Here is a 115,343-nt window from a genome sequence, read left to right as displayed (position 1 = left end):
GTATGTCCCTCCTTATGATTCTCGTGTTCAGGCCATTTCCGGCGCGGCGGCAACCGCAACGGTGACAGTGGCCGTGTCGGCAACGGGCGCCACGGTGGGAACCCACAGGCCCATGGCCAGCACGAAGGCGGCAAGGGCGGCGAAGCTTTGCGTGGTATAGCGCGTCATTTCATGTTCTCCGATATGTTCAATATCGAAAATCAATAAGCCCGGCGTCGTTTATCGTCAATCGATAAATATCGAAAAACGATAATACCCTGATTGTTTTACGGAAAATTCCGGCGTGTCGCCCCTTGGCATGGCTGACCTGACGGCTGGATGGGCGAATCAATCGCATCCGCGCCCTTTGACAGTGCGGGGGTGCGACCCTATATGCAGCGCCGTCCGACAGCTTCGAGCAAGGCGGCCTTTGCGCGTAAGGTCACCACGGAATGGAAGCGGGGCATCAGCGAACGACGCGACGGCTGCAGGCCACGACTCACCGGATACAGGTGCTTTCGTGCTGTCTTGCGGCCTTTTGTCGTTTCTGGACCACCCCCTCGTGCACCAGATTTGCGGGCAGCCGTGCCCTTTCGAATCGCGATGGCGAATCGGAACAGGCGGCCACCCGACCGAGACGAACACCAAGGCGAAAGAGGCTCCCTTTCTATGGCGACCCAGCTCGACGATAACGCTATCCGCCAGGGCGGCAGCAAGAAGAAGCGCATCCGCAAGATCTTCGGCGACATTCACGAAGTCGTGCAGATGCCGAACCTGATCGAGGTTCAGCGCGAAAGCTATGAGCAGTTCCTGCGCTCCGATCCGGCCACCGGCTATGTCTCGGGCCTTGAAAAGACGCTGCGTTCGGTGTTCCCGATCCGTGATTTCGCCGGCACGTCCGAGCTGGACTTCGTTCATTACGAGCTGGAAGAGCCCAAGTACGACACGACCGAATGCCGCCAGCGCGGCATCACCTATGCAGCCCCGATGAAGGTGACGCTGCGCCTGATCGTGTTCGAAATCGACCCCGATACCGAAGCGCGCAGCGTTCTCGATATCAAGGAGCAGGACGTGTACATGGGCGACATGCCGCTCATGACCTCGAACGGCACCTTCATCGTCAACGGCACCGAGCGCGTGATCGTGTCGCAGATGCACCGTTCGCCGGGTGTGCTGTTCGACCACGACCGCGGCAAGACGCATTCCTCGGGCAAGTATCTCTTCGCTGCGCGCGTGATCCCCTATCGCGGTTCGTGGCTGGATTTCGAATTCGACGCCAAGGACATCGTCAACGTGCGTATCGACCGCAAGCGCAAGCTGCCGGTCACCGCGCTGCTGTACGCGCTGGGCCTCGATAGCGAGGAAATCCTCGAGCATTTCTATAACACTGTCGTGTGGCAGCGTGGTGAGGGCGGCTGGAAGATTCCGTTCACGCCCGAGGCATGGCGCGGCCAGAAGCCCGCGTTCGACATCGTCGATGCATTGTCGGGCGAAGTCGTGTTCCCCGCCGGCACCAAGATCAGCCCCCGCGCCGCGAACAAGGCGCAAAAGGACGGTCTGACCGACCTGCTGATCCCGACCGAGGAAATCTTCGGCCGCTATGCCGCCAAGGACATGATCGACGAGTCCACCGGCCGCATCTGGATCGAGGCGGGCGACGAAGTTTCGCCCGAAAACCTTGAAGCGCTGGACAATGCCGGCGTGGACCAGCTCGAACTGCTGGACATCGACCACGTCAATACCGGCCCGTGGATCCGCAACACCATGCAGGCCGACAAGGCCGAGAACCGCGACATGGGTCTGGAAGCCATCTACAAGGTGATGCGTCCGGGCGAGCCGCCGACGAAGGAAACCGCCGAAGCCCTGTTCGAAGGCCTGTTCTTCGACGGCGAACGCTATGACCTCTCGGCCGTGGGCCGCGTGAAGCTGAACATGCGCCTTGGCCTCGACGCCGAGGATACGATCACCACCCTGCGCCGCGAAGACATCCTTGCGGTCGTCAAGGAACTGGTCGATCTGAAGGACGGCAAGGGCGATGTCGACGACATCGACAACCTTGCCAACCGCCGCGTGCGTTCGGTGGGCGAGCTGCTGGAAAACCAGTACCGCGTCGGCCTGCTGCGCATGGAACGTGCGGTGAAGGAGCGCATGTCGAGCGTCGACGTATCGACCGTGATGCCGAACGACCTCATCAACGCGAAGCCTGCCGTGGCCGCGGTGCGTGAATTCTTTGGCTCCTCGCAGCTCTCGCAGTTCATGGACCAGACCAACCCGCTGTCGGAAGTCACCCACAAGCGCCGCGTTTCGGCGCTTGGCCCGGGCGGTCTGACCCGTGAGCGTGCAGGCTTTGAAGTCCGCGACGTGCACCCGACGCACTATGGCCGCATCTGCCCGATCGAAACGCCCGAAGGCCCGAACATTGGTCTGATCAACTCGCTGTCGACCTTTGCGCGCGTCAACAAGTACGGCTTCATCGAAACGCCTTATCGCAAGGTCATTGAAGGCAAGGTCACCGGCGACGTCCAGTACCTGTCGGCGATGGAAGAGCAGAAGAACACCGTCGCGCAGGCATCGGCCGAAACCGACGCCGACGGCATGTTCGTCGAAGATCTCGTCTCGGCCCGCCAGAACGGCGAATTCGTGATGAGCCCGTCGGATCAGGTCACGCTGATGGACGTGTCGCCCAAGCAGCTCGTCTCGGTCGCGGCATCGCTGATTCCGTTCCTGGAAAACGATGACGCCAACCGCGCACTGATGGGATCGAACATGCAGCGTCAGGCCGTGCCGCTGGTCAAGGCCGAAGCGCCTTGGGTCGGCACCGGCATGGAAGAGACCGTGGCCCGCGATTCGGGCGCGGCGATCGCTGCCAAGCGTGGCGGTATCGTCGATCAGGTCGACGCGACCCGTATCGTGATCCGCGCGCAGGGCGACGTCGAGGCCGGCCAGTCGGGCGTCGACATCTATCGCCTGCAGAAGTTCGAGCGTTCGAACCAGAGCACCTGCATCAACCAGCGCCCGCTGGTGAAGGTGGGTGAGGTTATCGAGACCGGCGATATCATCGCCGACGGTCCTTCGACCGATCTGGGTGAGCTGGCGCTGGGCCGTAACAGCCTCGTCGCGTTCATGCCGTGGAACGGTTACAACTACGAAGACTCGATCCTGATCAGCGAGCGCATCGTGAAGGACGACGTGTTCACCTCGATCCACATCGACGAATTCGAAGTGATGGCCCGCGACACCAAGCTTGGGCCCGAGGACATCACGCGCGACATCCCGAATGTCGGCGAGGAAGCGCTGCGCAACCTCGACGAGGCGGGCATCGTCTATATCGGCGCCGAAGTGCATCCGGGCGACATTCTGGTGGGCAAGATCACGCCCAAGGGCGAAAGCCCGATGACGCCGGAAGAAAAGCTGCTGCGCGCCATCTTTGGCGAAAAGGCCAGCGACGTGCGCGACACATCGCTCCGCCTGCCGCCGGGCGTGTCGGGCACCATCGTCGACGTGCGCGTCTTCAACCGCCACGGTATCGAAGTGGACGACCGTACCCGCGCCATCCAGAACGAGGAGATCGAACGCCTCGCCAAGGACCGCGAGGACGAGCGCGCCATTCTGAACCGCGCGACCTATAACCGCCTGCGCGACATGCTGGTGGGCCAGACCGCTTCGGCAGCGCCCAAGGGCGTGAAGAAGGGCGGCGAGATCACCGAGGAACTGCTGGACGAAGTCGAGCGCCACGAGTGGTTCAAATTCGCGGTGGCCGACGACAACCGCCAGCAGCAGCTGGAAGCGGTGAAGAGCCAGTACGACGAGAGCGTGAAGGCCATCAACGCCAAGTTCGAGGACCGCAAGGAAAAGCTGGAGCGTGGCGACGAGCTGGCTCCGGGCGTGCTGAAGATGGTCAAGGTCTTCGTCGCGGTGAAGCGCAAGCTGCAGCCGGGCGACAAGATGGCGGGCCGTCACGGTAACAAGGGTGTGATTTCGCGCATTCTTCCGGCCGAGGACATGCCCTTCCTTGAAGACGGCACACCCGTCGACCTCGTGCTGAACCCGCTGGGCGTGCCGTCGCGCATGAACGTCGGTCAGATCTTCGAAACGCATCTGGGCTTCGCGGCACGCGGGCTTGGCATGCAGATCGCGGAACAGCTCGACGAATGGCGTGCGAACAATCCCGACGCGATGGCCGGCCCGCCGCCCGCTGCGCTGATGGACAAGCTGAACGACGTCTATGGCGAGAATTACGCCGACGACATCAACAGCCGCACCACCGAGGAAGTCGTCGAACTGGCGAACAACCTGCGCCGCGGCGTTCCGATGGGCACGCCGGTGTTCGACGGTGCGCGCGAAAGCGACGTGACCGACATGCTGCTGAAGGCAGGCTACGATTCGTCGGGCCAGTCGACGCTGTATGACGGCCGTACCGGCGAGGCGTTCGACCGCAAGGTGACCGTGGGCATCATCTACATGCTGAAGCTGCACCACCTTGTCGACGACAAGATCCACGCCCGTTCGATCGGCCCCTACTCGCTTGTCACCCAGCAGCCGCTGGGCGGTAAGGCGCAGTTCGGCGGCCAGCGCTTCGGCGAAATGGAGGTCTGGGCGCTGCAGGCATACGGCGCTGCGTACACCTTGCAGGAAATGCTGACGGTGAAGTCCGACGACGTTGTCGGCCGCACCAAGGTCTATGAAGCGATCGTCAAGGGCGACGACACCTTCGAGGCCGGCATTCCCGAGAGCTTCAACGTTCTCGTCAAGGAAATGCGCTCGCTGGGTCTCAACGTCGAACTCTCCTCGCTTGTCGACGAGAGCGATGACGAAGACGGTCCGGCCCTGCCCGAGGCGGCGGAGTAAGGGGAGCGGGCCGTCCGAAACGGCGGCCCTCCCATCCGTCACCCAAGGTTTTCCCCTGATAGGGATTTGAGAAATGAACGAACTGACGAAATTCGCTAATCCGGCCGCAAAGCCCGAGACCTTCGACCAGATCCAGATCGGTCTGGCGTCGCCCGAGCGTATCCGCAGCTGGTCTTTCGGCGAGATCAAGAAGCCCGAGACCATCAACTACCGCACGTTCAAGCCCGAGCGTGACGGGTTGTTCTGCGCGCGCATCTTCGGTCCGGTGAAGGACTATGAGTGCCTGTGCGGCAAGTACAAGCGCATGAAGTACAAGGGCGTCGTCTGTGAGAAGTGCGGCGTTGAGGTCACCGTGACCAAGGTCCGCCGCGAGCGTATGGGCCACATCGAACTGGCTGCGCCCGTCGCGCATATCTGGTTCCTGAAGTCGCTGCCCTCGCGCATCGGCCTGCTGCTCGACATGCAGCTCAAGCAGCTTGAGCGCGTGCTGTATTTCGAAAGCTATATCGTGACCGAGCCGGGCCTGACCCCGCTCGAGAAGTTCCAGCTTCTGACCGAGGACGAGCTGCTCGACGCGCAGGACGAATATGGCGAAGACGCGTTCAGCGCCGCCATCGGCGCCGAAGCGGTCAAGACCATGCTCATGGACCTCGACCTCGAACAGGAACGCGAAGATCTGATGGAAGAGCTGGCGACGACCAAGTCGGCGCTGAAGCCCAAGAAGATCATCAAGCGTCTGAAGGTCGTCGAAAGCTTCATCGATTCGGGCAACCGTCCCGAATGGATGATCCTTGAAGTCGTGCCGGTCATCCCGCCCGAACTGCGCCCGCTGGTGCCGCTGGACGGCGGTCGTTTCGCGACCTCGGATCTGAACGACCTCTATCGCCGCGTGATCAACCGTAACAACCGTTTGAAGCGGCTGATGGAACTGCGCGCGCCGGACATCATCGTCCGCAACGAAAAGCGCATGCTTCAGGAAGCCGTCGACGCGCTGTTCGACAATGGCCGCCGCGGCCGCGTGATCACCGGCGCCAACAAGCGCCCGCTGAAGTCGCTGTCCGACATGCTCAAGGGCAAGCAGGGCCGCTTCCGTCAGAACCTGCTCGGCAAGCGCGTCGACTATTCGGGCCGTTCGGTCATCGTGACCGGCCCCGAACTCAAGCTGCACCAGTGCGGCCTGCCCAAGAAGATGGCGCTCGAACTGTTCAAGCCGTTCATCTACGCACGCCTTGACGCCAAGGGTCTGTCGATGACCCTGAAGCAGGCCAAGAAGTGGGTGGAAAAGGAACGCAAGGAAGTCTGGGACATCCTTGACGAGGTGATCCGCGAGCACCCGGTTCTGCTGAACCGCGCGCCGACGCTGCACCGTCTGGGCATTCAGGCGTTCGAACCCGTGCTGATCGAAGGCAAGGCGATCCAGCTGCACCCGCTCGTCTGCTCGGCCTTCAACGCCGACTTCGACGGTGACCAGATGGCCGTCCACGTGCCGCTTTCGCTGGAAGCCCAGCTGGAAGCCCGCGTGCTGATGATGTCGACCAACAACATCCTGTCGCCCGCCAACGGCAAGCCGATCATCGTGCCTTCGCAGGACATGGTGCTGGGTCTCTATTACCTCTCGATGGATCTTGAGGGCGAGCCCGGCGAAGGCAGCATGCTGACCGACATGGCCGAGGTGCATCAGGCTCTCGAAGTGGGCGCGGTGACGCTCCACTCCAAGATCCACACCCGCGTTCCGCAGGTGGACGAGGACGGCAAGACCTATCTGAAGCGCGTGGAGACCACTCCGGGCCGCATGCTGATCGGCGAATGCCTGCCCAAGAGCCACACCGTCCCGTTCGAGGTCGTCAACCGCCTTCTTACCAAGAAGGACATCGGCGACGTGATCGACCAGGTCTATCGTCACACCGGCCAGAAGGACACGGTGCTGTTCGCCGACGCCATCATGGTGCTGGGCTTCCGCCACGCATGCCGTGCGGGCATTTCGTTCGGCAAGGACGACATGATCATTCCGGACGCCAAGGTGCCGCTGGTCGAAGAGACCAAGGCGCAGGTTGCCGAGTATGAGCAGCAGTATCAGGACGGCCTGATCACCTGGCAGGAAAAGTACAACAAGGCGATCGACGCGTGGAGCCGTTGCGGCGACCAGGTCGCGGCCGCCATGATGGACGAGATCAAGGCCCAGCCCAAGGACGAGGAGACCGGCCGGATGAAGCCGATCAACTCGATCTATATGATGTCGCACTCCGGTGCGCGTGGCTCTCCGGCGCAGATGAAGCAGCTGGCGGGTATGCGCGGCCTGATGGCCAAGCCTTCGGGCGAGATCATCGAAACGCCGATCATCTCGAACTTCAAGGAAGGCCTGACCGTTCTTGAATACTTCAACTCGACCCACGGTGCCCGTAAGGGTCTGGCCGATACCGCGCTCAAGACCGCGAACTCGGGTTACCTGACCCGCCGTCTGGTCGACGTGTCGCAGGACTGCGTCATCGTCGAGGAAGATTGCGGCACCGATCGCATGCTGGAAATGCGCGCGATCATTCAGGGCGGTTCGACCATCGCATCGCTGGGCGAACGTATTCTGGGCCGCACGCTGGCCGAGGATATCGTCCACGCCAAGACCGGCGAAGTGCTGGCCACCAAGGGCCAGCTGCTGGACGAGGCGGCGATCAAGGTGATCGAGGACGCGGAAACGCAGGTTGCCAAGATCCGCTCGCCGCTGGTCTGCGAAGCGCAGCAGGGTGTGTGCGGCAAGTGCTATGGCCGCGACCTCGCTCGCGGTACGCCGGTGAACATCGGTGAGGCTGTCGGCGTGATTGCCGCGCAGTCGATCGGTGAGCCGGGCACGCAGCTGACCATGCGTACGTTCCACATCGGTGGTGCGGCGCAGCTCAACGAGACCTCGCACCTCGAAGCGGTGTCGGACGGTAAGCTTGTCTATCGCGACATGCCGACCATCACCGACAAGCGCGGCCGCCGCCTTTCGATGGCCCGCAGCGGTGAAATCCTCGTGATCGACGCCGAAGGGCGCGAGCGCGAAATGCACCGCGTCCCCTATGGTACCGTCATCCTGTTCGACGACGGCGCCGAGGTGAAGCAGGGCGATCGCATGGCAGAGTGGGATCCGTTCACCCTGCCGATCATCACCGAGCAGTCGGGTGTCGTGAAATATCAGGATATCCTCGACGGCAAGACCATGACCGAGCAGGTCGACGAAGCGACGGGCATCGCCCAGCGCGTCATCACCGAATATCGCGCCGCGGGCCGTTCCAAGAAGGAAGACCTGCGTCCGCGTATGACCCTGCTGGGCCAGGCCGGCGACGAGACCGAGGCGGCACGTTACATGCTGGCCCCCGGCACGACGCTCTCGGTCGAGGACGGTGCGGAAGTGCAGGCCGGTGACATTCTGGCCCGTGCGTCGCGTGAAGCCGCCAAGACCCGCGACATCACCGGCGGTCTGCCGCGCGTTGCCGAACTGTTCGAGGCGCGCAAGCCCAAGGACAATGCGGTTATCGCCAAGGTGTCGGGCCGTGTCGAATTCGTCCGCGACTATAAGGCGAAGCGCAAGATCGCGATCATTCCGGAAGAGGGTGATCCGGTCGAGTATCTGATCCCGAAGTCGAAGGTGATCGACGTTCAGGAAGGCGACTTCGTCAAGAAGGGCGACAACCTGATCTCCGGCTCGCCCGATCCGCACGACATTCTGGAAGTTCTGGGGATCGAGGCCTTGGCCGAATATCTCGTGAACGAGATCCAGGAAGTCTATCGCTTGCAGGGCGTGAAGATCAACGACAAGCACATCGAGACGATCGTTCGTCAGATGCTGCAAAAGGTCGAGATCACCAACGGTGGCGACACCACGCTGCTGCCGGGCGAACAGGTCGATCTGGAAGAAATGCTCGAAACCAACGCCAAGCTGGCGAAGGGCAAGGAACCGGCCGAAGGCAAGCCGATCCTGCTGGGCATCACCAAGGCGTCGCTGCAGACCCGCAGCTTCATCTCGGCCGCTTCGTTCCAGGAAACCACCCGCGTGCTGACGCAGGCGGCGGTCGAAGGAAAGAAGGACTCGCTGATCGGTCTGAAGGAAAACGTGATCGTGGGCCGCCTCATCCCCGCCGGTACCGGCGCGGGCATGAACCGCGTCCGCGTCGCCGCCTCCAGCCGCGATGCGGCGCTGCGGGCCCAGTATCGCAAGATGCAGGAAGCGCTGATCGCCGCCGATTCGGCAGAGGAAGAGCATGCAGCCGAACTGCTGCGCGATCCGGCCGATGATCTGGGCGACGATCCGCTGGCAGCGGTCGAGGGTGAAACCCACGGCACCGATGCGGATGCAGGCGATTACCTGAACCCCGAAGCGGCGGATGGTGACGGCGACAACGAAGCCTGATCGCTGACCGGCTGACGGGGTAAACTGCTCCGTCGATATGATTGAAAACGCCCCGTCGAGGTTCGTCCCCGGCGGGGCTTTTTCATAAGCGGCGCTTGCCCGCGGCAAGTGTTTTACATGGATTTTAACTTCTTGCCGTTAGTCCCCGGCCATCGCAACGCGCGTTGAAGGTAAGGGGGCAATGGGGGCAAGGCAGGAAGCGGTGCTGAACCGCGACGAATTGCTGCTTGCCCGCAGGCTGGGCGATTATGCCGCGCATGCGCCGGTCGCCGCGATGTTGAGCGGCCTTTCCGCCATGATCGCCTGTGCCATCGCCCCGCGCGAATTAATGGCCATCTGGCACGCGCTGTGCGGCATCTGGCTGCTTGCCATCGGGGCGGTCAGCACCTTGCGCGTGTGGCATGCCGGCAGGATAGAGCCGGACACGATCGATTTCGGCTATATACGGCGGCAGGCCCGCAAGGCCGAGGTGCTCGCCTATGCCGATGCGGCGTTATGGGCACTGGGCCTGTCTTTCATCGCCTCGATGCTCGACCCGTCGACCCGCGTGACGGTCAACATACTGATCACCGGCATGCTGGCGACGGCGGCAATCCGCTTGCGGTCCATGCCGCGTATCGGCATCGCGCTGACCGTGGCCTTTGTCGCGGGCGGGGTCGGGTCCACCCTGTTGCGCGGCGATCCGGTCGATTTCGTCAATGTGCCGGTCATGCTCTTTTATGCGACGGTCGTGCTCTATTGCTTCCGCGCCGATGCGGCGGCCTATGAAGCGCGCTTCAATGCCGAATTCGCCGTGTCGGAAAGCGCCGAGACGATCCGCTTGCTGCTCCACGATTACGAAGCGCAGAGCGCGGACTGGCTGTGGCGTGTCGATCATTCGGGCTGCCTCGTCGGCGTGTGCGACCGCTTTGGCGAGGCGGCCTCGATGCCGCGGCCCGAACTGGAAGGGAAGGAACTGGTCAGCCTGTTCCGCCACGGCCCCGCGCGCGAGCATTTGTCGCACCGGCTGCTGCGGCGCGAACCGTTCCGCGATCTGACGCTGGAACTGGTCACCCGCGACGACGATCCGCTGGGCGGGCGCTGGTGGATGCTGTCTGCCTCTCCGCGCGAGGATGGCACGATCCGCGGTGTCGCCCGCGATGTCACCGCCACGCGCCGCACCGAACAGCGCGTCGCATATATGGCGCATCACGACGGCCTGACCGGCCTTGCCAACCGCTTTCTGTTTGGCGAGACGCTGGCCGGACAGCTGGCCCGCCAGCGCAAGGGCGACAGCTGCGCGCTGCTTTACCTCGACCTCGACCATTTCAAGACGATCAACGACACGCTTGGCCACAGCTGCGGCGATTTGCTGCTGACCGAAGCGGCGCGGCGCATTACCAGCAAGGTCAAGGGGCACGATCTGGTCGCGCGGCTTGGCGGCGACGAATTCGCCGTCTTGCTGACCCGTTTCCGCGATGCGGAAGAAGCGCTGGCCGTGGCCGACCGCATCGTCGCGGCCATCACCGAACCCTTCCGGATCGAGGGGCAAAAGCTGCATATCTCGACCAGCGTGGGGGTTGCGTTCCATAAGGGGCAGGGCGGTAATTCCGACGATCTGCTGCGGCAGGCCGATCTGGCGCTCTATGCCGCCAAGGCGCGCGGACGCGCCTGTTTCGCGCAGTTCGAGCCGTGGATGGAAGACCGCGAGCGGGAGCGGGCCGCGCTGGAAGCCGATTTGCGCGATGCGATCAAGCAGGGCCAGTTCGCGCTGCATTTCCAGCCGCTCGTCAATATCGATACGGGCGAGGTGGCCGGGTTCGAGGCGCTGGTCCGGTGGGAGCATCCCACCATGGGCGTCGTCATGCCGGGCGAATTCATCCCGATTGCCGAGGATACCGGCCTGATCGTGCCGCTGGGCGAATGGATCATGCGCAATGCCATCGCACAGGCGGCCCGCTGGGCCGGCGGGCAGCGCGTGGCGATCAACCTGTCCCCCATCCAGATGCGCAGCCCGCGCCTGATGTCGCAACTGGTGACCGCGATCGCCCATACCGGCATCGATCCCGCGCGGATCGAGCTGGAGATTACGGAAAACGTGCTGATGCAGGAGTCCGAGGCGAATGTCGCCTTGCTGCACAAATTGCGCGAACTGGGCGTGCGCATCTCGCTCGACGATTTCGGGACGGGCTATTCGTCGCTCAACTATCTACGCAGCTTTCCGTTCGACAAGATCAAGATCGACAAATGCTTCGTCGCCGATCTGGAAAAGCGCGAGGATTGTCAGGCGATCATCCGCGCGGTTACCTCGCTGGCGGGCACTTTGGGCATGGACACGGTGGCCGAAGGCGTGGAGCGCGAGGAACAGCTGGAATGGCTGCGCGCGGCAGGCTGCACCGAGGTGCAGGGCTATTACATATCCTATCCGTTCAATGTCGAGGAACTGAGCGACGGCCGCCCGTTCGACAGCGAATGCGAACGCTGGCGCGCCTCGATCCGCCGCCTTCCCAGCGCCGCCTGATCGTAAGGCCCGGCATAGGGTAAGGGCTTCGTGCGGCCCGTAAAATCCAAGTTCGGGGAAATCGCCCGATTTTGCAGTTGTCGGTTTCGCGCCCGCTTCCTAGAAGATGCATATGGCCGATACGCTTACCATCACTTTCGCCCAACATAACCAGCGTGTCGGCGATATCGCCGGCAATGCCAAAGCCATGCTGGCCGCGCGTGAACGCGCCAAGGCGGCGGGCGCAGACCTGATCGTGTTCCCCGAAATGCACCTCATCGGCTATCCGCCAGAGGATCTGGTGCTGAAACCGGCATTGATAGAGCGTGCGGCGGCGGAACTGGACCGGCTTGCCAAGGCAACGGACGAGGACGGGCCCGGCATGCTGGTCGGCAGCGTGTTCGTGCGCGACGGGGCGCTGCATAACGGGGTGGCGCTGCTGGATGGCGGGCGCATCACGGCGACGCGTTTCAAACACGAACTTCCCAATTACGGCACGTTCGACGAACAGCGCCTGTTCACCCCCGGCGATCTGCCCGATCCGGTGCTGTTCCGCGGCGCGATGCTGGGCCTGCCCATCTGCGAGGATATCTGGCACCCCGATGTGTGCCGCCATCTGGCCGATATGGGCGCGCAGATCCTGATCTGCATCAACGGCAGCCCCTATGAAATCGACAAGGACGTGCTGCGCATCGACGGCGTGGCCAAGCGGCGCGCGATCGATACGGGCCTGCCACTGGCCTATCTGAACCGCGTGGGCGGACAGGACGAGCTGGCGTTCGACGGGGCGAGTTTCGTCATCAACGCCGATGGCACGCTGGCCGCGCAAATGCCCGATTGGGAAGAGGTCGAGATTTCGACCCGCTGGGTAAAGGGGCGCGATGGCTGGTCCTGCGTGCCGGGCGCGTTGCATAGGCTAGCCGACCATCCCGAAGATATTTACTGCGCCATGGTTACGGCATTACGCGATTATGTCGATGACAACGGCTTTCCCGGCGTGCTGCTGGGCCTGTCGGGCGGGATCGACAGCGCGCTATGCGCCGCCGTCGCGGTCGATGCGCTGGGTGCTGACCGCGTATGGAACGTGATGCTGCCCAGCCGCTTTACCAGTCAGGAAAGCCTGGACGACGCCGAAGCCTGCGCCAGGGCGCTGGGCTGCCGCCTGTCGACCATACCCATCCAGCCCGCGGTGGCCGGGTTCGACGCCATGCTGGAGGATGATTTCGCCGACACACAGGTCGACATCACCGAAGAGAATATCCAGTCGCGCATTCGCGGCGTGACATTGATGGCCCTGTCGAACAAGTTCGGCCACATGCTGGTGACGACCGGCAACAAGAGCGAGATGAGCGTCGGCTATGCCACGATCTATGGCGATATGGCGGGCGGCTATAACCCGCTGAAGGACGCCTATAAGACGACCGTGTTCGAACTGGCGAAATGGCGCAACCGCGCCAAGCCCAAGATCGGCAAGGGTCCGTTGGGCGAGGTGATCCCCCAGAACATCATCGACAAGCCGCCTAGCGCCGAGTTGCGCCCCGACCAGAAGGACAGCGATTCGCTGCCGCCCTATGACGTGCTGGACGGGATTCTCCACGGTCTGGTCGAACATGAAAAGAGCGTGGACCAGCTGGTCGCAGAGGGTTTCGAGCGCGAGACCGTGCGCCGGATCGAACGCCTGTTGCATCTGGCCGAATACAAGCGGCGGCAGGCGCCCCCCGGCGTGAAACTGGGCGCGCGCAATTTCGGGCGCGACCGGCGCTATCCCATCACGCACAGCTTCCGTTCGGGCTGAATGGCGCTATAGGGCTGGGCATGATCGTTACCCGCTTCGCTCCTTCGCCCACCGGCCATCTCCACGTCGGCAATATCCGCACGGCGCTGCATAATTTCCTGCTGGCCCACAAGGCCAGGGGGCAGGCAGGCGGGCGGTTCATGCTGCGTATCGACGATACCGATGCCGAACGCAGCCGCGAGGATTACGTCGACGCGATCCGCGCCGATCTGGCGTGGCTGGGCCTGAACCCCGATGGCGAGGAGAGGCAGTCGGCGCGGCTGGCGATCTATGACGCTGCCTTTGAACGGCTGAAATCGGCGGGGCGGGTCTATCGCTGTTATGAAACGGCGCAGGAACTGGATCTGAAGCGCAAGATCCTGCTGGGGCGCAAGTTGCCGCCGATATATGACCGCGCGGCACTGGCACTGACCGATGACGATCACGCGCGTTTCGCCGCCGATGGCGTGGCTCCGCACTGGCGGTTCAGGCTGGACCATGACGAGCCGATCGCATGGGATGACGGCGTGCGCGAAGCGCAGCATTTCGATGCGGCATCGATGTCCGATCCGGTCGTGCGCCGGGCCGACGGTTCGTGGCTTTATATGCTGCCCAGCTGTGTCGACGATATCGACATGGGCATCACCGATGTGCTGCGCGGAGAGGACCATGTCTCCAACACAGCCGTGCAAATCCAGATGTTTACCGCACTGAGCGCCACCCCGCCGCGCTTCGCGCACGAGGCTTTGCTGGTCGGTGCCGAGGGTAAGCTGTCCAAGCGGCTGGGATCGACGGGCGTGGCCGATTTCCGCGAACAGGGGCTGGAGCCGATGGCAGTGAATTCGCTGCTGGCGCGGATCGGCACGTCGCAACCGGTCGAAGCGCAGCATGACATGGCGGCGCTGGCGCAGGGGTTCGATCTGGCGACATTCGGCCGCGCCCCCGCCCGTTTCGACGATGCGGAATTGCTGCGCATCAATGCGCAGCTGGTGCATGCGATGGACTACGCCGATGTCGCAGGCCTGTTGCCAGAGGGGATGGACGAAGCAGCGTGGCTGACGATCCGGCCGAATCTGGAAAAAGTGACCGAAGCGCATGAATGGTGGACGGTCGTGACCGGCCCCGTCGCCGCGCCCGAATTATCGGCAGAGGATGCCGCATTCGCGCAGGCCGCTGCCGATGCGGCGCAGGCGCTGGACTGGAACGATGAAGCCGGCGCGTGGAAGGCGCTGACCAATGCGTTGAAACAGGCGACGGGCCGCAAGGGCAAGGCGCTGTTCCTGCCGCTGCGACTGGCGCTGACGGGCATGGACCACGGCCCCGACATGAACGCCCTGCTGCCCCTGATCGGTCAGGCCCGCACGGTGGAGAGATTGCGGGCGGCGGCATAGCGCCTGCCCGCCGGTCTTACTCGCCGGTGGGAAGCGGTTGCACCACGGGGCGCGATTCCAGCACGGGTTCGGCAGGTTCCGGTGCTTCTGGCGGAGCAGGCTGTTCGACCGATACGGCATCGGGGGTTTCGGTCTCGGCTTCGGGTTCGGCCTCGAACAGGCCTTCCGCCGCGGCTTCGGAACCGGCAGACCCGTCGATCAGCGTCGTGCTCTGCCGCACGAAATCGGTCTGTTCGGTGACGCCTGTGGGCGTGTCGCTGATCTCGATATCGCAGTTGAATTCAAGCCGCTCGCCAATCTCGCCCAGATCGGGGTTGTGATTGCCCTTCAGCGCCTCGATCTCTGCCGCGCGCTGCACCAGATACAGGTCGCGCTCCGCCGCATAGGGGTCGCCGCATTTGTCGCGTACCGATGCGATCTGCGCATCCTTGTCCACGCGGTCGTTTAGCGAATTGAGCGTGCCTGCGGGGATCACGTAATAGGGGCTGTTGAACGGCTTGCCGACAACGGTGGGCAGAAATGCCAGATCGACCGTCCGCCCGATCAGGTCGCGCACGGTGGTCGATCCGATCAGCGGCAGATAGAGATAGGGGCCGGGGCCGACGCCGTAATAGCCCAGCGTATTGGCAAGGCCATTGGGTTCGTATTCCATGCCGAACGGCTCTTTCGCGGCAACATCGAAAACCCCGCCAATCCCCAGCGTGGTGTTGATCGCGAACCGCCCCAGCGTTTTCAGCGCCTTGCCCGGTTTCAGCTGCAACAGATAATGCAGCGCGCTGACCGGTTCGCCCAGGTTCGACAGGAAATTATCCACCCCGTCGCGGACCGGTTCGGGGATACCGCTGCTATAGGCATCGGCGATCGGTTCGACGACGGCCATATCAACCTTGTCGACCACTTCGTAGCTGAGGGCATTGATCCGTTCGGCAGGGTCGCCCTTGGGCGCGCCGACTTCGCCCGAGACGATGATTTCGCCCCCGTCGGCCACATCGCCGCCGTCAGAAGGCGGGGTTTCGGGTTCGGTGGCGGCGGGCTGTCCGGCCGATGCCGCTTCTTCGGGAGAGGGGAGGGGCTGTTCGGCGTCCTGCCTAAAGGCAAAGCTCTTGCGTTCCAGCACGCGCAGCACATCGGACGGCAGCGGCGTCGCCACGGCCATCGCGGCGGGCGATCCGCCGTTCAGATTTTGGGCGAAACCCGCCTTGCCCGATACCGGCGCATTATCAGCAACACCGGCGCCGCCCATGACAAGCGCCGCCGCCAGACCCGAAATTACCATTCCACCTCACCTGATCCGGCCCGTACGGGGCCGCCCGTCTGTCGCAATTGCCCGATGTGTTCGGGGTAATCCCTCGCGGTAGCAGGATCGTATAAACCGCGAATGAACTCATGCGGTAATGCATAATTGACTGCTTTGTGCCCATGTCGCACGTAAGCATTTGTATTGAATAGTATTTATGTCACGCGGCGGCTTCCTCGGTCGCTTGCACCGCTTCCAGCAATTTCGCCTCGATCTCTTTCATCCGGCTTTTCGAATGGATCTTGTCGCCCAGAAGATCGGTGACATAGAACGTGTCGGCGGCCCGTTCGCCGTAATTGGTGACATGGGCCGACTGGATCATCAGCCGTTCTTCGAACAGGGCGCGGGCCAGACGGTTCAACAGGGCGGGGCGGTCGCGCGCGCTGACTTCTATCACCGTAAAGCGGTTCGATGCGTCATTGTCGAATTCGATGCGCGGGCGCACGATGAACGCATGGGCGCGCGGGCGCGGCATGGGGCGGGCGGCCAGTTCGGGCACCAGCTCGTTCCGGTGGGCCAGCGAATCCTCGATCGCCTGTTTCAGCCGGTTGATCTGGTGCTGTTCGTGAAACGGGCGGCCCAACGGGTCCTGAACCAGCAGATTATCGACCGCGACGCCATTGCGGCTGGTGTGGAAACGCGCGTCGATGATGTTTCCGCCCGCAAGGTGAATACCGCCCGCGATGCGGCTGAACAGGCCGGGGTGGTCGCCCACGATCACGGTGACCAGCGTCGCGCCGCGGTTTTCCGAATAGTGGCATTCGATCGACAGGCCGCGCTGCCCGTGCATCGCATCCATCTGGCGCAGATTGGGCACGATCACCTCGGGCGCCTCGGCAATCCAGTAACTGGACAGCATGGCGGCGCCCGCGCTGTCGACCAGACCGGCATCGTCGCCCAGCAGCTCCGCGACCTGCGCCTTTTTCGCTTCCACGCCTTTTTCGCGGCCCACGCTCTTGTGGCCAAGGCGGATGCGTTCTTCCGCCGCGAAGTAAAGGTCGGTCAAAAGCTGGCTTTTCCAGCTGTTCCACACCCCCGGCCCGACCGCGCCGATATCCACCACGGTCAGCACCAAAAGCAGGCGCAACCGTTCGAGCGATTGTACCTCTGCCACGAAATCGGCGATGGTCTTGGGATCGGCCAGATCGCGCTTGAACGCGGTCGCGCTCATCAACAGATGCTGGCGCACCAGCCATGAGACGAGCTCGGTCTCCTCGTCCTCCAGCCCCAGACGCGGGCCGACTTTCAGCGCATCCTCGGCCCCCAGCACCGAATGGTCGCCGCCGCGTCCCTTGGCGATATCGTGCATCAGCACCGCGACATAGAGCGCGCGGCGATGCTTGATCTTGCCGATAATCTCGGTCGCGGTGGGGCGGCTTTCGGCGCTTTCGCCCGATTCGATGCGGGCCAGCGCGCCGATGGCGCGGATCGTGTGTTCGTCCACCGTGTAGTGGTGATACATGTCGAACTGCATCTGCGCGACCACGCGGCCGAATTCGGGCATGATGCGGCCGAACACGCTGGCCTCGTTCATCCAGCGCAGGGCCAGCTCGGGATTGTCGCGGCTGGTGAGCAGGTCGAGGAACAGGGCATTGGCGCGCTTGTCGCGGCGGATCTTGTTGTCGATCAGCCCCGAATCGCGGTCGGCCAGCCGCATGGCATTGGGATGGACCTCGACCCCTTCGGCATTGGCGAGGGTGAATATCTCGACCAGCCGGACAGGGTCCTGCTGAAAGAAATCGTCGGTTGGCACATTGATGCGGCCGCCCGCTATCTCGAACCCGTGCACATGGCGCGTGCGTTCGCGCAGCCGTGTCATCAGGCTGGGGCGTTTCGATTTGGCGAATTGCTCGTCCAGCTGGGCAAGGAACACGCCGGTCAGGCTGCCCACGCGCTTCACCTGCAGGAAATAGAACCGCATGAACCGCTCGACCGCGCTCTTGCCGGGGCGGTCGACGAAATTCATCCGGGCAGACACTTCGCGCTGCAGGTCGAAGGTCAGCCGGTCTTCCTCGCGCCCCGTGATCGTGTGCAAATGGCAGCGCACCGCCCAGAAGAAATTCTCGGCACGGCGGAACGCGCGATATTCGGCGCGGGTCAGCAATCCGGCATCGACCAGTTCGGATGCGGTGCGCACCTTATGGATATATTTGCCGATCCAGTACAGCGTGTGCAGGTCGCGCAGGCCGCCCTTGCCCTCTTTCACATTGGGTTCGACGACATAGCGCGAATCGCCCATGCGCTTGTGGCGCTCTTCGCGCTCCAGCAGCTTTTCGGCGACGAACTGCTTTTCCGATCCCGCGACGACTTCGCTCCAGAACCGTTCGCTCGCCCGTTCGTAGAGCGCCTGATCGCCCCACAGGAACCGCCCTTCCAGCAGGGCGGTGCGGATGGTCAAATCCTGCTTCGCCATCTTGACCATATCGTCGAGGCTGCGGCTGGAGTGGCCGACTTTCAGGCCCAGATCCCACAGGAAATAGAGGATCGCCTCGATCACCTGTTCGCACCATGGCGTGTTCTTGATCGGCGTGATGAAGGCGATGTCGACATCGGATTGCGGCGCCATCTCGCCCCGTCCGTACCCGCCGACGGCCAGCAATGTCAGATGCTCGCCCGCGCTGCGGTTGGCGGCGGGATAGACATGGGTGATGACATGATCGTGGATCACGCGGATCAGCTGGTCGACCAGGAACGACTGCGCCGCCGCCATCTTGTGCCCTGCCGACGGCTCGGCCTCCAGCCGCGCGGCGATCTCCTTGCGGCCGCCCGCCAATGCGTCCTTTAACAATGCGACGATCTTGGGCCGCTTTACCTTGCCGCCCGCATCCTCGATCGCGGCATCCACGGCGGCGGACAGTTTCCTCCGGTCGATGATGGCGCGCTGGTTGGGAATGCGGGGCTGGCTCATGCAAATCCGTCGATTGGGGGCGGGCCGTGCGGCCCATTGCCTGACATATTGGCCGCACTAGCGCGTTTTCCAAGCCGGGGCCAATCTGCAGATGCCCGTCTGCACAGGCAAGCGCGGCAGCGCACTCTTTCATAGGGCTGCGCCATGTGCCAAAGAGCGCGCGCCGCGGGACACCAGCATCGCCCGTGCGCCAAATGGAGAAATGCGAGTGTCGCTCGAACTGGCCGCCGCGGCGGCGAATGCGCCGATTTACTGGGAAAACCTGGGTCTGCGCCCGGGAATCGACCTCGGCTTCTTTACGCTGCGCTGGTATTCGCTGGCCTATCTGGCGGGCATTGCGCTGGGCTATTTCCATCTGACGCGCATGATCAAATCCCCCGGCGCGCCGCTGGCGCAGCGCCATGCCGAGGATCTGTTCTTCTGGTGTACGCTGGGCATCATTTTTGGCGGGCGGCTGGGCTATGCCACATTTTACGAACCGTCGCTGTGGGGCGATCCGATGGCTTTACTGTCCGTCTGGAACGGGGGGATGAGCTTTCATGGCGGGCTGATCGGCACGGTGCTGGCGATCGTGTGGGTATCGTATCGCGGCAAACTCAACTTTATGCGCGTGGCCGATTATATCGCGGTGAACGTGCCCTTCGGCCTGCTGTTCGGACGACTGGCGAATTTCGTGAACGGTGAATTATGGGGCCGCGCCGCGGGGCCGGACGTGCCGTGGGCCATGGTGTTCCCGCATGGCGGTCCGGTCGCGCGCCATCCCAGCCAGCTTTACGAGGCGCTGCTGGAAGGCCTGGTACTGGGCGTGGTGCTGCTGTGCCTGTTCTGGCTGACGAGGGCGCGCTGGCGCACCGGCCTTTTGGTGGGTGTTTTCACGCTGGGATACGGGCTGTCGCGCTTTACGGTCGAATTTTTCCGAGAGCCTGACCAGCAACTGGCCGAATTCGCGGTGCGCACCGGATTTTCGATGGGCCAGTGGCTGACCATGCCGATGATCCTGATCGGGCTGGCCCTGATCGTCACCGCGCTGATCCGCCCCCCGCAGGGAGCGTCCGCCCGCGTCGCATCGGCGTGACGGCGGACGGCGTGGACAGGCCCGACGCAAGCCTGACCGACCGGTTCGCGCGGACCATCGCCCATCTTGGGCCGATTCCGCTGGCGCAATATATGTCCGAGGCGAATGCGCATTATTACGCGCACCGCGATCCGCTGGGCGTGGCGGGCGATTTCATCACCGCGCCCGAAATCAGCCAGATGTTCGGCGAGATGCTGGGCGGCTGGCTGGCCGATATCGCGTTGCGGGCGGGCGCGGCAAATGGCTGTTATGTCGAACTGGGGCCGGGGCGGGGCACTCTGGCCCGCGATGCGCTGCGCGTGATGAAGGGCGCGGGCCTGACGCCGCCCGTGCATCTGGTCGAAGGGTCGCCTGTTCTGCGCAAGGCGCAGGGCGAGCTGCTGGCCGGATATTCCCCCGCATTCCACGACAGCGTGGACAGCCTGCCCGAAGACCGGCCGCTGCTGATTCTCGCCAATGAATTTTTCGATGCGCTGCCGGTGCGCCAGCTGATCCGGACGGGCGAAGGCTGGCGCGAAATGGTGGTGGGGATGGCAGGCGAACGGTTCGTGCCCGTACCCGGCGACCGCCCGATGGATGCGGCGGTGCCCGATGCCCGCCGCGATGCGCCCGAACACACGATCATAGAGGTATGCCCCGCCGCCAGTGCCATCATGCGCGAACTGGCGGGCCGGATCGCGAAGCAGGGGGGCGCGATGCTGGCGGTGGATTACGGGCATTTGCAATCCTTCACCGGCTCCAGCCTGCAGGCCGTGCGTGCGCACCGCAAGACCGACCCGTTTACCGATCCGGGCGAGGCGGATCTGACGGCGCATGTCGATTTCGCGGCCTTGGCGCAGGCGGCGCAAATGGCCGGATGCCGGATCGACGGCATGGGAACGCAGGGCGAATTCCTGCTGGCGCTGGGCATTGCGCATCGCGCGGCGGCGCTGGCGCGGGCCAATGCGAATGCCGCGAAACCGGTGGGCGAGGCGCTGGACCGGCTGGTCTCACCCCAGCGGATGGGGACGCTTTTCAAGGTTCTGGCGCTGGCCGCACACGACTGGCCGCAAGGGGCCGGCTTCGCGCCTGCGGTACAATAGCGCAAAATCGCTGTTGGAAAATGACGACATCGTGTCTATGGGGTGCGCGGACCGAGGTTTGCCGCGGCCCTGCTTTTCGTGGATTCTTCGCGAAACGGGACGCGGTCGGACGGGACATTCGTAGCGAAGCGGCGGGGCGCATCCTGTGTTCCGCGCAGTCAGTTCAGGGATTTGGCATGGCAGACGCGACCATCGACACCACAGGGACCGTCGAGGGTACCAGCGAAGGCGAGACCACAGTTCGCCGCCGCGACTTTATCGAGATTGCGGCCGTCAGCGCTGCGGGCGTGGGCGGTCTTGCGGTGCTGTATCCGCTGATCAGCCAGATGGCCCCGTCCAAGGACGTGCTGGCCGAATCCACGACCGAGATCGATCTTTCCGCGATCGAGCGCGGGCAGGCGATCAAGGCCGTGTTCCGCAAGCAGCCGGTGTTCGTGCGCAACCTGACCGACAAGGAAATCGCCGAGGCCGACGCCGTGCCGGTTTCGTCGCTGCGCGATCCGCAAACGCTGGAAGAGCGGACCAAGGAAGGCAAGACCAACTGGCTGATCACCATGGGCGTTTGCACCCATCTGGGCTGCGTGCCGCTGGGCGCTGCCGAAGGTGAGAATCGCGGCGAGTTCGGCGGCTATTTCTGCCCCTGCCACGGTTCGCACTACGACACCGCCGCGCGCATCCGCAAAGGGCCTGCGCCGCTCAATCTGGAAGTGCCGGAATATGAATTCACTTCCGACACCACCGTGGTTCTGGGCTGAGGATAGAGTACGATGAGCTTCCCCTGGGCAAAGCATTACGAGCCGAAGAACCCCGTGATGAAGTGGGTCGACGAGCGCATGCCGCTCCCCCGCCTCGTCTATAACGCGATCGGCGCGGGCTATCCGGTGCCGCGCAACCTCAACTATTTCTGGAACTTCGGCGTTCTGGCCGGTTTCTGCCTGATGCTGCAGATCGTGACCGGCGTGATCCTGGCCATGCATTACGCGCCCAACGCGCTGGTGGCCTTCGATTCGACCGAACACATCATGCGCGACGTCAACTGGGGCTGGATGCTGCGCTATGCGCACGCCAACGGCGCCAGCTTCTTCTTCGTCGTGGTCTATATCCACATCTTCCGCGGCTTCTTCTTCAGCAGCTACAAGGCTCCTCGCGAGATGATCTGGCTGCTGGGCGTGGTCATTTTCCTGCTGATGATGGCGACTGCCTTCATGGGCTATGTGCTTCCCTGGGGGCAGATGAGCTTTTGGGGCGCCAAGGTGATTACCGGCCTGTTCGGCGCGATCCCCGTGGTGGGCGAGCCGCTGCAGATCTGGCTGCTGGGCGGTTTCGCGCCCGACAATGCCGCGCTGAACCGCTTCTTCTCGCTGCACTTCCTGCTGCCCTTCGTGATCGCGGGTGTCGTCATCCTGCATATCTGGGCGCTGCATATCCCGGGTTCGTCGAACCCCACCGGCGTCGAGGTGAAGCAGGAATCGGACACGGTTCCGTTCCACCCGTATTACACGGCGAAGGACGGTTTCGGGCTGGGCGTGTTTCTGGTGCTCTACACGTTGTTCGTGTTCTTCATGCCGAACTCGCTGGGCCATCCGGATAACTATATTCCGGCCAACCCGCTTTCGACGCCCGCGCATATCGTTCCCGAATGGTATTTCTGGCCGTTCTACGCGATCCTGCGCGCCTTTACCCAGGACTTCCTGTTCATTCCGGCCAAGCTGATGGGCGTGATCGCGATGTTCGCCGCCATCCTCGTCTGGTTCTTCCTGCCGTGGCTGGACCGTTCGCCGGTGCGTTCGGGCCTGTATCGCCCGCTGTTCAAGAAGTTCTTCTGGTTCGGCCTGATCCCCGCAATGCTGGTGCTCTTCTATTGCGGCGGTGCGCCGGCGGAAGAACCCTATGTCATGATGAGCCAGATCGCGGCGCTGTATTATTTCGCCCACTTCCTCATCATCCTGCCGCTGGTCTCCTCGTTCGAGACGCCCAAGCCGCTGCCCGGTTCGATTACCGAAGCAGTTCTGGGCAAAGACCAGACCGCGGCTTCGGCCTGAGACTGACGAGACAAGAGAAAGACGCGTAAAGATGGCACGCCTTATTTCAATTTTCGTCGGCCTCGGCTTTGTCGTGGTGCTGGTTTATACCTTCCTCGTGGGGGCCTATACCTGGGCGACCGATGACACGCCGCCGACGGCAGAGCACGAGTTCCACCTGCACACTCGCGATGCGCATCTGCAAAGCGCGGGCTGGACCGGCACGTTCGACGTGCAACAGGTGCAGCGCGGCTATCAGGTGTACAAGGAAGTGTGCTCGGCCTGTCACTCGCTGCGCCACGTTGCCTTCCGCAATCTGGCAGAGCTGGGCTATTCCGAAGCCGAGGTGAAGGCCGAAGCCGCCGCATGGCAGGTTCCGGGCATCGATCCCAACACGGGTGAGGCAAACATGCGTCCGGCGCTGCCGACCGATGCATTCCCCTCGCCCTATCCGAACGCGGTTGCGGCTGCTGCTGCCAACAACAACGCGATCCCGCCTGATCTTTCGCTGATCACCAAGGCGCGTCACGATGGCGGCAATTATGTTTACTCGCTGCTGACCGGCTATGCCGATGCGGACAGCTATGAACATGACGGCAAGGTTCTGAAGGAGGAATTCCCCGACTTCTCGACCCCGACCGGGCTGCATTTCAACCCCTATTTCCCCAACCTCAACCTCGCCATGGCGCCGCCGCTGACCACCGATGGTCAGGTGACCTATGCCGACGGGACCGAGGCGAGTGTCGACCAGATGGCGAAGGACGTTGCCGCGTTCCTGGTCTGGACGGCGGAACCCACGCTGCAAAAACGCCACCAGACGGGCTTCCCCGTGGTGCTGTTCCTGATCTTCGCCACCGTGCTGGGCTTCCTTGCCTATCGCAATGTGTGGCGGAACGTGAAGCACTAAGGCGTCACGCAAGGGCACATGAAAAGGGCCGCCGGTTCATCCCGTGCGGCCCGTTTTCCATTCGTACGAATTTCGTCTTAAACGCCGATTTTGCTGCGATCTGCGATTGACGAAGACCCCTGCAAAATGGCAAGCACCGCGGCGCCGATGAGGCATCGAGCGGGCGGGTATAGCATAGTGGTAATGCTCTAGCCTTCCAAGCTAGCTAGAGGGGTTCGATTCCCCTTACCCGCTCCAGCTCTGCCGAGACTCTTCAAGCCCATATTTTCAGAGCGACAATCCCAACCGATAGGTTTGGTTAGCATTTTGGGCGAACAGGGCGTGTCGTTCTGTTTGGGAGAATTGCCGGGTGATGGTGTCGTAGGCATTGAAGTGTGCCTGGAAGCTGTCGAAGAGCTTGTCGGTGGGGAAGTTGCTGGCGAACATGGCGCGGTTTGTGCCGAATATTTCGATGGTTTCCAGCACATAGGGGCGGACGAGATCGGTGGTCCAGGGGCGATAGGTAAAGCCCATGCCCGAGATTTTGACCGCGACATTGGGAAGAGCGGCAAGGGCCTGCATGCCCTTGCGCCAGATATCCCATCCCTCGGGATCGGAGGGGATTGCCATGCCGGTATGGTTGACGATCACCTGCACGTCGGGATGGCGCGCGATCAGCGCGGCCATATGCGCCATTTGCCCGGGATAGAGCTGCAGGTCGAAGCTGAGCCCATGGCGGGCCAGCAGCGCAAAGCCGCGTTCCCATGCGGGCAGCAGGGTCAGATCCTCTCCGCCATAGCTGCGCGCGGGATCGGGGTGCCAGTTGATGATGTGGCGGATGCCGCGGACATTGGGGTGGGCGGCGTGCCGTTCCAGCAGGCCTTCCACCCCGTCCTCGTGCAATGCGGCAAAGGCGACGATGCCGCTGGGCAGGCCGCGCGCGTCGGCCATGGCCTGCAGCCATTGCGTTTCCTTCAGCGCATCGTCCGCATGCGCGCCGGCATCGATATGCACGATGCCCCGCACGTCCCAGCCCTGCCCGTCATCCTGCCCCCCATTCTGGCCGTCGTCCTGGCCACTCGCATCCGCCAGATAGGCATCGAGCGGATAATCGACAGCGATCGGTTCGACGCTGCCATTGGGATTATCCGTATCGAAGGGCGGCGTCAGCCACGGATAGCGGATATGCGACAGGTCCCACAGATGGACATGCGGATCGACCAGAACGGGCCGGGATGCGGGGCGTTGGGACATGCGTTACGGGCTCCGGGTCAGAAGGTGGTGCGCCCGCCCGATGTGTCGAAGGTCGACGCGGTGGTAAAGCTGCACTCCTCGCTGGCCATGAAGCAGACCATGGCGGCGCTTTCGGCAACCTCGCCCAGACGGCCCATCGGGATCTTGGAACGCATGTAATCGACCTGGCTTTGCGGCAGCTGCGCCAGGATCGGGCTTTCGAAGGTGGCAGGGGTCAGCGCATTGGCGATCACGCCCTGTCCGGCCAGTTCCTTGCCCAGCGACTTGGTCAGGCCGATCACCGCCGCCTTCGACGCGGAATAGGCGCTGGCGTTGGGATTGCCTTCCTTGCCCGCGACCGATGCCACATTGACGATCCGGCCATAGCCGTTCGCCAGCATCATCGGCACCAGCGCGCGGTTGCAATAGAACAGCCCGTTCACATTGATGTCGAACACGCGCAGCCAGCTGTCGACCGGATATTCATGCACCGGCGCGGTCGCGCCCGTGATGCCCGCCGAACAGACCAGAATATCGACCCGCCCCAGCGCCGCATGGCTGGCCGCGGCGGCCGCGGCCACCTGAGCGGCGTCCGACACGTCAAGCGTTTGCGTATCGTGCGCGCCGGTCTCGGCCTTTGCGGCGGCCAGCGCATCCGCGCCGATGTCCCACAGCGCCACGCGGCCGCCTTCGGCCACGATGCGCTGCGCGACGGCCTTGCCAAGGCCCGAGGCGCCGCCGGTTACGACGGCGCAGCGCCCTTCGAAGCGTCCTGCAAAACCGCTCATGCCTGATGCGCCACAAAATCCTGGCGCTGGCGGCCCAGCTTTTCGATGCCCAGTTCGACGACGTCGCCCGCCTTCAGATACCAGGGCTCGGGCTGCTGGCCCATGCCTACGCCCGGGGGCGTGCCGGTGGTGATGATGTCGCCGGGCAGCAGCACCATGAACTGCGAGAGATAGGACACGATATGCGCCACGGTGAAGATCATGGTCGAGGTCGACCCGTCCTGCACGCGCTTGCCGTTGACTTCCAGCCACATCGACAGCTGCTGCGGATCGCCCACCTCGTCGGCGGTTACCATCCACGGGCCGACGGGGCCGAACGTGGGAAAGCCCTTGCCCTTGTCCCAGGTCGCGCCGCGCTCGGTCTGCCAGTGGCGTTCGGACACGTCGTTGATCACGCAATAGCCCGCCACGTAATCCAGCGCATCCGCCTCGGACACATAGGACGCCTCGGTCCCGATCACGATGCCCAGCTCGACTTCCCAGTCGGTCTTCTTCGAATCCTTCGGGATCGTCACCGGATCGTTCGGACCCTGGATGCAGCTGACCCATTTCTGGAACACCACCGGCTCTTCGGGGATCGGCAGGTTCGATTCGGCGGCATGGTCGGCATAGTTGAGGCCGATCGCCACGAACTGGCGCGTACCGGCGACGCAGGGGCCATAGCGCACATCGCCTTCGACCAGCGGCAGCGAGGCCGGATCGATCGCGGCCAGCTTTGCCAGCGCACCGGCGCCCAGCGCGTCGGGGCCGATATCGGCCACATGGGCCGACAGGTCGCGGATCTTGCCGTCCGCGTCGATCACGCCGGGCTTTTCGGCGCCGGGATTGCCGTATCTGCACAGTTTCATGGGAATGGGTCCTCGTTCAAATATCAGTCGTTCGGCCGGTCAGTCGTTGGGCCGGTCAGTCGTTGGGAAACGGCCGGTGCAGCGCGATCTCGGGGTTGAGCGTCACGCCAAAGCCCGGCTGGTCAAGCTCGCTGGCGCGGATGCGCCCGTTCACCGGCACCGGCTCGCCCAGCAATTGCGGCGCGAACATCGGCACCACCTCGCTTGGCCCGGGATGCATCATCAGGAACTCGGCAAAGGGCGAGTTGTGGCGCGTGATGACGAAGTGATAGCTGTAAACGCTCGACCCGTGCGGCACCATCATCACGCCGCGGCTGTCGGCATAGTTCGCGATCTTGATCAGCTCGGTCACGCCGCCGCACCAGCCCACATCGGGCTGGATGATGTCGCAGCAGTCCATGTCCATCAGCATGCGGAAGCCCCAGCGCGTCGCCTCGTGCTCGCCCGTGGTCACCAGCAGTCCCTTGGGCGCGTTCTTCTTCAGCGCGGCATAGCCCCAGTAATCGTCGGGGCTCAGTGCCTCCTCGATCCACTTCAGCCCGCATTCGTCCCACGCCCGGTGCGCCAGACGCGTCGCGTAATCGATGTCGAGCGACATCCAGCAATCGTACATCAGCCAGAAATCGTCGCCGCACTTGCTGCGCATGTCGGCCAGAAGGGCGATGTTCTTCTCCATCCCCTCCAGCCCTTCGGCAGGGCCGTGGTGCAGCGGCAGCTTGCCGCCGATAAAGCCCATGTCCTTGGCCAGATCGGGCCGCGCGCCGGTGGCATAGAACTGCAATTCGTCGCGCACCGCGCCGCCCAGCATGTGATACACCGGCTCGCCGCGCAGCTTGCCCAGCAAATCCCAGATCGCAAGGTCCACGCCCGAGATGGCGTTCACCACCAGCCCCTTGCGCCCGTAATACTGGCTCGAGAAATACATCTGGTCCCAGATCTTCTCGTATTCCGCAGGGCTGCGGCCGATCAGGAAACGCGACAGATGCTTCTCGACGATAAAACACGCAGGCTCGCCGCCCGTCGTCACCGCAAAACCGATCGTCCCGTCCTCGGCCTCAAGCTCCACCACCAACGTGCCCAGCACATTGATCCCGAAACTCTGCCGCGACTGCCGATATTCCGGATAACGCGACATCGGCGTCGCAATATGATCGTCGATCCAGTGACCAGCACCCTGGTCATGATAATCCGCACCAGCACCGCGCGCCACATACGCGCGAACGTGTTTGATCTTCGGTAGCATCAGGCCTCCTCTTTGCCGGCAGCTATGATCGCAATAGTTCCACTTTGCAAGATACCCTTCCATATAATGGGATTTATTGCTAGCGGTCCGGCGGTGCGAAACGCTGCCCGAAAAGGCTGGGTGGTGCGTTGAACGCAAGGATAAATGTCGCCGCCTGATGCGGTGCCCATAGGAAGGATGAGCGATGCTGCTTGAAGGAAAGAAGGTTCTGGTCACCGGCGCGTCGACAGGCATCGGCCGCGCGGTCGCCATCGGTTGCGCGCAGCATGGCGCGGATGTCGCGATCAATTATCGTTCGGACGACGAAGGCGCACAGGCCGCGCTGGCTGGCATCGAGGCCGCGGGCCGCAAGGGTATCGCGATCAAGGGCGATGTGGCCGATCCGGCAGCGGCAGGCGAATTTGTCGCCAAGTCGGTCGAGGCGTTGGGCGCGGTTGACGTATTCGTGAATAATGCGGGCATCTGCCCGTTCCATGCCTTCCTCGACATGCCGGTCGAAACGCTGGAGCGGACGATGAAAGTGAACCTGCACGGCGCCTATTTCATGGTGCAGGCTGCGGCCAATCAGATGGTAAGGCAGGGCAGGGGCGGTTCGATCATCGCCATGTCGTCGATCTCTGCATTGGTGGGCGGCGAATTCCAGACCCATTATACCCCGACCAAGGCGGGCGTGCTGTCACTGATGCAATCCACCGCGATTGCACTGGGCAAGCACAGGATCCGTTGCAACGCCCTGTTGCCCGGCACCATCCTGACCGAGATCAACAAGGACGATCTGGCCGATACGGAAAAGCGCGAATATATGGAATCGCGGGTGCCGCTGGGCCGGCTTGGCCAGCCCGAGGACATGGTCGGGCCAACGGTGTTCCTTGCATCCGGTCTGGCCGACTACGTCACCGGCGCGGCGCTGCTGGTGGACGGCGGCGCATTCGTGAACCTGCAATGACACGGCGCATCCGGCGGGCGGCGAGCGCACTCGACTATCGAGAACTGGCGCGGCGCAAGCTGCCGCCGTTCCTGTTCGAATATATCGACGGCGGCAGCTATGCCGAAGCGACGCTGCGCCGCAATGTCGACGATCTGGAACGGATCGCGCTGCGACAACGCGTGCTGAACGATGTGTCGTCGACCGATCTGTCGACCGCGATCTTCGGGCAGGATTACCGCCTGCCGGTCGGGCTGGCACCGGTCGGGCTGGCAGGCATGAATGCGCGGCGCGGCGAGGTTCAGGCCGCCCGCGCGGCCGAAGCGGCGGGCATACCCTTTTGCCTGTCGACCGTGTCCGCCTGCCCGCTGGACGAAGTGGCCGCAGCCGTGACCGGGCCGTTCTGGTTCCAGCTCTATATGATCCGCGACCGCGAATTCATGCGCGAACTGCTGCACAAGGCCAAGACGCTGGGTTGTTCGGCGCTGGTCTTTACCGTCGATATGCCGGTGCCCGGTTCGCGCTATCGCGATTACCATTCGGGTCTTGCCGGTGCACCGGGGATCATGGGCGCGATGCGCCGCGTGTGGCAGGGGGCAACCCATCCGTCATGGGCATGGGACGTCGGCATCCACGGCCGTCCGCACCAGCTGGGCAATGTCGCGCCAGTGCTGGGCAAGAACACGGGGCTGGAGGATTTCTTTGCGTGGATGCGCAATAATTTCGATCCCACCGTTTCGTGGAAGGATCTGGAATTCATCCGTGAAATCTGGGACGGGCCGGTGATCATCAAGGGCATTCTGGACAAGCAGGATGCGCTGGCCGCGGCGGGAATCGGTGCCGACGGGATCGTGGTGTCGAACCATGGCGGGCGGCAACTGGATGGCGTGCCTTCCACCGCGCATGCCTTGCCGCCTATTGCCGAGGCCGTGGGCGACCGGATGAAAGTGCTGGTCGATGGCGGGGTGCGGTCTGGCCTTGATGTCGTGCGCATGATGGCGCTGGGCGCGGATTTCGTATTGCTGGGCCGGATGTGGGTCTATGCGCTGTCGGCTGCGGGCGAAAAAGGCGTGGCCCATGTGCTGCAACTGATCGAGGCGGAGATGCGCGTCGCCATGGCGCTGACGGGCGTGACCCGCGTGGCGGATTTCAGCGGGGACATGCTGGTCCGCCCCTAGGACGCTGAGCGTTGGGCATACGAAAAGGCGAAAAGGCCAAAAGGCGAAAAGGCCGGCTCCCGCGCATGCAGGGGCCGGCCTTTTTCACGGCTAGCGACGATGTCAGACGATATTATTCCTGCCCCACAGCTGGTCATAGCGCCAGCCGGTCAGATCCTCGACCAGAACCTTGGTCTCCGCGTCGATCGGCGCGGCATCGGGGTCCTGTTTGAACCGGTCGATCTGCGCCATCAGCTGGTCATGCGTCTGCGAATTCAGCTTGAAACGGGTAGAGACGAATACGCCGAAAATCAGCATGCCCACCGTGCCGATGCCCAGCACCAGCGCCAGCGTGTTGATCGCCTGCTCGCTCTGCACCTTGGCGGCGGATTCGAAACCGCCCCAGCTCATGATCGCGGTCACGGCGGCGACGGCGGCCGACTGGGTCAGCTTGCGCACAAAGGTCATCACGCCCGCAAAGGCCCCCTCGCGGCGGCGGCCCGTCACGGCTTCGTCCACATCGGCCATATAGTTATAGGTGGCCCAGGGGATATAGTTGAGCGCGCCGCGGCCAAGGCCCGCGAACACGATCGGCACCCACAGCAGCAGATTGCCCGAACGCACGCCCGCCGACCACATCACCAGCAGCACGATCACGCCGATCGCAAAGCTGAGCGCCGCCAGCTGATAGGCGCGCGAGGGGGAGGAGCGCAGCGCCATATTGATCGCTATCATCACCGCCACGAACTGGACGATATACATGAAGCCCAGCAGCGAAGACGCGATCGAGATCGATCCGGCCAGCGCGAAGACCACGAAAAAGGTGAAGGCCGCGTTGAACACGTCCTGGCTGATATAGCCGCCCAGATACATGCCGAGATGCAGGCGGAACGCGCGGATCCGCAGGGTCGAGAACAGATTGCGGTACAGCGCCTTGAACGAAGCGGCGATGCTGGGCTTTTCTTCGGTCCCGCGCACCTGCATCACCTCTTCGGGCGGGCGTTCCCAGCTGCACAGATAGAGGAAAGCCGCCGTCACCATGAACAGGGCAGAGAACAGGATGCCCATGTAGAGGAACGTATCCGCGCTATCCTCTCCCAATGCCTCGATCAGCATGGCGGGAAGGAAACCGGCCAGAATCGCGCTGGCCTGCGCGAACAGGATGCGGATGCCGGCGAATTTCGCCTTGGACTTGTAATCCTTGGCCATTTCGGCGGCCAGCGTCTCGTAAGGAATGATTTCGAGCGCATAGACCAGCTCGAACAGCACATAGGTGACGAGGTAGTACCAGAAGCTCTGCCCCGAAACCCACATGATGGCAAAGCTGGGCAGCAAGGGAATCGCCGCCAGCAGGAACACGCGCCGCCTGCCGATCAGCCGGCCGATCTTCGTGCCCGCCAGCCCGTCGGAGAAATGGCCGATCAGCGGAGAGGCGATCGCGTCCAGCACGCGCGCCACGGTAAAGATCAGGCCCGCTTCCCACGCTTCCAGCCCGCAGAATGTGGTATAGAAGATCAGCACCCAGCCGCTGATCACCGCCATCGAGCCTGCGCCCAGAATGTCGTTCGACCCGTATGCCGCGTAATTATACCAGCGGATCGGGCGGGTGCCGGTGGGCGCGAAGCTGCCTAGCAGGGCCATGGGGGCGTATCCTCTCATCACCGGCCGGATGAGGGAATCCGGCCGGTGTTATGTTTGACTTAGATATAGCTGCGCAGGAACTCCGCGAGTGCGAGGACCGCGAGGCTCTGGCCATAGGGCATTGAGGTCAGGGCGATGTCCTTGTAGAACTGCAGATCGTCGCCCATCGCCGTGCCGAAGGACACTTGCTGCAGCTCGCCGTCGGCGTCGATATTGGCCAGCACGCCTTCGACGGCTTTCAGGCCGACCGCCTTGTATTCGGCAGGCAGATAGCCCTTACGCACCGACTTCAGAATGCCATAGGCGAAACCAGCGGTGGCCGATGCTTCCAGATAGCTCGACGGATCGGTGATCAGCGTGTGCCACAGCCCGCTTTCGTCCTGCGTTTCGGCCAGCGTCTTGACCTGCGCTGCCAGCGTGTCGATCAGGAATGTGCGAAAGGCCTCGCCTTCGGGCAGGTTCAGGATTTCAATGATCTCGGGGATCGCGATCGTTACCCAGCAATTGCCGCGCGCCCACAGCGCTTCGGCGAAATTGTGGCGACCGTTGAAGTTCCAGCCGTGGAACCACAGGCCGGTTTTCTTGTCGAACAGATATTTGATGTGGACGAGGAACTGGCGCTTGGCTTCCTCGATATAATGGGGGCGGTCCAGCAGCAGGCCGATCTTGGCCAGCGGCAGCACGCTCATCATCAGCGTGTCGTCCCACATCTCGCCCGGATTCTCGTCATTATAGACGATGTGCTGGAATCCGCCTTCCTCGACCTTGGGCAGGCCGTCGGGCGCCATCAGCCATTCGGCCCATGTGTCGAGATAGGGGATATAGCGCGGATCGGGCTCAAGCTCGTAAAGATAGGCCAGCGTGATGAACGGGGCCATCGTGTTGATGTTCTTGGTCGGCGTGCCCTCGGCAAACCGGTCCTCGAACCATTGCTTGATGATCGACAGGGCGGTTTCGTCGCCCGTCTGTTCGAAATAGCGCCACATGCCGAACAGGCCGACGCCGTGGGTCCATTCCCAGCCGGCCCAGCCCTTGGTGTCGATGATGCGTCCGTCTTCCAGATGCAGCAGGAATTCGCCCGTCTCGTCCTTGATATTGACGAGATTGTGCATCAGGCGCTTGATCGCATCGACAGTTTGGTCGCGCGGAATATTATGGTCAAGGGCGGCCAAGATCAGCTCCTCAGGGAAGTGTGAACATATGCGCGAGCGGCCACTCGCAAGGTTTGTTGTCAGGCTCGACGTCCATGATGTCGGCCATGTGGTCCCACCACCGGCGCATGACCGGATGGGCGGGGAGGGATTCGCGGGTATTGTCCGCCGTCAGCTTCAGCGTGGCGAACAATGCATTCGTCTGCGGGTCGAGGAAGATGTGATAGTCGCGGATGCCCGCGTCGTGCAGCAGCGCGGCCAGTTCGGGCCACAGATCGTCGTGGCGACGACGATATTCGTCGGCCATGCCCGGCTTTAGCTGCATCCTGAAGGCGTGCGTTTCCACCCTTCCATCTCCCGTCATTCATTATCCGTGACCCGTCTATGGACGAGTGTGTCCGGTTTGAAAAGCCATAATGTGGAACAGCGTTTCCTTATATAGAACAAAATTCATGATCCGGTGCAGGCTGCGTCCCAGTTTGCGCGCTCCTGCATCGCGGTTCCGCCCGCAGGCAGGGTGCGAAAGGCAAAGCTGGTGCTGCTGGTGAACACGTCCCCCGGCCGCAGCACGGTGGACGGAAAACCGGGGTGATGCGGGCTGTCGGGGAAATGCTGCGTTTCCACCGCGAAACCGTCGCCCTGTCGCAGCGTGAACCGGCTGCCGTCGCGCCGCAGTGCGGCACGTGTGCCATCGAACCCGTTGGCGGTGTAAAGCTGAAGCCCCGGCTGATCGCTGTGCACCACCATCATTCGCCCGCTGTCCGGGTCATAGGCGCAAAGGGCGGGGCCGCCATCGCTGTCCAGAACGAAATTATGGTCGAACCCGCGCGCGGCTGCGACAGGGGCATCGGTGGAACGCATGCGCGCGCCCAGCATGACCCATTGGCGCAGGTCCATCGGCGTGCCCGCCACCGGAGCCAGCGTGCCGTCGGGCAGGTTCCGTGCGTCCTGCGCGGTATAGCTGCGGGCGGCCAGACGCAGCCAGTGCCGGTCGATCGTCCCGCTGCCCGCGCCCGCCAGATTGAAGAACGCATGATGCGTCAGGTTGATCACCGTCGGCGCCGAACTGGTGGCGCGATAGTCGAGGCGCAGATCATTGTCCGGCCCCAGCGAGAAAACGACCTGCACCTCTACGCGGCCCGGAAAGCCGTTATCGCCGTCGGGGCTGTCAAGCGTTAGCCTTACGGCGCTGCGATCCGCCATGGGCACCGCCTCGGCATGCCACAGGCGCGAACCGAAGCCGTTCGCGCCGCCGGGACCGCCATGGGTGGTAACCCCCGCCGCATTGGCATCGAGCGGGTGGAACACGCCGTCGATCGTTACCCCGCCGCCGGATATCCGTCCGGCATAGCGCCCGATGATCGCCCCGAAATTGGGCCGGTCCAGCTGCGCGTCGAGATCGGGCAGCGCCAGCACGACATTATCGGTTTCGCCATTGCGGTCCGGCACCAGAACGCGGGTCACGATCCCGCCGAAATCGAGCAGGCTGACCTGCATGCCCTGCCCGTTGTCGAGCGTAAATTCATGCACTTCGCGCCCGTCGGGCAAGGTGCCATATTCGCGCTGCGTCACGCCTTGCGCCTGCGCCGATGGTGTCAGCGCGGTCACGAGAAGGAGCACGGCAAGCGCCTTCACGGCGTGTCTCCTTCACGGGTGAATTCGAACACCATCGTGCGGTGCGGGGGAAAGGCCAGTTCGACGCCCTTGCCGCGTGAAAGCGGGACCATGGCGGCCTGTTCCGCCCGGTCGGCGCGATTGTCGCCGTCGCCATCCTCGCCCGATGTCATGCGCCATTCGCCCGCATGCAGCATCGCGCCCAGCATGTCGGCGCGGATCGGCGCATCGGACAGATTATGCGCGATCACGCGGAAATGATCGGGATCGCCGCGCGGGATCATGATGCCGACCCACTCTGCCGCATGCGGGTCGCCAAACCGCCATTCGACCAGATGGCCGGGGAAATAGGCATTGCGCAGCAAGGCGACCCCGCCCAGCCGCGCGCGTTGCAGGAACTCGGCGGGCACGGCAACGCGGTCGGTCCATGGCTCGGCTTCGGTCAGCACATACCATCTTGCGCGGGTACGCGCATTGTCCTCTGCATAGAGCGCCGCCAGCGCGTCATTGTCGCCGGTCATCTGCCAGCCGATGAACCGCGCGCGGGCGGCATCGCTGGACGTGCCGAGATTGGGGTCGAAGCGGGAGCTCGCCCCGACCAGCGCGCCATCCGCGATCCGTCTGGCCAGAACGTCGCCACCGGGCAGCCAGGCCAGCGCATCGGCATTGATCGACAGAAGACTGGACGCCGAAGCCAGCGTCAGGCCCGCGGGCGCGATGGCGCGCAGATATTTCGCGTCCCCCGTCCACAGCCATGCCGCCCAGAAATCGTGGATCGCGGGGCCGACACCGCTGCCCGTGCCCGCATCGCTGTTCCAGTCGATCTCGGCAGGCATATGCCATGCGCCATCGGGCCCGCGCCGGGCATGGGCAAGCCAGCCGTCCAGCGCGCCAAGGATTGCGGATCGCGCTGCGGGCGATCCGTGATATTCCTCCAGCAAAAGGCCGGGATGGGTGATCAGGAAGCTGTAGGGATACTGGCGACCCAGGTGCCCGCCGGTAAAGATCTCCGATCCCGAATACCACGCGCTTGCGAAATGGTCGTGGCCTGCGCCATTGCGACGAATGATGCGCGGATATTGCCGCACCACATCATGCGCCATGGCGATCAGCGCGGGATCGTCGGGGGTCAGCATCATCGCCTGCGCCAGCGTGTTGATGCCTTCCTCGTAAGTGTGAAGCTGATCGGTGGTGATCCGGTTGATGCCTTCATCCCACATGCCATTGTCGATCGTCGCATCCAGCACCGCGCGCTGCGATGCGATCAGCCGTTCGCGCTCTACCCCCATCAGCGCAAGGCCGACCCACTGGTTCACGAAATCGGTATCGTCGGACAGCCCGCCGCCCAACTCGCCATTCCCGATCTGGCGATGGTCGATCCACCAATCGACGAATTCGCGCGCCAGTGTCAGCGCCTCGGTCTGGCGATAGGCCCATGCAGGCACGCCATCGGGCACGGGCGGCATTACGGGTTCGGCCATCGCGCCCTGTTCGGGGTTCATCTCGTGCCACAGGGCCAGCGCGTCCGCATTGTCGGGGTCGAAGCGCAGCACATCGGTCACATCGCGCTCGAACCGGTCATAGACGGGATAGAGGCGGCTGGAGGGCTTTTCCTCGATCATCGACGCGAACTGGTCGCGGGCCTGCTCCAGCCGGTCGGGGATGTGTTCGGCCAGCGCTTCCCTGCGCGTTTTGAAGCGCAGCGATACGCGCGCTCCGTTCAGCGCAGCGGCGTCGAAAGCGGGATTGTCCGACGCAATGGTCATCGCAATGCTGTCGCCATGGCGCAGCATGCGGTCGCGGCTGTCGAGCCAGATGCGGTTCGCGCGGCGCGGATCGACGGCGATCGTGACATCGACCAGATCGCGGTCGGGCCACAGCGGATCGTGCAATCTGATATTGAGCGTCATCTGCCGCGCATCGGCGGAAACAAGTCCGTCCATTCGCGGCAAGGTCAGCAATATGCCGTCCAGCCCGCCGTCCAGATTGGTCCAGCCGTAATCGAACCGGCTGGCCGTGCCGCCATAGGCCTGATCGCGAAAGCCGGACGGGACCATCAGCGTGACGACGGGTTGCCCGCCGCTCTGCGCGGACCCTGCAACGCGCGGCGCGCCGTCGGGCAGGGCAACGACAGCGGCACGCTCGTCCGGCGGACGGCGATGCCGCAAGGCAGAGGTCAGGCTGTCGAGCGCGCGATATCCCGTTGGCGCGGCGCCGGTGTCGACTGTGTAATCCAGTTGCCGCCACGCTGGCGGCAGGCTGGCAACCGATCGCACATGATAGGCGGCGATTTCCTGTATCGGCGTTTCGGGCACTGCATTCACGAAAAACAGCGTGCCGCCGCGCCGATCGGTCAGCGTGCTGCCAGTCCGCTCCACGCCATCGGGCCGTTGCAGGATGGCCGACGCTTTCGCCGTGCCGTCGCTCCATTCCAGCGACCCGCTGGCCGCGCCCGCGATTTCGATCCGGTTCCACGCCTCGTCAGGCAGGGTCAGATCGTACCGACGGCCCGAGGTCGAGTAGCTGTTCCAGTCGGGCAGGATGAAATAATCGGTCCGCCCTGTCAGCCGCGACCGGTTGTAAACGCCCGGCCAAGTCGTTTCCCGAATGCCGTCGGCACCGCGAAAGGCGCGGGCCTTTTGATCGCGCGTATCGGTGAATTCGACCTTGCGCACCGACAGGATTTCATCCGCAGCCGACGACCCCGGCCTGCCCGCATGATCCCAGCCATAGCGCCGGTCCCAAACTGTCCGCGGTGTGCGGGGAGGGGTGGCGGCGACAACCGTCTTGCCGCCTGACGCGATGCGCGCCACGGCCGTGTCATCCAGCATGCGGTCATAGATCAGCAGCTCGTCCAGCTGGCCCGCGCGTATGCCATTATAGGCGCTCTCGGTCTTTTGCGGGCTGATGACGCGCTGGAACGGGCCAAAGCCGAACAGCGCCTGATCGAACAGGCCGGTCGGCGCGGCATGGCCCACGTTCTTGCCGTCGATCCACAGGCTGGCGCCCTGTGCTTCGTCCCATGCAAAGGCGATACGGACCCAGTCGCTACCCTTTGGCGCTGTGTCCGACCGCCATGATATGCGGGTGCGGCGCAGATTGGTGTCGGTAACGAAAGCATCGTAACCCTGACCGTTCCAGTCGATCCGCAGGAAAGTGAAATCCCAGCTGGTCGAATCGGCGCTGGCCACGCGAAACAGGGTGACGGGGGCTTCGTCGAATGCGTCGTCGGGCCGGATGGCAAAGGCGACCGTGCCGCGCTGCGCATAGATATTGCCGGGGGCAGACCATGCGAGCGTCAGATCGCCATCAAGCGCCAGGGCGGGGCCCGATGCACCATCGGGAACGACCGATACGCCGCGTGCGAAAACGGGGTCGGGCGCGCCACCCGCTTGCTGTGCGCTGCTGCCCGTGCTGGCGTCCATGGCGAAGATCGGCGCGATGCCATCTGCCTGGTCCTGCGCGGCAGCATGGGCCGGACAGGCCAGCATGGCGGCCGCAAGTGCGGTCCATGTCCTGCCCCACAGGGAGCATGTCCTGCCCCGCAGGGACCATATCGCGCCCAGCAAGCAGGGTGTCGGGAATGAGAGAAAGGGCTTCGTCATCGACTGGCCGATCATCCGCAGCACAATGCCGCGAAAAGAAAGGGCGCCATCCGGAGAGGTTGATGGCGCCCTTTCACCGGTAACCGGTCAGAAGCGGAAGCGCACGCCGCCGTAATAACGCGGCCCATAGGTTTCCATGAAGATCCGGCGATATTCGCTGTTGGCGTTCTGAACCGTCATTTCGTCGGTCAGGTTCACGCCTTCGAAGAACACCGAAACCTTCTCGGTCACGTTCACGCTGGCCGATACGTCAAGCTGGCCGGCGGCTTCACCGAATTCGGGGTTGTTGCCGCGCCCGACGGCGTTGATCAGGTAATCCGACCGCCAGTTATACGAACCGCGCAGGCTGAGCAGGTCGTCTTCGTAATAGAGCGACAGGTTGTAGCTGTTGCGCGACAGGCCCGGGAAGGGCAGCGTTTCACCCGTGAAGTAGTCGGTGCCTTCATAGCCCGAATCCTTCGAATAGGTGTAGTTCGCCAGAATGCCGAAGTTCTTGATGATATCCATGTCGGTCAGCGTGCCGAACGACAGCTGGCCGCCGATTTCGATACCGTTGATCGTCACTTCCTGCGAACCGTTGACCGGCAGGGTGATTGCATAGACCTGGCCGTCATAGGTTTCGTTCACCGTCGTCCGTTCGATGAACGAGCTGATTTCCTTGCGGAAATAGGTGGCCGAAACGAAGCTGACCGAATCGATGTAATATTCCAGACCCGCGTCGTACTGGCGGGCGCGATAGGGCTCCAGCCCCGGATTGCCGCGCGAGCCCGAGAAGCCGACGATGTCCAGCGTCAGGCGCGGGGCAAGATCGGTGGGGTTCGGACGTGCCAGCACCTCGGTCGCCGAGCCGCGGAACAGCAGCTCGTTCGGAATGATGTCGGCGCGGATGTTCAGCGCGGGCAGGAATTCGACGTAATCGCCCTTGAAGGTGACCGGCGTGAACACGCCGCCTGCCGACTGATACCCGTTCGACGTGGTCTTGGTCTGCACAACGCGGGCGCCGATCACGCCGTGGACCGGAACGCCAAGGTCGAATTCGAAGCTGCCCTGCAGATAGCCGGCCAGATTCGATTCCTCGACATCATAGGTCGCGCTGAGCGTGGGCGTGTCATACGGATCGGGCACGCCGATCGCGTCCGAGAACGCGCCATCGTCATACAGCCAGTTGGGAACGTCGAAGCCCAGCGAACCGGTGTTGAAGAAATCGTTCTTGGTCAGCACCAGATTGCTGGCGTAACCCTGAATCTCGTCCAGCAGGGTCGGATCGGTATAGCCGTCGAGGATGACCGAAGCGTCCCACTGCTTGTTGTCCAGCGTGGTGCGGCGATATTGCACGCCCGCCTTCACCTGCGTCAGCCAATAGGTCAGGTCATTGCGGGCGATGTCGCCCTTGGCCATGAACTCTTCCTGCGTGCTGAGCACCGGGCGGTGCTGGACGCGGATGCGGTTGATCTGCGAAGCATCGTCGTAATCGAACGGCAGGGTGATCTGCGGCGCGTATTCCGAGTTGTCGTAGTTGACGATCAGATATTCAAGGCCGCGCACATCGGCTTCGGTATTGATGTAATCATTGTCGTTCTGCGCCCGGCTGAAGCTGGTGCGGACGCCGAATTCCCAATCGTCGGGCGTATAGTCGAAGCCGCCCGCCGCGCTCCAGTTGGTGCGCTGGATGTCGCCGCGGATGGTGCGCAGGTTCAGGTAAGGGGCCTGACCGTTCTGCAGATAGGTGACCTGCGAGACGGTATCGTCCTCGCCCGCGACCGTGCCGTCGACATCGACCAGCGCGCCGCCGCTGAACAGCTGGAAATAGGGGGCGTCAAGCGTCTGCTTGCTGCGCGTATAGGTGCCTTCGACATAGGCGCGGATGTCGTCGTTCGGCTGATATTCGAACACGCCGTTCAGGCCGATGCGCTTGGTATCGAGCGCGTCCTGGCTATAGCGCGGAATCTCGGGGAAGAAGTCGGCATTGCCGTTCCCGTCGAGATCATAGGGCTCGTTCGTGGCGGGATCGGTGATCTGGCGCCAGCCGGTGGTGCGCGATGCATGGGTTTCGATGCGGCGGCGTTCATAGGTGGCCGACAGCAGCACGCCCATGGTGTCGTCGGCAAAACGCTTCGACCCGATCAGCGCCAGCTTGGGATCGATGGTGTCGCCGATCTTGGAATAGATGCCCTGTGCCGAACCGGCGAGATAGGAATCGTCGGCGCCGTCGAACGGACGGCGGGTGATGATGCGCACGGTGCCGCCAAGGCCGCCTTCGGTCATGTCGGGCGTGACCGACTTCACAACTTCCAGACGGTTCACGAATTCGACCGGGATGTCGCGGAAATCGACCGCGCGCGAGCCGGATTCGGTGCCCAGCAGCGACACGCCGTTGATCTCGACGCGGTTGAGGTCGGGGCTGGCGCCGCGGATCGAAACGCCGCTGCCTTCGCCATTGGTCCGGCTGATCTGCACGCCGGTCACGCGCTGCAGCGCCTCGCCCACGTTCTTGTCGGGAAACTTGCCGATGTCTTCGGCCGAGATGGCATCGATGACCTGATCGGAATCGCGCTTGGCGCGAAGGGCGCTTTCAAGGCTCTGGCGAATGCCGCTGACGATGATGACGTCGTCGGCTGCCGGTTCTGCCTGCTGCGCCATGGTCTCGTCATCGCCGGCCGATTGCGCAAATGCGGGGGCACCCATGGACAGCGCGATGGCCGAGGCGGTGCCAATCAGAACGGCATGGCGGGTGATATGCATCTAACCTTCTCCCTAGAAACCGTCCGGCTCTCTCGGCCGGAAACTACGGCGCCTCTTTTGATCGGATTTTCAGGGCAGTCAAGAAAAAGTTCATATGATGATGTGAATTCCCATCATATGGGACATGCCGGTTTGCGGGGTTTCAATGCCGCGGATCCAGCCGCTTCGCGCGCGGAGGACACGCGCGCGCAAACGCCCGCGCGCGATGGCGCGAGGCGATGGAAATCGGATGAAAAACTGCGCTGCGCGGTGCGGTGACGCGGTCAGCTGTCCTTGCGGTAACCCAGCGATTCGCTGATCCGGTCGGCCGTGCGAACCACAGCGGCCCGCAGCTTGGCGATATCCTCGTCCGCCATGTAAAACGCGGCGCTGGCAATGCTGATGGCGACGCAGATCTTGCCATAGGAATCGCGCACCGGCGCCGCGATCGAACGCACGCCGTCACCCAGCTGGCTGTCGTGGACGAGCGACCCTTCAGCCTTGGCCTTGCGCATCTGGTCGAGATAGCGGCCAAGCCCTTCGGCAGTGACAGTCTTGCCGAATGCAAAGCGATAGAGGCGTTCCCATTCCTCCTCGCTCTCGTCCAGCAGCAATGTCTTGCCAAGTCCGGTTTCCGCCACCGGACGGCGATCGCCCGGCGCGGTGGCGACGCGCAGCCGCTGGCTGCCGGTGACGCGTTCCAGATGGCGCGACCAGTCCCCCTCGCGCTTGGCGAGGAAGACGCAAATGCCGGTCTCCTCGGACAAAGCCTCCATGAACGGACGGGCGACGCGGACATAGTCGATCTGTTCGGTCGCCAGCCTGCCCAGATGCAAAAGCTTTGGCCCCAGCGCCAGCCCTTCGGGCGTGACGGCCAGATAGTTGCGTGAACGCAGTGCCTGCACCAGCCGGTGCGCGGTGGTCTTGCTGACTTCCAGCCTGCGGGCCAGATCGGTGGTGCGGACCGGTCCGTCGATCACCGCGTCAAGTATGTCGAGCGCACGCATCAGCGTTTGCGCTCCCTTGACCTCAAGCTCGGGATTCACGTCCCGCTCGGCCTCTTTCTGCATCTTCGTTCCACTCCGCTTTGCGGCCGCCGTGTTGAATTCCGCCGCCCATCCCGCGCGGGATGGGCGGCTGTGCCTGACTATCCGGCCTTCGTCACCCAGACTCGTTCGCGGCGCAAGGGCCGGTCGCAAATGGGCTGTCGACGAAGCTCGACGGTCCGCCATTGAAAGGCTTGACTTGCATATCCCAAATGTTGAACTTTAACACCATAATATGGATTAATGATCGGAGGGAATGCGGTGGCGATGTCATCCATGACGCGCAGGGCCATGCTGGCATCATCGGCAATCGCGGGATCGGCGGCGGCTATGCCTGTGATGGCGCAGGGCGCGCAAGGCGGCGGTCGCAGTGCCGCGCCGCGCGGTTCGGGCCCCGATATCCGCTGGCTCGACGGCACCGCTCCCGCCGCGCATGAAGGGCAGGTCTGGGGCCAGCCGTGGCCGCGCGGAACCTCCTATGCCAAGGGCGGTTATCATTTGTCCGGCCCGGCCGGCGACGTGCCGCTTCAAAGCTGGCCCATGGCCTATTGGCCCGACGGTTCGATCAAATGGACAGGCCATGCCACTGCCGCCGGTGCGGCCAGTGACGACGGTTTCACCCTCCGCGCGGGCGGGCGCAAAACGGCGCATATGCTGCGCGTGTCCGACGGGCGCGATGTGATTACGATCAGCGTGGGCGACACGGTCTGGACGGTGGCGAAAAGCGGCGCGAATTTCCTGTCGGCAAGCAGCGGCGGGCGCAGCGTGCTGCAGGATGTGCATTTCCACGCCGCCGATCAGGACCAGCCCGACGACGACGGCATCGGCCCTGCAACAACACCGCGCCAGACGCGCAGCACCGGCGTGGTGCAATCCGCGCAAGTGGAACAGGACGGCCCGATCCGCGCGGTCATCAAGCTGACGGGACAATTCGAGGGCGATGGCGGCGACTGGATGCCGTTCTCCATGCGTTTGTATTTCCATGCGGGCAGCTCCAGCGTGCGTATCGTCCATTCGCAGATTTTCGATGGCGATCCGGCAAAGCGGTTCATTCGCGGGCTTGGCCTGTCGGGCGGGGTGCCGATGCGCGATGCGATGCATGACCGCCACATCCGCTTTGGCGGCGAAAACGGCGGCCTGTGGGGAGAGGCCGTCCGCCCGCTGACGGGGCTGCGCCGCGATCCGGGTGAGTCATTCCGCAAGGCGCAGGTCGCGGGCATGGCAACGCCCCCGCTTGGCGAAATGTCCGAACGCGTGCGGCCCAATCTGGAACTGATCCCAGCATGGGGCGATTTCCGCCTGCGCCAGCCCAATGCCGACGGGTTCTCGATCATCAAGCGGACCAAACCGGGGCATGGCTGGATCGATGCCGATACGGCGGGCCGTGCGTCGGGGCTGGGCTATGTCGGCGGGGTAACCGGCGGCGTCGCATTCGGCATGCACGATTTCTGGCAACGCTGTCCCACCGGCCTCGACATTGCGGGCGCGGCGGATGACGAGGCGCGCTTTACCATCTGGTATCATGCCCCCGATGCACCCGCGATGGATCTGCGGTTCTATCACGACGGCATGGGGATGGACGGATATTGGGACCAGAACCGCGGCCTCGATGTCACTTACGAGGATTTCGAGCCCGGCTGGGGCGATGCGTCGGGCATTGCGCGCACGATGGAATTCCGCCTCTGGGCGCTGCCCGCAACGCCCGCGCGCGCCGATCTGGCGAATATGGCCGCCACGATGGCCCGGCCCGCACGGCTGACCGCCAATGTCGCCCGCGTGTACGAGGCGGGGATGTTCGGTCCGTGGAGCCCGCCCATCGACGACGGCAATCCGCTGCGCGACAAGATCGAGGCACGGTTGGAGCGCGAGATCGATTTCTATGTCGGACAGGTAGAGCAGCGCCGCTGGTACGGGTTCTGGCATTACGGCGATGTCATGCACAGCTATGACAATGACCGGCACGTCTGGCGCTATGACATCGGCGGCTTTGCGTGGGACAATTCCGAATTGTCGACCGATATGTGGCTGTGGACCAGCTATCTGCGCACGGGCCGCGCCGATGTGTTCCGCATGGCAGAGGCGATGACCCGCCATACCGGCGAAGTCGACGTCTATCACACCGGCCGGTTCAAGGGGCTGGGCACGCGGCACGGCGTGCAGCATTGGGCCGACAGTTCGAAACAGCCCCGCATCTCGAACGCGGCCTATCGCCGCTATTACTTTTACCTCGCCGCGGATGAGCGCTGCGGCGATCTGATGCGCGATCTGAACGACAGCGCCAAGGCGCTGGCGACGGTCGATATCGGTCGCAAGGTCGGCGCGCGCGAAGGGGACAACAAGATGGCGGGCGGCACCGGCACGGTGCAATCCGAAGCTGCATTGCCCGCCGGACAGGTGTTCATGGGTTTCGGCACAAGCTGGGGATCGCTGCTGGCCGCATGGCTGACCGAGTGGGAGCGGACCCGCAGCACCAAGGCGCGCGACATGATCGTCAATGGCATGCGTAGCATTGCGGGCATGAAATATGGCTGGCTGGCGGGGGGCGCGCCTTTCGACCTTGCCACAGGGCGCTTTCTGGGTGCGGGCGACCAGATCGGCATCAGCCATCTGTCGGGCGTGTTCGGCGTGTTCGAAATTACCGACGAATTGCTCGGCCTGCTCGATGTCCCGGAATATGAGAAAGCGTGGCTGGATTATTGCGCGATCTATAACATGTCGGACGACGAATATCGGCAGGCGACCGGTCAGGAAAGCGGTGCGCCGGGCAGCGGGCGCGGATTGCGTCAGGCGCATTCGCGGTTCACGGCCTATGCCGGTGTCAAACGCGACGATCCCGAACTGAAGCGCCGCGCATGGGCCGAATTCTTCGGACAGGGCGACCGCGCGGAGCGCGACGGCTATGCCCCCGGCCACAAGGTCGAAGGACCCGACGTGCTGAAGCCGGTGGACGAGATCGTCGAGATTTCGACCAATGATGCCGCGCAATGGGGCCTGACCGCGATCGAGAACCTGACCCTGATCGGCGATGTGCTGCGGCCATGATGCGCAGCATGAAAAGACCTGCCGGTCCGGCGCTTTCTCCCTTGTCTTTGGCAATGGCGCTGATGCTGGCAGGCTGCACGGGGGCCGTCCCTCCGGCCCCCGTGTTACCCGTGGAGCAGGGTCTGCCCGGCTGGACGGTGGAGGCCGAGGCAGGCGATGCGGCCAGTGTGCGCGCTATCGGCAAGACCATCGACATCGACACGCCCGAGGGGCTGTCGCTGTGGTGGAACGCCCCGATCGACGGGCCTGTGGCCATCGAATATGACGTGATGGCGGTATCCGAAGGCGGGCCGAACGATGCGGTCAGCGACGTCAATGCGTTCTGGATGGCGACCGACCCTGCCGCACCGGGCGGGTCGCCGCTGCTCTATGGGCGCAGCGGGGCTTTTGCCGATTACGACACGTTGCAAACCTATTACGTGGGGATCGGCGGTAACCGGAATGGCACCACCCGCATGCGCCGATATGTGGGAGAGGCCGGCAATCGCCCGATCAAGCCGCAGCACGACCGCAGCGATCCCGATGCCCTGTTGCAGCCCAACCGCTGGACCAGCGTGCGGCTGACTGCCGATGGCGGCGCCGTCACGGTCGCCTATGACGGCAAGCCTCTGTTCACCATGCAGGACGACCAGCCCTATGAAAGCGGCTGGTTCGCGATCCGCACGACCAAGAGCCATTTGCGCATCCGCAATGTGCGGATCACGCCGCTGGCGGACTAGACCACCGGCACCGGCAGTCCGTGGCGGCTGGCGAAACCGGTAAAGCGGCGTAGCCACAGCTCCGGCTCTCCGTCATCGGCGAAGAGGGGGGCGCCATGGCCGCCCTTTTCGATCACGAACAGTTCCGACGGGATGGCGGCCCGCTTCAACCCCTGAAACATGGCGATCGAATTGGCGACATCGACCACCGCATCGTCGGCGGCATGGCCCAGCATCACCGGCGGCGTATGCGCGGGCACATCGCGTTCCAGCGAATATCGCGCCTCCAGCTCGGGCGAGGGGGCTTCGCCCAGCAGTTCCACCCGCGATTGCGCATGGGCGAGCGGCGGAGTCATCGAGACGACGGGGAACAGCATCGCCGCAGCCTTGGGCCGCGCGCTTTGTGCGTCGGCGGCATCGATCGCGTCATAGCTGGGCGCATCGAAACGCGTCGCCAGCATGCCGCACAAATGGCCCCCTGCCGAAAAGCCCATGGCGCCGACATTGTCTGCATCGTAACCGTAATGCGGCGCCCAGGCGCGGATCAGCCGCATCGCGCGCTGTGCATCCTGCAGCGGCGTATCGGGTCCCGCGGCCCAGCCGTCATGCGCCAGCCGGTAGCGCAGCGTAAAGCTGGTCACGCCCAGTGATGCGAACCAGCGCGCCACCGGTGTCGGTCGCCGCCCGACTGCCACGCGGGCATAGCCGCCGCCGGGGATCAGCAGCATGGCCGCGCCGGTCGGTTGCGCGGCAGGGGTGACGGTCAGCACCGGATCGGCGACATGGGGCCATGCGATATCGTCCGGCCCGCCGCCCTGATTGCGATTGACGAACACATCTTCGACCCCGCCGTCGGGCATGCCGGGCGGTGTGCGCGGCCAGATGCGGACGATGCCGCCCTCTCCGCCGGGGGGCAGAACCTGCCCCGCGCGCGCCGGTCGGGCAGCGATCGGCCCCAGCATCGTCGCCGCACCCGTCAGCGCCATCGCGCCGAGCATATTGCGCCGGTTCACCGTCATCGCGCCGCCTCCGCCGCGGGAGCCAGCTCGGCGGCATAGACATGCGCCTCACCCTCCATATTGCCGCGAAAGACAATCCATTTCCCGTCGGGGGTAAAGGTGATGTTCGGTTCCAGCTTGTAATCGTGATTGCGCATATCGACGATCTTTTCGGGCTGCAGGGTGCCCGGGCTGATCAGATCGGCGGCATTGTCTGCATGAATGCCCGCGACGTCGGGTATATCCTTTGGCGTGAAGAGATAGAGATATTTGCCGTCGGGCGCATGGGCGACCATTTCGCTGTCGCCGCCATCGCCCGAAAAGCGGGTCATATCGGGCGACTGGTAATAATGCACCGACCATTGATTGCGCTCGACATGATACCAGCGCCTTTTGCCGGTGGCGATTTCAAATCCCGCCAGCCAGAAATCCTCTCCCCGCGGGGTTTGCAGATCGTACCAGATCCACTTGCCGTCAGGCGAAAAGAACTCGTGCCCCGCGATTTCCATGTTCATGCTGCGGGTGTGCACCCTGGTATTGCCGGTGCCGTCGGTGCGGATCGTCCAGATGCGGTCCACCTTGTGCCACGGCCCTTCGTGGCAATACATGATAAGGCCGGGATCGGTGGGCGAGGACTGGACATGGTTCAGCCAGTCGGTCGAAGCGATCACCACCTTGCGTTCGCCGGTGCGGATATCGATGGTGAAGATTTCCATCGGAATGCGCGCTTCCAGCCGCTGGTCCAGCCGCACTTCCTTGGCCTCGGCATAGGATAGCGGCTGGCCGTCGGGGCCTTTCGCCGCATAGGCGGGGTCGCCATGCTTTTGCATGTCGCCGCCGGGTTGCAGCGGGGGATTGCGCTCTGCCCACTGGCCCAGCAGCAGCGTTTCGTCGGCATTGATCGAACCGATCGATCCTTCGGCAAGAGTGGCGATGCGCCGGATCTTGCCGCTGTCGATATCGACGCCGAAGATCGTGGTTCCGCCGCCGCTGGCCGGTTTGGAGAAATAGGCCGTGCGCGTCTTGCGGCCGGTGAACAGCAATTCGGCATCGCGGTCATTGACCAGCGGCATCAGCTTCCAGTCGCGCAACCGCACCTTGGCAATGCCGTCGGGCGTGGTGATCACCATCATGTCACCCTGCGGCGTATAGGGGTTCTGATGGAAATAGAGCGACTGGCTGCCAGCCTGTTTCGTGATGCGGACGATGCGATGGCCCGTCAGCGGATCGATCCAGCTATGCGGCGCATCGCCCTGCGCGGCCGGTTTCGCGGCGGCCTGCGATACCGCTGCCGTTTGCGCAGCAGCAGGCGGCCCCGCGACGGCCGAAAGGGCCAGAACGCTGGCGGCGATCCGGGCGATGAACTGTTTCAAGCTGTCTCTCCTGCACGATACTGTTTCACTTTATGGCTTTATGTTTTACCATATGGACCTCAAAAGCAAGGTGTCTCGCGCGCATCCGGCGATGCGAAGAAGGATACCGGTAAGAGAGGGATCGCAATGCCATGCCGTTTACCGCTGCCATCATGGGCCTGACCCTTGCCTGTACGTCGCCGGGGGCCGTGCATGCCGATCTGACGGGGCGCGAGGCGAATACGGATACAGGCGACTTTCTCTATTCTTTTGCCGTGTCCGAAGGAAACTGGCGCGTGACGGTCGTTCTGGGCAGCTCCGATCATGCCGCCACCACCAGCATCAAGGCGGAAAGCCGCCGCCTGATGGCCCGCGCCGTCACCACAAATGCGGGGGAGACGCGCCGGATCAGCTTTCTTGTCCCCGTGCGCAGGCCGGTGCTGGCCGCCCCGCCCGCAAACGCGCCGGGCGGGCGGGCGGTGCAGGTCGACCCGCGCGAGGCGGCCAGCCAGGACTGGGACGACCGGCTGACGCTGGAGTTCCTTGGCCATGGCAGTGCGCCGCAAGTGGCGGAAATCTGCGTCGAGCCCGCGGAATCGCCGGTGATCTATCTGGCGGGCGATTCGACGGTGGCAAACCAGCCGGCGGAACCTGCCGCAAGCTGGGGGCAAATGCTGCCTGCCCTGTTCGATGACCGTATCGCGGTTGCCAATCACGCCAAATCGGGCGCGACCCTGAAATCCTTTATCGCCGATCTGCGGCTGGCCAAGGTGCTGTCGGGCATCAAGGCGGGCGATTACCTGCTGATCCAGTTCGGCCATAACGATCAAAAGGAGCAATGGCCGCAAACCTATGCCGATCCGCAGCATGCCTATCCCGCCTATTTGCGCGCCTTTATTGCAGAGGCGCGGGCACGCGGGGCGCATCCTGTGCTCGTTACCTCGCCCGAGCGGCGCAATTTCGACGATGGCCATATCCGCGACACGCTGGGCGAATATGCCGATGCCGTGCGGCGCGTGGCAGCGGAAGAGGGTGTGCCGCTGGTCGATCTTAACCGCGACAGCATCACATTGTACGAAGCGATGGGAGAGGAGCGCGCGGCGGGTGCGTTCAACGATGAAGGCCGCGACCGCACGCATCACAATAATTACGGCGCATGGCTGCTTGCCCGGTCGGTCGCGCAGCAATTGGCGCAGGCCATACCCGCTCTGGCGGCGCATATGGTGGCAGGCCCGTTCAATCCGGCGCACCCGCCCGCTGCCGACACGTTACAGCTGGCGCCCAGCATGGCGCATGACGATACGCGGCCGCAGGGCAGCTAGCCATGATCGACCCTGCCAGCCTGCCCTTTCCCGATCACGCGCGCCATATCGTCGATGCGCGCGACCATGGCGCGCAAGGGGATGGCAAAACCGTCGACAGCCATGCCATCAACCGCGCCATTGGCCGCGCCGCACAAGCGGGCGGGGGCATCGTGGTCGTGCCTGCGGGCCGCTATCTGTGCTTTTCGATCCGGCTGGCCAGCAGGGTTACGCTGTTTCTCGCCAAGGATTGCGTGATCGAGGCGGCGGACCCTGCGGTTCACGACGGGCGCTATGACCTGCCCGAAGAAGGGATCGACCAGCTCTATCAGGATTTCGGCCACAGCCACTGGCACAACAGCCTGATCTGGGGCGAGGATCTGGATCAGGCGGCGATCGTCGGTGCGGGCACCATCCACGGCGCCGGACTGACCCGCGACGGCCCGGGCGCGCGCTGGCAGAAACAGGCGGGCGAACGGCCCCTGTCGATGGCGGGGATGAGCGAGGAGGAAATCGCCGAGCTCGAGCCCGGGGCCGAAGCGATGCAGGGGCAGGGTAACAAGGCCATCGCGCTGAAGAACGGGCGCAATATCCATCTGGCGGGTTTTACCATCCACAAGGGCGGCCATTTCGCCATACTCGCCACCGGCACACGCGGGCTGACCATCCGCGATCTGGCTATCGACACCGACCGCGACGGTATCGACCTTGATTGCGTGGGCGATGTTCTGGTTGAGGATTGCCGCGTGAACAGTCCCAATGACGATGCCATCGTGGTGAAAAGCAGCCTTGCGCTGGGCCATGCGGTCGTCGCGGAAAATATCGTGATCCGTCGCTGCCGGGTCTCCGGCTTCGATCCGGGCACCATGCTCGACGGCACGCGCACGCGGCAGCAGCAATTCGCCCCCGACCGCGACCGGGTGACGGGCCGCATCAAGCTTGGGACCGAAAGCAATGGCGGCTATCGCAATGTGCTGGTCGAGGATTGCCGCTTTGAACGCAGCCGCGGGATCGCACTGGAAACGGTCGACGGCGGTATAATGGAGGGCATCACCCTTCGCCGCATCACGATGGAAGAGGTGACGACCAGCCCGATCTTTGTGATGGTGGGCGACCGCAGGCGGGGGCCTGACGGCACCGGCCTTGGCGCGGTGCGCGATATTCTGATCGAGGATGTGACCGCCCGCGACATCGATTACCGCTTTCCCGTCATGCTGTCGGGGCTGGCCGACAGCCCGCTAAGCCGCGTTACCTTGCGCAACATCCGGCTTGATTTCACCGGCGGCGGCACGGCGCAGGATGCGCAGCGGACGGTGCCCGACCTGCCCGAAGCCTATCCCGAGCCAAGCATGTTCGGCGTGCTTCCCGCTTGGGCGCTGTGGGCGCGTCATGTGGACGGGCTGGTGATAGAGAACTTCGTGGCCGCAACGCAGGGCGACGACCGCCCGCCAAGCTGTTTCGACCGCGTTCGCGATGCGCGTCTGGACGGTCTGCATTGCAGCGAAGCAAGCGGGACGCCCGCACATAGCTGATCGTCAGACCCGGATCATTCCGCGTCGGGCTTTTCGCGCCGTTCAGCCCAGCGCGATGCGAGAAGTCCGCCGCCCAGAAGGGTCACGCCTGACGACACAGCAATCTCTGTCGGGCTGCCGCCCCCCGAAAACAACAGCCCGACCAGATAGGAGCCGCCCAGCAGCAGGGTCGCAAGCCCCGGTCCGGACACGCGCGACTTCACCGGTTCTTCCAGCTTGGCCAGCAGTGACGGGACCTGATCGGGCGCAACCTCCAGCGCCTTGCGGATCGAACGGTTGACGAACAGGTTCGACAATATGCGCCGCAATTCCAACAGCAGCAGCACGGGCACGGCCATGACGATGGCAACGGTCGCCAGATCTTGCATGTGGTTCTACCCCCTTAAACGTCGTCGGCGCTGATCATTTCGGCGCGGTCGATCTCACCCGTCATGACCGCCACGGTGGTCGCCACCGCGGCATCGCCCGACACATTGGTCGTGGTGCGCATCATGTCCATGATCCGGTCGACGCCCGCGACAAAGGCGATGGTTTCAAGCGGCACGCCGACGCTGGAGAACACCAGCGTCATCATGATCAGCCCCGCGCCCGGAATACCCGCCGCGCCCACCGCGCCCAGTGTCGCAGTGATCGAGATCATGAAATAATCGGCCCATGACAAATCGACGCCGAAAATCTGCGCGCCGAACAAAGTGGCCAGCCCCAGATACATCGCCGTGCCGTTCATATTGATCGTCGCGCCCAGCGCGATCACGAAGCTGGCGACCGAGTTGGAAACGCCAAGGTTCCGCTCTGCACAGCGCAACGTGACGGGCAGCGTCGCATTGGAACTGGCGGTGGAGTAGGACACGGCCATGGCATCGACGATGCCGCGAAAGAAATCGCGCACCGGCAGCCGGGCCAGGAATTTGATCATCGCGGAATAGATGCCGAAAATGATCAGCAGGCAGCCAAGGTAATTCAGCCCCACCAGCTTGGCGAGCGAGAGCAGCGCATCGGTGCCGAAACTGCCCGCGACCCACGCCATCAGCGCGAATACGCCAAACGGGGTCAGCTCCATCACGATCATGGTGATTTTTTGCATCACCACCGACCCCGCATCGAAGATTTTCGGCAACGGATGGCCTTCTTCGCCCGCCATCAGAATGCCGATGCCGATCAGCAGGGCAAAGACGATCAGCGGTAGCACATTGACGTCGGCCATCACCTGCACGGGGCTTTGCGGCACGATCGACAGCACCATCTCGCGCCAGCTTTGAGTCGCCGCCTCGGGCACGGTGCCCATTTCGATGCGCGACTGATCCAACCCTTCGCCCGGTTTCAGCAGCGTGCCCATCGTCAGGCCCATCCACACCGCGATCTGGCCGGTCACCACGAACAGGATCATCGCCCGCCCGCCCACGGCGCCCAGCTTGCGCAAGTCGCCGATGGCGGCCACGCCCGATACCAGGCTGAAAAAGATCAGCGGCACCACCAGCATCTTGATCGATGCGATGAACACGTCGCCCACGATCTTGATGCTTTCCGCCCCCGGACCCCACACCAGCCCCGTGATTACGCCCAGAACCAGCGCGGCGATAACCCGCTGCCACAGCGGAATTCGGAACCAGGTGGAAAACATAGGCGCGGTGTGATCCCTTTGATGGCCAGTTTCTGCGTATGACCGTTTCAGCTTAAGACTGTTTCAGAGGAAACTTGTGCCCGTGTGCCGCCGTGCCCGCAAGGGGGGCAGACGGTTTGCGCGGCGCGTGATCCCCGCCTAAAGGCCGGATCCATGCGGATTATCGACAAGATCATCTCGGACCGCGGATCGAAATATGCGGTTTCGGGTGCGCCCTGCGCGTCGGCGGCAGAGGCGGGGGACTTGCTGGCGCAACTGAAGCGCAACAAGCGTTTCGCCAAGGCCACGCATAACAGCTGGGGCCTGATCTGCGCCGACGGCCCGGTCAAGAATGACGACGGCGAGGCAGGGGCGGGCATGGTGATCCTGCGCATGCTTGAGCGCGAGGGGCTGCGCGACCATCTGATCGTCGTCACCCGCTGGTATGGCGGAAAGCATCTGGGCGGCGACCGGTTCCGCCATGTGCAGGATGCGGTGCGGATCTATCTCGAGGATTTGGGTTAAAGCGAAAGGGCCGCCAGCGCCGCGCGTTCGTAAATCCGGACCAGCGCCTCAAGATCGGGAATGGCGATCGCCTCGTCACGCTTGTGCATGGTGGCGTTGCACGGGCCGAATTCGATGACGGGGCACAGGTTTTTCAGGAAACGGGCATCCGATGTGCCGCCGCTGGTCGACATTTCGGGCTCCACCCCCGTCTCGGCGCGGATCGCATCGGCCAGCAGCGTGCTGAAATCGCCCGGCGCGGTCAGGAACGGCTCGCCGCTGATGACGGGACGGGCCACGCCGCCGTGGCGTTCGGCAATCGCCATCACGCGGGTCGCCAGTTCGTTGCCCGTGTGCCGGTCGTTGAACCGGATCGAGAGCCGCGCTTTGGCGACGGCGGGGATCACATTGGTCGCCGGATTGCCAACCTCAAGATCTGTAATTTCCAGGTTCGATGGCTGGAACCATTCGGTCCCCTCGTCCAGTACCAGCGCGTCCAGCTCGGCCAGCATGGCGACAAGGCGCGGGATCGGATTGGCGGCCAGATGAGGATAGGCGACATGCCCCTCGTTCCCGTGCACTTCCAGCCAGATATTCACGCTGCCGCGCCGCCCGATCTTCATCATGTCGCCCAGCCGGTTCACGCTGGTCGGTTCGCCGACAAGGCACAGATCGGGCCTTATCCCGCGCGCGTCCATGTGCTCCATCAGGGCCAGCGTGCCGAAACGGGCGGGGCCTTCCTCGTCCCCGGTGATGATAAAGCTGATCGTCCCCGCCTCTTGCGGGATATTCGCCGCCGCCGCGACCATCGCCGCGATCTGGCTTTTCATGTCGACCGCGCCGCGCCCGAACAGCATGTCGCCGCGCACTTCGGGCGTGAACGGATCGCTGTTCCAGCCATGGCCGGTGGGCACCACGTCAAGATGGCCGGCAAAGGCGAAATGGCGGCTGTTTTCGGGGCCACTGCGCAGCGCCAGCAGGTTTTCGACCGGCCCGTCGGGCGATTCGCCATCCATGCTGCGCCAGACGGTGAAGCCCAGCGGACGCAACATCGCTTCCAGCGCGTCGAACACCGCGCCGGTGGCGGGGGTCACGCTGGGGCAGGCGATCAGACGGCTGGCAAGGTCCAGCGGCGAGAGGGTGGCGCTATCGGTCATCGCCGCACCGCCTAGCCCAAGGCGTCACAGTGGGGAAGGGGCCGCGGTGAAGACTGCGGACCGCGGTTCAGAAAGGGAGGAACGGCCCGGCCAGGATCAGCGCGGCGGCGCTGCCGGCCACGATCGCAAAGCGCGCAATGCCCGTGACCACGTCGGCGGTCTGGACCTGGGTAGCGGCGCGGGCGATTCGTTGAGCCATGGGGCGATGATGCGCCCCCAAACCCTACCAAAAGGTAAACAGGACTTAACTCTCTTTCAGCCAGCGATAGAGCGCGTCGAGGCAACTGCGACCCAGCTGTGCCGATCGTTCCGCGCTCCACCCCTGTACCGGATCGGGCAGATCGTCGTGATCCTTGAACGGCATTTCCAGCGTCATCGAGACACAGCCATAGCGCGCAGCAAGCTGGTTGGTCGCCATCGCCGGATTTCCCCGTCCGGCCGGCGTGATGGGATAGCCGTGCCGCGTCTGGAAATCGGGCGTTTGCGCGTCGAGCAGGGCGCTGTAACGGTCGAACCCTGCCTGCTGATGCGGTTGCAGTCCCGCCATCCCCTCAAATCCGGCAAGGAAAACGTGGGGAATGGCTTCGTCGCCGTGTACGTCGATGGCGAAATGGACGCCCGTTTCATCCATCGCATTGCGGATCGCCAATACCTCGGGCGATTGTTCTGGCGTCGGATTGTCCCATTCGCGGTTTAGGTTGGTTCCCACCGCATTGGTGCGCAAATGGCCGCGGAAAGAACCGTCGGGGTTGCAATTGGGCACGATGTGGAACCGCACCGCCTTGCGCAGCGCGCGCGCGACCGGATCGGACTGGTCGGTCAGCTTGGCGAGCGCGCCTTCCATCCACCATTCGGCCATGCTTTCGCCCGGATGCTGGCGCGCGAACAGCCAGACATGCTTTTCGCCTTCACCCAGTTCGAGGCAATCGATCGGCCGTCCGTCGAGCGAGTGGCCCAGCACGCGATGGCCGACCCCCTTGGCCGCCGCGCTGCGCGCGACCAGTTCCATGTGCCGTTCCAGCGAAAAAGGCGCGAAATAGGCAAACCACGCCAGATCGCCCGATGGCGTGTAACGGATGGTCAGCGTGCCGCCATCCTCGTTCGCGTCGAAACTGCTGGTGGCGCGGTTCCAGCGCAGCCGGTCTTCTGTCACCGCAGCGTGATATCCCGGCCAGCCGGCGGGATAGGCCGAGTTGTTGAGATCGCCGATCTTCAGGATCAACTCGCGCCCGTTGGCGCCGCTGATGCCGAAATGGAACCATTGCTTGAAGGCATTGCCGGGATCGGGGCGCAGTTCCAGCCATGCCTGAGCGCCCGAAATCCGGCGTGTTTCGATATTGCCGCTGTCGAAGGCGGCGTGGATGGCGATGGGCTGCACGGGAATTCCTTGAACGGAAGATTACTTCTGCTTGACGCTATAGCTTTCGCCGTTTTCGCCCGGAAAGTCCACGAACAGCGCCTTGGCCAGCGCTTGCGCCGAGGCGGCGGGCTGCGCCAGTTCCTGCTTGGCCGCGACGACCTGCTCGGCGCGCCCTTCCCAGACGGACTGGCCGCTGGCGCGGTCGCGGATCACCACCGACATATGGGTGCCGACCTGTTCGGGCGGCGGGCCCGACAGATCGATGCCAAGGCCGACGCCGACGCCTGAGCCATAGCTGCCCGTCGATCCGCCCACGCCCACGCTGACGGGGCTGCCATCGCGGCCCGGCTGCCATGTGTCGCGGGTCAGCTTCACCTCTGCCACGCGGGTGCTGCTGCCCGATGCGGCGGGCGTAAAGCCGATGCGTACCAGTTCGGCCAGAACGGCATCGTGATAGGGCGCGACGGCGAGCGTGGCCCCGCTCCCCATCTCTCCGCCGCCCGACGGTGCCGACACGACCGAGATGCTGCCATATTGACCCGCAGTGGCGATTTCGGGCGCGTGAAAACGCGTAACCTGTATCGGTTGAAGCGAAGGTGCGCAGCCGCCCAGCATGGCGCTGGCCAGCACGGCGGGAATCAGGGTGGATCGCGTGAAATTCGTCGTCATCGGCTGTCCGCCTCTTGCAAAGCCCGCGCATTGCGAGCCGTCAGTCACTGGAAACTGGCCCCAAAGCGGCGTCAGTTCAAGCCATTAGGGGCTGCGATACCGGTCGGAACGGTCGGTCAGGGCGCAAGGAACAGGATCAGCGGCACCGCAAGGAACAGGGCAATGACCGCCATGCGCGGAAGCCACATGCGGCACCAGTCGCGGATATGGCCGAAATCGCGGATCTCCTTGTACTCTGCCTCCACGATGGCGTTCGCTTCGCGGTGGCGGCGCTGCGCGCGCGACTGTTTCAGCCGCTGGAAACGGCCCGTATCGTACCCTGTCGCATCGTCGGGCTGGGCGGAAAAGCGGTTCGAAATCCCGTCGAAGAACGAGGTGAAGCGGTGATGTTCCTCGCGATAGCGGCCATCGGACATCACGACCAGCGTGCGGCTGGATGCCTCTGCCACCATGGTCGAACCGTCACCATCCTGCCACCAGCGCGAGCCGCATTCGCCGCAGCGCATGGCACGGCCATCGCCCCCGACCAGACCGGCAGGGACGCTATAGGCTTTGTCACATTGGCTACAGGTCACGCGCATGATAAGAGCCGTTTGCTTTCAATAGCTTCGTGTTTCAAGCGACCTGCCCGATCTTTACCGCCTTTTGCTGTGGGTTTAAACCAGAGCATTAATGCTACTCATTCCGCATAGGTAGTCCGCTTTCGACCTTTCGGAGAAGGCGGGGCTGGGGCAAAATCGGCATCATGGAAGAGGATATCCAGCCGAGTCCCGCGATGGCGGACGACACGCCTGCCGCAACGGAACCCGCAGGGCCGCTCTTGCGCAGTGCGCGTGCGATCGGGATCGGTCTGCCCGTGCTGCTGGCGGGCGTGGCGATGGTCGCATATTGGCCCGATGGCGGCACGAACGGTGCCAAACCGGGCGTTCCGACGGCCAAAGCAGCGCCCGTCACCGTCCCGTCCCCCGCGATAGAGGTCGCCGCGGATGAAACAAGCGCCCTCAAAATCATGGAAATCGACGAAGAGAGCGCGGCGGAACTGAACGCGACGCGCCCGTTCGACGGCAAACCCGAAATTCCCGCCGCATTCCGCTTTGCCGCCGGTGCGGACGACCGCGTGCGCGCGACCGATTGTCTGGCCGCCGCTGCCTTCTATGAAGCGGGGGCCGACCGCGAGGGGCAGCGCGCGGTGGCACAGGTCGTGCTGAACCGCGTGCGCCATCCGGCCTATCCCAAAACCGTATGCGAAGTCGTGTTCGAAGGGGCCGAACGCCAGACCGGCTGCCAGTTCACATTTACCTGCGATGGCGCGCTGCGCCGCCGCCCCAGCGAGGCGCAGTGGCGCGCCGCGCAAAAGGTGGCGAGCGAGGCTTTGGCGGGATCGGTCGACAAGTCGGTCGGCACCGCCACGCATTATCACGCCGACTATGTGGTTCCTTATTGGAGCCCGAACCTGCAGAAAATCGCGCAGGTCGGGCCGCATATCTTTTATCGCTGGCCGGGCGGCTTCGGCAGTCGGCGCGTCTTCCGCGACCAAGGCAAGCGCGAGGAGCCGCAAATCGCCAAGCTGGCGTGGTTGTCGAACCATCGCGCCATGGACGATGTCGAAGCGCCGACCGGCCCCGAACCGCAAAGCTTTGCCGAAATGGTCGGTTCATTGCCACCGTCGCAAGCTGGGCAAGCCGCTGGGCAGCGCATCGTGCTGGGTCTGGACATGAAACAGCCGTCGGGCCGCTGGGCGATGACCGCGCTGGACAGCTGTGGCGGCAGGGCGGATTGCCAGGTCGTCGGCTATCCCGCAGGCCGCGCGGCAGAGGGGCGTCCGGCCTTCCTTTATACGCGCGACGGCAACTCCGGGCTTGATCGCGCATTGTGGGATTGTCGCACCGTGACGCGCCCGTCGACGGACCAGTGCCTGCCCGAGGACGATGCTGCACTGCGACAACTGATGCGCGATCGCAGCCGCCTCGCTGCCCGTTAGACTGCTGCCCGTCAGGCTGCCGCCCGTTTTGCCACAGGCCTGATCACCGCAAACCAAAGAAAAAGGCGGCGCGGTCCCCCCGAACCGCGCCGCCCTTTAATGGCGTCATTCGCTGCGGCTTACATCGCCAGCAGCTGTGCACCCATCGGCGAATGGGCGCCCACGCTTTTGTTCGTGGCCCAGATCGCGGCCTGCGTGCGATTGCCGACCTTCAGCTTGCGCAGGATCGCCTTGACGTGAACCTTGACGGTCGCTTCGCTGACATCCAGCGAACGGGCGATCACCTTGTTCGAATGGCCAGCCATCAGGCAGCACAGGACATCGGTTTCGCGCTGCGAAAGATTGGCCGAATCCAGCGCCTTTTCGGCACCGGCGGGATCGGAAAAGCTGATTGCCTGACCTTCCAGCGCGTCGATGATGTTCGGCGGGACGATCTTTTGCCCCTGTGCCGCCAGCTTGAGAGTGGTGACCAGCGGCACGTAATCCATGTCCTTCACCAGATAGGCATGTGCACCGGCGCGGAATGCGTCGAGCATGACGCGCATGTCGAGCATATCGACCAGAAGCACGCATTTCAGCGTGGGGTTCTGGGCCAGAATGGACTGGACCGCGCCCACCGCATCGGTGGTGACGTCGGTGTCGATAACCGCCAGCGCGTTGCCATTGGTGGCCGCCCAGTCGACATCGCGCACATCGGCGGCCGAGGACAGCACTTCGAAATCGGAAGCGGACAGAATACGCGCAAGCCCTTCACGCTGAAGCGGATTGCGGCAGACGAGAGATACGAGATCGGACATTTAGAAACCCCCACATGCGAGCCGAGTGAACGGCGTTAACGGTGCAAGCGGATGATGGTTTCCGACCCCGATCCCCCCCAGGAGAGGTCGAATCATCCGTTCGCAGTCGCAAAAAAAGGGAATCCGACGAAAAACGCAATTTCAAAAGTTTACGGATTTTTAATGTCCCGATCTGGGACAATCAGAGGAACGATTCCTCGATCATCACCGTATCGCCGGGAGCGATGATAAGTGGCTCGTCCGTAAGCTTAATCGCACGGGGTGTCGACCATGCGGCGCGCTGGAGAACGACCATCGTCTTGTTGGCGCGGGGCGTAAATCCTCCGGCCTTGGCGATCGCCTGAAAGAAGGTGAGGTCCGGCGAATAGGGATATTCGCCCGGCTGGGTCACCTCGCCCAGAACATAGACGGGGCGATAGGCCAGCACTTCGACCGACACTTTCGGGTCGAGCACATAACCACCCGATTTCAGCTCGGTACCGATCAGCGCGGCTACCTCGTTCGGGGTCTTGCCCGTCACCGCCACTTTTTCGATCAGCGGCAAGGCCAGATTGCCCGCGCTGTCGATCTGGAACTCGCCGGTGAGCGAGGGTTCGTCGAACACGGTGACTTTGAGATTGTCGCCTGCCGCAACCGCATAGCCGGCGCTGACCGACGTGTTCGCCTCGGACACGCTGGCCGTGGGATAGCCGGTGCTGGCGCAGCCCGAAAGGCCGAAGCCGGTCATGGCGATCGCGCCCGATACAAGCGCCGCGCGCAGGAGCCGGCGGCCCGAAACCGCAGCGGTGCGGCGAAGATCGGCAGGCAAGGACATCTCTATTCTCCCGTCGAAACAGATGGTTGCGAATCCCTCTGGCAGAGGCCGCATATCCGAACATTAGGGTTGTCGAAAGATTTCAACCATTACCAATCGGAGACAACCCCTTTTGCCTTGGTGGATCGCCCCACCGGATAGGCAGGGGTAGTTCCTATGCGCGTTTGCCCGAAAGCGGAAGGCGGGCGATCATGTGACGTAGATTGACGTGACATGGATTCTGCATTGCTCGACTGTTTTACCCCCGATTCCCGCCCGCGAGACGCCGCCGTTAAAGGGCGTGGGCAGGCTGCGATTCCCGCATTCGGCGGGCTCGTCCGGGCGGTGGAGCGCGAGGCGGCTGCCATGTCGGCGGGCGCCGGTCCGGCGGCCTTTTCGGCGCAGGACGCACTGATCGCACTGGCCGTGTCGTTACCCGAGGATGTGCGCAAGGCCTGCGCCGAACGGGCTGAAAAACGCGCATTTCCGCAATTCGCCGATGCCTCCGACCCGTGCGTCTGTGGCGGGGCCCTCCTGCTGGTCGCGGCGGCAGGGCAGGGTAGGGGGCGGGCGCCGCTGTCGGCCTTTCGCCCGTTCGGAGAATGGCTGTGAGCGCGCCGGTCACTTCGGCGCAGGCTGCGGGTCGTCGCGCCTGCGAACGTGATTTGGCGAGCCATGGAAACCGCTCCTTTACGGTTAACGCCTATAGCGGCGCTGCAGTCGGCATCGGGGCGGATTGCGGGGGTAAACCCTCGTTCTCGTGGATGAGTAACAAAAATCAAAAGAGTTACGACTTTTGGGGGTCTAAGATCATTCTGAAGAATTGGGAGGGCCAGTCGGCCCGCACGCTCGCACGCGGTTTCAAACACAGCCTGCACCGTTCGGTGTCGGGCCTGGGCCTGTTTGCGCGCCCGGCTGCGCGCACTGCCGTCTCGCTGGCTGCCGTCTTGGCAGTGCATACCGCCGCACAGGCACAGCCGCTGGATGTGGATACACCCGAAAACCTGCTGCTGCGCCCCGAAACGGATGGCGTGCGCACCGGCAATGTGTTGATCTTTCCGCGTTTCGAATATGATATCGAACACGACACCAATATCTTTAATACCGACAGTTTCGAGGTGGAGGACACGGTCGCCGTATTCCGCCCCAGCATTGCGGTAGAGCCGGATCTTGCCCGGCACGAAATCGCGCTTGAGGCCGATGCCATGCTGCGCCGCTATTTCGATACGAAGAGCGAGAATTCGGACCAGTGGGGCGTTACCGCCCGCGGACGGCTGGAATTGGCCGAGCGTACCTCGGCCAATGCCTCGGTCCGTTATGCGCAAAGGATTGAGCCGCGCGGTACTTTCGGGGACCAGTTCCTGACCGACGAGCCGCTTGCCTTTGATGTGTTCGAAGTACGCGGTGGACTGGAACGCACCGGCGGCAAGCTGGAACTGCGCGCAGGCGGCAATTACTCGCAGGCGCGCTATGACGATTCGACGCTCGACGGCGAGATTCAGTCGAACGAGTGGCGTGATGAGGATTCGTTAGGCGGCTTCGTCCGCGCGGACTACGAAGTGTCGGGCAAGCTGCGCACCTTTGTCGAGCTGAACGCGAGCCAGATTGACTACAAATCCAACCCCGACGAAGCGCCGCGCGATTCGGACGGCTATGGTGTGTTGGTCGGCCTGCGGACCGAGGTGTCGGACCTGATCGATGCCGAAGCGGCCATAGGCTATACCTATCGCAGCTTCGACGATCCCGCTGTCGAGAATTTCGACGGCTTCAACTTCCGCGTATCAGGTCGCTGGACGCCTACGCCGCGCTGGCTGTTCGGGCTAGAAGGGGCTCGCAGCTTCGAACGATCCCCGCAAGTAAATGTGCCCGCCGTGTTGCAGACGCGCATGCGCGTCGTAGCGCAACGCAGCCTTGGTCGCCGTACATTGACGGGTGTCGAAATGACCTATGACAATTGGGATTATCAGGGCATCGACCGTGACGAATCCCGCGTGGGTGGCGAGCTGACGCTGCGCTATCTGATTATCGACGAGGTAACGGCCATCGCCGGTGCCGGCTATCGCAAGCAGACCGGTTCGGGCGTCGATATCCCCCGTGAGTACGAGGGGGCCAGCTTCCGCGTCGGCCTGTCGGTATCGCTTTGATCCCTAACCCCCGCCTTAACGCCACGGCGCAAGCCGCGGCCTTCCCGATCCTTTCGGGCCAGAGTGTGGAATGGACATGCCCATGAACGTCTCTCAGCAGATCATGCAGCCGGGCATGCCCGGACGGGCGCTTGTCGAGGTGGGGGACCAGCTTCCCGCGCATACCGACCGTGTCGATATTTCGAAGTCGATCTCGTTCCTGCAGCGCCATTTCTGGCTGATCGCGGCCGTGATCGCAGCCTGCATGCTGCTGGGCGCGCTTTATTCGGTGCTGGCGGACAAGACCTATACGGCAACGGCCGTCACCAGCCTCGAAACCTCGAACGAGGAGCTGGTCAATACCGATGGCCAGCAAGGCGGGCCCGCCCCCGATCTGTCGGCTGCTTTCGTCGAAACGCAGGTCCAGATCATCACCTCGCGCGAGATGGCGACCCGCGTGGCCGAGGCGCTGGAAATGCTGGAAGGCGCAAGTGCGGCCGACCGGCGCGAAATCGTCGATACGCTGCAGGATCATGTCAGCGCGGGGCGTTCGGGCGAAAGCTATGCGCTGTCGATTTCCTATGACGCGCCGACGCCCGAGGATGCGGCCAAGATCGCCAATGAATATGCGCGCCAGTTCACCCTGTGGAATGTGCTGGCGACCCAGACCCGCGCGGGCGAAGCCATGGGCACGATCAGCGAACGGCTGGAAGAGCTGCGCGCGCAGGCGCAGGCCGATACGGCCGATCTGCAAAGCTATCGCATTGCCAACGATCTTCTCTCGACCTCGGGCAGTTCGCTGACCGAGCAGGAAATCTCGAGCTATAACCAGGAAGTCACCCGCGCCCGGGCCGAAGCTTCGGAAGCGCAGGCGCGTCTGAACACGGCCACCGCGCAATTGCGCAGCGGGTCGAGCGGCGAGGATGTCGGCGCGGCGCTGGGTTCGGGCGTGATCGGTTCGCTGCGTTCGCAAGAGGCAACGCTGGCGGGGCAGGTCGCCAATCTGTCGGCGCGCTATGGCCCCAACCACCCCGAACTGATGCGCACCCAAAACGAGCTGAACGAAGTGCGCCAGCGGATTCAGGCGGAAATCAACCGCGTCATCTCGAACCTTAGGGCAGAGCGTGACGTGGCGAACCAGCGTCTTGGATCGCTGACCGGATCGCTGGGCGCGGCACAGGCAAAGCTGTCGCGTTCGAACGCGGCCATGGTCGGGTTGAGCGAGCTTGAGCGCAAGGCCGAGGCATCGCAGGGCCTCTATGAAGCTTATCTGTCCAGCTATAAGCAATTGCTGGCTGCCGAAGGGACCGAGCGGCCCAATGCGCGGATCATCACGCTGGCCGAGGTTCCGACCAAGCCGAGCGCGCCCAATACGGTGCTGAACATGGCGCTGTCGTTGGTGCTGGGCGTGGGTTTGGGCGTGTTCGCCGCCATGATCGCAGACGCAACCGCCAAGGGCATCTCCACGCCCGAGCAGATCGAGCAGGAGTTGGGCCAGAACTATCTCGCCTCGATCCCGCTGCTGCAATCGGTGTCAAAGGGTACCAATGGCGTCGGTGCCGTTCTGGAAGAGCCGCGCTCGCCCTTTACCGAGGCGTTCCGGTCGCTGATGATCGCGGTGGAGCAGCAATGCGACACACCGCCGCAGGTCATCGCGATCACCTCGACCCTGCCCAAGGAAGGCAAGACGGTCACCTCGACCTGCCTTGCGCAAATGCTGGCGATGCAGGGGCATCCGACCCTGCTGGTCGATTGCGACTATGTGAAGCGCGGCGTGTCGCGCCTGCTCAACCTGTCGGACGAAACGCAGGGCCTGCTGGATGTGCTGTCGGGCAAGGCAACGCTTTCCGAGGCGATCCGCCACGGCAAGGAAGGGCTGGCCATCCTGCCCATCGTGTCGACCAGCGAGCGCGCCGAATCGCTGATGAGCGGGCCGGAGTTCGAGGAATTCCTGACTGCCCTGCGGCAGGGCTTTAAATATGTGATCCTCGATCTGCCGCCGGTGCTGCCGATCGCGGCCACGCGTTCGATCGCGCAATATGCCGATACGACGATCATGCTGGCGCGCTGGCGCAGCACCACCGTCCAGGCGGTGCAGGCAGCGCTTCGCCAGTTGCCGCGCGGCAGGGTGTCGCGCGCGGGGATTGCGCTGACGCAGGTCGACCTGCGCAAGCGGGGCCTGTTCTCCAAGCGCGATCCCAATTTCTATTACAAGGAATACCGGGAGTATTACGCGTGAATGCGGTTCAACCCGTAACCTTCCACCCCGGTGACGATGCGCCCCGCCCCCGTTTTTCGGAGCCGCGCGTGGCGATCGTTCATTATTGGTTGGTGTCGATGCGCGGCGGCGAGCGTGTGCTCGAACGGCTGTTGCACCTGTTCCCGCAGGCCGACATCTTTACCCATGTCTATGATCCGGCCAAAATGTCCGACGCCATCAACGAGGCGAAGGTCACCACCAGCTTCATCAACAAGATGCCGATGAGCCGGAAGTGGTATCAGTATTACCTGCCGCTGATGCCCATGGCTCTGGAACAGTTCGACCTGAACGGATACGATCTGATCATCTCGTCCGAAAGCGGTCCGGCCAAGGGCGTGATCACCGATCCGACCAGCCATCACATGTGCTATTGCCATTCACCCATGCGTTATCTGTGGGATCATTATCACCAATATCGCAAGGGCGCGAACCCGCTGGCGCGGGCGGCCATGCCGATGATGTATCACAAGCTGCGCGAATGGGACGTGTCCTCCAGCGCGCGGGTCGATAATTTCGTCGCCAATTCGAACTTCATCCGCCAGCGCATCATGAAGAACTGGCGGCGCGAGGCGGATGTCGTCCATCCGCCGGTGGAAACGAACCTTTTCACCGCATCGACCGAGATCGACGACCATTATCTGTGGGTCGGCCAGATGGTCCCCTACAAGCGGCCCGATCTGGCGGTTGAAGCCTTTAACGCCAGTGGCAAGCCGCTGTTGATGGTGGGCGTCGGCGGCATGGAAAAGCATCTGAAAAAGATCGCCAAGCCCAATATACGCTTCGTCGACCGCCTGAATTTCGACGAGCTGCGCCGCGCCTATGCCCGCGCCCGCGCGCTGGTGTTCACGGCGGAAGAGGATTTCGGCATCGTTCCGGTCGAGGCGATGGCTTCGGGCCGGCCCGTGCTGGGCTTTGGCCGCGGCGGCATCCTCGACAGCGTGGTGCATAACCGTACCGGCATCTTTTTCGACCGGCAGACGCCCGAATCGCTGGCCGCCGGGATCGAGGAGATGGAACGCTGGCTGCCCCATTTCAATCCGTCCGACGCCGTCAGCCACGCGCAGAATTTCGCGCCCGAACGGTTCGACCAGCAGATCCGGCAACTGACCAAGCAATATAGCTGATGCGAGCATGCTCCGCTTGCGCTAGGCAGGGCACAGAAGCTGTCGCGCCCTGTGCGCGGCGGCGGATAAAGGAAGACCGTCCGACAGAGGGACGGGCCATGGGGAATGCCGCGGATCCTTCATGACGGTAACGTTCATCGGACTGATCATGGCCGCCATCGGCCTGCTGCTGCTTATCCGCGGATCGCTGGCGGGCATGCTCGCCTTTCTGATGCTGTCGGGCATGATGGGCGGATCGGCTGCGATCATTCTGACGGCGGTGGGCGGCTCTTCCATTCCGCCTGCCCAGTTCGCGCTGGCCTTCATCTGGCTGCGTATGGTCATACCCGGCAGCCGGTTCCTCGACTCGCTCGGCCCCGCATTCAAAGAGAATTTCTGGCTGATCGTCTTCGTCGTCTATGGCGTGGCCATCGCCTATGTCGGGCCGCGCCTGTTTGCGGGGCAGATCAATGTCACGCCGCTCCGCTTCGAAGGGGGCGATGGCGGGCTGTTCGATACGTCTCCGCTGATGCCGACATCGCAGAACATGACCGCGTCGGTCTATCTGGTCGGCGCCTTGCTGACGGCGGTGGCTACCTATGTCGCCTGCATCTATCGCGGCGGCGCCAATGCGCTGGTCAAGACCGCGGTGGTGATCGCGTGGGTGCATTCGATCACCGGCGTTCTGGGCGCCGTGGGTCGCGGCACCCCGATCGAGAGTTTCTTCACCCTGCTGCGCAATGCCAATTACACGCAGCATAGTCAGGCCTATGAAGGGTTCATCCGGATCAACGGCATCTTTCCCGAACCCTCGTCATGGGCGGCCTTTGCCTTTTCGTGGTTCGTGTTTCTGGCAGAGTGCTGGTATCGCTCGATCGAGCCCAAGGCGACGGGGCGGGCGGCATTGCTGCTGGCGCTGGTGATGTTCTTCTCCACCTCTTCCTCCGCCTATGTCGGGCTGGGCGGCTATGCGCTGTTCTTCGCGGTGCGGATTGCCCTGTTCCCAACCCTCGCCAGCCATTCGCGCATCAGGGAAGCGGCCATTATCGGCCTTGCCGGCGCGGTGCTGACGGCGATCCTGCTCGCCGCGCTGCCCGCCTTTACCGAGGCGATCGGCAAGATGATCGACGATATGCTGTTCGCCAAGGCAGACAGCGAATCGGGCCGCCAGCGCCTTTTCTGGGCGATGCAGGGGCTGGAGGGTTTCGTCGTGTCGTGGGGTCTTGGCATCGGGCCGGGCAGTTTCCGGTCGTCCAGCCTTGCGACTGCCATCATCGGATCTTGCGGCGCGATCGGGGTGATCAGCTTCGTCGCCTATCTGCTCGCGGTGTTCGAACCGCGGCGCGGATCGTCATGGGGCGCTGCAGGGCCGATCGCGGCACGGCTTGGCGGGGCGGCTGCAACCGCGGCACTGGTGTCGCAAATCCCCTCGCTTGTCGCGGCGGCATCGCCGGTGCCCACGGGCGAATTCGCCATACTCGCAGGTGCGGCCCTGGCGCTGCGACGCGTGAAGCAGGGCGCAGCCCAGCCGGAGAGCGAGGGTGCTGCCGAAGTCGAGGTGGAAGATTTGCCCCCTGTCCGCCGGGGCTGGCGCGTTAGCGAATAGAGTGTTGGCGCTGAGGTAACGCAGAACGGCACGGGTCCGCTTGGGCCGCCGCGCCATTTGCTGGCATCAATGGACCGCGTCGTCGCTGTCGATGCTGTCCGCCATAGAGCGGAGAATATCGGGCAGCACATCGCGCATGCCCAGCATGTCATAGAAGTTCACCGTCGCGCCCAGCATGGCCATGCCGATCGCCTCGGGCCGGAAACCGCTGCTGACCAGCAGGCTATAGCCGTCGAGCATGCGTTTCGACACATGGGCAAACGCCTCGAACGGCGGAGTGCCGCCGTCGCCTTGCAGGTCGGGGAGGAAAGGCAGAGCGGGGGTGCCGTCTTCGTCGTCCAAATTCCATCCTTCCTGCATCAGACCCGCTTTCAAATTATGATCGAACATATGCCGCCGCCTCTTGTGGCCGTGTTTGGAAATGTTCCGCGATGACACATCCTGTCCCAATTTAACCGATGCAATTGACAAGAAAAGCATCCCTATCCGTGCGCGCACCCTATGACTCGAAATCGATAGGCGCGGTCCGAATGGCTAGAAAAAAGCCGCATTCCCGTCCTATCCGGCGGATAGCAGGATCATTCCCGACCGGATTATCGGGCTTTGTCAGCAGCATGCGTTACGGGCGCGAAATGCCGCGTGGGCCGCGCCGATTGCTAAATCGGGGTATGCCGCGAATTGCCGATGGCCGAGCCGGCCCCCCTGGCGCATGGTCTCGGTGGATTTCGCAACGGTCCGGCGCAGCGCGATTTTTCATTCGCCGGTAATTGTGCCAATTTGAAATCGAACCGGCAAAGCCGTTCCATCGCCGCGAACTATGTTATTGAATGCGGGGACATAACAGATGAAAGTCGCCCAACACCGATGCTAGCCCGCAAAGTATTCGCATCCTCGGCATTTCTGACCGGCAGCCGTTTTCTGGGCCGCGGTCTCGATATTCTGGCCGCTCTCGTCATGGCACGCTTCCTGTCGCCTGCCGATTTCGGTGTGGTCACTATCGGCCTTGCCGCGCTGATGGTGCTTGAATCATTTACCGAATTGCCGGTTGAGGATGCGCTGCTGCGCGAAAAAGAACTGCTGCGCGAGGATGTGGACACGGCGTTCACCCTGTCGGCCCTGCGCGGGCTGGGCGTGGGCGCTCTATTATGCGCGGCGGCGGTGCCGCTGGCGATGATTTATGACGATAACCGGCTGGTGCTACTGATCTGCCTGCTGGGTATCGCGCCGGTTGCGCGCGGGCTGCGCAGCCCGATGATGGTTCGCTTCGCGCGCGATGTAAATTACAAGCCTGCCGCCACGATCGATGCGATCTGCCGCATCACCTCTTTCGTGCTGGCGGTGGCCTGCGCGTGGTACACGCAATCCTATCTCTCGCTGGTGCTGCTGTCGGTCACGCCCCAGATTATCGAGATGATCGCCACCCATGTGCTGGCGCCCTATCGCCCGCATTTCACCTTGCGAAAAATGCGCTTCATCCTGTCCTTTGCGGGTCAGGTCACGATTTCGCGCGTGATGGCGACCCTGTCGTCAGAGGGGGACCGTTTCATCGTCGGCGGCTTTGTCAGCAAGGCGGCGCTGGGCTTCTTTTCGATGGGCCGCAGCGTGGCGACCACGGCCAGCTGGTCGCTGGCCATGCCGCTGCTGGCGGTCATGTATCCCGGCCTTGCGCAAATCCGCGAGGAGCCTGCCCGTTTCCGCCGCAGCTATTTGCGGGGTCAGGGAATGATCGTGTTCGCCATATTGCCGCTATCGCTGGCGCTGGCGGTGCTGGCCGATCCGCTCGTCCGGCTGGCGTTGGGAGAGGAATGGCTGCCCGTGGTGCCGGTGATGCAGGCGATATCGCTGCTGAACGCGGCGGCGACTTTTTCCATGCCTGCCCATTCGCTGGCCATGGCGACGGGAGAGATCCGGCAGATGATCTGGCGCGAACTGGCCACGCTGATCGTGTCGATCCCCGCAGTGACGCTGGGCGCAATCTATTACGGGCTGATCGGCGCAGTGCTGGGCCGTGTGCTGGCAGGGCTGGTGCATACGGGGATGAGCTTGCAGATGGTATCGCGGCTTGCCGATGTGCGCATCGCAACGCAGCTGGTGAACCCGTGGCGATCCGTCGTGTCGAGCGGGGTTTTCGCCGCGACGCTTTATCTCGTCGTGCACCATATGCCGGGCGAGAACTGGCTTGAACTGGTGATGCAAATGGGCGTGGCGGGAATCGCGGCAGGCCTTGCCTATGTCGCGGTGCATCTGGCGCTGTGGAAGCTGTCCGGCCTGCCCGAGGATAGTCCCGAGCATTTCCTGATCGACCTGCTGCAATCGGGGCTGCGCCGGTTCAGCGCCGCGCCCGCTCAATCCTGATGGGCCGGTCCGGCTGCGTCGCCGTGGCCGGGGATTTCCAGCGTGATCATCAGCGGCAAATGGTCCGATCCACGCCGGGGTCCGGTCCGCACATCGATCGCCCGCACCCTGCCGCGCAGGTAAAGCTGATCCAGCGGCAGGCGCAGCAGAGCCGGATTGCGCGCGGGCCAGCTGGTCGCAAAGCCGCTGGCAAGGCGGAAATCCCCGCTCTCGCCAATGCTGCGCACCGCGTGGGTCCATGGCGATGAATTGAAGTCACCTGTCATCACCGCAGGGCCCGGCACGGCCGCCGCTGCCTTGCGCATGGGCCCTACCCAATCTTCCTGCTCGCCCATTGGCCATGGCCGGTCGAGATGGGCGGCAAAGACGGTGAATTCGGTTCCGTTCACATCCAGCGTGGCGGTCAGCGCGGACAATGCCTTGCGATTATCCGCATCGCCGTCGCCCGCCAACGATTCCGACCCCAGCAACGGAAAGCGCGAAAACATCACGGTCGAGCAGGGATAATGCACCGAACAGGCCACCATGGTCGGATATTTGTCCTGCAGCACCTTGCCCCAGTGTTTTTGCATGCGCGACGCTTCCAGCAGGACCAGAATATCGGCATCCTGCGCGGCCAGCCATTCGGCATCGCGGGTCGATCGGGGATTGGTTTTCAGCATGTTGAATTCGATCATGCGGATCGTCTGGCTGCGATGCCCCACGGGCGGCGCGCTTTTCAGCAAAGGCCGGAACAGCACCAGCCCCGTGGCCAGTGCCGCCAGCATCATCGCAATGCCCAGTCCCAAAGCACGCAGATCGCGCAAGAACCAGCAGGCGGCGGCGGTGGCAATCACCAGCACCGGCCACCAATAGGCGGCGGCGATATTGATATTGTCGGCCAGCGGCACGAACGCGCCAGCCCACGAAACCGCCAGTGTCAGCGCGGCCAGCACCAGTATCGCCACCGCAGCCATGCGCCGCAGCCGATGCCAGCGATGCCTGCCTGTCAAAGCGACAGCAGCGTATTGATCAGATTGCGGGCCGCGCGGTCCCATGTCAGCCGTTTGGCGCGGTTCAGCGCGCGGGCCGACAAATCGCTGCGGTGCTGCGGCCCCTGATAGACCGAAGCGATCGCCTTGGCCCAGGCCGAGGGATCGTCATGCGCGACATAAAGCGCGCCATCGCCGCAGGCTTCGGGCAGCGCCCCGCAAGGCGCGACGATCGCGGGCGTGCCCAGCCGCATCGCTTCCAGCGGCGGCAGGCCGAACCCCTCTGTCGTCGAGGGAAATGCAAACATTGCGGCGTTTTCGTACAAGGCGCGCAATTCGCCGTCGCTGACACGGCCGGCAAAGCGGACATTGGACGGCACGTGATAGCCCGCCGCCACAAACCGGTCGCGGCTGGCCGATCCGAACAGCACCAATGTACGGTCTTTCAGTTCGGGCCGGGCAAAGGCGCGCAGCAGCACCACGATATTCTTGTGCGCCTGCAGGCTGGACAGCGCCAGCGTATAGCCGCCCTGTTCCAGAAAAAGCCGTTTCAGCACGGCATCGTCGGCGCTGTCGGAGAGCACATGGTCGCAGCCATTGTGGATCACGGTGATCTTGTCGGCAGGGGCAACATTCGCCTCGACGATCTGGTCGCGCGAGAATTCGGAGACGGTCAGGATGCGCCGGTGCCTGTCCCCCGCCATCGGCTGTTGCAGGCGGTACCAGCGGCGGAAATTGGCCGAATAGCTTTCAGGCGACAGCAGCACCTGAACATCGTGCAGCATCGTTACCGCATTCCGCCGCAGGACGGGTCCGACATTGCAAAGGCTGACCACCGTGGCGCGGCCCGCGCGCAGCGGCAGGGTCAGTTGTTCCCACGCATTACCTTTTAACGGGCCGACCACGCGATAGGGTACGCCCAGCGCATTGGCGCGGTCCTGCGCGTCGAACGGAATCCATAATTCCAGCGCAATGCGGCGGGCGAGTGCCGGATCGCTGGCGATCAGCCGGTGGGCATGGCGCACCATCTCTGTCGCGACGCGGTGCACGCCGACCGGTTCGGTCGCCAGAAAGCGGCCATTGACGATAAAGCGCCGCACAGGACCCTCTGCGTCAGCGGTGTCGGACAGATGGGAAACCTCTTCGTCGGGGGCGTGCGAAAGCGGCGCGGCCTCGGCAGCGGGAATGCGGGCTCCGTTGTCGAGCAGGTCGTGCATAATGGCCCTAGGCTGCATTTTCGGCCCGCGAAGGACAAGCGCGCAAATGGATGATTTGCCTATCTTACGGGCATAAGGCGCCTGCCCCAATGGCGCAAAACCGTCGGTTTACACGATACGCGGCTGGGGAAGCGGCACGATGAACTTGCCCCCTGCCTCGCGATAGGCGCCTTGCTGGGCAAGGATCTCCTCGGCAAAATTCCAGGCCAGCAACAGCGTATAATCGGGCCGGTCCTCGAACAGAGCCTCGGGCGGGCGGATCGGCAAATGGACGCCGGGCATCAGGCGCCCCTGTTTGTGCGTAGAAAGATCGGCAACGAAATTAATGTGGTGCCGACCCAGACCGCAGGCATTCAGCAACGCCGAACCCTTTGCCGCCGCGCCATAGGCCGCGACCGAATGGCCTTTGGACCGCAAATCCTCGATCATCGACACAAGGCTGTCGCGCAGCACGGCTGCGTCGTCCGCCAGATCATCGAAAAACGCGCGCGATGCGATGCCGATTGCGCGTTCTTCGGCCAGCATATCCAGCACGGCGGCGTCGCGATCCTCAACCGTTTCGGCAAAAACACGCAGCGAACCGCCGTGGATCGACACGCGTTCGACCCGGTTGACGAACAAACCGTGCGCGCCCAGCAGATTATCCAGCGCGGTCAGCGAGAAATAGCACATGTGCTGGTGGTGGATCGTATCGAACTGCACGCTTTCGACCAGATCCCGCAGATAGGGCACCTCGATCACGGCCGTGCCACCGGGCTTCAACAAAGTGGCGATGCCGGTGACGAAACCGCGCAGATCGTCGGCATGGGTCAGCACATTATTGGCATGCACGATATCGGCGGGCCCACGCCTTTGCCGCACATCATGGGCAAGGTTGGATGTGAAGAACTCGGGCATGGTATCGACCCGCCCCGCCCGCGCCGCCTTGGCCGGACCTTCCGCCGGATCGATGCCCAGTACGGTCACGCCTGCCGCGACATAATTCTTCAGCAGATAGCCGTCATTGCTCCCGATCTCGACCACAAGGCTCGACCGGTCCAGCCGCCGCTCTGCCAGCCGCGCCTCGACATTGGCCTTTGCGTGGTCGAGCACGGTGCGCGAGACCGACGAGTAATAGGGGTAATCGTCGGCGAACAGCACTTCGGGCCGCACGGTTTCGGTCAATTGCACCAGGGCGCATTCGTGGCACAGGGCGACCACCAGATCGAAACGCGGTTCGGCGCGGCAATCCCATTCCGACGTCAGCAGCCGGTCGGCCAGCGGCACTTCGCCCAGATCGAGAAATCGGTGCAGCCGGTCCGACCCGCAAGCGCGGCAGCGATCCTCGGTATGCGAGAGCGGCCGGTTGTCGAACACGGGGTTCAGAAGGCGGCCGTCGACAGGCATCAGGCAGCGAGTTTCCGTTCCAGCGGAAAGAAATCGCGGCTTGCGCTGCCTTCGGCCACGCGCTGCCGCAAATGGGCAATGCGGTCGAAACCGGGCCCTTCGAATGCGGTGCCCGACAGACCCTGCACTTCATAGGCTGCCAGCAATTGCGCGATTCCGTCGCGGCAATTCCAGCGCGGCTGCCAGTCGGGCAGGGCATCGGCGATATGGTCCGCGCTGACGCGATAGCTGCGCGGATCGCGCGCGGCATCGGCAGCATGGGCGATCAGCGCGCCGGGCACCATATCGCGGACCATGCGGGCCAGATCGCGCACGCGGAAATTATCGGCCGAACGCGCCACATTGAAAATGCCGCGATGCACCTTGTCGCGCGGCGCCTCTGCCGCAGAGGCGAAGGCGTGGGCCAGATCCTCCACATGGATCAGCGGACGCCACGCGCTCCCCTCACTCTTCAGGCGGACGGTGCGGCGGGTATGGGCCCACGCGACCAGATTATTGACCACCAGATCAAAGCGCAGCCGCGGCGACACGCCATAGGCCGTTGCCGCGCGAAGCGACACGGGGCTGAACCCGCTGTCGGCCAGCGGCAGGACGGCGCGCTCTACCTCTAGCTTGGAAGTGGCATAGGCGCTGATCGGGCGCGGCGCGGCGCTTTCGCCCGCCATTCGCCCGCGGCTGTCGCCATAGGCCGCGCAACTCGACGCAAAGATAAAGCGCGACACGCCCGCAAGCTTGGCCATGCGGGCCAGCACGATCGAGGCGGTGCAATTGATGTCGTCGGTGAGATCGGGCCGGTATGCGCCCAGTGCATCGTTCGACAATCCGGCCAGATGGATTACCGCGTCGAAACCCGACAGGCGTTCGACCACATCGGGCGCTGCGATGAAATCGCGGATATCCTGACCGATTTGCGGAATCTGCACCGGCGGCGCGCCGAAATCGCAGCCGCCGAACAAGTCCGAATCCAGCCCCGCCAGATCGTGCCCGCGATCCAGCAAGACCGGCACCAGAACCGAGCCGATATAGCCCAGATGTCCCGTGACCAGGATTTTCATTGCCCCAACCCCTTATTCGACGCGGAGTTCTTTCCGAAAAAAGAATCCGACCGACCGAGCCGAGAATAGGGAGCATGACTTAACGATTCGATGCAACTGCGCATCGAGCCATTGCCATGCCCGAAAGGGGCATAAAGCTGTGGGCACCCCGAAAAGGGGGCGATTTATCAGAATGTCAGCTTGATCTGGTGCGGTCGAGAAGACTCGAACTTCCACGGGCTTTCGCCCACAACGACCTCAACGTTGCGCGTCTACCAATTCCGCCACGACCGCATCCAAAGGGGAGAGGCAGGCCCGTTCGCAAATGGGCTGCCCCGTGGTAGGCGCGTGCCATTAGCAACGTCGTTGCGCCTGCGCAACCGGCAAATGCAATTGGCTGAAATGCCCGTGCGCGATGCGGTTTTATCGGCCCGCTATGCGCAATGGCGTCAGCTGGGTTTCCAGCCGATGTCCATGATTTCCGCCGATCGCGGCACATCGGTCACCATCTGGCTGACCTTGACGCTTTCGCCGGGGCCAAGCTCGCTGCGGCTGGCTTCCATTTCCCAGCTATAGACGATCCGCTTTTGCGAATCGCGTAGCACCACCAGCACGGGCGGCACGTGTTCGCTGCGACTGCCGGTATTGGTGATGGTGCCATTGGCCGCGAACAGCAGGCGGCCATTGGGCAATTCGCGGCGGTCCTGATCGTCGAGCGGGAAGTCCAGCACAAGGTTTTCCGATGCGGGCGCAAATGCCGTCTGGCCAAAGGGCAGCCACGCGGGCGCCCCGAAATAGCGCGCCGCGCCATAAACCACCGCAGCCGCGACCACGAGCAGGACCGCGCAGATCAGCAACAGGCGTTTCCACCGGCTTTCGCCCTGATCAAGATCTTCGTATTCGGCATCGACCGGCTCTGCATCCACCTCGGCAAAGGCGGGGGCAGCGGCGGCGGGCTCTTCCTCGACCACCGGATCGGGTTCGACGTCGATCGCGACCTCGTCGAAGATGGTGGCGGTTTCGGCGAATTCATCGATGTCCGCGTCCGCTTCGGCGACTTCGGCAACGGGTTCGGCGGTCGCGGTTGCGCCCACATCGGCCCAGCCGCGCGGCGCGGGCGGCGCATCGCTCCACGCGGTTTCGCTGGCGAAAGGCTCTGGCGCAGGCTCGGCAGGCGCAGGCGCGGCTGACGCAGGCTCGGCAGGGGGAGGCGCGGGTTCGGCGACGGGCGCGGGTTGCGGTTCGGTGCTGGCGGCAGGAATTTCTTCCGCCGCCGCGCCCTCGAAACCGTCCTGATGCCAGCTGTGCCGGCATTTGGCGCAGCGAACGATGCGTCCTTGCGCGCCGATGGCGTTGTCGGGCACCGTATAGCGCGTGTGACAGGCGGGACATGCGATCTGCATAAGAAGAATCTAAGCCCGAGACGCGAATCAGGGCAAGTGTTGCGCAGCGAAGGGTTAACGATAGCGCAGTGTTATCCACATCAACGGTCCGCCAAGGGCTCGATTGCGCGCGCCAGATGCTATTGAAGCCATGGTGAAGGGGCGTCCGGCGCCCCGCTTAACCCGCTGACGAGAAGAAAGATGCAGGCCACAGGCAGCGGATCGTCCCGTCCAGACCTTGTGAACGATGCCGCATTCGGCAGCGGCGGCCCGCAGGGGCCGGTCGCGCCCGGCGCTCAGCGTTCGCGCGAACCCATTGTGCGGTTCGAAAATGTCGGCCTGCGTTACGGGACCGAGCGCGAGATCCTGTCCGATATCTCGTTCCAGTTGCATCGCGGGCGGTTCTATTTCCTGACCGGCCCGTCGGGCGCGGGCAAAACCTCGCTTTTGAAGCTGCTCTATCTGGCGCAAAGCCCGTCGCGCGGGGAAATCGCGCTGTTCGGAGAGGATGCGGTGCATCTGGAACGCGCGGCCCGCCCCGCGCTGCGGCGCCGGATCGGTGTGGTGTTTCAGGATTTCCGGCTGGTCCCGCATCTGACGGTTTACGACAATATCGCCCTGCCGCTGCGGCTGGCGGGGGTGAGCGAGGAGGAAATGCACGGCCCCGTCGACGATATGATCGACTGGGTGGGGCTGGGCGCCAGCCGGCATGCGCGTCCCGAAACCCTGTCGGGCGGGGAACAGCAGCGCGTGGCGATTGCCCGTGCCGTCATCACGCGGCCCGACCTGCTGGTCGCGGACGAGCCGACGGGCAATGTCGATCCCGATATGGCGGTGCGGCTGTTGCGGCTGTTCGGCGCGATGAACCGGCTGGGCACGACCGTTGTGCTGGCAACGCATGACATGACCCTGATGGGCCGGATGAAGGATGCCTCGGTCATGCGGCTGGAGCGCGGGCGGCTGACCGATCCGACCGGCGCACTGCGCAACCCGCCGCACAGCTGGCAACCCGCCGAACGGAACGGCGATCCATGGTAGGGGGCGTGTTCTCCCCCGGCAGGCACGATCTGCGCACGCGGCTGTCGTCGCTGCGCGTCAATCCCGCGCGCTGGACGTTGAAGGCGGGGTCCGATCCGATCATCAAACAGCGCGCCATCGCGGGGCCGGTGCCATGGGTGATCGCCATCATGACCGCGCTGACCGTGATCGCGGCGGCAGGCGGGCTGGCCCTGGGTTCGATCGCATCGGCAGCGGGGGACGAACTGGCGGGCGGGGTGACGATCCAGATCGCCGGTCCGCCCGAAGCAGAGGCCGCGCGGCAGGCCGAAGCGGTCGTGGCGATCCTGTCCGAAGGCGATGGCGTGCAATCGCTGCGCCGCATGGACGAAGACCAACGCGCTGCCCTGATCGAGCCGTGGCTGGGTGATCTGGGGGCGGACGATCCGGACCGGGAAGCGGGTGAGGCCGATGACAGCCTGCTCGTCCTTCCCGAACTGATCGAAGTGCAACTGGCGGGCGAGGCCGACGAGGCAGCGCTGGCCGGATTGCGCGCGCGTATCGCAAAAGCCGCGCCCGACGCGCTGGTCAATGCCGATACCGGCTGGCTGGAACCCGTGGGTCAGGCGATCGAAGCGATGCAATGGCTGGCGCTGGCGCTGGTGGGCGTGCTGGCGCTGGCGACGCTGGCGGCGGTGCTGCTGGCCAGCCGCAGCGCGCTGGCCGCCAATCGCGAGATTATCGAACTGATGCATCTGCTGGGTGCGGCGGACCGGCAAGTGGCGCAATTGTTCCAGCGCGCGGCGGCCGTGGGCGCAGGCATCGGCGGGGCGGCGGGTTTTGCCGTGGCGGTGGCGGTGGTGATCGTTCTGGGCGGACGGTTCGCGGCGCTGGGGCCGGGCGAGGCTGCGCGCGGTTTAAGCGTCTGGCACTGGATATTGCTGGCACTGATCCCCGTGATGGCAACCGTTCTGGCAGCGATCACGGCACGTCTGACGGTGCTGGCGACGCTGCGGCGCATGGTGTGACGGCGCAGCAGGCTGTGCATCGAAATACGACATTTGCAGCCGGGCGATTGCCCCGCCGCGAAGTGCGGCTTAAAGCCCGTTTGTCATGATCCGCCGCATCCTGTCCTTTCTGTTGCTTGTCTGGGCGATCGGCTTCATCTGGTTCGCCGCCGTTCCCCCGCAACCTGCGGGAGAGGACAAGACCGATGGCATCGTCGTGCTGACCGGCGGTGCGGGCCGTATCGAGCGCGGGGTAGAGGCTTTGCGTGAAGGATGGAGCGGGGCCATGCTGGTATCGGGCGTGGGCCGCGAAGTGAAAGAGGCCGAACTCGCCGCGCAATTCGCCATTCCCTCCAGCCTGATGAACTGCTGCATTACGCTGGGCTATGACGCGGTCGACACGCGCACCAATGCCGAGGAAACGGCGGCATGGATCGCGGCCAACGATGTCGCCAGCATCCGTCTGGTCACGGCCGATTATCACATGCGCCGCGCGGCTTCGGACCTGCGCCGCCAGATCGGTCCCGATGTGACGATCCTGCGCGATGCGGTGCATACCGAACCCTCGCTCGCCATGCTGTTCCTTGAATATCACAAGCTGCTGATCGGCTGGGTCGCGGCACTGTTCGACCTGTAGGGCGGCGGATGATGGCGTGGGCTCGCACGATCCTGTTCGCGGTGATCTTCTACACCGGATCGCTGTTTTACGTGCTGGGGGCGACATTGATGCGCGTCCTCTCGCAGCCTGCCTTGATGCGCGTGGCCGAGGGGTGGTCCCATTTCCACCGCTGGTGCGTGCGCCATATTCTGGGCATCGACATCCGGATAGAGGGCGCGCGGCCCGCGGTTCAGGCCTTCTATGTGCTGCGCCACGAAAGCTTTTTCGAGGCGATCGATCTGCCGACCTTCCTACCGGGCCATCCGGTGCCCTTTGCCAAGATCGAGCTGATCCGCATCCCGCTATGGGGCGCGTTGGCCACCCGCTATGGCGTGGTCGGCGTGGACCGCGAACGCGGCGCGGCGGCGCTGCGCGACATGAAGCGCAAGGCCGACGCGATCAAACCCACCGGCCGCGATTTCGCCCTGTTCCCCGAAGGCACGCGGGTAGAGGTCGGCGCATCGCCCAAAATGCAATCGGGCCTCTATGGCATTTATCGCCTGCTGGGCCTGCCGATGGTGCCGGTCGCGGTGAACAGCGGGCATCTGTATCACCACATGCCCAAGCGGCGCGGCACCATCATCTATCGCATCGGAGAGGTGATCCCCGCCGGTCTTGAACGCGCCGAAGTGGAGCGCCGCGTGCGCGAGGCGCTGAATGCGCTGAATCCCGAATTTCAGGCTTGACCCGGCTATTTGACTTGCGTTCCGCCGTGGTCGCGGCGGCCGAAATCGGGGCGGGCATCGTCCTGCCCTTCCTCGATGATAGAGCGGCGCACGGCGCGGGTCTGGGTGAAATGGTCGAATAGCGCATCCCCGTCGCCCCAGCGGATCGCGCGTTGCAGCGCCGACAGATCCTCGCTGAACCGTTGCAGCACTTCCAGCACGGCCTCCTTGTTCGACAGAAACACGTCGCGCCACATGGTCGGGTCCGATGCGGCAATGCGGGTGAAATCGCGAAATCCGCCTGCCGAATATTTGATGACTTCGCTACGGGTCACGTCCTCGAGATCGGATGCGGTGCCGACGATGGTATAGGCGATCAGATGCGGCACATGGCTGGTGATCGCCAGCACCAGATCGTGATGGCGCGCGTCCATCATCTCTACCTTGGCGCCGAGCGCCGTCCAGAATGCGGCAGTGCGATCCGCATCGTCCGGCGCCGCGCCATCGGCAGGCGTCAGAATGCACCAGCGATTGCGGAACAGGCTGGCAAAGCCCGCGTCCGGACCCGAATGTTCGGTGCCCGCGACGGGATGGGCGGGCACGATCGGCTGGCCGGGAAGGGCGGCGGCGATCGCTTCGGCGACCGACTGCTTGCACGATCCCACGTCGCTGATGATCGCATCGGGCTTCAGCGCGCCCTGCAATGTGTCGGCGGCAGCGCCCATCGCATTCACCGGCACGCACAGCACGACCAGATCGGCACCGGCGACGGCGTCCTTGGGGTCGTCGAACACCTCGTGCGCCAGTCCCCGCGCGCGCGCGCGGATGCGTACGGTTTCGTCCGCGTCAAATGCGGTAACGCGCGTGTCGGGCAGCGCCTCTTGCGTGGCAAGGCCGATCGACCCGCCGATCAGGCCAAGGCCGATGATGGCGATTTGCCGGAACGGGGTATCGGTCACGACGCGGCCTTTGCGGCAGTGCGGATGGCGGCGGTGATGTCGTCCATCTGCGCATCCGAACCGATGGTGATGCGCAAGGCATGGGGCAGGCCTTGGCCCGGCAAATGCCGCACCGCATAGCCCGCCGCCGCAATGGCATCCTGTGCCGCCTCTGCCGTCAGCGCGCCCTGAAACAGCACCAGCACGAAATTCGCCTCGCTGGGAACGACGGACAGGCCGTGATTGCCCAATGCCTCGATCGCCGAAACGAAACGCGCGCGGCTGGCGGCATTGGCGTTGCGCGAACGTGTGACGAAATCCTGATCCTCCAGCGCGGCCAGCGCGGCGGCCTGACCAGACAGGGTGACGTTGAACGGTCCGCGAATGCGGTTCAGCGCATCGGCGATGGCAGGCGCGCCAAAGCCCCAGCCGATCCGTTCGCCCGCAAGGCCATAGATCTTGGAAAAGGTGCGCGTGACCAGCACATTGTCATGCGCCTTGGCCAATGCGATGCCGCCGTCGTCCTCACCCTCGGCCAGATATTCGCCATAGGCCTGATCGACCACCAGCAGCACATCGTTGGGAAGGCCCGCATGCAGCCGTGCCAGCTCTTCCGCGCCGATATAGCGGCCCGTGGGATTGTTCGGGTTGGCAAGAAACACCACGCGCGTCCGCGCGGTCACGCAGGCCAGCAACGCATCGACATCGGTGCCGTAATCGCGGTCGGGCGCGACGACGGGCGTTGCGCCGCAGCGGCGGGCGGCAATGTCGTAAACCGCAAAGCCATAGCGGACATAGACAATCTCGTCCCCCGGCCCCGCATAGGCCTGCGCCGCGATATGCAGGATTTCGTCACTGCCGGTGCCGCACACGATCTGCGCGGGGTTCAGGCCGTACATTTCGCCGATCTTGGCGCGCAGGGCTTTGGAATCGGGATCGGGATAGATCGCAGGCCCCGCCACCGCCGCCCGCGCGGCCAATGCTTGCTCGCTGGTGCCCAGCGGGTTTTCGTTGGCCGACAGCTTGATCAACGGCTTGCCGTCCGCGCCCGCCGACTTGCCGGGCACATAGGCATGGATCGCCTCGATCCACGGCTTCATGCGGGGGCCGCCCTTGGCTTCGGGCGCGGTATCGGGGCTGGTCTGGCTGTTCATGGGGCTGCGCATTAGCCGCCTGTGCCGCATTCGCCAATCGTGCAATTCGCGAAATCACGCCCGCGCGCGCATTGCTATCGTTGACAGAAGGGGCAAGTCGATCCAAGCGCGCCCGAATGGCAGACGCTGGCATGACCCATACCGAAGCCCATGTGCTGAAACTTTCCCGGCCGCTGCTGCTCGACAGCGGACGCAGCCTTGCGCCGGTCGAGGTCGCCTATCAGACATACGGGCGGCTGAATGCAGCCAAGGATAATGCGATCCTTGTCTGCCATGCGCTGACGGGCGACCAGCACCTTGCCAGCCCGCACCCCAAGACGGGCAAGCCAGGCTGGTGGCAGCGCGTGGTGGGGCCGGGCCTGCCGATCGACACCGACCGGTTCTTCGTCATCTGTTCGAACGTGATCGGCAGCTGCATGGGATCGTCCGGTCCGTCCAGCGCGGCAGAGGACGGCGCGCCTTTCGCGATGCGCTTTCCCGTCATCACCATCCGCGACATGGCCCGCGCGCAGGTCGCGCTGGTCGATCATCTGGGCATCGACCGGCTGCACGCGCTGGTCGGCGGGTCGATGGGCGGGATGCAGGTGCTCAGCTGGGCGGCGAACTGGCCCGACCGTTTCGGCGCGGCGCTGGTGCTGGCATCGGCGGCGCGGCACTCGGCGCAGAATATCGCGTTCCACGAAGTCGGGCGGCAGGCGATCATGGCCGATCCCGAATGGAAGGGCGGCGATTATTATGCGGAGAATGTAGACGATCCGCGGAAAGTCGGCCCCGAAAGCGGCCTCGCCGTGGCGCGCATGGCGGCGCATATCACCTATCTGTCGGAACAGGGCCTGACCGAGAAATTCGGACGGAACCTGCAGGACCGCGAAGCCAAGACATTCGGCTTTGACGCCGATTTCCAGGTCGAAAGCTATCTGCGTTATCAGGGGCTGGCTTTTACCGACCGGTTCGATGCGAATAGCTATCTCTATATCACCCGGGCCATGGATTATTTCGATTTGGCCGAGGAACATGGCGGCCGTCTGGCCGAGGCGTTCGCGGGGCTGAAAGCGCGCATGTGCCTCGTCAGCTTCGATACCGACTGGCTTTATCCCACCAGCGAATCGCGGCGGATTGCCCATGCGGTGAACGCGGCGGGCGCACCGGTCAGCTTCGTCGAATTGTCGGCGCCGTTCGGGCATGACAGCTTTTTGCTGGATGTGCCCGCGCTCGACCGCGTGATCGAGGGTTTCCTGTGATGGCAGCGCCCCAATCCGGCCTGCGGCCCGATCTTGCGGTAATCGCACAACATGTTGCGCCCGGCAGCCGTGTGCTCGACGTCGGGTGCGGCGATGGCGCGTTGATGGCGGCGCTGGTGGCGGGCAGATGCGACGCGCGCGGGCTGGAGATCGAGCCGGCCAATGTGGCCACATGCGTATCGCGCGGCCTGTCTGTGCTGCAGGGCGATGCCGACAGCGATCTGGCGTTCTATCCCGACAACAGCGTCGATGTGGCGATCCTGTCACAAACCTTGCAGACCACGCGTCGTCCCGATCTGGTGATCGAACAATTGCTGCGCATCGCGCCGCGCGGTTTCGTGTCTTTTCCCAATTTCGCCCATTGGCGGGTGCGCGCCAGCCTGATGTTCGGCGGCCATATGCCGGTCACCCGGCTGCTGCCCGAAACATGGTACGACACGCCCAATATCCACCATGTGACGATCGACGATTTCCGCGCTCTGGTGAACCGTCTGGGCCTGTCGGTCGAACGCAGCTGGTTTCTGAAAGGCGGGCGCGTCACCGCACCGGCGGCGGCGAATTTGCGTGCCGAACATGCGGTGTTCCAGCTCGCCCGTTGACGGGCGCGGGCTAAAATCCGCGCTTCACAAGACGTTCCACGCTTCCCCACAGGGGGTGGATAAATCCTGCCCTTAATCCGCTTGATGCTTGCCGGTGTGATAGGCATTACCCTGCTCTATGAATCAGTACGACCCTGTCCCCCTTCACGCCGTTTCCCCTACCGATCAGGATGCGCCCGCACGCGTGCTGCCCTCTAACGTAGAGGCAGAGGCCGCCTTTCTGGGCGCGGTGCTGATTGACAATCGCGTGCTGGAAGAATTGCCGGTCAATCTGAACGCCGACCATTTCTTCGAACCGCTGCATTCGCGCATTTTCGAACGCATCATGGTGCTGATCGACCGCAAGGCGGTGGTCACGCCGGTCACGCTGAAACCGTATTTCGAGGATGACGAGGCGCTGAAGGAACTGGGCGGGATTTCCTATCTCGCCCGGTTGACCGCCGATCCGCACGCACTGCTCGCGCCCAAGGAACTGGCGCAGCAGGTGTTCGATCTGGCGCTGCTGCGCGAACTGGTATCGGTTGGCCGCCAGCTGGTGACCGACGCGATGGACACGTCCGAAACGGTCGAGCCGATGCAACAGATCGAGCGGGCGGAAAGCTCTTTGTTCAAAGTGGCCGAGGGCGCATCGACCGGCAGCGAGACGCAAAGCTTCGCCGATGCGACGCGCACCTCGATTAAGATGATCGAACAGGCGCTGAATTCCGGCGGGCATGTTTCGGGCACCACGACCGGCTTCAATTCGATCAACGAGAAGACCGGCGGGCTGCACGATTCCGATCTTATCATCCTCGCCGGTCGTCCCGGCATGGGCAAATCCTCGCTCGCCACCAATATCGCGTTCAACACCGCGAACCGGCTGCGCCGGGATCTGGCCGACGGGATCAGTGAAGAGGAATCGGTGGGCGCGGCCGTCGCCCTGTTCTCTCTGGAAATGAGCGCGGACCAGCTGGCCACGCGTATCCTTGCCGAGAATTCGGGCATTAGCTCGCACAACCTCCGCATGGGCAAGATCAGCCGCGAGGATTTTCAGGCCCTGTCGCGCGCGTCGCAGGAACTGAACGAGCTTCCCCTTTTCATCGACGATTCGCCGGGCCTGTCGATCGCGGCACTGCGTGCGCGGGCGCGACGGTTGAAGCGGCGGCATAATATCGGGCTGGTCGTGGTCGACTATCTGCAATTGCTGCAGGGATCGGGCCGCGCAAACGACAACCGCGTGAACGAGATTTCGGAAATTTCACGCGGCCTGAAAACGCTGGCCAAGGAAATCCAGGTCCCCGTGATCGCGCTGTCGCAGCTGTCGCGTGCGGTGGAACAGCGCGACGACAAGCGCCCGATGCTGTCCGACCTGCGCGAATCCGGCTCGATCGAGCAGGACGCCGACATGGTCTGGTTCATCTACCGCGAGGATTACTACGTCGCCTCGCGCGAGCCGAAACGTCCGCTGGAAACCGACGAGGCCAAGGTGCACGAGGCGCATGCCGCATGGGCCGCGGAAATGGAACGCGTGTTCGGTCTGGCCGAACTGATCGTCGCCAAGCAGCGCCACGGCTCCACCGGCAAGGTCCGGCTGCGGTTCGAACCGCGCATCACCCGGTTCAGCGATCTGGCCGAGGATGATTACTCCAGCGATTACGACTGATCCAGCGGATCGGTCCCGCGCGGGGTTTGCCAGTGCGGGACCGCCGCGATCAATAGCGGACGCCGATACCCGTCACGATCTGGTGCCGTTCGAACCCCAGTGAAACCCGCTCGCTGTCGAACGCATATTTGTAATCGTCATAGTCGGTATAGCGATATTCGACCTTGGTGAACCAGTTGTCGATCAGCCGGGCCTCTGCGCCGCCGCTGAAACGCATGCCGTCGCGCCAGTCGTCGTATGAAAAGTCATAGCTGGGGTCGATCTCGTCCTCATAGGTGACCTCGGCCTTGCCGGTAACATAGGCCGCGCCGGCATAGAGCAGCGCGCGCTTGCTGAGTGGAACGCCGATACGGCCTCCGACGGCCAGATTGGCATGCGGTTTGAAGCAGGCCTCGTCATAGCCGTAGAGCGTTTCGCAGCGCTTGTTGATCGGAATGTCGAAGCTGCCTTCGATCCCCAGATAGACCGGCCCGACCGGCAGATCGTAACCGATCGTGCCGCCCAGCAGCATGCCATCGGTATTGCCGGATTCCCTGAAATTGTCTTCGGGGAAATCGCTATCCTCGTAATCCAGCGTGGCGTTGACGTGATCCCAACCGATATTGGCTTCGATCCTGAAGCCCGGAAACTCCTGCGCCGCAGCCGGAGTGGCTGCGGCGATTGCAGCCACCAAAGACAAATATCGCTTCATAGATACCCCCTTCTTTATCTCCGATGAAGTGTATCGTTGAAACGTTTAAATCAGGGAGCGGGATAGCCGGATTATCGACAGGATTTAAATGGGGTGTTGTTCCGATTTACAGGGCAGAGAATCCAGCCAATACTAACAACTATTCACCGGCCAGTTCCTTCTTCGCCAGTTCGGCCTGCGCCCTGAACACGGGATCGGCCTGAAGCCGCGCGAAAGTGGCCGATGCGATGTTCCGGCCCGATACGGTGTCGCTATACCAATGGACGCGGCAGATGACGCGGCTTTGACCAAAATCATAGCCGCGCTTCAGTATCTCGTCCTCCTTGGCAGGGACCAGTTCGGTCAGCACCAGCGCCAGCATCCAGCCGATGGCGGTGTGCCCAGAGGGGTAGGAGCCGTCGGTCCGCAGCACGTCTTCCTCGTCGGGCGTGCAGCTTCCCGCCTCGTTCTCGACGAAAGGGCGAACGCGCTGGTAATGGTTTTTCGCGCGATAGGTGGACAGGCCCGCATCGGTCATCGCGCGGCGCAGCAGCATTTCGGTATGGGGTTTCGTTCCGTCGGACAGTGACATGCCGACGATGGGTTCGAACGACGACACCACATGCGGCCAGTTCAGATCGGCATCCGACGCGGCCAGCGCCTGCCGTTCTGGTGGGGCGGAAATCGCATCGACATAGGCTTGCTGGTCGGCGGCCTTGGCAGCCGTTCCCGCGGCAGGGGGCGCTGGCAGCAGGGCCAGACTGTCGGGCGCGTCGGCAGGGTCGAGGTACCCCTTGGGCAGCGGATAATGCTCGCTGATCACGCCTACGTCCTCGATTGAGGTGGGCGGGACGATGGCGGGCGCATCGACCGGTGCGCTGGCCGTTGTGGCGCAAGCCGCGGGCAGCCACGCCGCGCCCGCGATCAACAGCAGTTTCCATGATTTCGCCATCGTACAGCCCCCGTTTATGGATCATCGGAATCGGTGCTATCGGGAGATGGGGGCGGGGAATATCGGTATTTTCCCCCGAAAGGGATCAGTCGGCGGCAGGCAGGATGGCCGAAGCATCCTGCTTCTCGCGCTCCATCCTTACGCAATCGAGGATTTTTGCGCCCGCCAGAAATACCGAGCCGGTGCAAGCCAGAAACAGGAGATAGCCGCCGAAACCGGGATATTGGTCAAGATAATGCGTACCGCGCTCCGCAGCGCCAAGCCCCAATGCATAGATGACCATATAGGCCTCTATCCGCGTCTTGATGACGAACAGCCGACCCAGTTTCTTGAGTTTGGCGGCGAACAAGGCTTGGTCAACTCCTCAACGATTGCGGGCGAATCCTCTTGTTAAGAACTTGGTAACCTTTCTGACGGTTCCCGACAAAGTTGTTAACCATAATCCTTGAGCCCAACGGCCTCACACAGGTGTCCGTGCGCGTTGCGGATACGGTCGGCGAGGGCTTCGTTGCCGATTTCGGCAGAGGAAATCCGCTCGGGCCAATGGCGCGCGATCACCCCTTCCAGAAGGTCGGCCCTGGCCTCGTCCAGCATAAAGCGCGGGTCCACCGTCGCAGGGTCCGCCACCACGCGAAGCCGCAGACATGCTGGCCCTCCGCCATTGGCCATGGATTGACGGACGTCGACGGGCAGCACCTTGCGAATGGGTCCGTTGCCTGCGACCATCGCATCCAGAAAGGCGCGCACGGGCGCATTGTCCCACGCTTCGGTCGGCACGATCAGCGCCTGCACCTCTTCGGGCAAAGTCACCAGCTGCGCGTTGAAGAGGTAACTCGAAATCGCATCGGCAAGGCTGACGGCACTGGCCGGAACCTCGACGATCTTGGCCGTGGGCAGCTTTTCGCGGATCGCGGCATAGAGCGCGTCTTTATCGGCGAAGGCCTGTTCGTGGCAAAACAGCACATCCTCGTTCGCAACGGCCACCACGTCATTGTGGAATGCGCCTGCGGCAATCGCCTCGGGCGCCTGTTCGGCAAAGATGCAGCGACCGGGGTTCAGCCCGTGGCGGCGCGCGATGGCGCGGAAGGCCTGCTCGTGCTGGCGGGCGGGGAATTTCCCGCCGGGGCGGCCATAGATGAAAATCTCGACCCCTGCCTCGGCATGCGAAGCACCCATGCGCATATGGTTTGCCGCGCCTTCGTCACCGAAAGTGGGCGGCACGGGGCCGTGGACGGCAAAATGCGTCTGGTCGGCAAAGGCGATGCGCAATTGCCGCAGAGTATCGGGCCATTCGATCGACCGGTGCGGCATGGTCACCAGATTGGCGACCGTCAGATGGCACCGCCCGTCCGCCGTATCGGGCGCGGGGGACACGGTGGCGGCATTGGCGGTCCACATCGAACTGGCCGACCATGCCATGGCCGTCAGTGCCGGATCGAACTCTCCATCGGCGCACATGTCATGCAGAAAGGCGCGGTTCGGGCGCGGCAGCGGCAGGAAAAAGCCCTGCGCCAGCCCCAGCCGCAAATTATGGCGCATCTTGGCGATGCCCTGCAGCGCCGCCTCTCGCGGAAAGGCGGTGTCGCCTGCGTGGCGCGTGGCGGCCAGATTGCCAAGGCTGAGCCCCGCGTAATTATGCGAAGGGCCGACGATCCCGTCGAAATTGATCTCGCGCAGCATGCGTATGGTCCTTTATCGCGGCGCCCAGAACAGCGCATCGCCGGCATTCAGTTTCAGCGCGGCGGCAGCCTCTGCCTCCACCGCCAGCGATCCGTCGTCGCGCGGCTCTACGCGTGCCATGGCGCAGCGGAAATCCTGTAACGCCCCCGCCGCGACTAGCGCGCGCTGGCCCTTGGCCGGTCCGTCCGCCGCCATAATGGACCCGCGCGTGGCGGCAATCGTCTTCACCTGATCGGTGCGGGCGATCATCGTCGGGCCGGCATCGAAAATATCGACATAGTTTTCAAAGCGGAAACCCTCTGCCTCCAGCATGCGGCGGGCGGGGCGGCCGCTTTCGTGGGTCACGGCGATGGCATCGCGCGCTTCCTCGCTGATCATGTTCACATAGATCGGGTTCTTGGGCATCAGATCGGCAATGAACTGGTTGCCGTGCAATGCGTTGAATTCGTCGGCATCGCGAAAGCTCATGCCGAAAAACCGGCCCGCGACACCGTCCCAGAACGGCGCGTTGCCCTGTGCATCGACCACGCCGCGCAATTCGGCCAGCAACCGGTCGCCGAAACGCGCGCGATGCATGGCGATGAACAGATAACGGCTGCGCGCCAGCAACATGCCCAGCCCGCCCGCACGCGCATTGGGGTGCAGGAACAGCCCGCCGACCTCGCTCGACCCTTCCAGATCGGTGACGAGGTTGAGCATCTGGTTGCGGAACGTGCGGTCAAGCTCGCGGCTGTGGGTCGTCAGCGTGGCAATGCGATAGGAATAGAACGGCAGATCGCCGCCGATCCGGCTGAAGATCTGGCATGTGCCCAATATCCGGCCGCTTGCCGCGTCCTCCAGCATCAGCACGAACAGATCATTGCCGATTTCGGAGTCGGCCGGTCGGGCGAAAGCGCGCGCGCTGGCGTTCAGCTTGGCGGTCAACGCGGGCCGGTCTGGCGGAAGGTTGGTAAAGCCGCCGCCGGTCAGCTTCGCCATTTCATACAAGGCTTCCAGATCGTCGGGACGCGAAGGGCGGATGATATGGGTCATGCATTCTCCGAAAGGTCGGGCGCGCCGTCGCCAAGACCATGCTGCGCAAGGCGGTGCAACACCAGCGCCGACAATTGTGCGCGTTCGGCCAGCGATTCGACGATCAGATACTCGTCCGCAGAGTGGATCGCCCCGCCGCGCACACCCATCGTATCGACCACGGGCACGCCGCAGGCCGCGATACTATTGCCGTCGCACACCCCGCCCGTATCGCGCCGCGCCGCGACCAGCCCCAATGCGCGCGCGCTTTCGTCGACCAGCGCGAACAGGCGTGCGGCCCCCGAATCGACGGGTTTGGGCGGGCGCGATATGCCGCCGTTCAGATGCATCTCTACCCCGTGCTGCGCAGCAACCGCATTGAGCAGGTCGGGCAGGCTGGCCTCGAACGCCTCTGCGACCTTGCGGCTTTTGGGGCGGATGTTGAAACGCAGCACCGCATGGTCGGGTACGACATTATTGGCGCTGCCGCCGTCTATCTTCGCCGGATTGATCGGCAGATCGGCGGTTTGCATCGCCTTCAGCCGCAGGACCAGATCGCTGGCCGCGACCAGCGCGTTGCGCCCGTCCTGCGGATTGCGTCCCGCATGCGCCGAACGGCCCGTGACAATCACCGAGTAATTGCCCGAACCGCCCCGCGCGCCCGCCATGGTGCCATCGGGCATAGTCGCGGGTTCATAGGTCAGCGCCGCCAGCTTCCCCGCCGCCAGTCGCGCGATCAGCGGGGCAGAGGACTGGCTGCCCACTTCCTCGTCCGAATTGATCATCACATCATAGCCCAGCGTGGGCGCCAGCGGGCTGCGCTCGAACGCCAGCAATGCCTCTGCCATGACCGCGATGCCCCCCTTCATGTCGGCAAGGCCGGGTCCGTTCAGCACGCCCCGTTCCCGCTCGCGGATCGTCTGGAACGGGTGGTCGGCGGGAAAAACCGTGTCCATATGCCCCGTCAGCAATACGCGCCGCGCCGCGTCGGGACGGACCGAGAGGACGAGATGTTGCCCGCGCTGCAAGGCGATTTCGCGGCCCGCCGCGTCGATGGCGCTGACGGGGGCGGGGTCTTCCATCCGCACTTCGCCCGGCAATTCGCCAAAACAGGCCGCCAGCAATTCTGCCTGATGCGCGAGCCCGTCCAGATTGCCCGTTCCGCTGTTGATCGCGCTCCACGCCAGTGCGCGGTCCAGCATGCGGGCGGGACCGATGGCGGCCAGCATGGCGGCCTGTTCGGCGGTAATGGCAGGATCCTCTGGTTTCATATGCAACAAGAGGTAGTGCAGTCGGGGTCGTATTGAAACCCGGTCAGGAAAGTTCGCGCGCGATGGCGCAGAATTCCGCGATCGACAAAGTCTCTGCGCGGCGAGCGGGATCGATATCCAGCGTTGCCAGCGCGTCCAGCGCGCCCGCCACATTTTTCAGCGACTGGCGCAGCATTTTGCGCCGCTGGCCGAACGCCGCCTCTGTCACGCGGGCCAGCACGCGCATCGACACGCCCTGCGGCGCGGCGGCGGGGACGGCGTGGACGATGGCGCTCATCACCTTGGGCGGCGGGGTAAAGGCGCTGCGATGCACTTTCATCGCGATCCGCGCTTCGGCCCGCCACTGGCCCAGCACGGCCAGACGGCCATAGGCGCTGCTGTCGGGACTTGCGACGATGCGCTGCGCGACTTCCTGCTGGAACATCAGTGTCAGCGACGACCATCGCGGCGGCCACTCTTCCTGCCCCATCCAGCGGGTGAACAGCGCCGTGCCGACATTATAGGGCAGGTTGGCCACAACGGCATAAGGCCCGTCGAACAGGCTGTCGTGATCGATGGCCATGGCATCGCCCTCGATCACCTTCAGCCGGTCGGGAAAGGCCTCTCCCAGTTCGGCCAGAGCGGGCAGGCAGCGGCGGTCCATCTCGATCGCGGTGACCTTTGCCCCTGCACGCAGCAGGGCGCGGGTCAGCCCGCCGGGGCCGGGGCCGATTTCCAGCACATCCCGGTCCTTCAACGAGCCGGGTATTGCGGCGATGCGGTCCAGCAATTGTTCGTCGAACAGGAAATTCTGGCCCAGCGCCTTCGACGCGGACAGCCCGTGTTTCGCGATGACTTCGCGCAAGGGGGGCAGTTGGGGCGCGCTCATGCCGCGATCCTGTGCCGCCGCGCGGCACATTCGCCTGCCATGCGCAGCGCCGCCAGCATCGGCCCCGCATGCGCACGGCCCGTGCCCGCGATGTCGAACGCGGTGCCATGATCGGGCGATGTGCGGATCACCGGCAGGCCCAGCGTAACATTGACGCCCTTGTCGAAATCCAGCGCTTTCAGGGGGATCAGCGCCTGATCGTGATACATGCACACTGCAAGATCATAGGTTTCGCGCGCGGCGGCGTGGAACATGGTGTCGGCAGGCAGCGGTCCGCGCACGTCGAACCCGTCCGCGCGCAAGTGTTCGACGGCCGGCGCGATGATCGCCGCATCCTCGTCGCCCATGCGTCCGTTCTCTCCGGCATGGGGGTTCAACCCCGCGACGGCAATGCGCGGTGCGGCAATGCCGAAATCGCGCTGCAAGGCGCGGGCGGCGATGGCGGTGCGGCGATGGATCAGGCGGGCGGACAGCAATGCGGGCACGCGCGACAGGGCGACATGGACGGTAACGGGCACGACGCGCAGCGACGGTCCGGCCAGCATCATCACCGCATCATCGGCGGGCACGCCGCAGGCTTCGGCCACGAATTCGGTCTGCCCCGGATGGGTAAAGCCGATCCTGGCCAGTTCGGCCTTGGCGATCGGGGCCGTCAATATGCCGCCTGCCTCACCCGATACGGCCATGGCGCTGGCACGGGTCAGGCTGTCCAGCGCCAGCCGCGCACCCTGCGCATCGGGCTGGCCGGGGCGGTACGGGACATCGCCCAGATCGATCACCGGCAGCGCATCGGCAAACATATCGCCCGCCTGTGCCATGGTTTCGATGCGCGCGACCGGCAGATCGATGCCCACGCTGGCAGCGGCGGCCTGCAACAGGGTGGCGCTGCCGACGCAGGCGAAGGGGGGCAAGGCCTCTGCCCCGCGCATTTCCCACAGCCGCGCGATCAGTTCCGGACCGATTCCGGCCGGATCGCCTGTCGATACGACCAGCCCCGAAGGCGCCTGATGGAGCATCGGGGCCGCCGCTTCGATCAGTTATACTCGACGATGGCGTCGCGGCGCAGGTCGCGCATATAGTTCTGGGCGCGGCGTTCGATGCGCTCGTCCTCGATCTGGTTCATCACCTGATCGAAAGTCGGGCCGTTCAGCATCGGCGGGTCGGACCGGCTGCATACCATCATCGCGCGCAGCGGCTGGCTCGCGTCGCTGGCGGCCACGCCATAGGGGCGGGTCACGCCGCCGTCGGGCGTGCTCATCACCATTTCCTGCAGTTGGTTGGGCAGCTGGCGGATCGCGATCTGGTTCACTAGCACCGCTTCGGCACCGATCTTCTTCGCATCGGCCTCGACCGTGGAGCAACCGCCGGTGAACCCTTGCGTCTTGGCGCCGAAATCGGCGGCAAAACGGTTCATCTCGTTCATCGACAGGCCTGCGGGCATGTTAATCGTGATCTGTGCAAGGCTGACCTGACCGTCGCGCGGATCGGCCACCATCACCTGCCGCTTGTCGCGCATATACAGGATGGAATAGCCGCCGCAGCACGGGATCGGACCCTGCAACTGGCCGGTTTCCATCTGCGGCACGATCGCGGCCAGTTCGGGCGGCAGGCGATCCAGCCGCACGAAGCCCAGATCGCCGCCGCGCGCCGCGGTCGAGGCCTGCGAATATTGCGCCGCGACCGCCGCAAAATCGCCGGTTTCCTGCAGCTGCGTCATGATCGCCTGCATGCGCTGTTCGACTTGTGCGTCGGCGCCTGCGGGGGCGGCCACGTAAATCTCGCCCAGCCGGTATTCGGCAGTGCCCTGATCGGCCTTCATCCGCTCGATCTGTTCGTTCACCTCGCGCGCGGAGACATTGACCAGCGGCGCGACATTGCGGCGCAGCAATTGCTGCCACGCAGTCTGGGCCAGCAACATGCGCTGGATCGACGCGGGCGAGGATCCGACCGACTTGGTCAGCTCGTCCAGCTCGGCCGAGGTGACGCCCAGTTCGCGCTGGGCATAGCGGTCGTACATCTGCAACACCTCTTCCGAGGTGATGAAGATCTCCGCCTCGCGCGCGTTCTGGATCTGGATCAGCTCGTCCACCAGCTGCTGGACCACCTGTTCGCGTTCCTGCGGGGTCAGGCGGCGCTGGTTCGTCGCTTCCAGCCATGCGACGCGCTGGTCGATATCGGTCTGGGTGATGATCTCGCCATTGACCTTGGCGCTGGCGGTGCGGACGCCGGAGTTGCCGTTTGCCGCAGGGGTGCTTTCCATTCCGACCGACGGGCCGATCGAGGGCTGCGCGCTTTGCCCCTGCGCCGCTGCCGGAAGCACGGCGATCAGCGCCGCGGCGCAAATTCCCGCCGCACCGCGCTGCAATCTGGCAATCGTCACATCTGTCGTCATCATCAGCATCCCTTGCCGCATCTGCCCCTTACGCCGGACAGGCGCAGTAAAATCCTTGTGTCACGGTCCGTTACCGGAACGCCGCTTGCCGGAAAAGCAGCACGGCCGGCCCTGCCCGCGGCGTCCCCTGTGCCGTGATCCGGCTTAACCGTGGCTGAGCCGGTTCACCATGAAGCAGCTCGCCATGTGCATCCCGGGGGAAAGGCCGTGTAGGGCGGCGGCGTCCTTTCGGCAATGGCCCTATGGGCGTGCATGCACCGGTCGGACGTATCAGAACCCGATGCCTTTCAGCCGGAAGCGCAGCAGAAACGTATCGCCCGCCTGCGCATCGCCGGTGCTGCGCGTGTCGCGCCGCCATGTCAGGCCCAATTCGATGCACTCATCCTCATACGCAATGCCCAGCCGCGTGCGCAGCGGATCGAAACCGTCCGACGTATTGCCGGGGTCTTCGGCCGCGTCGGTCAGGTTGATCACGGTCGATCCGAACACCGACATGTGGTCCATGAACGCGACCCGGCCTGCAAGGCGGATTTCCTCGCGGTCGCGCAAATCTTCCAGCGTGTCGGGAATGTCGCGGTTCAAGCGCAGATAGCCCGCTTCCAGATAGGTGTCGCGCGTGCCCACCGCGACGTCCCATTCGTTGCGGCGCACGGCCAGCGTATCCTTGTCCACGCGGAAGCGATGCGCGAATTTCACCCATTCGCGCCAGCGCACATCGACCCGCCCGACGATGTCCGACGTATCGCCCGTCAGGCCCGTGCCGTCGGGATAGAGGTCTGAATTGCCCGACATGCGATAGCTTTGCCCAAAACTGGCATCGATGCGCCAGCCCGGTGCGGTCCAGCGCCAGTCGAATCCATAGGTCAGCCGCACACCGTCTTCCACGCGGTCGTAACCGGGAAAGCGGTTGAGCGAGAAGAGATTGGTGTCCTCTAGGTCGAAGGCGCGCGAATCCTCGTTCGGAATGGCAAGGTTCTTGATGTCGGGTGTTGCGACCAGCTGGACGTGCGGGGTCAGAACCTGTGTCCCGCCCAGAAAGGCGCCCGTCAGCGGATAGGTTACATCGATCGCGCCCAGCGCCACCCCGCGACCCTGCCAGCCCGACCGGCCCCGATACAGATCGACGCTGGTCAGCGCGTTGTCGGTGGAGTGATAGGCATCGCCGCGGGCCAGCGCGGTCAGTTCCACCACCTGTCCCCACGGGGTCAGTTCCCGCAGGTTCCATTCCGCGCTGGCAAAGGCACGCTGCGTATCCTGTCCGTCGGCGCGGAACAGGGCCATCGAATTGGCCTGCAGCATGATTTGCCCGCCCAGCAGCGGATCGGCGATGCGGCGGCGGTAATCGATCGCGGGCAGCGCCATCGGCACCAGCCCCTGTTCCTCGTCCACGCGCAGGGTCTGCGTTGCCCAGCCGGCAAAGGACAAATAGGAATCCTCGTCGATCCGCTCGACATTCACCATCGAACGCAGGCGGTCGTCGCGGCTGATGTCGTAACGGCGCAGGAAAGTGCGGTCGCTGGCGACGCGGATCGATCCGGTAACGCTCCAGTTCTCGTCCAGCTGGAACCGGCCGTTCGCATCGAAATAGCCGCGCAGGTCCTTTTCCTCTTGCGGCGTGATCTCGGTCGCATCGCCGATGGGCACGCGCGAGGACGAGGTGATGTACCCCGTCAGCTGATAGGCCCCGTCCTCGGTCAGCGCGGCATAGCGCGCCTGCGCCATGGGCAGCACTTCGGTATAGGCGGTGCCCTTCAGCGTCAGCTCGCGATTGGCGGCGATGCGCCAGTAATAGCCCGCCTCGACTTCCATCCCGTTCGATGCGGAAAAGCGCAGGTCGGGCGTGACAAGGCCCGATACCGGCTGGCCGTCGGCGCGGATTTCCATCCACGGCAAAGGCACGAGCGACAGGCCGAACAGTTCCAGCTTTGCCCCGCGGAACCGGATCATCTGCGTGGCGGGGTCATAGGCGACATTATCCGCCGTAATGCGCCAGCTCGGGTCCTGTCCGCAGCCGTCGGCATCCTCGACCGGGCAGGGGCTATAGGCCGCGTCGGTCAGCGTGACACGCTCGTCGTCCAGCCGCTCGCCCCGACGTGCGGCCATGCGCCCGCCCTGTGCCAGCACCAGCAGCATGTTCTGCATCGCGCCCGCGCGCAATTCGTCGGTCAGTTCCAGCCGGTCGGTGAACAGCACATTGCCGCTCTGGTCCACCAGCCGGATATCGCCGGTCGCCACGATCTGTCCGGTGGAACGGTTCCAGCGCACTTCATCGGCCTGCAACTGCTGGTCCTGCCGGCGCAGCAGCACGCGGCCCGACGCGACGATGATTTCGTCGCCGCTTTCATACCCCAGTTCGTCCGCTTCGAATGCGATCTGGTTCTCGTCCTCGGGCGCCTCGATCCCGAATGGCGATTCCGGCGTGCCCGCGGGGGGCGGGGCCGCATCCTCGATACTGTCGGGATAAAGCGCCTGATCGATGTCGTCCCAAAAGCCGGGCTCGTCGATCGTGACGGGCGGCATGTCTGCGGGGGTCTGTTCCAGCAGATCCGCCCCGCTTTGCGGTTCCGCTTGCGGGGCCGGAGTATTCAGGGGGTCGGCATCCTGCGCCATGGCAGGCAGCGCCGCGACGAGCGCTGCGCTTGCCAGCAAGCGCGCGGCAAGGCGCGCGGTCACGCGGCGCGCAGCCATAACGCGGGGCGCCGGCGGCAGAATTCGGGCCTGACCGTTCGCGGGAATTCGCATGTGACGCTGATGCTCGATCTCGAAAGGCTCTGATACGCGCGGGCGATGCGCCGGGGGTTGCAAACTATGGCCCGACGGGTCGCATCGGGCGGGACGGCTTGCCTATCGCACCGCCGCTCCCTAACTGCAATCGCGTAAAACCAGTGCTTGCCGGACACCGAAACCGGTTTGCCGTGCCGCCAACCCCTTCCGGCGGCGCATGAAAGCAGAATGACAGCAGGATAAAGGTCACTCCCATGAAGATTACTTTCGCCGAATCGCTTCCCGCCGATCTGCGCGCCACCGTCCTGCCGGTGGGCGAGGGGGCGCTGCCCGATACCCTGCCCGCCACGGTGCGCGACGGGGCCAAGGCCAGCCGCTTTGCGGGCAAGGCGGGCCAGCTGTTCGACGGTTTCGCCGAAGTGGACGGAACAGTGCAGCAGATCGTTCTGCTGGGAACGGGCAAGGGCGATGCATCCTCGCTGGAACGCGCGGGCGCGGTGCTGTCGGCGAAATATCTCACGTCGGGCAAAAAGGCGCTGGGCATGGATCTGTCCGCCACCGGCATCGACGCATCGGGCGCGGCGGCGCTGCTGCTGGGTGCGCGGCTGCGGGCGTGGCGGATCGACACCTATCGCACCACGCTGAAGGACGAGCAGAAGCCTTCGCTGACAGAAATCGTCGTGACCGGCGCGCCCGCGGGCAGCGAAGCGGCATGGGATGACGCCGCCGCAGTCGCAACCGGCGTGGAATTCACGCGCGAACTGGTCAGCGAACCGGCCAATACGATCTATCCCGAAACCTTCGTCGAACGCTGCAAGGCGCGTCTGGAAGGCAGCGGCGTGGAAATCACCGTGCTGACCGTCGACGATATGGCGCGGCTGGGCATGGGCGCGCTGCTGGGCGTGGGGCAGGGGTCGATCGACCGGCCCGCGCGCATCATCGCTATGCAGTGGAAGGGCGGCGGCGACGAAGCGCCGGTCGCTTTCGTGGGTAAGGGCGTGACCTTCGATTCGGGTGGCATCTCGATCAAGCCTGCTGCCGGCATGGAAGAAATGAAGTGGGACATGGGCGGCGCGGGCGCGGTCGCGGGCACGATGCTGGCGCTGGCAAAGCGCAAGGCCAAGGCCAATGTCGTGGGCATTTGCGGCCTGACCGAGAATATGCCCGACGGCAATGCCCAGCGCCCGGGCGACATCGTGAAATCGATGTCGGGCCAGACGATCGAAGTGATCAATACCGATGCCGAAGGCCGCCTTGTGCTGTGCGATGCACTGACCTGGGTGCAGCAGACGTTCAAACCCGCCAAGATCGTCGATCTGGCTACTCTGACCGGCGCGATCCTGATTTCGCTGGGCAAGGAACACGCTGGCCTGTTCTCGAACAATGACGAGCTTTCCGAGGCGCTGACTGCCGCGGGCAAGAGCGTGGGCGAGAAACTGTGGCGTTTCCCGCTGGCCCCCGAATACGACAAGCTGCTCGATTCGCAGATTGCCGACATGAAGAACGTGGGTCCGCGTTTCGGCGGCTCGATCACGGCTGCCCAGTTCCTGCAGCGTTTCATCCAGAACGATACGCCTTGGGCACATCTGGACGTGGCAGGCATGGTCTGGGCCGACAAGCCGGGCGCGACATGGGACAAGGGGGCGACCGGCTATGGCGTGCGCCTGCTCGACCGGTTCGTGCGCGACACGCTGAAGGGCTGACGCGACGGCCGTGGCGCGGGTCGATTTCTATCATCTGACGCGCGACAGCGCGGAATCGGCCCTCGCCATGCTGGCGGGCAAGGTGCTGGGCGCGGGGCAGCGCATGTTGGTCGTCAGCGCCGACCCCGCCCAGCGCAGCGCGATTTCGCGGCAATTATGGGAAGCGCCCGGTTTCCTCGCCAATGGTGAGGCGGGTGGTGAAAACGATACGCGCCAGCCGGTGCTGATCGGCGACAGGCCCGCTGCGGCCAATGATGCGGGCATCGTCGCGCTGGCCGATGGCCAGTGGCGCGAAGAGGCGCTGGGATTCGACCGCGCGCTTCTGCTATTCTCCGAATCGACGATCGCGGATGCACGCGGCTGCTGGCGCGCGTTGGGCCAGCAGGCCGGAATCGAACGTCATTACTGGAGCCAGGATGCGTCGGGACGCTGGCGCGAGGGGCCCTGATATCGAACGCTAACGTCCGGGGGGAACGAAAGCATGAAGACAGATCGCATGACTGCCATGGCCGCACTGGCCCTTTCCGCCTTGACCCTTGCGGCTTGCGGCGGCGGGGAGGACGCCGATGACGGCGGCACCACCATCACCACGCCCGACGGCAGCGTCACGGTGAATGATGACGACGATGGCACCATGACCTTCCGCGCCGACGGGGCCGAGGCCGTGGTGAAAACCGGAACCGGCAACGCGGATAATCTGCCCAAGGGCTTTACCGCATATCCCGGCGCGAAAATCACCATGAGCGTCGAGGGCAATCAGGGCGGAAAAAGCGGCGGTATGATCGCCATGGAAACCTCTGCCCCGCCCGAAAAAGTGATCGCCTTCTATAAGAAGCAGGCCGAAAACGCGGGGCTGGAGATCGAGAGCGAGGGCAAATTCTCGGGCAGCCACATGCTGGGTGCCCGTAGCGATGCGCTGGGCGTGAACGTGGTCGCCAATGGCGGAGACGACAAGACGCAGGTCCAGATCGCCTATGGGACCGAGGGATAGGGGCTGGCATCTTCCCTCTACTCCGGTCCCGCATAAGCGGCCCCCGCAACCGTCCAGACACAACAGGGTTGTGCCCGTCCGCCCGCGCGGCTAGGGGCGCGGGCATCGCGCGGCTGCCGATTTTCACCCGCGCGCACCCGATTTCACTCAGAGGAATATTACCATGGCGGTTACCCGCACCTTTTCGATCATCAAGCCCGATGCCACCCGCCGCAACCTGACCGGCGGCGTCACCAAGATGCTGGAAGAAGCCGGCCTGCGCGTCGTCGCGTCCAAGCGCATCCAGATGACCCGCGAACAGGCCGAAGGCTTTTACGCGGTCCACAAGGAACGCCCCTTCTTTGGCGAGCTGGTCGAATTCATGATCAGCGGCCCCGTGGTCGTGCAGGTGCTGGAAGGTGAAGACGCCGTAAAGCGCAACCGCGACGTGATGGGCGCGACCAATCCCGCCGACGCAGCCGAAGGCACCATTCGCAAGACTTATGCCGAATCGATCGAAGCCAATTCGGTCCACGGTTCGGACAGCGACGAAAACGCGAAGATCGAGATCGACTTCTTCTTCAAGCCCGAAGAAATCGTCGGCTGATCATCCCGTTTCGGGACATTACAGCCCGCAGCTGACCATCGGGTTTTTGAACGGGCTTTGTAATTTCTAAGGCCCCCTCGATTTGCTATCCTGCCCCGATAAGGGGCATGAAGGGATCGAGGGGGCCTTTGTCATGTTGCGGGTATTTGCGCTGATCTATCTGTTGGTGGGCATTGCCCTGTCCGCGTGGATCGGCCTGTATCTGATGGCCATCGTCGGACAGCCTGACCCGCTGGCACCCACCGTGCTGAACGCCATGTCGGTGCCGGGATCGTTCCTGACCCGCTTTACCGGACCCGACCAGCCATGGATGGACCTGTTGGTGTGGGCCGGATCGGTGCTGGTGAATTTCGGCCTGCTCAGCTGGCTGGCCGATAATCTGGGCGAATAGGGGCCCTAGAACTCATCAGCCGCAGCGCGCAGGCCCGCCAGCCGTTTGGGCGCGACCGCGCGCCAGCTGCGTTCGACCCATTCACCCACATGGTCCCAATCGACGCCGGGGCGGTTGAGGATCAATCCGGCCCAGCCGCTGGCCCCGTAATAGGCGGGGCGGAACCAGATTTCGGGATCGCGGGCGGCCATTTCCTCCACCTCGTCCACGCCGGAGGTTTTGACCAGCACGGCAATATGCGCCTCGCCATGGTGGCGGTCGGCGAAATGGGCAAAGAACTTCCCGCTCTTCCCGCCGGTGTGCCACGCGGGACTGCCATGCGAATCGCGGACCTCTGCCTCGGGCAGGGCCAGCGCGATGCGGCCGACCCGTTCGAACAGCCAGTCGGCGCGAAACGGGCGGCTGACCAGATCTTCCAGACAGCGCGAATAAAGCTGGTGTTCGGCAAACAGCACGCGCGCGGCCAGCGTTTCGGCGGTGTCGTCGGGCAGGATCGCCACCGGCGTCTGGCCCAGCACCGGCCCGTCGTCCAGCTCCGCCGTGACCAGATGGACCGAACATCCGCCATGGCTGTCACCGGCCGCAATCGCGCGCCCATGCGTGTCCAGCCCCTTGTATTTCGGCAGCAGGGAAGGATGGATATTGACCATGCGACCTTCCCACCGGCCCACGAATTCGGGGGTCAGGATGCGCATATATCCGGCCAGCGCGACATAATCCGCCCCCGCTTCGCGGATCGCGGCATCCATTGCATCGTCATGCTCGGGCCGCTTCATCCCCTTGTGCGGCAGGGCAAAGGTCGCCACGCCTTCGGCCCTGGCCAGCGCCAGCCCCTTCGCGTCGGAATTGTTCGATGCGACCAGCACGATCTCATACGGACAGTCTTCGCGGCGGCTGGCGTAAAGCAGCGCGGCCATATTGCTGCCCGTGCCGCTGATCAGCACGGCGACGCGGGCTTTCGGAAAGGCGGGGCTTGCAGTCACTGGTTGTGCGTCGCGGTCCAGTCGGCGCGGGCGGACCAATCGCCAGCCTTGCCCGAAACGGTGCAGCCGCGTGCGCCGGTGCGGATTTCGCCGATGCGGAACACGGTTTCGCCTGCGGCTTCCAGATCGGCGGTCAGCGAAGCGGCTTCGTCAGCCGCAACCGCCAGCACCATACCGATGCCGCAATTGAAGGTTCGGGCCATTTCCTCCGGCTCGATATTGCCCTGCGCCTGCAGGAACGCCATCAGCCGCGGCTGATCCCAGCTGCCCGCGTCGATATGGGCATGCAGATGATCGGGCAGCACGCGCGGCACGTTTTCCAAAAGGCCGCCGCCGGTGATATGCGCCAGCGCATGGATGCGGCCCGCCCGGATCGGGCCAAGCAGCGTTTTAACATAAATCTTCGTCGGCGCGATCAGCGCGTCGATCAGCAGGGTTTCGTGATCGAACAGGGCGGGGCGGTCCAGCTTCCATTCCTTGTCCGCCGCCAGACGGCGCACCAGCGAATAGCCGTTGGAATGCACCCCCGAACTGGCAAGGCCCAGCAACACGTCTCCGTCAGCGACCTTGTCGCCCGTCAATTGCTCGCCGCGTTCGACCGCGCCCACGCAGAAACCGGCCAGGTCGTAATCGCCTTGCGCATACATGCCGGGCATTTCCGCCGTCTCGCCCCCGATCAGCGCGCAGCCGGCCATCTTGCACCCTTCGGCAATGCCCGCGACGACACGTTCCGCCACGCCGTTTTCCAGCTTGCCGGTGGCGAAATAGTCGAGGAAGAACAGCGGTTCGGCCCCCTGCACGATCAGATCGTTGACGCACATGGCGACCAGATCGATGCCGATATGGTCGTGCCGGTCGGCATCGATGGCCAGCTTTACCTTGGTCCCCACGCCGTCATTGGCGGCAACCAGCAGCGGATCGGTATAGCCTGCCGCCTTGGGATCGAAGAACCCGCCGAAACCGCCCAGCTCGCTGGTGGCGCCGGGGCGGGCGGTGGATTTCGCCAGCGGGGCGATCGCCTTTACCAGCGCATTGCCCGCGGCGATCGACACGCCGGCCTGTTCGTAACTATAGCTTTTCGGGCTGTCGCTCTTGTCGTTCATCGCATTTCCCGGCTGGGCACACAGGCCCCGATCAAGTCTGCGGTGCGCGGCAATATGCGCGACGCACCGGTGAAGGGGCAGCGCCTATCGCTTTCCGGCTTGGATTTCCACGGCCATTTGGGCAAAGAAGCGGGCATGAACGCCATTATGCTTCTTGTGCGTGGCCGCTAGGCCGCCCTAAGCCTTTTTCCGATATGTCGATTTCGCTTTCGAATCCTGTTCGCGACACGCTGCCTTACCGCGCGATTTTCGTCGTATTCGTGCTGACGGCGCTCGCTTTGGCGGGTTGGCGCGTCGCCGCGCAGGTCGAAGGGGATCGCGGCATCGCCCCCATCGCCAGCAGCGGCGATTTCGAAGTGGACGGCATTTCGGTCAACGCCACCGGCAAAACGGCCGAGGAAGCGCGCACCAATGGCTGGCTTCAGGCGCAGCGCAAAGCGTGGGACGTGCTCTATGCCCGCACACATGCCGGGGCCAAGGCACCGCAAGTGCCCGATTCGCGTCTGGCACAGATGGTCTCTGCCGTTGTGGTAGAGCGCGAGGAGATCGGCCCGCGCCGCTATGTGGCAAAGCTGGGCGTGATTTTCGACCGCGCGCGGGCTGGCGAGTTGTTCGGCCAGACCGATGCGATGGTGCGATCCGCGCCGATGCTGGTGCTGCCGGTGACCTATTCGGGCGGGGTGGCGCAGCTGTATGAACATCGCACGCCGTGGCAGCGCGCATGGGCGCAGTTCCGCACGGGTTCCAGCCCGATCGATTACGTGCGCCCGTTCGGTGCGGGCGGCGAATCGCTGCTTTTGACAGCGGGACAGGCCAGCCGCCGCAGCCGTAGCTGGTGGCGCAACATCCTCGACGAATTCGGCGCGGCGGACGTGCTGGTGCCGATTGCGCGGCTGGAACGCCAGTGGCCGGGCGGTCCGGTGGTGGGCACATTCACCGCGCGCCACGGGCCCGATAACGAATATCTGGGCAGCTTTACCATGACCGCGGCAGACGATGCCGAACTGCCCGCCATGTTGGAACGCGCGGTCGAACGCATGGATGCGGTCTATGCGCGCGCCATGGCCGATGGCCGCCTGCGGGTCGATAATACGCTGAACGTGGAAGAGGCGACCATTGATCCGGCCCTGATCGAGGCGCTGACAAGCGAAGCCGTCCCTGCCGCTCCGGCCAGTGCCGCGCCGCAGCCGGGCGCGACCGCACCGGTGCCGCAGCCGGTAACCGCGCAGCCCGCCGCCCCGCTCAGCCGGTTCGCGGTGCAGGTGGCCACGCCCGACCCCGCATCGCTGGATGCCGCGCTGACGGGCATCAACGGTACGCCGGGTGTTGCGAATACCACGGTCGGCAGCCTTGCCATCGGCGGCACTTCGGTACTGCAGGTGGGCTATGCTGGCAATCTCGACGGTCTTGCCGAAGCCCTGCGCGCCCGCGGCTGGCAGGTGACGCAAGGGGCCGACGCGCTGCGCATTTCGCGTTAGGCCATGGCCGCGCCGCCCAAACCCTTTGCCGGACAGATCCCGCTGCCCCTGATGCGGCAGGGCGGTTCGACCCGCATCGTGATCGGCCCCGCGAACGAGGGCGTGCTGGAGGCCTGTCGCCTTGCCGATAGCTGGCCGTTTCGCACTGCGCTTTTGTGGGGAGAGCAGCGATCGGGCAAATCGCTGATCGCGCGCTGGTTTGCCGAAAGCGGTCTGGGCGACGCCATCGACGATGCGCAAGGGCTGGACGAGGACGCGATCTTCCACCGCTGGAACCGCGCGCAGGAAGCGCGCCGCCCGCTGCTGATCGTCGGGCCGCCGGTGCCGGACAGCTGGCAAGTCGCCCTGCCCGATCTCGGCTCGCGGCTGGGTGCGGCGCTGAATCTGCGCATCGAAACGCCCGACGATACGATGATCGAGGGGTTGATCGAGGCGCATGCCGAAGCGCGCGGGCTTGCATTGGCGGACGGGGCCACCACTTACCTCGTGCCGCGCGCGCCGCGCAGCTTTGCGGGGGTAGAGGCTCTGGTCGCGGAAATCGACCGCATCAGCCTTGAACGCAAGATCCCCGCGACGCTGGCGGTCTGGCGCGAGGCGCTGGACATTCTGGGCGGCGGCACGGGCGAGCAGGGCGATCTCCTTTGACGGACGGCCTGCTTTAAGTTGCGGTTATCGCCCAACCGATTGAGCTGAAACGCGCACGGCTTGCCCCGCGGCGCTGCAAATGCGAGTATAGAGCCATGTTTGACCGGCTGATCGCCTATCTCGACTCCGTGGCGGAACGCGATCCCTCGCCCCGATCGCGCTGGGAAGTGTTGCTGTATCCGGGCGTTCTGGCGCTGGGCATGCACCGGATCGCGCATTGGTTCTATGGCGGCGGGCTGTTCTTTCTGGCGCGCTTTGTGAACCATACCGCGCGTTTTCTGACCGCGATCGACATTCATCCGGGTGCGAAAATCGGCCGGAATTTCTTTATCGACCACGGGTTCAGCGTGATCGGCGAAACCGCCGAAATCGGCGATAATGTCACGATCTATCAATGCGTGACCCTGGGCGGCACCAATCCCACCAATGGCATACCGGGCAAGCGGCATCCGACCCTGCTCGACGGGGTGATCGTGGGGTCGGGCGCGCAAATCATCGGCCCCGTCACCATTGGCGAGCGCGCGCGCATCGGCGCCGCTGCCGTGGTGATCGAGGATGTGCCCGAAGGCGCGACCATGATCGGGCAAAAGGCGCGTTCGACGCTGGTTGCGGCGGAAACCTATCAAAAGCGGTTCATGCCCTATGGCACGCCCTGCAAGGACCCGTGCGAACCGGCGATGCCCCGCATGGACGAGTTGGAAGAGCAGATCGCCACGCTGAAGGCCGAGATCGACCGACTGCGCGCTGCCGAGGGACAGGGGCCGCTGCCCATGCCCGAGCGCAAGGTGGAGCCCGCGCCTGCCGGTGAAGAGATCATCGACGAGGTGGGCAACGGATGATCGTCGCCCGTCCGCGCTTTCGTAACGGGGGCGCTGCGTGAATAATGTCGTTCCGATCCATGGCGGATCGCCGCCGCGCGGCGGGGTGCAGCAGATCGGTTTCGACCGGCTCGAACTCAACCGCATCCTCGACCTTTACGGCCGCATGGTCGCCGCCGGACAATGGCGCGACTATGCGATGGATTTCGGCAAGGACGCAGCCAGCTTTTCCGCGTTCCGCCGCGCCGCCGAACGCCCGCAGGTCCGGATCGAGAAATGCCCCGCGCTGCGCAGCCGCCAGGGCATGTGGACCCTGTTCGGCGAAGCGGGACAGGTGCTGAAACGCGGGCACGAGCTGGCAGGTGTGCTGTCGCTGATCGAACGGCGCTTGCTGAAACTGGTCGACGACTGACCGGTGCCGCATGACGCGCGGATCATTCCACGCGCGGCCAGCCGTCTGCATCGAAAACCAGCCGGTTCAGCCCCAGTTGCGGCCAGCCGTTCTGTTTCCCGTCGTAATAATGATAAACCAGCAGCGGGCCATCGGGCGTGTCGGTCACGCTTTGACCGCCCGGCCCGATGATGTCGCCATGAGTGCCCAGCAGGATCGTGCCGCCCCCGTCCATCAGATCGATGCCGCCGCGGTCCAGGAACGGCCCCGTCGGACTGGTCGAACGGCCCACGATGATGCGGTACAGGCTGTTCAGCCCCTGACAGCATTCGTTGATCGGCGCGAAATAATAGTAATATCGCGTGCCCCCGACCATGCGGGGATAGATGAAGGGCCCTTCCTCTCCCGCGCCGCGGCGGGCGATATCGTAAAGGGCGGGGTTGGACGACAGGCGCAGCCCCGTCGCGGGGTCAAGCTGCAGCACATGGATGCCGTCTTCCCATGACCCGAAAGTCAGCCACCATTTCCCCTCGCCATCGATGAAGGGGGCGGGGTCGATGGCGTTATATCCGGTCGTGCATCCCGCGCGATTGCCGCATGATGCGATGATCTCACCCGCGTCGGTCCATGGCCCGTCGGGGTTGGCACTGGTGGCCAGCGCGATCACCGCTTCGGCCCCCTGATTGGTGCCGGGCTGCGACGGCGTGCCATAGATGGGGATCGAGTAATATTGGTAATAGGTGCCATTGGCATAAAGCATGCCCGGCGCCCAAAGGTCGGTGCGCCCGCCGCCGCCGGTGGTGTTCTTGCTGGCCCACCAGTCGAAATCGGGGTTCATGATGCCATTGGCAACCTTGGTGAAAGTGACCAGATCGGTCGATTTCGCCAGCGTGTTATGCGTGCCGTAAAGCCAGTATGTGCCCGCCGCGTCGCGGATCATGTCGGGATCGTGTACGTCGATGCCTGCTCCGTCGACCGCCATGGGCAGCGGATAGGCGCGAGTGGATGTGGCGGTGACCGTCCATTTCTGCGCATCCGATCCGGTCGCCCGCGCCGTCTGGATAATCGCGCCCGACGCGCTTTCGTGCAGATAGAGCCCGCTGTTGACGTTTTTCAGCACGTAATTGCCATCGGACAGGCGATAGAACTGCCACAGATGGTCGGCGGTGCCATTATCCGCCCATTGCAACGCACCCGCGCCATCGGCGGTCGAGGCGCTGGCAATGCCGATGACCTGATGGGTCAGCATGTTTTCGATCACATAGCGGCCCGACCGCATCGGCATGGCGTGCCAGCGCTGGGCTCCGCTGGCATCGTCGTCGCCGGTCGCCAGTTCCGCGCCCGCCTGCTGGCTGCTGCCCGCAATGGTCAGCACCTTGCCGCTGGCGACATTGACGATCTTGATCTGATATTCCGTCTGCATATCGACCAATGTGGCCGATGGCGCCGGAGCGGGGGTGGGGGATGGCGAAGGCGAAGGCGCGGTCACCGGCCCGCCGCCTCCCGAAGCCTGCCCGTCACCCCCTCCGCACGCAGACAGTGTTCCCAAGGCCAAAACGGCCGGTGATGTCATGAAAAGCGCACGCAAAGATGCGCGCCGCGTGGATTGGCACATTGGAAACTCCCCCGATGGTTTTCTTTATTTGTCGGACTATATATGTCCATCGGGATCAAGGTTCTGTCAAGACGGTGCCGCGCTTGTGGGATGGGCAGGGCCGGAGAAACAGGCGGGATATGGGCGCATCTCTTTATTTTAGATAGCCAAAACTGATCCCGCCGCAGTGAAGGCGAGCACCTGCAACGATGGATGGGCTTGTCATAAATACGCAGACTAAACAGGTCGCGCGCCATGCCTTGCTGTACCGGCCTGCGGGGCCTGCTGACGCCCGATGGCGGAACGGAATCAGAGCGCCGCCAGCGCGGGCAGCAATTCGTCGTAATGGTCGATGATCCGGTCGGCCCCAAGCGCATCCACCGGCATGCCCGGATAGCCGAAGCTGACCGCGATGGCGGGCATGCGCGCCGCTTTCGCCGCTTTGACGTCGAAGGCGGAATCGCCGACGAAGGCCATGGCCTTGCCGCCGCACAGGCTGGCCAGATGGTGCAGCATGTCGGGCAGCGGCTTGGCACGGTCCGCGCCCAGCGTATCGCCGCCGACGATGGCGGCGAAACGGTCCTTCAGCCCGATCCGGTCCAGCAGGTCGATGGCAAGACCTTCCAGCTTGTTGGTCGCCACCCCCAGCGCGATGCCCCGCGCCGCCAAAGTGTCCAATGCGCGTTCCATCCCGTCGAAAGCGCGTGTTTCGACCGCGATATGGGCGCGGTAATGATCGAGCAGCGCCTGTTGCAACGCGGCCAGATCATCCGGCGGCACGCTGTCCTCCCCGCCCAGCGCGGTGGCAAGCAATCGCTTCATCCCGCCGCCGATCATCTGCCGCACTTCGCCCACAGACCGCGCGGGCCGCCCCGCCAGCATCAAGGCGTGGTTCAGGGCATGCGCGATATCGGGAGCGGTATCGAGCAAGGTGCCATCGAGATCGAAGCCTATGACGTCGAAGCGGATCAGGGATCGGACAGGTTCGGACATTGCCTGTGCGCCCATGGCCGGTCCCTATGGAAACCGCAACAAATTGCTGGCAAGCCTGAGCCCCACGAATTCACATAGCCCGAACCCTCTACCCCCAACCCGACCGGAATTGCCGTGACCGAACCAAGACAGCTTGCCGTCATCATCCTCGCCGCGGGCAAGGGCACCCGCATGAAAAGCGCGCTGCACAAGGTGCTGCACCCTATCGCCGGGCGTCCGATGATCGACCATCTGCTGGCCAGCGCCGCTGCGCTGAACCCCGCGCGCACCATCGTCGTCACTGGCGATCTTCGCGAACAGGTGGAACGCGCGCTGGCAGGCAAGGCCGATTTCGCGCTGCAGGACCGGCAATTGGGCACCGGCCACGCGGTGCTGCAAGCGCGCGAGGCGCTGAACGGTTTTACCGGCGATGTGCTGATCCTGTATGGCGACGTGCCCTTTTTGCGCAGCGCTACCATGGCGGAAATGCAGCAAAGATTGCATGCCGGCGATGCGCCGCCCGCCGTGGTGCTGGGCTTCCGTCCCGACGATACGCGCAGCTATGGCCGCATCATTGCCGACGATGACGGCCGGATCGTCAAAATGGTCGAACACAAGGATGCCAGCGAGGCGGAGCGCGCCTGCAATCTGTGCAATTCGGGCGTGATGGCCGTGCGGGGCGAGGCGTTGTTCGCCCTGCTGGACCGCGTGGGCAACGATAATGCGCAGGGCGAATATTACCTGCCCGATATCGTGAACCTCTCCACTGCCGACGGGCACGCCTGCGCCGTGGTGGAAACCGCCGATCCGTCCGAAGTGGCGGGCATCAACAGCCGCGCCGAACTGGCCGATGCCGAAAGCCAGTGGCAGCAATTCCGCCGTGCCGAAGCCATGGCCGCGGGCGTCACGCTGCGCGCACCCGAAACCGTGTTCTTCAGCTGGGATACGGTGCTGGGCGAGGATGTGGTGGTCGAACCGAACGTGGTTTTCGGCCCGGGCGTGACAGTCGCCGCAAATGCCACGATCCGCGCGTTCAGCCATCTGGAAGGGGCCCAAGTGGGCGAGGGGTGTGAAGTCGGCCCCTATGCCCGCCTGCGTCCCGGCGCGGTGCTGGAACCGGCAGCGAAGATCGGCAATTTCGTCGAGGTGAAGAACAGCACGATCGGCGAAGGGGCCAAGGCGAACCATCTGACCTATCTGGGCGATGCCATGGTGGGTGCGGATGCGAATATCGGGGCGGGCACGATCACCTGCAATTACGACGGCTATTTCAAGCACCGCACGGTCATTGGCGAGCGGGCGTTCATCGGATCGAATTCCGCCCTGATCGCGCCGTTGAAGATCGGGGCCGATGCCATCGTCGCGGCGGGCAGCGCGGTGACCCGCGACGTGGGCGATGGCGAATTGCGGCTGGTGCGCGGCGAGCAACTGGTGAAGCCCGGCTGGGCGGACCGGTTTCACGACGCGATGAAAAAGAAGAAGAAGGAAGCGCAATGAGCGGGCTGGCGATCGAAGGGCGTTACAACGGTAAGCCGTTCCTGCGCTTGCTCGACAGCTATGTGCTGGCGGCGACCGGCCATCTGGACCCGATTGCCGACCGGTCGCTGACCGCGATGGAGCCGCGGTTTCACAAGGCATTCGGCCAGACCGGCAGCTGGCGGTCCATCGTGGAGCAGCGGATGAAATTCCGCCCCGGCATGCCCGGCGCCATCCGCGAAGTGTGGGACAAGGGGCGGCTGAAGTTCCTGCAGGCCAATGGCAAGGAACCCGATCCGCGCGAATTCACGCGCCATTTCGTCGACACCAATTTCCCGCACTGACGGGGCAAAAGGAAACCTATCGAATGTGCGGGATTATCGGGATCGTCGGTGCAGAGCCTGTCGCGGACCGGCTGGTCGACGGGCTGAAGCGGATGGAATATCGCGGCTATGACAGTGCAGGCATCTGCACGATCCACGACGGCGCGCTGATCCGCCGCCGGGCAGAGGGCAAGCTGGCCAATCTGACCCGCGAAGTGGCCGCACGCCCTGCCGCAGGCGATGTCGGCATCGCGCATACGCGCTGGGCCACCCATGGTGCCCCGACCGAGGCGAATGCCCATCCGCATGCCACCGACGAAGTCGCCCTGGTCCACAATGGCATCATCGAAAACTTCAAGCCGCTGCGCGATGAACTGCTGGCGCAGGGGCGCAAGTTCGAAAGCGAGACCGACAGCGAGGTCGTGGTCCATCTGCTGTCCAGCCGGATCGAGCAGGGCATGTCGCCGCAGGACGCCGTGCGCGAAGTGCTGCCCATGCTGCGCGGTGCATTTGCGCTGGCCATGGCCTTCCGTTCCGCGCCCGACATGCTGATCGGCGCGCGTCTGGGATCGCCGCTGGTGGTGGGATACGGAGAGGGCGAGACCTATCTGGGTAGCGATGCGCTGGCTCTGGCCCCGTTGACGCAGGACATCACCTATCTGGAAGAGGGCGACTGGGTCGTCATCACGCGGCAGGGCGCGCAGATTTTTGATGCCGATGGCCAGCCGGTCGAACGGCCGGTCACCAAATCGGGCGCCAGCGCCGTAGCGATCGAGAAGGGCAATTACCGCCACTTCATGCAGAAGGAAATCTTCGAGCAGCCGACCGTGGTGGCGCAAACACTGCGCAGCTATATCCGGCAGCTGGAACGCACCGTCGCCCTGCCGCAAATCGATTTCGACATCACCAGCATCAACCGCGTGACCATCGTAGCCTGCGGAACCAGCTATTACGCAGGCATGGTCGCGAAATACTGGTTCGAGACTTTCGCACGCGTGCCCGTCGATATCGATGTGGCATCCGAATTCCGTTACCGCGATCCGGTGCTGGAGGATGGCGGGCTGTCGCTGTTCATCTCGCAAAGCGGTGAGACGGCGGACACGCTGGCCGCGCTGCGCCATTGCAAGCAGGCGGGGCAGACCATCGCGGTCGTCGTCAACGTGCCGACCAGTTCCATGGCGCGCGAGGCGGATCTGCTGCTGCCGACTCATGCAGGGCCGGAAATCGGCGTGGCATCGACCAAGGCGTTCACGTGCCAGCTGGCGGTGCTGGCGGCGCTGGCGGCGCATTTCGCGGTCAAGAAGGGCCGACTGAGCGCAGCCGAAGAGCGCGAGATCGTCGACCATCTGCTGGAAGCGCCCGCCAGCCTGAACGATGCGCTGGCCCACGACGACGATATTGCCGCCATGGCGCATCTGATCGCGCCTGCGCGCGATGTGCTTTATCTGGGCCGTGGTCCGGATTATCCGCTGGCGATGGAAGGCGCGCTGAAGCTGAAGGAAATCAGCTATATCCACGCCGAAGGCTATGCCAGCGGCGAGATGAAGCACGGGCCGATCGCGCTGATCGACGATCTGGTGCCGGTAGTGGTGCTGGCACCGTCGGGCCCGCTGTTCGAAAAAACCGTCTCCAACATGCAGGAAGTGCGCGCACGGGGCGGCAGGATCGTGCTGATCAGCGATGCCGAGGGAATTGCCGAGGCCGGTGAAGGTTGCCTTGCCACCATCGAAATGCCGCGGGTCCACCCGCTGATCGCGCCGCTGGTCTATGCCGTTCCGGTGCAATTGCTGGCCTATCACGTTGCCGTGGCCAAGGGGACCGACGTGGATCAACCGCGGAATCTGGCCAAATCGGTAACGGTCGAGTGAATTGGTATGACAGAATGGATTGATAATTTGTCGATCTAGGGTTGACAGAGATATAAGTCCGGTTATTCCTTCCGCAAATAAAGTTGTGGGAGGGAGTTATGGACATGCGTCGCCATTTCGCGCGTGCCGGAAAATCATCAGTTCAGTCGGTCCTGCTGGCCGGAACAGCTCTGGCGCTGGTTGCAGCGCCAGAGGCGCAGGCGCAGGACGCGGAAGAACCGCAGACCGATGACGAGGTTATCGTCGTTTCGGGCATCCGCGCGACCATTCAGGGCTCGATTGCGGAAAAGCGCGATAATGATCTGATCTTCGACGCGCTGGCAGCCGACGAAATCGGCGATCTGCCTGCCCTTTCCATCGCAGAGGCGCTGGAAACGCTGACGGGTGCCAGCTCGCACCGCGAGAACGGCGGCGCGACCGAAATCTCGATCCGCGGGCTTGGGCCATTCCTTAGCTCGACCACCATCAACGGGCGCGCGGCCACCAATGGCAGCGGCGACCGATCGGTCAATTTCAGCCAGTTCCCTTCGGAGCTGTTCAACAAGGTCGGCATCTACAAGACCCAGTCGGCCAGCCTGATCGAGGGCGGTGTGGCGGGCCAGATCACTCTGGAGACGGTCAAGCCGATCGATTACGGCAAGACCCGCGTGCAGGGCGAATTCAAGCTGAACGTCAATCCCGACAACCTCGACATCGAAGAGGATCAGCGGTTTCAGGACCTCGGCTATCGCGCCACGCTGAGCTATATCGACCAGTTCCAGCTTGGCGATGGCGAACTGGGCATTTCGCTCGGCTATTCGCGCAACAGCTCGACCAATCCCGAACAGGAAGCTGCGATCAGCAATACGCTGAACTATTGCTCGAACGTGCCCGGTTCGGGCACCGGTGTGTTCGCGTCGGGCAATTGCAACACCGACCGTCCCGACACGGCCGGTACCGAAGATTACGTGATCGCGCAGAACGGCTATTCCTATCGCCAGAACATCACCGAGGATGAACGCGATTCGTTTTTCGCGGCCCTGCAGATGCAGCCGGGGCCGGGCGTCGACATCAATCTCGACTTCCAATACTCGAAGCGGGATTTCCGCGAAAAGCGCCACGACCTCAACTTCTCCGAGGGACGCCGTATTGATGGTGCGGGTGATGCCTTCGGTCTCGATTACGATCTGATCACCGGTCCCTATGGCGAACTGTACCAGTTCACCGGCGAGACCAGCATCGAATCGAACAGTGAATATTTTGAACGGCGCGAGGATTACTACGGCGGCGGCCTGAACTTCGAGGTAGAGGCGACCGACCGGCTGACCTTCTCGGGCGATGTTTCCTATTCGGAAACGAAGCGTATCGAAGAGGCGACGCAGGTGCGCATGCGCATCCGCGACGGCGAGGATATCTTCGGCAATGAAGACCAGTACCCGCTGGCCTATCAAAGCAATGGCAGCAGCACCGACGACCGTGTGGAAACCGCCTATCTGATCGCGCAGAACGGATCGCAGATCCCCAATTTCGTGGTGCTGGGTTTCGACCCCGACAATTACGATCTGTACCGCGACAATGCGCGCGTTCGCTACGATCTGGAATCCGACCGTTTCAACTCGATATTCTCATGGCGGGGCGATCTGAATTACGAATTCGACGGCTTCCTGAAATCGGTTCAGGGCGGGGTGCGTTTTCAGGAACTGAAATACAGCGACGTTCCCGGCGCGTCGACCGGCACCAGCCGGATCGAGAACGTGTATAGCAACGAGGCGCTGGCCATCGCCAATCAGGCATGCCGCACCGCCTTTCCCGAAAGCGGATTTTTGAGCTCTGTCTCGGGCGGCAATCCGCTGGTCACGATCGTCGACGAAAACGGCAATGTGACGGGCAGCACCAATACGTTCGCGACATGGGATGCATTGTGCCTTGCCCGGACGCTGGAAGCGAACGACCCCAGCGGTCTGATCGAGTTCGACGAGAATGGCGTGCCGATCTATCCCGACGGATCGTTCGATTCGATCCAGAACAGCGATGTCCGCGAAAAGACCAAGGCCGTCTATCTGCAGGCCAATTTCGACGGCGATCTGGGCGGTCTGCCCGTCTTGGGCAATTTCGGCGTTCGCGTGGTGGAAACCACGGTCAGCTCCAAGGGCTTCCGCGGCGCACTGACGGCCGAATTCGACGATGTGACCGGCGAATTGCTGTCGATCAGCGAAGACCAAAGCACTCTGAGCGAGGTAAAGGCCAGCAACAGCTATACCGAATTCCTGCCCAGCTTTAACCTGACGGCCGAATTCCAGCCCGACCTGCTGGGCCGTTTCGCGGTCTATCGCGCGATGTCGCGCCCCGATCCGTCGTCCATGTCCTATGGCCGCACGTTCAACGCGCTGGCCGAAGGCGATACGCCGATCTATTCGATCGAGGATGCGATCGGCACGGCCAATGCCACCGGCAATCCGTTCAGCGATCCGCTGATGTCATGGAACGCCGATGTCGCGGTGGAATGGTATCCGGATGCGGATTCGATCCTGGCCGTGGGCGCCTATTACAAAAGCTTCAACGGCGGGTTCGAAACCGTTGGCCGGTACGAAACCTTCACCGTCGACGGGCAGGATCTGCAAACGCTGGTCACCACGACCAACACAACCGACGACACCAGCACCATCTGGGGTTTCGAAGTGACGGCGGCCCACCGTCTAGCCTGGCTGCCGCAGCCGCTTGACGGGCTTGGCTTCAAGCTCAGCTATAACTTCGCGGATTCGAATTTCGAATTCGAGGACGATACGCTGGGCGCGATTACGACGGTCAATCCCGATGGCACGACTACGGTTAGCGAAGGGCTGATCCCGCCTGCCAATATCTTCGGCCTGTCCAAGCACGTATTGTCGGCACAGGCGTTCTATGAAATCGGCAATCTGGAACTGCAGGGCGTTTACAAGTACCGCAGCAGCTATTTCCAGCAGTTCGTTTCTACCCCCGGACGCGTCCGCTATGTCGATGACACCGGCGTGTTCGAGGCTCGGATTTCGTACAAGCTGACCGATAATATCCGGCTGAGCGCGGAAGGGCTAAACCTCTTCAACGAACCGCGAACCGATTATCGCGGCACGACAAACAATATTGGTCAGGTCCTTTCCTATGGCCCCCGTTATTACTTCGGGGTCCGGGCAAGGTTCTGATCGTGGTGCCCGGTGCAAACCTCTCCAGTGCACCGGGCACTCTTTTTGTCCTACCAAAACATGCGCTATCCTTGCTAACGGCCCTTTACAAAATCGGGGCAATCTCGGACGACAGTGCGCTATGACTGGAACAAGACTATACCAATCGATCGCTGAGCAGATCGCACAACTGATCGACGACGGCGCCTTCCCGCCCGGCACCCGCTTGCCGGGAGAGCGCGAAATGGCCGAACGGCTGGGCGTCAGCCGCGTCACCATCCGCGAGGCAGAGATCGCGCTGCAGGCCGTGGGCAGGCTTGAGATCAAGACCGGATCGGGCGTGTATGTCAGCGAGCGTCAGCCAGAGCTGATGGGGGCACTGCCCGGCGCGTCGGCATTCGAAGTGACCGAGGCCCGCCTGCTGATCGAATCCGAAGCGGCGGCGCTGGCGGCGCATAACATCACCGAAGAAGGCATCGAAACGCTTGAAAAGCTTGTCGAAGACATGCGGTCGAGCGACGAGAAGATTTCGAACGAGGCGGACGAGAAATTCCACCTGACCATCGCCAAGGCATCGAATAATGCGGCGATCCTTCACACGATCCAGACCTTGTGGCGCATGCGCGAGGATATTCCGGACGTGAAGGCCACCTATGAATCGGTGTGCGTCCACGATGCCGACACCCGCACAGAGGAACACCGCGCCGTGTTCGACGCGCTGAAGAACCGCGATGCGGTCGCCGCGCGGGCAGCGATGCGCGAACATTTCCACCGGCTGTTGCAGGCCATGCTCGACGCGACCGAGCGGCAAGCTTTGGAGGAATTGCGCAAGCGAGCATCGGAAAGCCGCGAGCGCTTTACCACCGCGCAAAAGATTGGTTAGCCAAATTGGATTTATAGAAAATCCTTCACTGGTCTGCCAAACTGCCTTGACATAACTGGTTCATCGTTTCAGTCTCCTTCCATAATAGGAAAGGGATTTGAGGATGCTTGCCCGATACGGCATTGGCGTCGCATTGACGCTGGCGATTGCTGCCCCGCTGCATGCGGAGGAATTTTTCGTTCGCAACCAGAACGAATATGCCCATGCGCTCAAGGG

Annotated in this window: 93 protein-coding genes and 2 tRNA genes (1 of these 95 cut by a window edge); 47 read left to right on the top strand and 48 right to left on the bottom strand. The window is 63.8% G+C overall.

The annotated features are described in order from the left end of the window. Positions 1 to 27: 27 nt before the first annotated feature. A complete protein-coding gene (locus LOZ74_RS16070) occupies positions 28 to 168 on the bottom strand; it encodes a hypothetical protein (protein WP_230292015.1) in 141 nt (46 codons plus the stop codon). A gap of 480 nt (positions 169 to 648) precedes the next feature. On the opposite strand from LOZ74_RS16070, the gene rpoB reads away from it, so the two are divergent. From rpoB to gltX, 5 genes are all read left to right on the top strand, one after another. Then, positions 649 to 4,827 carry a DNA-directed RNA polymerase subunit beta gene (gene rpoB / locus LOZ74_RS16065; protein ID WP_230292014.1) on the top strand — a complete coding sequence of 1,393 codons (4,179 nt, stop codon included), beginning with the start codon at positions 649 to 651 and terminating at the stop codon, positions 4,825 to 4,827. A gap of 73 nt (positions 4,828 to 4,900) precedes the next feature. Then, on the top strand, positions 4,901 to 9,211 hold the full coding sequence (gene rpoC / locus LOZ74_RS16060) for a DNA-directed RNA polymerase subunit beta' (protein ID WP_230292013.1): 4,311 nt from the start codon (positions 4,901 to 4,903) through the stop codon (positions 9,209 to 9,211). Positions 9,212 to 9,392: 181 nt separating this feature from the next. Continuing rightward, positions 9,393 to 11,711: a bifunctional diguanylate cyclase/phosphodiesterase gene (locus LOZ74_RS16055; RefSeq protein ID WP_230292012.1), complete on the top strand. Its 2,319-nt coding sequence runs from the start codon at positions 9,393 to 9,395 to the stop codon at positions 11,709 to 11,711. A 112-nt stretch (positions 11,712 to 11,823) separates the two neighbouring features. Next, positions 11,824 to 13,485 (top strand): NAD+ synthase, encoded by a 1,662-nt coding sequence (locus LOZ74_RS16050; RefSeq protein ID WP_230292011.1) that lies wholly within the window; start codon positions 11,824 to 11,826, stop codon positions 13,483 to 13,485. A 20-nt stretch (positions 13,486 to 13,505) separates the two neighbouring features. Next, complete coding sequence (gene gltX, locus LOZ74_RS16045; RefSeq protein ID WP_230292010.1) at positions 13,506 to 14,855, top strand: glutamate--tRNA ligase; 1,350 nt, start codon at positions 13,506 to 13,508, stop codon at positions 14,853 to 14,855. Between the two features lie 16 nt (positions 14,856 to 14,871). On the opposite strand, the gene LOZ74_RS16040 is transcribed toward gltX, so the two are convergent. Continuing rightward, positions 14,872 to 16,131 (bottom strand): VacJ family lipoprotein, encoded by a 1,260-nt coding sequence (locus LOZ74_RS16040; protein ID WP_230292009.1) that lies wholly within the window; start codon positions 16,129 to 16,131, stop codon positions 14,872 to 14,874. A 181-nt stretch (positions 16,132 to 16,312) separates the two neighbouring features. Continuing rightward, positions 16,313 to 19,060 carry a [protein-PII] uridylyltransferase gene (locus tag LOZ74_RS16035; RefSeq protein ID WP_230292008.1) on the bottom strand — a complete coding sequence of 916 codons (2,748 nt, stop codon included), beginning with the start codon at positions 19,058 to 19,060 and terminating at the stop codon, positions 16,313 to 16,315. A gap of 208 nt (positions 19,061 to 19,268) precedes the next feature. Here LOZ74_RS16035 and lgt point away from each other — a divergent pair, with 208 nt between their 5' ends. The 6 genes from lgt (at position 19,269) to LOZ74_RS16005 (ending at position 24,382) form a co-directional block, all read left to right on the top strand. Next, positions 19,269 to 20,135, top strand: a complete 867-nt coding sequence (lgt, locus tag LOZ74_RS16030) for a prolipoprotein diacylglyceryl transferase (protein ID WP_370638847.1) — start codon at positions 19,269 to 19,271, stop codon at positions 20,133 to 20,135. Positions 20,136 to 20,146: 11 nt separating this feature from the next. Further along, positions 20,147 to 21,217, top strand: a complete 1,071-nt coding sequence (locus LOZ74_RS16025; RefSeq protein ID WP_370638846.1) for a class I SAM-dependent methyltransferase — start codon at positions 20,147 to 20,149, stop codon at positions 21,215 to 21,217. A gap of 176 nt (positions 21,218 to 21,393) precedes the next feature. Continuing rightward, positions 21,394 to 21,972 carry a ubiquinol-cytochrome c reductase iron-sulfur subunit gene (gene petA, locus LOZ74_RS16020; protein WP_230292006.1) on the top strand — a complete coding sequence of 193 codons (579 nt, stop codon included), beginning with the start codon at positions 21,394 to 21,396 and terminating at the stop codon, positions 21,970 to 21,972. 12 nt (positions 21,973 to 21,984) lie between these two features. Then, the gene (locus LOZ74_RS16015) at positions 21,985 to 23,259 is read left to right on the top strand and encodes a cytochrome b/b6 (RefSeq protein ID WP_230292005.1); all 1,275 of its coding nucleotides are present in this window, start codon (positions 21,985 to 21,987) and stop codon (positions 23,257 to 23,259) included. A gap of 31 nt (positions 23,260 to 23,290) precedes the next feature. Further along, positions 23,291 to 24,145, top strand: a complete 855-nt coding sequence (locus LOZ74_RS16010; RefSeq protein WP_230292004.1) for a cytochrome c1 — start codon at positions 23,291 to 23,293, stop codon at positions 24,143 to 24,145. 163 nt (positions 24,146 to 24,308) lie between these two features. Next, a tRNA-Gly gene (locus tag LOZ74_RS16005) sits at positions 24,309 to 24,382 on the top strand. 30 nt (positions 24,383 to 24,412) lie between these two features. On the opposite strand, the gene LOZ74_RS16000 is transcribed toward LOZ74_RS16005, so the two are convergent. From LOZ74_RS16000 to rhmD, 4 genes are read right to left on the bottom strand one after another with little or no spacing between them, the layout of a single operon-like run. After that, positions 24,413 to 25,378 (bottom strand): amidohydrolase, encoded by a 966-nt coding sequence (locus LOZ74_RS16000; protein ID WP_230292003.1) that lies wholly within the window; start codon positions 25,376 to 25,378, stop codon positions 24,413 to 24,415. Between the two features lie 17 nt (positions 25,379 to 25,395). Next, positions 25,396 to 26,145 (bottom strand): SDR family NAD(P)-dependent oxidoreductase, encoded by a 750-nt coding sequence (locus LOZ74_RS15995; RefSeq protein WP_230291148.1) that lies wholly within the window; start codon positions 26,143 to 26,145, stop codon positions 25,396 to 25,398. Further along, positions 26,142 to 26,993: a fumarylacetoacetate hydrolase family protein gene (locus tag LOZ74_RS15990; protein ID WP_230291149.1), complete on the bottom strand. Its 852-nt coding sequence runs from the start codon at positions 26,991 to 26,993 to the stop codon at positions 26,142 to 26,144. Before LOZ74_RS15990 ends, LOZ74_RS15995 begins: the two co-directional genes overlap by 4 nt. 55 nt (positions 26,994 to 27,048) lie before the next feature. Continuing rightward, positions 27,049 to 28,236: an L-rhamnonate dehydratase gene (gene rhmD / locus LOZ74_RS15985; RefSeq protein ID WP_230292002.1), complete on the bottom strand. Its 1,188-nt coding sequence runs from the start codon at positions 28,234 to 28,236 to the stop codon at positions 27,049 to 27,051. Between the two features lie 184 nt (positions 28,237 to 28,420). Here rhmD and LOZ74_RS15980 point away from each other — a divergent pair, with 184 nt between their 5' ends. Further along, positions 28,421 to 29,182, top strand: coding sequence for an SDR family NAD(P)-dependent oxidoreductase (locus tag LOZ74_RS15980; protein ID WP_230292001.1), 762 nt, complete (start codon positions 28,421 to 28,423; stop codon positions 29,180 to 29,182). Beyond that, complete coding sequence (gene lldD / locus LOZ74_RS15975; protein ID WP_230292000.1) at positions 29,179 to 30,339, top strand: FMN-dependent L-lactate dehydrogenase LldD; 1,161 nt, start codon at positions 29,179 to 29,181, stop codon at positions 30,337 to 30,339. The genes LOZ74_RS15980 and lldD overlap by 4 nt, the downstream gene beginning before the upstream one ends. 102 nt (positions 30,340 to 30,441) lie before the next feature. On the opposite strand, the gene LOZ74_RS15970 is transcribed toward lldD, so the two are convergent. The 7 genes from LOZ74_RS15970 to LOZ74_RS15940 form a co-directional block, all read right to left on the bottom strand. Next, positions 30,442 to 31,959 carry an MFS transporter gene (locus LOZ74_RS15970; RefSeq protein ID WP_230291999.1) on the bottom strand — a complete coding sequence of 506 codons (1,518 nt, stop codon included), beginning with the start codon at positions 31,957 to 31,959 and terminating at the stop codon, positions 30,442 to 30,444. 59 nt (positions 31,960 to 32,018) lie between these two features. Further along, positions 32,019 to 33,131, bottom strand: coding sequence for a glycoside hydrolase family 105 protein (locus LOZ74_RS15965; RefSeq protein WP_230291998.1), 1,113 nt, complete (start codon positions 33,129 to 33,131; stop codon positions 32,019 to 32,021). 10 nt (positions 33,132 to 33,141) lie between these two features. Continuing rightward, the gene (locus LOZ74_RS15960) at positions 33,142 to 33,456 is read right to left on the bottom strand and encodes an L-rhamnose mutarotase (RefSeq protein ID WP_230291997.1); all 315 of its coding nucleotides are present in this window, start codon (positions 33,454 to 33,456) and stop codon (positions 33,142 to 33,144) included. Between the two features lie 104 nt (positions 33,457 to 33,560). Then, positions 33,561 to 34,745, bottom strand: coding sequence for an aldose epimerase family protein (locus LOZ74_RS15955; protein WP_230291996.1), 1,185 nt, complete (start codon positions 34,743 to 34,745; stop codon positions 33,561 to 33,563). Next, complete coding sequence (locus tag LOZ74_RS15950) at positions 34,742 to 38,344, bottom strand: LamG domain-containing protein (RefSeq protein WP_230293931.1); 3,603 nt, start codon at positions 38,342 to 38,344, stop codon at positions 34,742 to 34,744. The genes LOZ74_RS15955 and LOZ74_RS15950 overlap by 4 nt, the downstream gene beginning before the upstream one ends. 72 nt (positions 38,345 to 38,416) lie before the next feature. Continuing rightward, the gene (locus LOZ74_RS15945) at positions 38,417 to 41,071 is read right to left on the bottom strand and encodes a TonB-dependent receptor (protein WP_230291995.1); all 2,655 of its coding nucleotides are present in this window, start codon (positions 41,069 to 41,071) and stop codon (positions 38,417 to 38,419) included. 263 nt (positions 41,072 to 41,334) lie between these two features. After that, a complete protein-coding gene (locus LOZ74_RS15940; protein WP_230291994.1) occupies positions 41,335 to 42,120 on the bottom strand; it encodes an IclR family transcriptional regulator in 786 nt (261 codons plus the stop codon). A gap of 243 nt (positions 42,121 to 42,363) precedes the next feature. Between LOZ74_RS15940 and LOZ74_RS15935 the strand changes: the two genes are divergently transcribed. Next, entirely contained in the window at positions 42,364 to 45,138 is a 2,775-nt protein-coding gene (locus LOZ74_RS15935) for a Tat pathway signal sequence domain protein (protein WP_230291993.1), read from the top strand. Positions 45,139 to 45,146: 8 nt separating this feature from the next. Continuing rightward, positions 45,147 to 45,857, top strand: a complete 711-nt coding sequence (locus LOZ74_RS15930; protein WP_230291992.1) for a DUF6250 domain-containing protein — start codon at positions 45,147 to 45,149, stop codon at positions 45,855 to 45,857. On the opposite strand, the gene LOZ74_RS15925 is transcribed toward LOZ74_RS15930, so the two are convergent. Further along, positions 45,854 to 46,855, bottom strand: coding sequence for an alpha/beta hydrolase (locus tag LOZ74_RS15925; RefSeq protein ID WP_230291991.1), 1,002 nt, complete (start codon positions 46,853 to 46,855; stop codon positions 45,854 to 45,856). The two genes, LOZ74_RS15930 and LOZ74_RS15925, sit on opposite strands and share 4 nt — an antisense overlap. After that, complete coding sequence (locus tag LOZ74_RS15920; protein ID WP_370638845.1) at positions 46,852 to 48,207, bottom strand: oligogalacturonate lyase family protein; 1,356 nt, start codon at positions 48,205 to 48,207, stop codon at positions 46,852 to 46,854. Before LOZ74_RS15920 ends, LOZ74_RS15925 begins: the two co-directional genes overlap by 4 nt. 131 nt (positions 48,208 to 48,338) lie before the next feature. Between LOZ74_RS15920 and LOZ74_RS15915 the strand changes: the two genes are divergently transcribed. Both LOZ74_RS15915 and LOZ74_RS15910 read left to right on the top strand, forming a co-directional pair. Then, on the top strand, positions 48,339 to 49,508 hold the full coding sequence (locus tag LOZ74_RS15915; protein ID WP_230291990.1) for a rhamnogalacturonan acetylesterase: 1,170 nt from the start codon (positions 48,339 to 48,341) through the stop codon (positions 49,506 to 49,508). A 2-nt stretch (positions 49,509 to 49,510) separates the two neighbouring features. Beyond that, on the top strand, positions 49,511 to 51,019 hold the full coding sequence (locus LOZ74_RS15910) for a glycoside hydrolase family 28 protein (protein ID WP_230291989.1): 1,509 nt from the start codon (positions 49,511 to 49,513) through the stop codon (positions 51,017 to 51,019). A gap of 14 nt (positions 51,020 to 51,033) precedes the next feature. On the opposite strand, the gene LOZ74_RS15905 is transcribed toward LOZ74_RS15910, so the two are convergent. Further along, entirely contained in the window at positions 51,034 to 51,387 is a 354-nt protein-coding gene (locus LOZ74_RS15905; protein ID WP_230291988.1) for a hypothetical protein, read from the bottom strand. Between the two features lie 14 nt (positions 51,388 to 51,401). Continuing rightward, entirely contained in the window at positions 51,402 to 52,640 is a 1,239-nt protein-coding gene (locus LOZ74_RS15900; RefSeq protein ID WP_230291987.1) for a dicarboxylate/amino acid:cation symporter, read from the bottom strand. Positions 52,641 to 52,793: 153 nt separating this feature from the next. Here LOZ74_RS15900 and LOZ74_RS15895 point away from each other — a divergent pair, with 153 nt between their 5' ends. Beyond that, the gene (locus LOZ74_RS15895) at positions 52,794 to 53,144 is read left to right on the top strand and encodes a YigZ family protein (RefSeq protein ID WP_230291986.1); all 351 of its coding nucleotides are present in this window, start codon (positions 52,794 to 52,796) and stop codon (positions 53,142 to 53,144) included. On the opposite strand, the gene dapE is transcribed toward LOZ74_RS15895, so the two are convergent. The 5 genes from dapE to LOZ74_RS15875 all read right to left on the bottom strand — a co-directional run bounded on the left by dapE (position 53,141) and on the right by LOZ74_RS15875 (position 56,890). Then, a complete protein-coding gene (dapE, locus tag LOZ74_RS15890; protein ID WP_230291985.1) occupies positions 53,141 to 54,280 on the bottom strand; it encodes a succinyl-diaminopimelate desuccinylase in 1,140 nt (379 codons plus the stop codon). The two genes, LOZ74_RS15895 and dapE, sit on opposite strands and share 4 nt — an antisense overlap. 67 nt (positions 54,281 to 54,347) lie before the next feature. After that, positions 54,348 to 54,479, bottom strand: a complete 132-nt coding sequence (locus tag LOZ74_RS18235) for a hypothetical protein (RefSeq protein WP_255673824.1) — start codon at positions 54,477 to 54,479, stop codon at positions 54,348 to 54,350. Between the two features lie 45 nt (positions 54,480 to 54,524). Continuing rightward, on the bottom strand, positions 54,525 to 55,658 hold the full coding sequence (locus tag LOZ74_RS15885) for a M14-type cytosolic carboxypeptidase (RefSeq protein WP_230291984.1): 1,134 nt from the start codon (positions 55,656 to 55,658) through the stop codon (positions 54,525 to 54,527). A 21-nt stretch (positions 55,659 to 55,679) separates the two neighbouring features. After that, positions 55,680 to 56,309, bottom strand: a complete 630-nt coding sequence (locus LOZ74_RS15880) for a DUF4136 domain-containing protein (protein ID WP_230291983.1) — start codon at positions 56,307 to 56,309, stop codon at positions 55,680 to 55,682. A 116-nt stretch (positions 56,310 to 56,425) separates the two neighbouring features. Then, positions 56,426 to 56,890 (bottom strand): zinc-ribbon domain-containing protein, encoded by a 465-nt coding sequence (locus LOZ74_RS15875; protein ID WP_230291982.1) that lies wholly within the window; start codon positions 56,888 to 56,890, stop codon positions 56,426 to 56,428. Positions 56,891 to 57,054: 164 nt separating this feature from the next. On the opposite strand from LOZ74_RS15875, the gene LOZ74_RS15870 reads away from it, so the two are divergent. Beyond that, positions 57,055 to 58,290 (top strand): cell wall hydrolase, encoded by a 1,236-nt coding sequence (locus LOZ74_RS15870; protein ID WP_230291981.1) that lies wholly within the window; start codon positions 57,055 to 57,057, stop codon positions 58,288 to 58,290. 119 nt (positions 58,291 to 58,409) lie between these two features. Here LOZ74_RS15870 and LOZ74_RS15865 read toward each other — a convergent pair whose 3' ends face one another. Both LOZ74_RS15865 and LOZ74_RS15860 read right to left on the bottom strand, forming a co-directional pair. After that, complete coding sequence (locus tag LOZ74_RS15865) at positions 58,410 to 59,087, bottom strand: response regulator transcription factor (RefSeq protein WP_230291980.1); 678 nt, start codon at positions 59,085 to 59,087, stop codon at positions 58,410 to 58,412. A 181-nt stretch (positions 59,088 to 59,268) separates the two neighbouring features. After that, on the bottom strand, positions 59,269 to 59,901 hold the full coding sequence (locus LOZ74_RS15860) for a polysaccharide biosynthesis/export family protein (protein WP_230291979.1): 633 nt from the start codon (positions 59,899 to 59,901) through the stop codon (positions 59,269 to 59,271). A gap of 213 nt (positions 59,902 to 60,114) precedes the next feature. Here LOZ74_RS15860 and LOZ74_RS15855 point away from each other — a divergent pair, with 213 nt between their 5' ends. The 5 genes from LOZ74_RS15855 to LOZ74_RS15835 all read left to right on the top strand — a co-directional run bounded on the left by LOZ74_RS15855 (position 60,115) and on the right by LOZ74_RS15835 (position 66,972). Then, on the top strand, positions 60,115 to 60,492 hold the full coding sequence (locus LOZ74_RS15855) for a hypothetical protein (RefSeq protein WP_230291978.1): 378 nt from the start codon (positions 60,115 to 60,117) through the stop codon (positions 60,490 to 60,492). Between the two features lie 152 nt (positions 60,493 to 60,644). Then, positions 60,645 to 62,024, top strand: coding sequence for an outer membrane beta-barrel protein (locus LOZ74_RS15850; RefSeq protein ID WP_230291977.1), 1,380 nt, complete (start codon positions 60,645 to 60,647; stop codon positions 62,022 to 62,024). 82 nt (positions 62,025 to 62,106) lie between these two features. Then, positions 62,107 to 64,242, top strand: a complete 2,136-nt coding sequence (locus tag LOZ74_RS15845) for a polysaccharide biosynthesis tyrosine autokinase (protein WP_230291976.1) — start codon at positions 62,107 to 62,109, stop codon at positions 64,240 to 64,242. A 98-nt stretch (positions 64,243 to 64,340) separates the two neighbouring features. Continuing rightward, the gene (locus LOZ74_RS15840) at positions 64,341 to 65,387 is read left to right on the top strand and encodes a glycosyltransferase (RefSeq protein WP_230293929.1); all 1,047 of its coding nucleotides are present in this window, start codon (positions 64,341 to 64,343) and stop codon (positions 65,385 to 65,387) included. A gap of 121 nt (positions 65,388 to 65,508) precedes the next feature. After that, positions 65,509 to 66,972 carry a glycoside hydrolase gene (locus tag LOZ74_RS15835; protein ID WP_230291975.1) on the top strand — a complete coding sequence of 488 codons (1,464 nt, stop codon included), beginning with the start codon at positions 65,509 to 65,511 and terminating at the stop codon, positions 66,970 to 66,972. Between the two features lie 66 nt (positions 66,973 to 67,038). Here the strand turns inward: LOZ74_RS15835 and LOZ74_RS15830 are convergent, their stop codons facing one another. Continuing rightward, entirely contained in the window at positions 67,039 to 67,314 is a 276-nt protein-coding gene (locus LOZ74_RS15830; RefSeq protein WP_230291974.1) for a hypothetical protein, read from the bottom strand. Positions 67,315 to 67,836: 522 nt separating this feature from the next. On the opposite strand from LOZ74_RS15830, the gene LOZ74_RS15825 reads away from it, so the two are divergent. Beyond that, entirely contained in the window at positions 67,837 to 69,327 is a 1,491-nt protein-coding gene (locus LOZ74_RS15825) for a lipopolysaccharide biosynthesis protein (protein WP_230291973.1), read from the top strand. Here the strand turns inward: LOZ74_RS15825 and LOZ74_RS15820 are convergent. The 6 genes from LOZ74_RS15820 to LOZ74_RS15795 all read right to left on the bottom strand — a co-directional run bounded on the left by LOZ74_RS15820 (position 69,318) and on the right by LOZ74_RS15795 (position 75,338). Next, complete coding sequence (locus LOZ74_RS15820) at positions 69,318 to 70,283, bottom strand: endonuclease/exonuclease/phosphatase family protein (protein WP_230291972.1); 966 nt, start codon at positions 70,281 to 70,283, stop codon at positions 69,318 to 69,320. The genes LOZ74_RS15825 and LOZ74_RS15820 overlap by 10 nt on opposite strands. Before the next feature lie 32 nt (positions 70,284 to 70,315). Next, positions 70,316 to 71,515, bottom strand: coding sequence for a glycosyltransferase family 1 protein (locus tag LOZ74_RS15815; protein ID WP_230291971.1), 1,200 nt, complete (start codon positions 71,513 to 71,515; stop codon positions 70,316 to 70,318). A gap of 108 nt (positions 71,516 to 71,623) precedes the next feature. Then, complete coding sequence (locus LOZ74_RS15810) at positions 71,624 to 72,901, bottom strand: class I SAM-dependent methyltransferase (protein WP_230291970.1); 1,278 nt, start codon at positions 72,899 to 72,901, stop codon at positions 71,624 to 71,626. Continuing rightward, positions 72,901 to 73,956 (bottom strand): NAD(P)-dependent oxidoreductase, encoded by a 1,056-nt coding sequence (locus LOZ74_RS15805; protein ID WP_230291969.1) that lies wholly within the window; start codon positions 73,954 to 73,956, stop codon positions 72,901 to 72,903. Before LOZ74_RS15805 ends, LOZ74_RS15810 begins: the two co-directional genes overlap by 1 nt. A 186-nt stretch (positions 73,957 to 74,142) precedes the next feature. Beyond that, a tRNA-Leu gene (locus tag LOZ74_RS15800) sits at positions 74,143 to 74,229 on the bottom strand. A gap of 155 nt (positions 74,230 to 74,384) precedes the next feature. Next, on the bottom strand, positions 74,385 to 75,338 hold the full coding sequence (locus LOZ74_RS15795; protein WP_230291968.1) for a zinc-ribbon domain-containing protein: 954 nt from the start codon (positions 75,336 to 75,338) through the stop codon (positions 74,385 to 74,387). A gap of 180 nt (positions 75,339 to 75,518) precedes the next feature. Here LOZ74_RS15795 and ftsE point away from each other — a divergent pair, with 180 nt between their 5' ends. From ftsE to LOZ74_RS15775, 4 genes are all read left to right on the top strand, one after another. Further along, positions 75,519 to 76,355, top strand: coding sequence for a cell division ATP-binding protein FtsE (ftsE, locus tag LOZ74_RS15790; RefSeq protein WP_230291967.1), 837 nt, complete (start codon positions 75,519 to 75,521; stop codon positions 76,353 to 76,355). Next, on the top strand, positions 76,349 to 77,341 hold the full coding sequence (locus tag LOZ74_RS15785; RefSeq protein WP_230291966.1) for an ABC transporter permease: 993 nt from the start codon (positions 76,349 to 76,351) through the stop codon (positions 77,339 to 77,341). The genes ftsE and LOZ74_RS15785 overlap by 7 nt, the downstream gene beginning before the upstream one ends. Positions 77,342 to 77,426: 85 nt before the next feature. Further along, a complete protein-coding gene (locus tag LOZ74_RS15780) occupies positions 77,427 to 77,957 on the top strand; it encodes a YdcF family protein (protein WP_230279929.1) in 531 nt (176 codons plus the stop codon). An 8-nt stretch (positions 77,958 to 77,965) separates the two neighbouring features. Then, positions 77,966 to 78,664, top strand: a complete 699-nt coding sequence (locus tag LOZ74_RS15775; protein ID WP_370638844.1) for a lysophospholipid acyltransferase family protein — start codon at positions 77,966 to 77,968, stop codon at positions 78,662 to 78,664. A 5-nt stretch (positions 78,665 to 78,669) separates the two neighbouring features. Here the strand turns inward: LOZ74_RS15775 and LOZ74_RS15770 are convergent, their stop codons facing one another. Next, positions 78,670 to 79,602 (bottom strand): prephenate/arogenate dehydrogenase family protein, encoded by a 933-nt coding sequence (locus LOZ74_RS15770; RefSeq protein ID WP_230291965.1) that lies wholly within the window; start codon positions 79,600 to 79,602, stop codon positions 78,670 to 78,672. Then, positions 79,599 to 80,735: a histidinol-phosphate transaminase gene (gene hisC, locus LOZ74_RS15765; RefSeq protein WP_230291964.1), complete on the bottom strand. Its 1,137-nt coding sequence runs from the start codon at positions 80,733 to 80,735 to the stop codon at positions 79,599 to 79,601. The genes LOZ74_RS15770 and hisC overlap by 4 nt, the downstream gene beginning before the upstream one ends. Before the next feature lie 131 nt (positions 80,736 to 80,866). Between hisC and LOZ74_RS15760 the strand changes: the two genes are divergently transcribed. From LOZ74_RS15760 to LOZ74_RS15750, 3 genes are all read left to right on the top strand, one after another. Further along, the gene (locus LOZ74_RS15760; RefSeq protein ID WP_230291963.1) at positions 80,867 to 81,976 is read left to right on the top strand and encodes a homoserine O-acetyltransferase; all 1,110 of its coding nucleotides are present in this window, start codon (positions 80,867 to 80,869) and stop codon (positions 81,974 to 81,976) included. Beyond that, positions 81,976 to 82,575: a methionine biosynthesis protein MetW gene (metW, locus tag LOZ74_RS15755; RefSeq protein WP_230291962.1), complete on the top strand. Its 600-nt coding sequence runs from the start codon at positions 81,976 to 81,978 to the stop codon at positions 82,573 to 82,575. The genes LOZ74_RS15760 and metW overlap by 1 nt, the downstream gene beginning before the upstream one ends. A gap of 118 nt (positions 82,576 to 82,693) precedes the next feature. After that, complete coding sequence (locus LOZ74_RS15750) at positions 82,694 to 84,217, top strand: replicative DNA helicase (protein ID WP_230291961.1); 1,524 nt, start codon at positions 82,694 to 82,696, stop codon at positions 84,215 to 84,217. A 49-nt stretch (positions 84,218 to 84,266) separates the two neighbouring features. Here the strand turns inward: LOZ74_RS15750 and LOZ74_RS15745 are convergent, their stop codons facing one another. From LOZ74_RS15745 to LOZ74_RS15700, 10 genes are all read right to left on the bottom strand, one after another. Next, positions 84,267 to 84,908 carry an outer membrane protein gene (locus tag LOZ74_RS15745; RefSeq protein ID WP_230291960.1) on the bottom strand — a complete coding sequence of 214 codons (642 nt, stop codon included), beginning with the start codon at positions 84,906 to 84,908 and terminating at the stop codon, positions 84,267 to 84,269. Positions 84,909 to 85,047: 139 nt separating this feature from the next. Next, positions 85,048 to 85,839, bottom strand: a complete 792-nt coding sequence (locus LOZ74_RS15740; RefSeq protein WP_230291959.1) for a phosphatase PAP2 family protein — start codon at positions 85,837 to 85,839, stop codon at positions 85,048 to 85,050. Between the two features lie 85 nt (positions 85,840 to 85,924). After that, a complete protein-coding gene (locus tag LOZ74_RS15735) occupies positions 85,925 to 86,122 on the bottom strand; it encodes a hypothetical protein (RefSeq protein ID WP_230293927.1) in 198 nt (65 codons plus the stop codon). Between the two features lie 149 nt (positions 86,123 to 86,271). After that, positions 86,272 to 87,519: an N-succinylarginine dihydrolase gene (locus LOZ74_RS15730; protein ID WP_230291958.1), complete on the bottom strand. Its 1,248-nt coding sequence runs from the start codon at positions 87,517 to 87,519 to the stop codon at positions 86,272 to 86,274. Between the two features lie 12 nt (positions 87,520 to 87,531). Then, positions 87,532 to 88,551, bottom strand: coding sequence for an arginine N-succinyltransferase (locus LOZ74_RS15725; RefSeq protein ID WP_230291957.1), 1,020 nt, complete (start codon positions 88,549 to 88,551; stop codon positions 87,532 to 87,534). Next, a complete protein-coding gene (locus LOZ74_RS15720) occupies positions 88,548 to 89,801 on the bottom strand; it encodes a hydrolase (protein ID WP_230291956.1) in 1,254 nt (417 codons plus the stop codon). The genes LOZ74_RS15725 and LOZ74_RS15720 overlap by 4 nt, the downstream gene beginning before the upstream one ends. Before the next feature lie 43 nt (positions 89,802 to 89,844). Continuing rightward, the gene (gene rsmA / locus LOZ74_RS15715) at positions 89,845 to 90,669 is read right to left on the bottom strand and encodes a 16S rRNA (adenine(1518)-N(6)/adenine(1519)-N(6))-dimethyltransferase RsmA (RefSeq protein WP_230291955.1); all 825 of its coding nucleotides are present in this window, start codon (positions 90,667 to 90,669) and stop codon (positions 89,845 to 89,847) included. Then, a complete protein-coding gene (pdxA, locus tag LOZ74_RS15710; protein WP_230291954.1) occupies positions 90,666 to 91,685 on the bottom strand; it encodes a 4-hydroxythreonine-4-phosphate dehydrogenase PdxA in 1,020 nt (339 codons plus the stop codon). The genes rsmA and pdxA overlap by 4 nt, the downstream gene beginning before the upstream one ends. 17 nt (positions 91,686 to 91,702) lie before the next feature. Further along, positions 91,703 to 93,064 (bottom strand): peptidylprolyl isomerase, encoded by a 1,362-nt coding sequence (locus LOZ74_RS15705; RefSeq protein WP_230291953.1) that lies wholly within the window; start codon positions 93,062 to 93,064, stop codon positions 91,703 to 91,705. Between the two features lie 267 nt (positions 93,065 to 93,331). Next, positions 93,332 to 95,749, bottom strand: coding sequence for an LPS-assembly protein LptD (locus LOZ74_RS15700; RefSeq protein ID WP_230291952.1), 2,418 nt, complete (start codon positions 95,747 to 95,749; stop codon positions 93,332 to 93,334). A gap of 290 nt (positions 95,750 to 96,039) precedes the next feature. Here LOZ74_RS15700 and LOZ74_RS15695 point away from each other — a divergent pair, with 290 nt between their 5' ends. The 5 genes from LOZ74_RS15695 to LOZ74_RS15675 all read left to right on the top strand — a co-directional run bounded on the left by LOZ74_RS15695 (position 96,040) and on the right by LOZ74_RS15675 (position 99,456). Then, positions 96,040 to 97,488 (top strand): leucyl aminopeptidase, encoded by a 1,449-nt coding sequence (locus tag LOZ74_RS15695; protein ID WP_230291951.1) that lies wholly within the window; start codon positions 96,040 to 96,042, stop codon positions 97,486 to 97,488. Positions 97,489 to 97,498: 10 nt separating this feature from the next. Continuing rightward, positions 97,499 to 97,936, top strand: coding sequence for a DNA polymerase III subunit chi (locus tag LOZ74_RS15690; protein WP_230291950.1), 438 nt, complete (start codon positions 97,499 to 97,501; stop codon positions 97,934 to 97,936). A 33-nt stretch (positions 97,937 to 97,969) separates the two neighbouring features. After that, positions 97,970 to 98,479 (top strand): hypothetical protein, encoded by a 510-nt coding sequence (locus tag LOZ74_RS15685; protein WP_230291949.1) that lies wholly within the window; start codon positions 97,970 to 97,972, stop codon positions 98,477 to 98,479. Positions 98,480 to 98,642: 163 nt separating this feature from the next. Next, positions 98,643 to 99,065 carry a nucleoside-diphosphate kinase gene (ndk, locus tag LOZ74_RS15680; protein ID WP_230291948.1) on the top strand — a complete coding sequence of 141 codons (423 nt, stop codon included), beginning with the start codon at positions 98,643 to 98,645 and terminating at the stop codon, positions 99,063 to 99,065. Positions 99,066 to 99,198: 133 nt separating this feature from the next. Then, positions 99,199 to 99,456: a hypothetical protein gene (locus LOZ74_RS15675; RefSeq protein ID WP_230291947.1), complete on the top strand. Its 258-nt coding sequence runs from the start codon at positions 99,199 to 99,201 to the stop codon at positions 99,454 to 99,456. 5 nt (positions 99,457 to 99,461) lie between these two features. Here the strand turns inward: LOZ74_RS15675 and purN are convergent, their stop codons facing one another. Further along, on the bottom strand, positions 99,462 to 100,373 hold the full coding sequence (gene purN / locus LOZ74_RS15670; RefSeq protein WP_370638914.1) for a phosphoribosylglycinamide formyltransferase: 912 nt from the start codon (positions 100,371 to 100,373) through the stop codon (positions 99,462 to 99,464). Positions 100,374 to 100,435: 62 nt separating this feature from the next. Beyond that, complete coding sequence (gene purM, locus LOZ74_RS15665) at positions 100,436 to 101,542, bottom strand: phosphoribosylformylglycinamidine cyclo-ligase (protein ID WP_230291945.1); 1,107 nt, start codon at positions 101,540 to 101,542, stop codon at positions 100,436 to 100,438. 194 nt (positions 101,543 to 101,736) lie between these two features. On the opposite strand from purM, the gene LOZ74_RS15660 reads away from it, so the two are divergent. From LOZ74_RS15660 to LOZ74_RS15645, 4 genes are all read left to right on the top strand, one after another. Then, the gene (locus LOZ74_RS15660) at positions 101,737 to 103,020 is read left to right on the top strand and encodes a heavy-metal-associated domain-containing protein (RefSeq protein WP_230291944.1); all 1,284 of its coding nucleotides are present in this window, start codon (positions 101,737 to 101,739) and stop codon (positions 103,018 to 103,020) included. Between the two features lie 3 nt (positions 103,021 to 103,023). Then, positions 103,024 to 103,665 (top strand): ATPase, encoded by a 642-nt coding sequence (locus LOZ74_RS15655; RefSeq protein WP_230291943.1) that lies wholly within the window; start codon positions 103,024 to 103,026, stop codon positions 103,663 to 103,665. Between the two features lie 95 nt (positions 103,666 to 103,760). Then, a complete protein-coding gene (epsC, locus tag LOZ74_RS15650; RefSeq protein WP_230291942.1) occupies positions 103,761 to 104,504 on the top strand; it encodes a serine O-acetyltransferase EpsC in 744 nt (247 codons plus the stop codon). 37 nt (positions 104,505 to 104,541) lie between these two features. After that, positions 104,542 to 104,895, top strand: a complete 354-nt coding sequence (locus tag LOZ74_RS15645) for a DUF2794 domain-containing protein (RefSeq protein ID WP_230291941.1) — start codon at positions 104,542 to 104,544, stop codon at positions 104,893 to 104,895. Between the two features lie 22 nt (positions 104,896 to 104,917). Here LOZ74_RS15645 and LOZ74_RS15640 read toward each other — a convergent pair whose 3' ends face one another. Beyond that, positions 104,918 to 106,297: a family 43 glycosylhydrolase gene (locus LOZ74_RS15640; RefSeq protein ID WP_230291940.1), complete on the bottom strand. Its 1,380-nt coding sequence runs from the start codon at positions 106,295 to 106,297 to the stop codon at positions 104,918 to 104,920. Positions 106,298 to 106,777: 480 nt separating this feature from the next. Then, positions 106,778 to 107,476: an HAD-IA family hydrolase gene (locus tag LOZ74_RS15635; protein ID WP_230291939.1), complete on the bottom strand. Its 699-nt coding sequence runs from the start codon at positions 107,474 to 107,476 to the stop codon at positions 106,778 to 106,780. Between the two features lie 156 nt (positions 107,477 to 107,632). On the opposite strand from LOZ74_RS15635, the gene glmU reads away from it, so the two are divergent. The 6 genes from glmU to LOZ74_RS15605 form a co-directional block, all read left to right on the top strand. Next, the gene (glmU, locus tag LOZ74_RS15630; protein ID WP_230293926.1) at positions 107,633 to 108,937 is read left to right on the top strand and encodes a bifunctional UDP-N-acetylglucosamine diphosphorylase/glucosamine-1-phosphate N-acetyltransferase GlmU; all 1,305 of its coding nucleotides are present in this window, start codon (positions 107,633 to 107,635) and stop codon (positions 108,935 to 108,937) included. After that, positions 108,934 to 109,260, top strand: a complete 327-nt coding sequence (locus tag LOZ74_RS15625) for a hypothetical protein (protein WP_230291938.1) — start codon at positions 108,934 to 108,936, stop codon at positions 109,258 to 109,260. Before glmU ends, LOZ74_RS15625 begins: the two co-directional genes overlap by 4 nt. Positions 109,261 to 109,283: 23 nt before the next feature. Beyond that, positions 109,284 to 111,107: a glutamine--fructose-6-phosphate transaminase (isomerizing) gene (gene glmS, locus LOZ74_RS15620; protein WP_230291937.1), complete on the top strand. Its 1,824-nt coding sequence runs from the start codon at positions 109,284 to 109,286 to the stop codon at positions 111,105 to 111,107. 104 nt (positions 111,108 to 111,211) lie between these two features. Next, entirely contained in the window at positions 111,212 to 114,265 is a 3,054-nt protein-coding gene (locus LOZ74_RS15615) for a TonB-dependent receptor (RefSeq protein ID WP_230291936.1), read from the top strand. A 121-nt stretch (positions 114,266 to 114,386) separates the two neighbouring features. Then, the gene (locus tag LOZ74_RS15610) at positions 114,387 to 115,127 is read left to right on the top strand and encodes a FadR/GntR family transcriptional regulator (RefSeq protein ID WP_230291935.1); all 741 of its coding nucleotides are present in this window, start codon (positions 114,387 to 114,389) and stop codon (positions 115,125 to 115,127) included. Between the two features lie 103 nt (positions 115,128 to 115,230). Then, a protein-coding gene (locus LOZ74_RS15605) for a polysaccharide lyase 6 family protein (RefSeq protein ID WP_230291934.1) crosses the window boundary here: on the top strand, positions 115,231 to 115,343 show its beginning. 2,140 nt of this gene lie beyond the right edge of the window; the window shows 113 of its 2,253 coding nt (coding positions 1–113); it begins with the start codon at positions 115,231 to 115,233; the stop codon falls past the right edge of the window.

This window comes from Croceicoccus sp. Ery5 (genome assembly GCF_020985325.1).
Lineage (GTDB): Bacteria > Pseudomonadota > Alphaproteobacteria > Sphingomonadales > Sphingomonadaceae > Croceicoccus.
The sequence above is the reverse complement of the archived record's forward strand: the minus strand, read 5'-3'. Positions and strand labels throughout refer to the sequence as shown.

Bases quoted from the DNA above. Each gene is read 5' to 3' on its own strand.
- LOZ74_RS15640 (WP_230291940.1), bottom strand. From the start codon at position 106,297: ATGCAGACGGAATATCAGATCAAGATCGTCAATGTCGCCAGCGGCAAG.
- LOZ74_RS15635 (WP_230291939.1), bottom strand. From the start codon at position 107,476: ATGGGCGCACAGGCAATGTCCGAACCTGTCCGATCCCTGATCCGCTTC.
- LOZ74_RS15825 (WP_230291973.1), top strand. From the start codon at position 67,837: ATGCTAGCCCGCAAAGTATTCGCATCCTCGGCATTTCTGACCGGCAGC.
- LOZ74_RS15950 (WP_230293931.1), bottom strand. From the start codon at position 38,344: ATGATCGGCCAGTCGATGACGAAGCCCTTTCTCTCATTCCCGACACCC.
- LOZ74_RS15655 (WP_230291943.1), top strand. From the start codon at position 103,024: ATGGCCGCGCCGCCCAAACCCTTTGCCGGACAGATCCCGCTGCCCCTG.
- LOZ74_RS15880 (WP_230291983.1), bottom strand. From the start codon at position 56,309: ATGACGACGAATTTCACGCGATCCACCCTGATTCCCGCCGTGCTGGCC.
- LOZ74_RS16010 (WP_230292004.1), top strand. From the start codon at position 23,291: ATGGCACGCCTTATTTCAATTTTCGTCGGCCTCGGCTTTGTCGTGGTG.
- LOZ74_RS15870 (WP_230291981.1), top strand. From the start codon at position 57,055: ATGGAAGAGGATATCCAGCCGAGTCCCGCGATGGCGGACGACACGCCT.
- dapE (WP_230291985.1), bottom strand. From the start codon at position 54,280: ATGACCGATAGCGCCACCCTCTCGCCGCTGGACCTTGCCAGCCGTCTG.
- rpoC (WP_230292013.1), top strand. From the start codon at position 4,901: ATGAACGAACTGACGAAATTCGCTAATCCGGCCGCAAAGCCCGAGACC.
- LOZ74_RS16055 (WP_230292012.1), top strand. From the start codon at position 9,393: ATGGGGGCAAGGCAGGAAGCGGTGCTGAACCGCGACGAATTGCTGCTT.
- LOZ74_RS15705 (WP_230291953.1), bottom strand. From the start codon at position 93,064: ATGATGACGACAGATGTGACGATTGCCAGATTGCAGCGCGGTGCGGCG.
- glmU (WP_230293926.1), top strand. From the start codon at position 107,633: ATGAAAAGCGCGCTGCACAAGGTGCTGCACCCTATCGCCGGGCGTCCG.
- LOZ74_RS15915 (WP_230291990.1), top strand. From the start codon at position 48,339: ATGCCGTTTACCGCTGCCATCATGGGCCTGACCCTTGCCTGTACGTCG.
- metW (WP_230291962.1), top strand. From the start codon at position 81,976: ATGGCAGCGCCCCAATCCGGCCTGCGGCCCGATCTTGCGGTAATCGCA.
- LOZ74_RS16050 (WP_230292011.1), top strand. From the start codon at position 11,824: ATGGCCGATACGCTTACCATCACTTTCGCCCAACATAACCAGCGTGTC.
- purM (WP_230291945.1), bottom strand. From the start codon at position 101,542: ATGAACGACAAGAGCGACAGCCCGAAAAGCTATAGTTACGAACAGGCC.
- LOZ74_RS15850 (WP_230291977.1), top strand. From the start codon at position 60,645: ATGAGTAACAAAAATCAAAAGAGTTACGACTTTTGGGGGTCTAAGATC.
- LOZ74_RS15725 (WP_230291957.1), bottom strand. From the start codon at position 88,551: ATGACCCATATCATCCGCCCTTCGCGTCCCGACGATCTGGAAGCCTTG.
- LOZ74_RS15810 (WP_230291970.1), bottom strand. From the start codon at position 72,901: ATGCCTGTCGACGGCCGCCTTCTGAACCCCGTGTTCGACAACCGGCCG.
- gltX (WP_230292010.1), top strand. From the start codon at position 13,506: ATGATCGTTACCCGCTTCGCTCCTTCGCCCACCGGCCATCTCCACGTC.
- LOZ74_RS15935 (WP_230291993.1), top strand. From the start codon at position 42,364: ATGTCATCCATGACGCGCAGGGCCATGCTGGCATCATCGGCAATCGCG.
- hisC (WP_230291964.1), bottom strand. From the start codon at position 80,735: ATGAACAGCCAGACCAGCCCCGATACCGCGCCCGAAGCCAAGGGCGGC.
- LOZ74_RS15785 (WP_230291966.1), top strand. From the start codon at position 76,349: ATGGTAGGGGGCGTGTTCTCCCCCGGCAGGCACGATCTGCGCACGCGG.
- LOZ74_RS15835 (WP_230291975.1), top strand. From the start codon at position 65,509: ATGACGGTAACGTTCATCGGACTGATCATGGCCGCCATCGGCCTGCTG.
- ftsE (WP_230291967.1), top strand. From the start codon at position 75,519: ATGCAGGCCACAGGCAGCGGATCGTCCCGTCCAGACCTTGTGAACGAT.
- LOZ74_RS15745 (WP_230291960.1), bottom strand. From the start codon at position 84,908: ATGAAGCGATATTTGTCTTTGGTGGCTGCAATCGCCGCAGCCACTCCG.
- LOZ74_RS15990 (WP_230291149.1), bottom strand. From the start codon at position 26,993: ATGAAACTGTGCAGATACGGCAATCCCGGCGCCGAAAAGCCCGGCGTG.
- LOZ74_RS15720 (WP_230291956.1), bottom strand. From the start codon at position 89,801: ATGAAACCAGAGGATCCTGCCATTACCGCCGAACAGGCCGCCATGCTG.
- lldD (WP_230292000.1), top strand. From the start codon at position 29,179: ATGACACGGCGCATCCGGCGGGCGGCGAGCGCACTCGACTATCGAGAA.
- LOZ74_RS15700 (WP_230291952.1), bottom strand. From the start codon at position 95,749: ATGGCTGCGCGCCGCGTGACCGCGCGCCTTGCCGCGCGCTTGCTGGCA.
- LOZ74_RS15615 (WP_230291936.1), top strand. From the start codon at position 111,212: ATGCGTCGCCATTTCGCGCGTGCCGGAAAATCATCAGTTCAGTCGGTC.
- LOZ74_RS16035 (WP_230292008.1), bottom strand. From the start codon at position 19,060: ATGAGCCAGCCCCGCATTCCCAACCAGCGCGCCATCATCGACCGGAGG.
- LOZ74_RS15730 (WP_230291958.1), bottom strand. From the start codon at position 87,519: ATGCTGCGCGAGATCAATTTCGACGGGATCGTCGGCCCTTCGCATAAT.
- LOZ74_RS15860 (WP_230291979.1), bottom strand. From the start codon at position 59,901: ATGTCCTTGCCTGCCGATCTTCGCCGCACCGCTGCGGTTTCGGGCCGC.
- LOZ74_RS15905 (WP_230291988.1), bottom strand. From the start codon at position 51,387: ATGCAAGATCTGGCGACCGTTGCCATCGTCATGGCCGTGCCCGTGCTG.
- LOZ74_RS15925 (WP_230291991.1), bottom strand. From the start codon at position 46,855: ATGACGGTGAACCGGCGCAATATGCTCGGCGCGATGGCGCTGACGGGT.
- glmS (WP_230291937.1), top strand. From the start codon at position 109,284: ATGTGCGGGATTATCGGGATCGTCGGTGCAGAGCCTGTCGCGGACCGG.
- LOZ74_RS16000 (WP_230292003.1), bottom strand. From the start codon at position 25,378: ATGTCCCAACGCCCCGCATCCCGGCCCGTTCTGGTCGATCCGCATGTC.
- rsmA (WP_230291955.1), bottom strand. From the start codon at position 90,669: ATGAGCGCGCCCCAACTGCCCCCCTTGCGCGAAGTCATCGCGAAACAC.
- LOZ74_RS15970 (WP_230291999.1), bottom strand. From the start codon at position 31,959: ATGGCCCTGCTAGGCAGCTTCGCGCCCACCGGCACCCGCCCGATCCGC.
- LOZ74_RS15760 (WP_230291963.1), top strand. From the start codon at position 80,867: ATGACCCATACCGAAGCCCATGTGCTGAAACTTTCCCGGCCGCTGCTG.
- petA (WP_230292006.1), top strand. From the start codon at position 21,394: ATGGCAGACGCGACCATCGACACCACAGGGACCGTCGAGGGTACCAGC.
- LOZ74_RS15695 (WP_230291951.1), top strand. From the start codon at position 96,040: ATGAAGATTACTTTCGCCGAATCGCTTCCCGCCGATCTGCGCGCCACC.
- LOZ74_RS15855 (WP_230291978.1), top strand. From the start codon at position 60,115: ATGGATTCTGCATTGCTCGACTGTTTTACCCCCGATTCCCGCCCGCGA.
- LOZ74_RS15815 (WP_230291971.1), bottom strand. From the start codon at position 71,515: ATGCACGACCTGCTCGACAACGGAGCCCGCATTCCCGCTGCCGAGGCC.
- LOZ74_RS15865 (WP_230291980.1), bottom strand. From the start codon at position 59,087: ATGTCCGATCTCGTATCTCTCGTCTGCCGCAATCCGCTTCAGCGTGAA.
- LOZ74_RS15980 (WP_230292001.1), top strand. From the start codon at position 28,421: ATGCTGCTTGAAGGAAAGAAGGTTCTGGTCACCGGCGCGTCGACAGGC.
- LOZ74_RS15805 (WP_230291969.1), bottom strand. From the start codon at position 73,956: ATGAAAATCCTGGTCACGGGACATCTGGGCTATATCGGCTCGGTTCTG.
- LOZ74_RS18235 (WP_255673824.1), bottom strand. From the start codon at position 54,479: ATGGCTCAACGAATCGCCCGCGCCGCTACCCAGGTCCAGACCGCCGAC.
- LOZ74_RS16015 (WP_230292005.1), top strand. From the start codon at position 21,985: ATGAGCTTCCCCTGGGCAAAGCATTACGAGCCGAAGAACCCCGTGATG.
- LOZ74_RS15625 (WP_230291938.1), top strand. From the start codon at position 108,934: ATGAGCGGGCTGGCGATCGAAGGGCGTTACAACGGTAAGCCGTTCCTG.
- LOZ74_RS15675 (WP_230291947.1), top strand. From the start codon at position 99,199: ATGTTGCGGGTATTTGCGCTGATCTATCTGTTGGTGGGCATTGCCCTG.
- purN (WP_370638914.1), bottom strand. From the start codon at position 100,373: ATGGCCGCGCTGCTTTACGCCAGCCGCCGCGAAGACTGTCCGTATGAG.
- LOZ74_RS15740 (WP_230291959.1), bottom strand. From the start codon at position 85,839: ATGGCGAAATCATGGAAACTGCTGTTGATCGCGGGCGCGGCGTGGCTG.
- LOZ74_RS15930 (WP_230291992.1), top strand. From the start codon at position 45,147: ATGAAAAGACCTGCCGGTCCGGCGCTTTCTCCCTTGTCTTTGGCAATG.
- LOZ74_RS15735 (WP_230293927.1), bottom strand. From the start codon at position 86,122: ATGGTCATCTATGCATTGGGGCTTGGCGCTGCGGAGCGCGGTACGCAT.
- LOZ74_RS15840 (WP_230293929.1), top strand. From the start codon at position 64,341: ATGCGCGGCGGCGAGCGTGTGCTCGAACGGCTGTTGCACCTGTTCCCG.
- LOZ74_RS15940 (WP_230291994.1), bottom strand. From the start codon at position 42,120: ATGCAGAAAGAGGCCGAGCGGGACGTGAATCCCGAGCTTGAGGTCAAG.
- LOZ74_RS15750 (WP_230291961.1), top strand. From the start codon at position 82,694: ATGAATCAGTACGACCCTGTCCCCCTTCACGCCGTTTCCCCTACCGAT.
- LOZ74_RS15610 (WP_230291935.1), top strand. From the start codon at position 114,387: ATGACTGGAACAAGACTATACCAATCGATCGCTGAGCAGATCGCACAA.
- rhmD (WP_230292002.1), bottom strand. From the start codon at position 28,236: ATGCTACCGAAGATCAAACACGTTCGCGCGTATGTGGCGCGCGGTGCT.
- LOZ74_RS15775 (WP_370638844.1), top strand. From the start codon at position 77,966: ATGATGGCGTGGGCTCGCACGATCCTGTTCGCGGTGATCTTCTACACC.
- LOZ74_RS15820 (WP_230291972.1), bottom strand. From the start codon at position 70,283: ATGGCTGCGGTGGCGATACTGGTGCTGGCCGCGCTGACACTGGCGGTT.
- LOZ74_RS16070 (WP_230292015.1), bottom strand. From the start codon at position 168: ATGACGCGCTATACCACGCAAAGCTTCGCCGCCCTTGCCGCCTTCGTG.
- LOZ74_RS15875 (WP_230291982.1), bottom strand. From the start codon at position 56,890: ATGCGCGTGACCTGTAGCCAATGTGACAAAGCCTATAGCGTCCCTGCC.
- rpoB (WP_230292014.1), top strand. From the start codon at position 649: ATGGCGACCCAGCTCGACGATAACGCTATCCGCCAGGGCGGCAGCAAG.
- LOZ74_RS15900 (WP_230291987.1), bottom strand. From the start codon at position 52,640: ATGTTTTCCACCTGGTTCCGAATTCCGCTGTGGCAGCGGGTTATCGCC.
- LOZ74_RS15660 (WP_230291944.1), top strand. From the start codon at position 101,737: ATGTCGATTTCGCTTTCGAATCCTGTTCGCGACACGCTGCCTTACCGC.
- LOZ74_RS15780 (WP_230279929.1), top strand. From the start codon at position 77,427: ATGATCCGCCGCATCCTGTCCTTTCTGTTGCTTGTCTGGGCGATCGGC.
- pdxA (WP_230291954.1), bottom strand. From the start codon at position 91,685: ATGCTCCATCAGGCGCCTTCGGGGCTGGTCGTATCGACAGGCGATCCG.
- LOZ74_RS15795 (WP_230291968.1), bottom strand. From the start codon at position 75,338: ATGCAGATCGCATGTCCCGCCTGTCACACGCGCTATACGGTGCCCGAC.
- ndk (WP_230291948.1), top strand. From the start codon at position 98,643: ATGGCGGTTACCCGCACCTTTTCGATCATCAAGCCCGATGCCACCCGC.
- LOZ74_RS15945 (WP_230291995.1), bottom strand. From the start codon at position 41,071: ATGCATATCACCCGCCATGCCGTTCTGATTGGCACCGCCTCGGCCATC.
- LOZ74_RS16040 (WP_230292009.1), bottom strand. From the start codon at position 16,131: ATGGTAATTTCGGGTCTGGCGGCGGCGCTTGTCATGGGCGGCGCCGGT.
- epsC (WP_230291942.1), top strand. From the start codon at position 103,761: ATGTTTGACCGGCTGATCGCCTATCTCGACTCCGTGGCGGAACGCGAT.
- LOZ74_RS15685 (WP_230291949.1), top strand. From the start codon at position 97,970: ATGAAGACAGATCGCATGACTGCCATGGCCGCACTGGCCCTTTCCGCC.
- LOZ74_RS15910 (WP_230291989.1), top strand. From the start codon at position 49,511: ATGATCGACCCTGCCAGCCTGCCCTTTCCCGATCACGCGCGCCATATC.
- LOZ74_RS15895 (WP_230291986.1), top strand. From the start codon at position 52,794: ATGCGGATTATCGACAAGATCATCTCGGACCGCGGATCGAAATATGCG.
- LOZ74_RS15845 (WP_230291976.1), top strand. From the start codon at position 62,107: ATGAACGTCTCTCAGCAGATCATGCAGCCGGGCATGCCCGGACGGGCG.
- LOZ74_RS15995 (WP_230291148.1), bottom strand. From the start codon at position 26,145: ATGAGCGGTTTTGCAGGACGCTTCGAAGGGCGCTGCGCCGTCGTAACC.